This is a genomic window from Telluribacter roseus, from assembly GCF_017355915.2.
Taxonomy (GTDB): domain Bacteria; phylum Bacteroidota; class Bacteroidia; order Cytophagales; family Spirosomataceae; genus Telluribacter.
This window is the reverse complement of the sequence record NZ_JAFEUV020000008.1, coordinates 57,672-173,014: the sequence shown is the minus strand read 5'-3', so window position 1 is coordinate 173,014 and position 115,343 is coordinate 57,672. Positions and strand designations below refer to the sequence as shown.

Sequence of the window (115,343 nt, the reverse complement as noted above, 5' to 3'; positions counted from 1 at the left end):
AGCTACTTCCAGATGGGGAACGACTGACGCCCGTTGGGCGCTTTATTCGTAAAACCTCACTCGACGAGCTCCCCCAACTCTGGAATGTACTCCGGGGCGACATGAGCCTCATTGGCCCGAGGCCGCTGCTGGTCGAGTACCTGCCCCTGTACAACGAGCAGCAACGCCGACGCCACCAGGTACGTCCGGGCATCACCGGTTGGGCGCAGGTCAATGGCCGTAACACCATCAGCTGGACGCAGAAGTTTGAGTACGACATTTGGTACGTAGACAACCTGTCGCTGGGGCTGGACCTGAAAATCATTTCCTTAACCATCTGGAAGACCCTGCGCCGCGAAGGGATCAGCTCCGCCACTTCCGTGACGATGGAGAAGTTTGAGGGGAATTGATGAAAAATAATGCTGAGTTCTGAATGAATAATTCTGAATTATTTAGTTACTAAGGGTAAAGAGTGTATTGATATATATTTTACGCACTTACTCTCTCTTCTTTCATGCATAACTCAGCATTCACTAATTCATAATTTCAGACCCTATGCTTCTGTACGGTGCCAGCGGCCATGCCAAAGTAATAGCCTCCTGCCTCCACTCCAACGGACGGACCGTAAAGGCTATATTTGATGATGATCCGGCCAGAAAAACACTCGGAAATATTGAGGTAGTAGGTCCTTACGATCCTGCGTACGAACACGAGCGCGCCATTATAGTAGCCATTGGCTACAATGACGTTCGCCGGAGGATCGTTCAGCGGATACAGCACCCCTTCGGACGGGCCGTTCATTCGTCAGCCCTGGTAGATCCCAGCGTCAAGATCGGCGAAGGTACCGTCATCCTGCACCGCGCCACGGTACAGGCCGACACTACTCTGGGCCGCCATGTAATCATCAATACCGCTGCCTCCGTCGACCATGACTGCCGCATAGCCGATTATGTACACATAGCTCCGGGGGCTATCCTGTGTGGTAACATACAGGTAGGTGAAGGTACGCTGGTAGGAGCCGGCGCCGTGGTAGTACCTAACCTTACCATTGGCCGCGGATGCAAAATAGGCGCGGGTACAGTAGTAGTCAGGGATGTACCTGATGGCGCCGTCGTGCGGGGTAATCCAGGGAAAGTGGTAGAGGTGGTCCATGAGTGGTAGTACTTTTCCAGGAACTTCATTAATTCACTTTCATCCTACCACCAGAGCCCTACCTAATGCCTCAGGATAAGATATGGCTGTCGTCGCCACACCTCGGCGGACATGAACTTAAGTACGTACAGGAAGCCTTTGACACTAACTGGGTAGCCCCACTTGGGCCTAACGTCAATGCTTTTGAAGGAGAGCTGGCCAGCTACGTGGGCACAGCACATGCCGCGGCCTTATCATCGGGCACGGCGGCTTTGCACCTGGCACTGGTGATGCTTGGCGTCGGGCCGGGAGATCTGGTACTGTGCCAGTCATTCACGTTTGCGGCCAGTGCCAATCCCATCGTGTACCAGGGAGCTACGCCTGTGTTTATAGACAGCGAACCTACCACCTGGAACATCTGTCCCGAAGCACTCGAAACGGCGCTCAAAAAGTACTCTGCTCAGGCCCAAAGGCCTAAGGCTGTTATTGGAGTACATCTGTACGGAATGCCCGCCCGGCTGGACGAAGTACTGGCTGTATGCGAGAAGTACGAAGTACCCTTTATCGAAGACGCGGCCGAGGCCCTGGGCTCCAGCTACCGGGGGCGGAAGCTTGGCTCTTTCGGTACTATGAGTGTATTATCCTTCAACGGTAATAAGATCATTACTACCTCCGGCGGAGGTGCTCTGCTCTCTAACGACAAAGCCCTGATTAATCAGGCTCGCTTCCTGGCTACGCAGGCGCGTGATCCGGCTCCGCACTACCAGCACTCCCACATTGGCTACAACTACCGCCTGAGCAATGTATGCGCGGGCATAGGACGCGGACAACTGGAAGTACTGGACGAACGGGTAGCCCAGCGCCGCGCCAACTACACCTACTATACCCAGGAGCTTGGCCATCTACCCGGTATAGCCTTCCAGCAGGAGCCCGAAGGTTCCTACTCCAACCGCTGGCTCAGCTGTATCACCATTGATCCGGCGGAGGCCGGTGGTACTACCCGCGAAAGGGTCAGGCTACGACTTGAGGAAGAAAGCATAGAGTCGCGGCCCCTCTGGAAGCCCATGCACATGCAGCCGATATTTCGGGATGCTCCCTATTTTGGAGGTCGGGTCGCGGAGGAGCTTTTTGAGCGGGGACTCTGCCTGCCTTCCGGCTCCAACCTCACCGACCACGACCGCAGTCGGATTGTGGAAATAATCCAGAGTACTTTCTAATAAAAAAGCCCGGCGCTGGCGCCGGGCTTCTAATGAATATCTGAGAGTACTACTGGTTGGTGACAAGGCTCTTACCGATGCTGATCAGCGTCTCGGGCGACTGGTAGCCGATTACCTTCTTAAGTACTTTTCCGTTCGGATCAATAAAGAACAAGGTAGGATAAGCTTCCAGCGGGAACATACGGGATAGTTGAGGTCCTTCGCCCTTCTCCATATCTACCTTCACGTTCACAAAGTTCTTGTTGAATAGCTCACCCACATCCGGACGGGTAAACACATTTTTCTGGAGTAGCTTACAGGGACCACACCAGCTGGCGTAGGCATCCAGGAAAATGATTTTCTTTTCTGCTTTTGCCTTCTTTACAACGGCTGCCCAGGCCGCATCCGTAAACTCTATTCCTTCCGCAGCCGTCGCTTTGGCTGGTTTCTTATCACCCTCAGCCAACGCTGATGTAGCTACCAATAGTACTAGTCCCCACACCCACGCTACTCTCTGAAATGTTCTCATTAGATTCGGTTTTGTTTGATCCATACATTCAAGTACAAGTATCTGTATAACGACTTTGCCCCTGCCTTTCGTTTCGCTCCTGAGCGGATTATTCAGAGGTAGTGAGGCGTTCCGGATTTTGTCCCACCAAATTATAAAATAAATTTTAATTGTACTATTAATCAACCCATACACACTCCATAAAGGCTGGTTCATTCGGTGTTAGGACAAAAATGGTGTACCTTTGTACACCTACAAACCAGGTGTATCATGAAGATTAAAGAAGCGAAATTTGTAACAAGTAATACTGACTACCGCCTGTGTCCGGAGCCGGATAGGCCGGAGTATGCTTTTATCGGACGCTCCAACGTCGGTAAGTCTTCGCTGATCAACATGCTTACAGATCGCAAAAATCTGGCTAAAACGTCCCAGCAGCCGGGCAAGACCCAACTGATCAACCATTTTATGATCAATGACTCCTGGTACCTGGTAGACTTACCCGGCTACGGTTATGCCAAGGTGAGCAAGACGGATCGGGAAAGCTGGCAGCCTATGATTGACAACTACCTCCGCAACCGGCCCAACCTGGTGTGTACCTTCGTGCTGATAGATAGTCGCCACGATCCACAGCGGGTTGATCTTGAATTTATGGAGAAGCTGGGGCAGGATGGTGTACCGTTTCATATAGTATTCACCAAGGTAGATAAACTGAAAAAGAGTAATCAGGTACTGACGCACGTAGAAAGCTACAAACAGAAGCTACTGGAAGTGTGGGAAGAGCTACCGCCGATATTTGTGACCTCATCCGAGAAAGGAGAAGGACGCGAAGCCTTACTTGAGACAATAGAGAACTATAATCTGGCGTTTGAAGAGGCAAGGTCGCGGTAGAGTTGTTTGCCGCCTAATCTTTCCGTTATTTTGCGGACAGAAACCGGGCCTCATCCTGATTTCAAGTACTCATCCGTTTGCTAAATATCTAGTTATCAATATATAAATAAGTGTAAAAGAAGAATCTGCAGGTATGGATTTGTTAAAAGAGATTGCCAATATTTCGGGTAAAAGTGGCTTGTACCGTATTCTCAAACCCAGCCGCGCTGGTGTGATCGTTGAGAGCCTCAATGAAAAAAGAGAGAAAACAATGATCGGCCCCACAGCGCGGGTATCGGTACTGAAAGATGTATCGGTATTCACCGATGGAGCTGAGGACTCCGTACCTCTGGCCGATGTATTTATGCAGATCAATGAGAAGTACGGTAATGAGGTAGAGCTGGACACTAAGACTGCCTCTGACAAGGACCTCATTGAGTTTATGAATGATGTACTGCCGGAGTTTGACCGCTCACGGGTATACATCTCTGATATCAAGAAGATCATCAACTGGTACAACCTCCTGTCTCAGTATGCACCCGAGGCTTTTGTAGCTCCTGCGGAGGCTGCTACTGAAGAAACAACTGCTGAGGAAACAGCCACTGTGGATACAGCCACTGTGGAAACAGCCGAAACAGAAGAGTCAGCGCCCGTAGAAGCCAGCGACGAAGCCGAAGCAAAAGGTGGCAAGGCCAAAAAGAACAAAGCCTAATCAGCTATATCCGATCGGCCTGTGCCGATCGATGACATAAAGCGAGCCCCGTCGGACCGACGGGGTTTTTGCTTTATCTTTCCCGCCTATTGAGCATACCCCTATGAACAGCTTATCTTCCTACATAGATCATACCTTACTAAGTCCCACTGCCAGTGAAACCGACGTCCGGAAGCTTTGCGAAGAAGCCTGGATACAACAGTTTAAGGCAGTATGCGTGGCTCCTACCTATGTAGGTTATACCAAAGATATGCTGGAGTTCTGCCCGGTGCGCATTGAGATCGCCACCGTGATAGGATTTCCGCTGGGGTACTCCACTACCGATACCAAGCTCCGGGAAGCCGAGAATGCCCTGCGTGATGGCGCTACCGAGCTGGACGTAGTCATTAACCTATCGCAGTTTAAGTCCATGGCGTACCTCAGCGTACGCGAAGAGCTTCGCCAGCTGGCTACCCTCTCCCACGAGCAGAACGCGCTGCTCAAGGTCATCATCGAAACGGCCTACCTGGACCTCTTTGAACTGCACACCGCCTGCGAAATATGCGTTGAAGCCGGTGCTGACTTTGTCAAAACCTCAACCGGCTTTTCGCCCAAAGGAGCTGAACTGGATACCGTGCGGCAAATGCGGTCCATTCTGCCCGCTCATACTAAGATAAAAGCTTCGGGTGGTATCCGTACCCGCGAGCAGGCCATTGCCTTTATCGAAGCAGGAGCCGACCGTATAGGTACCTCGGCGGGAGTAGCCATCGTAACCGAAGCATGAGGCCCAGCGTTCTCCTACTGAGTACTGTACATCCGCCCACCGATCCGCGCATTGTGTATAAGATAGCTCCGGCTCTCGCTAGTGAGTATGAGGTATACTGTGCCTTACCTAATGCTACGGCTTCCTCCGTTTCGGGCAGGCATACTACCATGATCCGGCTGCCCTATTTCAGCAGGCTGCTCTTCCGGCTCCTGTTCTGCCACCCGGTAGTACTATGGAAATGCCTGAGGCTACGGCCGGAGGTAGTCCATATATTCGTACCGGAGCTCCTGCCCATGGCTTTTCTTTTCAGATGGCTGGGCTCTGAGGTAATCTACGAAGTACAGGAAAACCTGTACAAGAAGTTTTCGCTTAAGCGCTACAACAACGAGCCCCTGTTTCAGCAGCTCTTCCGCTGGTTTGACCACAAGGCCAGGCGCCACTTCAGGTACGTCCTGACCGAGCATGCCTACCTTACAGAGTACCGAAATACACGATACCCGGCTACCGTCATTCACAACTATGTATCGCTCCCTTTCGTGGATCAGTACAAAGGCGCGGCCTCACCCGCGCCAGCTTATCCGACGTTCTTTTATAGTGGCGTCATATCTATGGAAAGATCCTTTGATACGCTGGTAGCTGCCTTAGTTAAATTGAGAAGCACATATCCTGACTTCCGGGTACATTTTTTCGGCCCCGTTCAGTTCGACTGGCAGGAGGCGCATACTCTACCGGGCTTTGAGTTGGTACAGCCGCACCTTACTTTCTATGGCTATACCGATTTGCGCGTTGCCTTGCCCTATGCTCATGGTGCCATAGCCGGTATAGCGCTGCTCAAACCCGTAGGCGACTACCCCGATTCCTACACGACCAAACTGTTCGAGTACATGGCTATGGGTCTACCCGTCGTTACGTCTGATTTCCCACTGTATCGTGAGGTAGTTGAACATAACCAGTGCGGATTTTGTATTTCTCCGTATAATGCTGATGCCGTAGCTGATGCGCTGCAATGGCTGATTGAACACCCGGACGAAGCCGCGGCCATGGGCCAGCGGGGAAGACAGGCCGTAGAAAAAGAGTATAACTGGCACCTGGAAGAAAGCCTTCTTCTGAGGCTTTACAGCAGTATTGCGGGGCCCGTATCAGCAGGTACCAGCTAATTACAACGATTAGTCATAACTATTATAATTATAATAAGTTATTATTTAATTGTTCAAATATACAATACCACGCCCTCTATGAAATATTTAACTTTCGGCCGTATTTTGAAATGCTTCTTGTAAAGACATTTTCTTAACCATGTATATAAATAAAGTAAGCCATTATCTTCCATCAGAAGTAGTTGGCAATGAGTATTTTACAGAATTAAATAATCTTTCCAGCGAATGGATCATTTCACGGACAGGAATCTGTGAACGTCGTAAAGCTGGCGAGGGAGAGAACACCTCCTCGATGGCTATTGAAGCCGTAAAGCTATTGCTTGAATCAAGTCCTTACAGCAAGAACGAAATAGATCTGATCGTAGGAGCTACCTATACGCCTTACGATACCATCGTATCTTTGGCTCACGCCGTGCAGCATTATGTAGGGGTACCCGATATTCCGGTAGTATCGGTATCGTCGGCCTGCTCGTCGCTGATCAACGCCATTGAGGTCGTGCAGGGGTACTTCGCTCTGGGAAAAGCCTCCAAAGCTATTGTAGTGGTGTCGGATCATAACACGGCCTACAACAATGAGCGGGATACCGTATCGGGACACCTGTGGGGAGATGGAGCCTCGGCTCTGCTGCTGTCAAAGGAGCGCCTGTCTGACTCTGATATGTACATTCAGGAGGTGATTACGGGCGGTGCCGCTACCAGTGGTAAGGCTACGGAGGGGGTAGTACTGCGTCCCAACGAACGGGGCGTTATTATGCCGCATGGTCGTGATGTGTTCCAGTATGCCTGTATCTACATGCCGAAAGTGAGCCAGCAGGTACTGGAGCGTTGCGGACTAACCATCAATGACGTGGATTACCTGATCCCTCACCAGGCCAACCACCGCATTAGTTTGAATGTCATCAACACACTGGGTATTCCGGAAGAAAAACTCATCTCCAACATTCAGCGTTACGGAAACACCGGCTGTGCCGGCTGTGCCATAGCCCTGTCCGAAAACCAGGATCGCTTCAAGAAGGGGGACCGTATCGTCGTAACGGTATTTGGAGGTGGCTACTCTTTTGGAGCTATGCTCATAGAGGTATAGTAAGCCTACAATATAGCTTATCATCCAAACAGGCTGCTCTATCAGGCAGCCTGTTTGGATGATACGTGTACCACAACCACTCCCTCAAAGCGGGATTGTTAGATGATCCGTTTCAATACAAAGCTCGTCACTATCAGTTCATCCCCACGCTTCAGTACCAGATCTATCTCCTTTCCTTCTTTACGCTGTAGCGTTTTATTTATTTCGGTAAGTGACAGATTACTGGCCGGAGTACTATTGATAAACATAAGCTTGTCATCTTTCTGCACTCCGGCATAGTACGCGGGCGAATCTTCCTTCACGTGATCTACTACGTAGCTGTTGTACTTGTCGCCCTTGGCTCGGAGCTCCAGCCCGCTCATATCATGTTCAAACGTCTCCCGTAGAGCGCTTTTTATGGGCTTCAGCACAACGTACTGCCCTTTGTAATGGAATGTGACCACAAAGCGACGGAGCAGCTCTCCTCCGATATTTCCCTGTCGTCTGCCCATGGAGTTGATCTTGGCCCCGAACGAGGAGTTATCAGGAAAGGAAGAAAGTACATCATGCAGCTCAAATCGTCCCACCTGTAGCTTCGGCAACCGCCCCAGATGCCCACTCACAGCTCCTCCCAATCCCACTCCCAGCTGTACCCGGACTACCTTATCAGGAAGTGAAACATTGGATGAATAGGTATCCAGCATCAGCGCGTGCCCGGCTCCCGTATCCAGTAGCATTTGTACATTCTTCTTCTCTCCCCTATCGGTAATCTGTACAGTACTCAGGTAGGGACGCCGGTTCTCAATCTGGATCGGGAGCTTGTCGCCGTACTTGCGCCGGTACTGGTAGTGCTCGGGCGGCCTCAGGATAAGCTCCTGCCGACGAAAATCAATAGTAATGACAAAACGCTCAAATAGCTCATAGCCGAAAATACCATGAATGGGAGTACCCAGAAACTCCGACAGCTTCAGCATATCGTTTTCCAGCACGACCAGATTCTGATCGAAGGCCTGGATGTGTGGCATCCGGAATGTATTACCGATACTAACAGTGGCTTTTCGGGATGCCTCGTTCCCTACCCCATCAATCGTAACCGTACGGGTATATCCCTTATCGACGAACTTGGCAATCTCCGGATCGGTAACGATAATGGTACTCACTCCTGAGTCCAGGATAAAATGCAGGGTATCGGAGTTGTTGATCTGAACAGGTACAATGACCAGATTGGCATGGAGCTTGAAAGGTACCCGCACACTCTTCCGCTGCTGTACCAGATGAAAGCCAAAAGCTTTTTGCTGAGCCCGCGAACAGATCGGGATCAGATAAAATAATGAAGCCGCCAGAAGGAACAACAGCTTTATCATAATTCATGGCTGTTCTATTGTTCCTAAATTTGCAAAATATCCGGTAGATATCCTATACAAAAATACAAGAGCCGCTATGACCTGATGATCGGGTCATAGCGGCTCTTACGGCTACTTTATTGGCAGATAACTACCTCATTTATACTAGTTGGTCATGGACGAACCTACGGGCGAAGGTTTCCAGGTATTGTTGCGGGGATTCACGTCCGGTAATTTATGGTCCGGATCGATCGTCACTGAACGCAATGGCTGCTCCGTAGCAGCACGGAAAGACCAGCTTCCACCGCGCTGCCATACTTCCACCGGCAGTTCTACGCGCGTTTTCTTACCACTTACCTCTTCCAGTTCGATGGTAGCCGGCATAGCCCACTGCTCCAGATTGTCAATGGTGATAACTGAACCTTTCTGTGGATTCTGCTCTATGTAGGTAACTTCTTTCACGGCCTGGTCCAGCTTGTAGTTCTCAAAGAACCAGCCTTTCCAGAACCAGCCCAGGTCCTCTCCGGCGGCATCCTCAACAGTACGGAAGAAATCGTAAGGAGTAGGATGCTTAAAGGCCCAGCGCTTCACGTACTGGCGGAAGGCGTAGTCAAAACGCTCTTTACCCAGTACCTGCTCACGGAGCATCACCAGACCAATGGCAGGCTTGTAGTAGGCCTCCCAGCCCAGGTTACGGGCCTGTACTACGTCCGGAATGGTCATGATAGGGTCAGCACCTGGACGATGGATCATAGGCGCTACCCGATGCAGATCCTGCAGCTGATCGTTACGGAACTCTCCGTTGTTGAAGTTATCAGTAGAAAGGAAGTTGATGAAGGTATTGAATCCTTCGTCCATCCAGGCGTACTTGCGCTCGTTGTTACCCACGATCATCGGGAACCAGTTGTGCCCAAACTCGTGGTCAGTTACGTTCCAGAGGTCCTCGTTACGGTCGCTATGGCTGCAGAATATAATACCGGGATACTCCATACCTCCCACGATACCGGCTACGTTGGTAGCTACGGGGTAGGTGTATTCGTACACGTAGTTGGAGTAGAACTCAATGCTTCCTTTTACGTACTCGGTCGAACGGCCCCAGCCTTCTCTGCCGCTGTCCTCAACCGGATACACCGACTGCGCCAGGGCTGTCTTGCCACTGGGAAGATTGATACGGGCAGCATCCCAGATAAATGCCTTGGAAGTAGCCCAGGCTATATCGCGGGCATTCTGACAGCGGAACCGCCACGTCTGAGTACCTGACTTTTTGGGGCGCGAAGCCGGATTGGTCACCTCTTCGGCAGAACGGATCATGACCGTCTGGTCACTCTTACGAGCCTGATCCATGCGTCTGAGCTGCTCGCCGGTAAGTACTTCGCTGGCGTTGATCAGGTCGCCGGAGCCTACTACTATGTGATCCCACGGTACCGTAACGGCATACTCGAAGTCACCATACTCGAGGTAAAACTCACCAGCGCCCAGGTAAGGGAGCAGGTTCCAGCCTTCGATATCATCATATACGCTCATGCGAGGGTACCACTGAGCAATCTCGTAAATAATCCCATTCTTGGTCTGTAAGGTACCCATCCGGTCTGAGCCATACTGGGGTATCTTGAACGAGTAGCCAATACGGATCTTAATGACATCGCCGTTGGCTTTAACAGGATCCGACAGGCGGATCTGCATCCGGGTATCGGTGATTTGGTAGTTGGCTTCGGTAGCCTTGCCCTTACCTTGCTGTACTGTTACGCTTTTGATGGTATTGCCTCCATCAAAGCCCAGGTTCCCAAAGCGGCCTCCGGTAATGGGAGTAGTTTTGGCACCACGCGAATGAGCGCTGAATGCGTTCTGATCCAGTTGTAGCCATACAAACTCCAGCGCTTCGGGGCTGTTATTCTTATAGGTAATTTCTACATCGCCATTCAGGGTGGCGGCTGCCTCATCCAGCGTCACATTAATTTTGTAATCAGCGCGGTTCTGCCAGTAGGCCGGGCCGGGTGAACCTCCCCCCGTACGGTATTCATTACCGGGCTGAAAGTTGAACAGAGGATGAAACAGTACATGATGGTCATACTTTGACTTATCAGCTTCCTGCGCGAAGGCGCTCAGTCCGCTCAATAAGCTAAAGATCAAGACCCATAGACGTAGGCTTGGTATCTTCATTAGTTTTCTCAAAGGTTTGTCTGTAATACTAAACGAGCCGGAGGAGCTTTTGGTCAATGAGTCAGAGGATTAATTATGAAATCCTGCTCCTGAGCTGCACTGGCAGCGCTTATGCTTCACCTCCGGGACCTCCGAAGCTCATCGGGAAGTTGAAGCTGGGTCCGTCTTCGGAAGTCTGCTGGATAGTACCATGTGCGTCTTCATACTTACGAATATTATCATTCAGGGCTAACAGGAGACGCTTGGCATGCTCAGGGGTCAGAATGATCCGAGCTTTTACCTTGGCCTTGGGTACTCCGGGCATAAGCCGTATAAAATCTACGATAAATTCACTGTTGGAATGAGCGATCATAGCCAGGTTAGAGTATATCCCCTCGGCCATTTCTTCAGATAACTCTATGTTAATCTGCTGTTCAAAATCCTGATTATTGTCTTTCATGATACAAAGTAGTTAATTTTTACAAAGCTATACTTTTACAATAAAAAGCCAGCCTCAGGAATGAGGCTGGCTTTTGTATTTATACTGTACGAATAGCAATTACTGGGCCAGTTCGCGCTTCTTACGAGCTGATTTTTCGCGAGATTCTACCAGAGTATCGAACTCTTCTTTCGAACCTACGATCAGGTCGGTGTAGCGACGCATACCGGTACCGGCCGGGATCAGGTGACCTACGATCACGTTCTCCTTCAGACCGTTCAGTTCGTCACGCTTACCGCGTACTGCCGCTTCGCTAAGTACTTTGGTGGTCTCCTGGAATGAAGCCGCAGACACGAAGCTTTCGGTACCCAGTGAAGCCTGAGTAATACCCATCAGCGTTGGTCTTGCTACCGCCGCCTGTGCATCACGTGCTTTCACGAGGCGCAGGTCACGACGCTTCAGGCTTGAGTTCTCATCGCGCAGGCGACGTACCGACACGATCATACCAGGTTTCAGAGTTTCTGAATCTCCGGCGTCCTCAACTACTTTCATGTCAAGGATCTTGTCGTTCTCCTCGCGGAACACCCAGCGATCTACCGGCTGCATTTCGAGGAAGTTGGTATCACCAGCGTCAAGAATCTCCACCTTCTGCATCATCTGGCGTACGATACACTCGATGTGCTTATCGTTGATCTTCACACCCTGCAGACGGTATACTTCCTGAATTTCATTTACCAGGTACTCCTGTACCGCGGTAGGTCCTTTGATAGAAAGGATGTCGGCCGGAGTAATAGCTCCGTCTGACAGCGGATCACCTGCCCGTACGAAGTCTCCATCCTGTACCAGAATGTGCTTCGACAGAGCCACCATATAACGACGCTGTACGCCATCACGTGATTCGATGATGATTTCGCGGTTACCACGCTTCACACCACCGTAGCTTACTACACCGTCGATTTCACTCACGGTTGCAGGGTTAGATGGGTTACGAGCTTCGAAAAGTTCGGTAACACGTGGCAGACCTCCCGTGATATCGCGGGTCTTACCTACTACACGTGGGATCTTGGCCAGCGGCTGTCCTGCTTTTACAGCAGCACCGTTCTTCACTACCAGACGTGATCCTACAGGTAGGTTATATGATTTCTCGGTCTGATCTTTCAGCAGGTTACTCTTACCTTTCACGACCAGAGCCGGGTTCTTGGTCTTGTCGCGGGTTTCGATAATTACAGCCTCCTGGAAACCGGTCTGCTCGTCAAACTCTTCGCGGTAGGTGATACCTTCCTCGATAGCGTCGAACTGTACAGAACCGTCAAACTCCGAAAGAATTACTGCGTTATATGGATCCCAGGTACATAGTTCCTGTCCTTTGAATACGATATCTCCTTCTTTCACCTGCAGGTGCGCACCGTAAGGTACGTTGTTAGAGATAAGCAGCTGCTTCGTTTCAGGGTGTACGATCTTCACCTCACCCGAACGACCCATTACTACTGTGATCGGATCGCCTTCGGAGTTGGTAGATTCTACCAGACGAAGATCTTCAAACTGGATCAGACCTTCAAACTTAGCCTTGATGTTGGCATCTACGGCAATGTTTGAAGCGGTACCACCCACGTGGAAGGTACGGAGTGTAAGCTGTGTACCAGGCTCACCGATAGACTGAGAAGCAATAACTCCTACTGCCTCACCATTGTCTACCATTCGGCCTGATGCAAGGCTACGTCCGTAACACTTGGCACATACACCGTTGCGGGTTTCGCAAGTCAGCACGGAGCGAATTTCTACGCTGTCGATGCTAGTCTCGTCGATGTAGGCGGCGATCTCTTCAGTGATCTCCTGACCCGATTCAACGATCATCTGACCATTCAACGGATCGAATACATCGTGAACGCTCACACGACCCAGAATACGCTCTGACAGTGGCTCTACGATATCTTCGTTGTCTTTCAGAGCGGAGATCTGGATACCACGCAGGGTACCGCAATCTTCCTCTACCACTACCACATCCTGTGCTACGTCGTGCAGACGACGGGTCAGGTAACCTGCATCGGCTGTTTTAAGAGCCGTATCGGCAAGACCTTTACGAGCACCGTGGGTAGAGATAAAGTACTCGAGTACGTCAAGCCCCTCTTTGAAGTTAGAAAGGATCGGGTTCTCGATGATTTCTCCGGCTCCACCAGCGAGGTTCTTCTGAGGCTTAGCCATCAAACCACGCATACCACCCAGCTGACGGATCTGCTCGCGCGAACCACGGGCACCTGAGTGCATCATCATGTAGATAGAGTTAAATCCACCCTGATCGGCTTCGAGCTGCTTCATCAGCGTCTCGGTGATACGGGAGTTTACACGCGTCCAAATATCAATCACCTGGTTGTAACGCTCGTTCTCCGTAATCAGACCCATCAGGTAGTTACTCCAAACACCTTCTACATCTTTCTTGGCTTCTTCTACCAGTTTCTCCTTCTCGGCAGGTACCATCACGTCGCTAAGACCGATAGACAAACCACCTTTGAAGGCCATCTGGAATCCAAGCTCCTTAATATCATCCAGGAAGTGTGCAGTACGAGCACCACCAGCCAGTTTGAATACCTGACCAATGATTTGCTGCAGCTTCTTCTTGGTAAGCAGCTCGTTGATATATCCTACCTCGTCGGGTACGTGCTGGTTGAACAGAACACGTCCGGCTACGGTTTCGATCAGTTTTGTTTCGAAGCTACCATCTTCGTTACGTACCCGTACACGACACTTGATGTGAGCGTGCTTAGAGATACGACCTTCGTTGATAGCGATTACTACCTCGTCAGGACCGTAGAAAGTCATACCTTCACCTGCAATAGGATACTCAGGTGTGTTCTTACGACCTTTGGTTACGTAGTACAGACCCAACACCATGTCCTGCGAAGGTACCGTGATAGGTGCTCCGTTGGCAGGGTTCAGGATGTTGTGCGAAGAAAGCATCAGCATCGACGCTTCAAGTACTGCCTCCTGTCCAAGTGGCACGTGAACGGCCATCTGGTCACCATCAAAGTCGGCGTTGAACGCAGTACATACCAGCGGGTGCAGCTGAATAGCTTTTCCTTCGATCAGCTTAGGCTGGAATGCCTGGATACCCAGACGGTGTAGCGTTGGAGCCCGGTTCAGCAGAACGGGGTGTCCTTTCAATACATTTTCCAGAATATCCCAGATCACAGGATCCTTACGGTCTACGATCTTCTTCGCTGATTTCACTGTTTTGACGATACCACGCTCGATGAGCTTACGGATAATGAACGGCTTGAATAGCTCAGCCGCCATGTCCTTAGGCAGACCACACTCGTGCAGCTTCAGCTCAGGACCTACTACGATTACCGAACGACCTGAGTAGTCAACCCGCTTACCAAGTAGGTTCTGACGGAAACGTCCCTGCTTACCTTTCAGCATATCCGAAAGTGATTTCAGAGCACGGTTACCTTCCGAACGTACGGCGTTTACCTTACGGCTGTTATCAAACAGTGAATCTACCGCTTCCTGTAGCATACGTTTCTCGTTACGAAGGATCACCTCAGGTGCCTTAATCTCGATCAGACGCTTCAGACGGTTGTTACGGATAATTACACGACGGTACAGATCATTCAGGTCAGAGGTTGCAAAGCGACCACCATCCAGAGGTACCAATGGACGTAATTCGGGTGGAATTACAGGTACCATCTTGATCACCATCCACTCAGGGCGGTTCTCTACGCGTGTATTAGCATCACGGAAAGCTTCTACTACTTTCAGACGCTTAAGAGCCTCAGCCTTACGCTGCTGCGAAGTATCCGTAGCAGCCTGATGACGCAGTTCATATGACAGTTCGTCCAGATTGATGCGGTTCAGCAGCATTTCCAGCGCGTCAGCACCCATCTTGGCGATGAACTTATTAGGATCTGTGTCCGGCAACATCTGGTTGTCGCGGGGCAGCTTGTCAATGATATCAAGGTACTCGTCTTCGGTCAGGAAGTCCATCGCATTGACACCATCTTCTCCTTTGATACCAGATTGTACTACCACATACCGCTCGTAATAGATAATCTGATCGAGCTTCTTGGTAGACAATCCTAACAGGTACCCGATCTTGTTAGGCAAGCTGCGGAAGTACCAGATGTGAGCTACGGGCACCACCAGTTCGATGTGTCCCATGCGCTCACGGCGTACCTTCTTCTCGGTTACCTCTACACCACAACGGTCGCAGATGATACCCTTATAGCGGATACGCTTGTATTTACCACAGTGACATTCCCAGTCCTTAACAGGTCCAAAAATGCGCTCGCAGAACAACCCGCCCATCTCCGGCTTATAAGTCCGGTAGTTGATGGTTTCAGGCTGGGTTACTTCACCGTAGGAGCTCTCAAGGATAGACTCCGGTGACGCCAGACTGATGGTTATGCTGGAAAAGTCACTATTGAGTTTTTTGTTCTTTTTGAAAGACATATTGTTGATCGTTATTCTGTGAGTCAATAGTCCTTAGATAAACTTCGGAATGGTAAGCTGGAAGAGCCTTTGACGGGCCCTTCCAGCTTTTACTATGTATTAGTCCAGCGTAATTTCGAGTGCCAAACCACGTAGTTCGTGCACCAATACGTTGAATGATTCCGGGATATTTGGTTTTGGCAGGTTCTCACCTTTTACGATAGCCTCGTAAGCTTTAGCGCGACCTACCACGTCGTCTGACTTCACAGTCAGGATCTCCTGCAGGATGTGAGATGCACCGAAAGCTTCGAGTGCCCACACTTCCATCTCTCCAAAACGCTGACCACCAAACTGAGCTTTACCCCCAAGTGGCTGCTGCGTAATGAGCGAGTAGGGTCCGATTGAACGGGCGTGCATCTTATCATCAACCAGGTGACCCAGTTTCATCATATAGATAAGCCCTACGGTTACAGGCTGGTCAAAGCGCTCACCTGACAGACCATTGTACAGGTACGTACGTCCCCAGTCAGGTAGGCCGGCTTCTTTCAGCTCAGCTGCTACTTCATCCTCGGTAGCTCCGTCGAAGATAGGCGTAGCATAGCGACGTCCCAACTTCAGACCGGCCCACGCCAGAATGGTTTCGTAGATCTGACCGATGTTCATACGTGAAGGTACCCCCAGTGGGTTCAGCACGATGTCAACCGGTGTACCATCTTCGAGGAATGGCATATCTTCGTCACGAACGATACGGGCTACTACCCCTTTGTTACCGTGGCGACCTGCCATCTTATCCCCTACTTTCAGCTTACGCTTCTTAGCGATGTATACCTTGGCCAGTTTCACGATACCTGCTGGTAGCTCATCCCCTACTTCGAGAGCAAAACGGTCACGCTTGAAGCGTCCCATCAGCTCACTACGACGGTTGAGGTAGTTACGTACGGCACGTGACACCAGGCGATTCAGATGTGAATCCTCAGTCCAGGCGTCAGTCAGTACATCACCGATCAGGTTTACTTCTTCGGCTACGGAGTACTGGCTTTCGTCACGGTATGGGTTGGCCGATGGGAACAGGTTCTCCGAGATATTTCTGCGGTTGAACTTCACTCCTTTGCTTACCAGCTCATCACCAAATTTATGCTTCACTCCCTGGCTTGTCTTACCATCCAGAAGCTCTACCAGCTTATCGATCATATGATCGCGAAGCATAGTAAGGTCGCGGCTGTAACGCTTCATGAGCATTTTCAGCTCATCTTTGTGCTTAGCACGCTCTTCTTTGGTAGGACGAGAGAAAAGTTTTGTATCAATAACCACCCCTTTCATGGATGGTGGCGCTTTCTTGGAAGCATCCTTCACATCACCGGCTTTATCACCGAAGATGGCACGAAGAAGTTTTTCTTCCGGAGTTGGATCTGACTCACCCTTAGGTGTGATCTTACCAATCAGGATATCTCCTTCTTTCACTTCAGTACCGATGCGAACGATACCATTCTCATCAAGGTTTCTAACAGTTTCCTCACTTACGTTCGGTATTTCAGCGGTTAGTTCTTCTTCTCCACGCTTGGTGTCACGAACTTCAAGCTCGAACTCTTCAATGTGGATGGAGGTAAAGATATCCTCACGTACCACCTTCTCCGAGATTACGATGGCATCCTCAAAGTTGTATCCCTGCCAAGGCATGAACGCAACCATCATATTGCGACCCAGAGCAAGCTCACCACCTTCAGTACCGTATCCCTGACACAGGGCCTCCCCCTTCTTCACTTTCTGGCCTTTCAGAACCATAGGCTGAAGGTTAAGGCAGGTATCCTGGTTGGTACGACGGAACTTCACGAGGTCGTACGTGATGCAGTCGTCGTCGAAGCTAACCAGACGATCTTCGTCAGTACGGTCATAACGTACTACGATCCGGTCAGCATCTACGTAATCAATCACACCATCACCTTCGGCTACTACCAGGGCACGTGAGTCCATAGCTACACGCTGCTCAAGACCAGTACCTACGATTGGTGCCTGTGGACGCAACAGAGGCACAGCCTGACGCTGCATGTTTGATCCCATCAGGGCACGGTTAGCATCATCGTGCTCCAGGAACGGAATCAGCGAAGCCGCTACCGATACGATCTGGTTGGCAGCGATGTCCATATAAGACGCCTGCGCCGGATCTACCATTGGGAAGTCACCCTCAAAACGGGTTTTGATTTTATCTACCGTAAAGTTTCCGCTGTTGTCAACCGAAGCGTTAGCCTGGGCAATGTACTTGGAATCTTCTTCTTCGGCAGTCATATATATGATCTCATCGGTCAGCTTACCGTTGCCATCAATAACACGATAAGGAGTTTCGATGAAGCCCATACCGTTTACTTTAGCATAGGTACATAGCGAAGAGATCAGACCGATGTTCGGACCTTCGGGAGTTTCGATAGTACACAGACGACCATAGTGCGTGTAGTGTACGTCACGAACCTCAAAACCGGCACGCTCACGTGAAAGACCACCAGGTCCGAGGGCTGACATACGACGCTTGTGCGTCACCTCAGCCAGCGGGTTGGTCTGGTCCATAAACTGTGACAGCTGGTTGGTTCCGAAGAACGAGTTGATCACCGACGACAGAGTACGTGCGTTGATCAGGTCAACTGGTTTAAAGTCTTCATTATCCCGTACATTCATACGCTCTTTGATTGTACGAGCCATACGAGCCAGACCTACTCCAAACTGAGCATATAGCTGCTCACCTACCGTACGAACACGGCGGTTGGAGAGGTGATCTATATCATCCACTACGGCCTTGGCATTAATAAGACCAATCAGGTATTTTACGATCGAGACGATGTCCTCGGTAGTCAGTACACGTACGTCAAGGCTGGTATCTGATCCCAGCTTCTTGTTGATACGGTAACGGCCTACATCACCCAGGTCATAACGCTTATCACTGAAGAACAAGCTCTGAATTACTTCACGAGCGGTTTGCTCATCAGGAGCCTCGGCATTACGGAGCTGACGATAGATCTGCTCTACCGCTTCCTTCTCTGAGTTTGAGCTATCTTTCTGTAGGGTATTGTAGATGATGTTATAGTCAGCTACGTTCATGTCTTCCTTGTGCAGGATTACCGACTTCTGACCTGAATCTACAATTACTTCTATATCATCAGCAGTGATAAGTGAGTCACGCTCCAGCAGTACTTCATTACGCTGGATAGACACTACTTCACCGGTATCTTCATCTACGAAGTCTTCCGTCCATGTACGCAGTACCCGCGCAGCCAGACGACGACCTACCGCCTTCTTAAGGTTAGCGGGGGTAGCACCGATCTCTTCGGACAGACCGAACAGATCCAATATATCTTTATCAGAACCGAATCCGATAGCACGTAGCAGGGTAGTAACCGGGAACTTCTTCTTACGGTCGATGTACGCATACATCACGTTGTTAACGTCCGTTGAGAATTCGATCCAGGAGCCTTTGAATGGAATAATACGAGCTGAATAAAGCTTAGATCCGTTGGTGTGCTTGCTCATCGAGAAGAACACGCCAGGTGAGCGGTGTAGCTGTGATACAATAACACGCTCAGCACCATTGATCACGAATGAACCTTTGTCAGTCATGTAAGGAATATTTCCTAAGAACACTTCCTGCTCAATGGTTTCGAAATCTTCGTGATCCGGATCATTACAGATCAGACGTAACTTTGCTTTCAGAGGCACGGCATAAGTCAATCCACGATCAATTGATTCGTCAACTGAGTACTTTGGTGGCTCCAACAGGTAATCTACAAATTCTAGTACGAAGTTTTCACGAGAGTCCGCGATAGGGAAGTTCTCCGCAAAAACTTTGTACAGTCCTTCCTCCGACCGGTCTTCGGCCGACGTATCAAGACTAAAGAAATCTCTGAATGATTGTACTTGGACGGCCAAAAGGTCAGGATAATCGATGACCGGATTTATCCGTGCGAAATTTTTTCTGGGAGTTGTTTTGGTAGCCAAGGCTATATTTGTTTTGGTTTGTAAGAACAAAAAACGGAGTGTCGATGCAAGACTAAAATGAGCACAACACACTAATCAGTTTAAACCGCAAACGTATGCCTCGTAGGATATGTCGGAAAGCGGGTCCCTCTTCTTCTTTCCTACGAGTAAGGAAGTGTTTCGGACAAGCTCTCCCAAAAGGAAGAAATAGGATATATAATGAACTCAGGAGAGATAAATCTACTTTAAGCGTCAAATCCTGATGCTCACTCTTTTAGGGTTACATTTTTACAGATTCACTAAGTATAACGTGTAACTGTCACTCTTAGTTCACATCTGCATACAAAACAGGAAAAGACCTGACGATAGTCAGGCCTATTCCTGGAATATTCCGGCTATGCAGAAAAGAAGATTACTTCACTTCTACAACGGCGCCAGCCTCTTCGAGTTGCTTCTTCAAAGCTTCTGCCTCATCTTTAGCAACACCTTCTTTAACAGGCTTAGGAGCACCGTCTACCAGTTCCTTAGCTTCTTTCAGACCAAGGCCAGTCAAGTCTTTTACCAGTTTAACAACTGCCAGCTTGCTTGCACCTGCTTCTTTCAGGATTACATCAAAAGACGTTTGCTCAGCAGCAGCAGGAGCGTCGCCACCACCTGCAGCACCACCTGCAACCATTACTGCACCAGCAGCTGCCGGCTCAATACCATATTCGTCTTTCAGAATTGCTGCCAGTTCGTTCACTTCTTTAACCGTCAGGTTAACAAGCTGCTCTGCGAAAGCTTTCAAATCTGCCATTTTTTATTCTTGATTAAGTGATTACACAATAAGTTGAAAATGATTTGTGGCCCTTAATTATCCCACAGGCTGAGCCAGTTCCTGCGGTTGTTCTAATACTATTGTTCCTCTTTCTCAGACAAAGTCTTAAGGATACCGGCCAGTTTGTTACCACCACCCAATAGAGCAGAAAGTACATTCTTGGCAGGTGACTGCAGCAAGCCGATAACGTCTCCAACAAGCTCCTGCTTCGATTTTAGCGTAGATAGGGTTTCCAGTTGATCTTCACCTACGAAGAGTGAATAATCTACCGAAGCACCTTTGAACTTCAGCTTATCGTTACCAGCTTTCTTGCGGAATTCTTTGATCAGTTGTGCAGGGACTTTGCCTGACTCCGGATGAAACATTACTCCTGACTGTCCCTTCAGTACTTTCTCTTCAAAAGGAGCGTAATCAGTATCTAATGTTTCTAGTGCTTTTTTAATCAGCGTATTCTTGATCACACGATACTCGATACCACGATCAAAGCACAAACGGCGAAGTTGATTTACTTCAGCTACGGACATGCCTTCTGCACCGGTGATATAGAAGTATGGCGTGCTGGAGAACTTCTGACTCAGCTCGTCAATTATTTCTGCTTTTTCTTCCCGTGTCATGGTTATAATCCTGCTATCGTGTTTTTATCAATCGTAACACCCGGACTCATCGTGCTTGACAAGTGAATGCTCTTCACATACGTACCTTTGGCTGATGAAGGCTTAAGCCGAACCAGCGTATTAATAACTTCCTGGGCGTTCTGTACAAGTTTGTCAGGGCCGAAAGAGACCTTTCCAACGCTGGTATGAATGATACCGGTTTTGTCAACCTTGAAATCAATCTTACCTGCTTTCACTTCCTGTACTGCTTTTGCCACGTCAGTAGTTACAGTTCCGGACTTAGGGTTAGGCATCAATCCGCGAGGACCGAGGATTTTACCCAGACGACCTACCTTCGCCATAACACTTGGCATAGTGATGATCACATCAACATCCGTCCAGCCTTGTTCGATCTTTTGGATAAATTCATCCAGACCTACGTAATCAGCTCCGGCTTCTTTCGCTTCCGCCTCTTTGTCAGGCGTACATAACACCAGCACACGAACTTCTTTACCCGTACCGTGAGGTAGAGTTACTACACCACGTACCATTTGATCAGCCTTACGGGGATCAACGCCCAGACGAACGTCAATATCTACTGAAGAGTCAAATTTAGTACTTGATATCGTGCCAAGAATTTCGGCAGCCTGATGCAGGGAATACGACTGCGTTGCGTCATATTTCGAAAGAGCCTCTTTTCTCTTTTTCGTCAATTTTCCCATGTTCTTGTTTGCTTAGGCGTAATGATTTACGCTTCTTTGTTTTCTTCCCACGGGGCTTTGCCTGATACGGTAATACCCATACTACGTGCTGTACCTGCGATCATTTTCATCGCTGAATCTACTGTGAAGCAGTTCAGGTCAGGCATCTTGGTTTCAGCAATCTGACGAACCTGATCCCATGAAACAGTACCTACTTTCGTACGGTTAGGCTGAGCCGATCCGGACTTGATTTTGGTTGCTTCCATGAGCAGAATCGCAGCAGGAGGAGTCTTAATGACGAAGTCAAAAGACTTATCCTTGTAGTATGTAATTACTACCGGCAAGACCATACCCATTTTATCCTGTGTACGGCCATTAAACTGCTTGCAAAACTCCATGATATTCAAACCCTTTGATCCTAAGGCAGGACCGATTGGGGGTGAAGGATTGGCCTGGCCACCCTTCACTTGGAGTTTGACGTATCCAGCTATTTCTTTTGCCATTGTTTTTGAATTTGTCGGTTTGTTGCTTGTTCGGACGGCTCACTTGCAGGGGGAAGCAATCCTGCCCGTACGTACACTCAACTTTCCTTTTCTACTTGTGCGTAACTAAGTTCGACGGGCGTACTACGCCCAAATATTTTTACAACTACGTTGAGTTTTTTCTTCTCGTCAAATACCTCTTCAACGGTACCGATAAAGCCACTGAAAGGACCATCCACTACTTTCACGCTTTCTCCTTTGAGGAAAGACATGCTTGGAGCTTCTTCTTCCTGAGCTACCTCATCCACTCTACCCAGAATACGGTTGATTTCTGATTGGCGAAGAGGTACAGGTACCTTTGAAGCCCCTTCTGAATTTCCCAGGAAACCAATCACACCTGGTATGCTGGTCAGGATGTGAAGTACCTCACCCTTAGAGAGATCTGCGGAGATAATGATATATCCAGGGAAAAAGTTCTTTTCCCGTACGCGCTTTTTACCATTGCGCATTTCATATACCTTTTCTGCGGGGATCAGGATCTGGGGGACGTATTCGTTGAGGCTCTGTCGGGTGATCTCGTTCTCGATGTAAGACTTGATCTTTTTTTCTTGACCCGATACAGCTCTCAGTACATACCAATTAACACCACTCATACCGTTTGGGGGGTTTCAGGCAAAGCTAATGATGCCTTAGAAGGACTGATAAAATAGATTGAGTGCGTTCTCGAAAACAAAATCCATTACACCTACAACCAGGGCAAAGATGAGTGAACCCACCAGCACCAGCGTCGTGTTAGACTGCAACTCATTGTAAGGAGGCCAAGTCACGTGCTGGGTTATTTCTTCCCAGGAGGACTTTAAAAATGCGGTGAATTTTTCCATTTCCTAATAAACACTTAGCACGGGTGGAGAGATTCGAACTCCCATCAACGGTTTTGGAGACCGCTATTCTACCCTTGAACTACACCCGTTTGTTTTACCCTCAACTGATTAACTGTCGTTTCGGGCTGCAAAGATACGAACTATTTATAAAAAACAAGTGCATTCCATAAAGAAATGCACCTGTTTTTTAAACAATTATTATTAGTCGAGGATTTCAGTCACCTGACCTGCACCTACGGTACGGCCACCTTCACGGATAGCGAAGCGGAGACCTTTCTCCATTGCAATCTTATTGATCAGTTTTACTTCGATAGTGATGTTATCACCTGGCATAACCATTTCTACGCCAGCTGGCAGAGAGATCTCACCTGTAACATCAGTGGTACGGAAGTAGAACTGAGGACGGTACTTGTTAAAGAATGGAGTGTGACGACCACCTTCTTCTTTTGACAGTACGTATACTTCAGCCTTGAAGTGAGCGTGAGGCTTCACTGAACCAGGCTTACAAATAACCATACCACGACGGATATCTTCTTTGTCGATACCGCGGAGCAGAAGACCTACGTTATCACCAGCTTCACCACGATCAAGGATCTTACGGAACATCTCAACCCCAGTTACAGTAGACTTAAGGTTTTCAGCACCCATACCCAGGATCTCAACAGGATCACCAGAGTTGATTACACCACGCTCAATACGGCCAGTAGCAACAGTACCACGACCAGTGATTGAGAATACGTCTTCAACAGGCATCAGGAATGGAAGATCTGTCTGACGAGGAGGAATTGGGATATAGTTATCAACTGCATCCATCAGAGCCTCAACAGTCTTAACCCACTTATCTTCGCCGTTAAGAGCACCAAGAGCTGAACCTTGGATTACAGGGATGTTGTCTCCATCGTACTCGTAGAAGCTCAGAAGATCACGGATTTCCATCTCAACAAGCTCAAGAAGCTCGGGATCATCCACCATGTCAACTTTGTTCATGAACACTACCAGCTGAGGTACACCTACCTGACGAGCCAGAAGGATGTGCTCACGAGTTTGTGGCATAGGACCATCAGTAGCAGCAACTACGATGATAGCACCATCCATCTGAGCAGCACCAGTAACCATGTTCTTCACGTAGTCAGCGTGACCTGGACAGTCAACGTGAGCGTAGTGACGATTTTCGGTTTGATATTCTACGTGTGATGTATTGATAGTAATACCACGCTCTTTCTCTTCAGGTGCATTATCGATTGATGAGAAGTCGCGTTTTTGTGCGAAACCCTTGTTAGCCAGTACAGTCGTGATTGCAGCTGTCAGGGTAGTTTTACCGTGGTCAACGTGCCCGATTGTACCAATATTCACGTGCGGTTTCGAGCGGTCAAACGTCTCTTTTGCCATGTTTATGTACGCTTAAAATTAGAAATTATTACGAATTTGTTAACGTTTGCTGATTCACCCATTGGCATTGACAAACCTCTAGCAGGAATGCTCAATGCCAAATCTACGTATCGAAAATAATCAACTTCTCTCGTGGAGCCTTTGAGGGAATTGACCCGCGGCGGCGGACCAGCCCTGATCTCTTCCTTACTTATGTAAGTGCTCTTCAACTATTCAATCTGGAGCCTTTGAGGGGATTTGAACCCCTGACCTCTTCCTTACCAAGGAAGTGCTCTACCCCTGAGCTACAAAGGCATGTACTCAACCGGAACTAAAAAGCGACCAGCGAAAGGGTCCAAAAATGAATTTTTCACTGATCGCTTGAACGTATTGAGACTTAATGAGCGGGCGACGAGGTTCGAACTCGCGACCTATAGCTTGGAAGGCTATCGCTCTACCAGCTGAGCTACACCCGCGTACTTTTGGTGGGGGCGGATGGATTCGAACCACCGAAGGCATAAGCCAGCAGATTTACAGTCTGCCCCATTTGGCCACTCTGGTACACCCCCCTGTCAGTATTTCAAATCAGTTGTGAATGCCGTTGTCATTCACTTTGGAGGCACAAAATTATGTGCTTTTATATTATTGTCAAATACTTTTTAGAAAATATTCTCAAAAAAAATCACTGGCTGCGGCGGCATCATCCACAACAGCCAGTGATACAGGCAATAAGGTACTTTATAGTCGTATACCAAAACTTACCATTCTGACCGCTGGACCTCGGCTGTCTTCGAAGAGGGTATTGAAATCGTAGTTCACGAATAGATCAGGGAAATTACGAATACCCAGTTCGAAGGCCGCTCCGTAGCGGAAGTCATTGAAGTAAAAGTTGCTGCGGACATGGTCTTTATCGCCATTGCCTGCCAATTTTGTCTTGGTGTAGCCTCCCAGGCGGTACCCGCCGTACACGCCGGCACTTATGTACGATACTGCTGCCTTGGGAAAGCTGATCGTAGGCATTAGCGACAGGTTGATGTAAGGTACGGTCAACTTACTCTTTGCTAACTCGAGGGGCGTATTATCCCGGCTCATCAGAGGTACAAAGGCTACTCCAGTGGCTATTTTCTCGACGGTGTTGCTGCCATCAAACATCAGATTATACCAGGAGGCATTCAAGCCGAAATCCATATGCAGACCTACGGAGTTGCCACGTGCAATGGTAGCGCTTCTTACTATTCCCAAGCTGACAAACCGGGAACCGAAAGGGCGGAGATCATAATCAGAAACGTTGTACCCCATAGGCTGATTATCACCGTAGGCGTTCAGGCCAATGTTGATATTAAACCCTTTGCGTGGACTAGAGTACCTGTTTACTTTCCGGATACGCGTTACCTGTTCATCGTCATCATCCTTATCGGTAGAGTCTTTATCCACACTTCCGATTCTTACACGCTCGCCGCCATCTTTTATATCTACCCCACGACTGGTTATGTTTACTTCGGTATCCCCATCTTTGATGCGGATGCCCCGCAGGCCAATCCGTACGTAGTTCTTATCCTTGTCGGCCTCCGACTTGTCTTTCAGATAATCACGTCCATCCAGTTCATCGTAGTAGATCTTGGTATCGCCCTGTATTGTATCCAGACGTGCTCCCAAATCCCTGAGCAAGGCATTAAGATCATACTTCAGCAGTTTCTCCAGCTCCTGACGATCTTCACCGTAGATAATCAGGCGGGTCTTATCACCAAACGTAATGATGATGGAATCTTTACTGGCAGGATGAGCTTCGGCCGCCATAGCAGACAGTACTAATAATGCACCTATAAAAAATGTTTTCAGAGTTCTTATCATGGCTAATAGTTTTATAGTTCTAGTTTTTCTTTCAGGGTGTTATATTGTTTTGATACTTTTTCTTCTTCGTTTCGGATACGCTCGTCAGCTCTCGCCATTATTTTCTTGGGGTTAATACCCACTTCGTTCCAGTTAACAGCCTCTCCTTCTTTGGCATTTTTGAGTTGCCGTAGTATCCGGATCAGACGAGATGATTTATGATCCTCATCAAGATCATCTTCTACTTCAACGCGAGCTATTACCACCCGCTTTTCTGTACTCTCACGTAAGGCTTTATCAACACTGCCTACCGGTTGAGTAGCGGGCAGATTCAAATCGGGAGAACTGATAGTTGGAGTACTCGCGGGTACTTCTTCCTTAGCAAGCGCTGCTACTTCTACGTCCAGAGCTCGTTCTGCCGGTTCTGCTTCTGTTGTCTGGCCTGGCTTTATTGGCACCACTTTTCTTGTATCTGCCCCTCTGGCGATAGCTTCTGCGGATTTGTACTCTAACACCGGCTTCTTATCCTCTACCGGCACAGATGTGCTACCTGCTATTGCCTCTGAATCTGCCGCTGGTGTACCAGGTATGGTTGAAGTTTCCGGAGTAGTCTTTTTTACTTTGGCGATAGACCCTTCTGCAAGTCCGGTCGGGTTATTAGCAGGTCCATCCCACACTATGTAGCCTGCTGTAAGTAGTATTGCTACACTAGCCGCCGCATACCAGTACCACCCTGCCCCACGGCGTTGCTTTTTCTGCTGGCCTGCCTGAATCCGTTGCCATACTTCGGCCGATGGCTTAGGCTCCCATGCATCTAGCTTTCGGGCGAACAAATCATCAACTGGATGCTTTTTCATAGGTCCCTTTTTTTTTATATCCATTTTCCCAATCCATTACAAGCTGCTGCAGCAGAGCTCTGGCCCGGTGCAACTGCGATTTTGATGTGCTTTCGGAGATGCCAAGCAAATCCGCAATTTCAGCATGTGAGTACCCTTCGATAGCATACAGGTTAAATACGGTCCGGTAGCCGGTTGGCAGCCCCTCAATAATATTCATCAGCTCCTGCGCTTCCAGATTCTGATCTATCGGACTAGCATCAGGTACCGTCTGAGCCTCATCCAGGTCCACATCATCCAGCAGACGTTTGCGCTGGCGCAGGTACCCAAGTGCTTCGTTGACCATGACCCGCCGTATCCATCCCTCCAGGCTACCTTCACTCTTAAATTGATCTATCTTGTCAAATACCCGCATAAACCCTTCTACCAACACATCCTCAGCCGACATCCGGTCGCCTACGTAGCGCATGCATACACCCAGCATTCGGGAGGAGTACTTTTCGTACACCTGCCGCTGCGCCTTTGGGTCAGCTTTCTGCAGCGCCTTTACAAGTTGTGCTTCCTGGTTGAAGAATGGTAAAATTTTGCCCATACCTTTGGGGTGGTTTCATTGACTAGATGCATATTCGCATCCAACAAGTTGCACGGGTACCTAACTTTTTTCGTTTTTATTTAAAAATTTATGCTTGAATCCTCTGCCCCCATTGGGATATTTGATAGCGGTATCGGTGGCATGACTGTGGCCAGTGCGGTTACCCGGCTGTTACCCCGCGAAAATACCATCTATTTTGGTGACACCGCTCACCTACCCTACGGCGACAAATCTACCGCCGCTATACAGGCGTATTCTATCAAGATCTGCAATATGCTGCTTCAGCAGCAGTGCAAGCTTATACTGATCGCCTGTAACTCGGCATCGGCGGCCGCTTATGAACTGGTGCGTGAGTACGTCGGCAGCAAGGCAAAAGTTATGAATGTCATTGACCCCGTGGTCGATTATATCAAAGACCGGTACGATGGTAAAACTGTGGGCCTGATAGGTACTAAACAAACGGTACTATCAAATGTCTATAAAAAGAAAGTAGATGTACTAAATAAGAATATCACGCTGAAGTCACTGGCTACCCCGCTACTGGCTCCCATGATCGAAGAAGGCTTCTTTGATAATTCTATCAGTGAAAGTATCATTACCACGTACTTGTCTGACCCGGCGCTGGAAGGAATAGAGTCACTGATCCTGGGCTGTACGCACTACCCACTTATCAAGAAAGAAATCGGGCAGTACTACGGAGATACAGTAGAGATACTTGACACCTCCGAAATTGTAGCGCAGTCGCTGAGGGCCTGGATGGAGCAGCACTACCTGCTCAACGATAAAGGTACCGGCGAGCGCCGGTTCTATGTATCTGACTATACACAGTCCTTTGAGGCATCTACCCGGCTATTCTTTGGCAAACAGATTCAGCTGTCCCACTATCCGCTGTGGGAATAAACAAAAAGCCCCAGGCATAAGGCCCGGGGCTTTTTGTTACGTATCGTTGGCTGGCTATGTACAGCCATGCTGATTAGTGCTTGGGATAAGCCTGCTGTATCCGCGACGCGACCAGCTGACGTTCTGCTCTTAGCTTCTTGCTATTGCGGTACCACAGGTACCCAATGATAGCTACCGCCAGATAAGGTATAAAGAACAGGTACATAATACCCGTATTCAAACCAACTCCTACGTTATTGCGGCCATTTCCCATGGTACTCTCTACCGAACCACGGCACATCGCGCATTGCGCCCATACATCGGCCGTAGTAAGTAGTACCACAACCAGCATAGCTACACATCGCATTAGTATCTTATTCATTGGTAGTAAGGACTAATAAGTAAATAAACAATTACACCAGTTACACTTACATATAACCAGATCGGGAGCGCCCACTTTACAGCTTTACGATGCTCGCTAATCTGATTACTAAACGCAAAATAAACGGCCCTCAGTACAAACCATACTACTACTATCGACAAGACAATGTGCGATATGAGCAGGAAGTAATACACAGGTCGGATTATACCTTCTCCACCAAAAGGGGTAGATTCGTTTGAAAGATGATAAAGTACGTACGTTACCAGAAACAGTGATCCCAGTACAAAAGCGGCAGTCATTGATTTGCGATGAGCATTCACATTACCATTCCTCACGAAGTACCAACCTGCCACCAGTAATAGTGACGTAAGACTATTGATAACACCATTTACGTGTGGAAGTACCTTTGTCCACTCTCCCAGATCTACCTTCTGACGCACTCCCAGTAGCACCGACACCACTACGGGTATCAGTATCGCTACAATATTGATCAATCTATTGTACTTGGGGCTTTTCTCAAGAACCAACGTTTCCATGAGGGTTACTTTTTCAATGAATTACTATACTCCAAAACCTTTATCTCGGCCATCAGCCGATCCACATCTTCTATATCCTGAGCATCGTAGTAGCCGCGGATATGACCTACTCCATCTATAAGAATTAACCTATTACTCAACGAAATAGTTTGCGTGCTGGCCGGTATGTTCTGACTTAGTCTGATTACCTCACCGGCGGCTCTGTTCACCTCTTCCTGACTCCCGGTAACTACTACCCAGGATGCCGAGTTCATCCCATACTGATTAGAGAGAGAATCCAGGCCTGTGGTACCTCCTTCCGTAATAGTCAGAAACTGCAGCTGGGGGATTGACTGAGTCAGATCATGTACCCTCGAAAGCTGAGTCAGTGCCTTTTGGCAGGTATCGCTACAAACAGTAGGAAGTACGTGAGCTACTGTAAACTTATCCCGCAGATTAGCCTCTGTAAACATGGCACTATCTCTACTACTAAGAAGCTTCAGTCCCTGGACAGCATAGTAAACAGTATCACCGTTACTTAACGTAACTTCACCTGTGGTAGGATTCTTAGCCGGATGAAAGGTGGGGAGATCGTAATGATTAATCCCGAAGAGCTTAAGGAAAATAAAGATGAAAGCCGGTACTGCTAATAGTAGTATTAGCAGCCCGGCCTTACGAAACTTTTGCATATTTATTTAGCGCACATCGAAGATGGAACCACCTTCCAGTATAAGAGCTACTAGTAACCAACACACAAAAATGCAGGGGACTAGGATAGACCAGATCAGTGACTTCGTCTCGTGCTTTAAGTGCATAAATTCAGCCACAATATAGAAGGCCTTAACAATAGTCAATCCGATGAAGATCGCAACTTTAAGTAAACCAGCACCCAGTGTGAAGGCGATCAAGAACTCAACCGCTGTGATAGCAGACAGGATAAAGAAGGTTTTCCAGATTGCTTTACGCTGTTCTGAACCATCCCCATGCTCATGTCCGTGATCATGTACGTGTGTATCTGCCATGTCTTTATACAGTTTATAAGATTAGTCTGTCTTGAATATTATACCAGGTAGAAGAAGGTGAATACGAATACCCATACCAGATCCACAAAGTGCCAGTACAGACCTACTTTCTCTACCATTTCGTAGTGACCACGGCGCTCATACATGCCAGTAGCAGTACGGTAGAAAATCAGGAAGTTAAGTACAACACCACTAAATACATGAGTACCGTGGAAGCCAGTGATGAAGAAGAAGAAATCAGCAAAAGCCGGAGGTCCGTATTGATTCTCCACCAGGTTGGCACCGTAGATCGTTCTTTCTACCCAGCTACCATTGACTAGTTCGCGGATAACAGTACCTGATTCAGTTCCATGAATAAAGTGTGCCCACTCCCATGCCTGACAGCCCAGGAAGGTAACACCACCAAGGAGCGTCCATAGCATGTACTTTTCGACAGCAGCACGATCCATGCGATGGCCAGCTTCTACGGCCAATACCATCGTCACACTACTAAAGATCAGGATGAAGGTCATGATACCTACGAATACCAGCGGCAGCTCAACCCCATGCAGGAAAGGAACTGCTTCGTATACTTTTTCAGGGATGGGCCAGTACAGATTGGAGAAGGTAAAGTCTTCAACCGCTCCCTCGTAAGCAGGGTAGCTGAATCGAACCATTCCGTAAGATACCAGCAAAGCTGAAAAAGTGAAAGTATCTGAGATGAGGAAGAACCACATCATCAATTTTCCGTAGCTTGCTTTCATGGGCTCGATACCACCCATCCACAATCTGGGTTTTACCGTGCTCGTTGTCGTTGCAGTAGACGCCATTGGTTAACTTAATTAATCAATTAAAAGTCAATAAAAAGAAAAACAAATATACCCACAGAATATCCAAAAAGTGCCAGTACGTTGTACAGATCTGTATCCGTCGTAGGTTTTTGGAATGTACACGAAGCTGGAAAGCGGCTAACAAAGCTAAAACCAGCACGATCAACCCCGTGATAAGGTGAAAACCATGCAAGCCGGTGAAGACATAAAAGAAGGATCCTGAGGGATTACCTACAAAAAACACCTTCATATCTACCAGCGCCTTCCAACCCAGGAACTGCATCCATAGGAATACCAAACCAAGCACAAAAGTAATAGAAATTGCAATTCTTAAACTTTTAAAATTATCTTTTTTTGCCGCAAGGTACGCCCAGTGCATTGAAATACTACTGGCAACGAGTACAGCCGTACTATACCAGAATATTTGAGGCATATCATATTCCAGCCAGTTACCTTCAGCTCTACGCACCAGGTAGGCACTAGTCTGGGAAGCAAACATCATTATGATACTTAGTATGAACAGCCAAAGTATAAACTTCTTGGGGTCCATCGAGAGGGTTTCCTCAGGCTCCCGCTGTGCACGTAGTTGATGAATATTTTCCATTGTATGATCAGGATAGATTAAGGTATCACATTTTGTCCAACAGGAAGGCGATCTGGACGATGGGTAGATAAATAAAAGACCCAAACATCAGTTGCATTGCCGTCTTATCAGAACACTTACGCATTAAATGAAACGTTTGCGCCAGGAAGAACACTCCACAAACAGTTGCTACAAGAGCTGAATTGATATCAGTCATTCCAAGCTCGAAGGGCAACCATCCCACCGGTAGCAGGAACAGGGTATAAATCATAATCTGGATCGTCGTACGATGATCCTTTCCCCCCTGCGAAGGCAACAGCTTAAAACCTGCTTTTTTATAATCGTCATCTAATACCCAGGCAATAGCCCAAAAGTGAGGGAACTGCCAGAAAAACTGAATCGCAAACAGAATGCCCGGCTCAAGCCCAAACTGATTGGTAGCAGCAATCCACCCGATCATTGGAGGGAAAGCACCCGGAATAGCTCCAACAAACACAGCTATGGGGCCTACCCGCTTAAGAGGTGTATACACAAACCCGTACAGGATCAGAGAAAGCAATGCCAGAAGTGCGGTAGTAAGGTTAAAGTACACCAGGAAGATGTACATAGCTGTTACACCTAAGAACACAGCCCAGAGGATAGACTCCTCAACCGACAACCGACCACTAGGCAGCGGACGATTAGCCGTCCGTTTCATTAGCTTATCCAGATCTTTCTCAATGATCTGATTGATAGTATTAGATGCTCCTGTAATTCCGATCGCAGCTAACGAAAACAATATCAGCTTGGGCCAGTCAATGGCTTCTGCTCCTAAAGAATATCCAAATACGCCGGAAAATGCCACCAATGAAGCCAGTCTGAACTTTACTAATTCAAATAGTGCTTTTACTTTTCCACTAATTTTCTCCCCTGTTGATAAGCTACTTTCAGATGATATCATTGCGGTCTATGAACTGAATTTCTGATAAGAAGGTCTATATATTTAATCTTTTTATACCACTTTAAGTTCACTGTGGGCACTGGTTCTGAACACGATTTCTGCGTTCAAAAACAGGTAAAGTACAAATTGTGCCCCCAGCATGGCAACAGCAAAAGTAAGGTGTAGAGGCTGCGAAAGAGCAGGTACAGCTAAGTAGGCCATAACGACTCCTGTTAGTATCTCCACAGCAATAATTGCCATGATACTCTTCGCTAACATTCGTATAGGTCCGTGACCAGCCGAGTACTTATAGATCCAGTAGTACAACCAGGCATTGGTCCCTACTATGATTATAGAAAAGGAGCGGTGTATGTAGAAGGTAGCTCCTAGTGCATCTATCCATTGGTTACGTGCCGAATAGCCCAGATCATCAATGACCAGATCCATAGCTTCTCGAACCTGTGTACCGATCAGTACCTGGGCTAGTGACAGCACCAGCACCACAATAAGTAATCTATTGATCTTTGGTTTGTTCTGTACTGCTTCTACCTGAATAGTGCCTACATAGGATCGTGCCAGTACATACAGCAGAATAAACACTATAACAATGGCCAGTAGCATATGAAGGGTAATCATGACCGGTAACAGCTCCGAAGAAACTACCTTCGCACCTAACCAGCCCTGGAAGCCTACCAGAAGAAAGGTTAGAAGGCTCAGGTAGAAAATAGCTTTATCCGAACGAAGGAAAGGAATAGAAGCTAATAGAGTAGCAAAAATCATCAACCCAGTAAATGCACCAAACAGGCGATTTACATATTCGGTCCAAGTCTTTACGGCATTGAACTCCACTTCTCCTTTCAGTTTCGCACCGTAAATCTCCTTATAATTTAAAGGTAGCTGGGACTCCTCCGTTGGAGGAACCCAGCTACCAAAGCATTTAGGCCAATCAGGACATCCCATCCCTGCTCCGGTACTTCTAACTATACCACCTACCATGATCAGCAGGTAAACAATAGCAACCGTTACCAGGGCCAGGCGCCGGAAGAGGCGATTATTATTTCTACGCTCAGTGAGCGTTTTTGAATTGGTCATTGAAATTCTGTGCCTCAATATCCTTCTCGATAGCTATCTCCTCATTTTCGTGAGGCAGGTTAGATTCAGGAGTCTGAGAGTGAGGTACTGTTTGAGGAATAAAATCTTCTTTTGCACCAGGCTTACTGTAATCGTATGGCCAACGATATACAGCAGGAATTTCGCCAGGCCAGTTACCATGTCCAGGTACTACCGGAGTAGTCCACTCCAGCGTATTTGACTGCCATGGGTTCTTGGAAGCAAGCTTACCTTTAAACATGCTGTAAAAGAAGTTCCATACAAATATCCACTGAGCCAAGAAGGTAAAGATAGCCGCAATCGTTACGAAAGCGTTCAAATCAGTAAAGCTCTTGGTAAACTCATAGCTGGTGAACGTATAATAACGACGTGGGAAACCAGCGATACCGGTATAGTGCAGCGGGAAGAACACCAGATACACTCCTACAAAAGTAGCCCAGAAGTGAATCTGTCCCAGTGTGGTATTCATCATACGGCCAAACATCTTAGGGAACCAGTGGTATACACCAGCGAAAAGTCCGAAGGCCGATGCCGCACCCATTACAATATGGAAGTGCGCTACCACGAAGTAGGTATCGTGCAGCTGGATGTCAAGGGCACTATTACCAAGAATAATACCAGTCAAACCACCCGTTACGAACAGTGATACCAGACCGATTGAGAACAGCATAGCTGGTGTAAACCGGATATTACCTCTCCACAGTGTAGTAGTATAGTTAAACGCCTTAACCGCCGAAGGTACTGCAATGATCAGCGTCAGGAACATGAATACTGATCCCAGGAATGGGTTCATACCTGATACGAACATGTGGTGCGCCCACACGATGAATGCCAGGAACGCAATACCTATGATTGAAGCAATCATCGCACGGTAACCAAAGATAGGTTTACGTGAGTTGGTTGCAATGATCTCAGATGTAATACCCAGGGCAGGTAGAAGTACGATATATACCTCCGGGTGCCCAAGGAACCAGAACAAGTGCTGATACAGGATAGGGCTACCACCTACGTTTGGCAGTGCCTCACCATTGATATAGATCTCTGACAGGTAGAAACTGGTACCAAACTGACGATCAAAGATCAGAAGCAGAGCGGCTGAGAACAGTACAGGGAATGAAATCAAACCCAGAATGGCCGTGATAAAGAATGCCCAGATCGTCAGAGGAAGACGGTTGAAGGACATACCACGTGTACGCAGGTTAATCACTGTTGTGATATAGTTGATACCACCCAGTAGCTGCGACACGATAAACAGCGCCATACTCACCAGCCATAGCGACATACCTAAGCCCGAGCCTGGCATAGCCTGAGGAAGTGCACTCAAAGGAGGGTATACTACCCAACCACCCGAGGCAGGACCTGTCTGAATGAACAGAGAGATGAACATGATCACACCGGCCAGGAAGAAGAACCAGTAGGAAAGCATATTCAGGAACCCTGATGCCATATCGCGGGCACCAATCTGCAGGGGAATGAGGAAGTTACTGAAAGTACCACTCAATCCGGCAGTAAGTACGAAGAACACCATGATGGTACCGTGCATCGTAACCAGAGCCAGGTAGAAGTTGGGATCCAGTTTACCCGACTCATCAATCCACTGCCCAAGTATAGGTCTCAGCCATGATATATCAATACCTGGAAAACCCAACTGCAAACGAAATATTACTGACATAGCCAATCCGATGATTGACCAGAAAATACCTGTTATCAGGTATTGTTTTGCGATCACTTTATGATCTTCTGAGAAAACGTACTTACGCCAGAAGCTCAACTCCTCATGGTGCGCGTGATCATCGTCGTGCACCTTTGTAATGTCAATTCCTGTCTCTAATGATGACATATCTTCTGCTACTTTTTTAAATTTCGAAAATTAACGTACCGATGCACTTGCTCCTGCACCCGCAGAACCGGCATTCTCAGCTGTAGCACTATCAGCTGGGGCTGTTGCCGGAGCTGTAGGCTCAGGCAGATACTTCATCGCCTTCGACTTCAGGTTATCAGGCACTTTGGCCAGATACTCAGGATATGTCTGAAGGAATGTTTTCTGCTCAGAAACCCATCTACGGTAAGAAGCTTCATCCTCCACAATAACGCGCATACGCATAGCAAAGTGACCACGACCACAGATCTCTGTACAGGCAAGCTCATAATCAAAATCAGGCTTACCAAGCTCAGCACGAATCTCATTGGTTGTTTTATCTGCTACAAACCAAAACTTAGTAGGCATACCAGGCACCGCATCCATCTTTACCCGCATATGAGGGATAAATACACTATGCAGTACATCACGGGCTCTGATCTTCAGAAGCACAGGCTTACCAGCTGGAATATGAAGCTCTGTATTATTGGTAAAATCATCCAGTGAGCTTTCATCACTCAAATCTATACCTACCTCATTCTGAGCATCAATAAGTTTGAAGTTGTAGTTACCAAGACGGTTATCTTCAACTCCACCGTAACGGGCAATCCAGTTAAACTGTTTTCCAACTATCTCGATTACCTCGGCGTCAGCGGGAGCATCAGAAGTGATATCCGACCAGGCTCTCCAGCCGGTGAATACCAGCAGGGCCATCACGACAGCCGGAATGGCAGTCCAGATAATCTCCAGCTTATGGTTTTCAGGATAATATGTAGCTACTCTACCTGGCTTGTACTGATACTTGTAAGCAAAGTAGAACAATACAACGTTAACCGCTACAAAAGGAATAGCTAACACACCCATAGAAAACCAGAACAGGTCATCCAGACGACGTCCGTGTACTGAGGAAGCTACCGGAAGAAGATCTTCTCTGGCAGCTATGTGTGTTCCTACTACGGCAATTAGACTAAGAATTGTAAATAAGATAAAGAGATTTGCATTCCAACGGTTGCCTGAAGGGATATTCTCAGGTCGAGTTTCCTCCGTGCCTGCATTTACACCTTTAACAACATTACGCAATCTTGCGACCACCATGACAGTGAGCACCAGAAAGACAAGGGTAAGTATTCCTATAATATAAACCATAATGATTGAACAGGTTGTGCTAATTAAGCTATATCATGATGCAATGACTCTTCCAGCATAGGATGGTTCCTTGGAATCAGATTCGCTTTGGCTAACTGTGCAGAAACAAACCAGATGAAAGCACATGCAAATACTAGAATGAAGCCGAATTCTACAGGTCCAAAACCAGCGTTAGCACCTACTGTACCAGGCATGATGTTGTTGTAGAAATCGAAGTAGTGACCCACAATAATACTCCAACAAGCAAGCTTCAAAATACTGTGAGTACGCTTAGAATCCCTTGTCATTAGAACGAGGAACGGAAAGAAAAAGTTTAGTATCAGATTGATAAAGAATGGTGCTCTGTAGATGCCGCCATAACCGCTAAAACGCTCCTTATAGTGGATAATTTCTTCGGGTAAGTTAGCGTAGTAAATCAACAAAAACTGAGCAAACCAAACGTAGGTCCAGAAGATACTAAATGCAAAAACAAACTTACCAAGGTCCTGCAGGTGGCTATGGTTTACAGCCTTCAGATATCCTCTTTCACGTAAAGTAACTACCATCAGAGTGATTACAGCCAGACCTGTTACGTGCCAGCTTGCCAGGGTGTACCAGCCAAACATAGTACTGAACCAGTGTGTCTCGATTGACATCACAAAGTCCCAGGCTGAAGTAGACGAAGTAACTGCAAAGAATACCAGGAAGGCAGTACCATACTTCACTGACTTGTCATAGTTCGTGAGGCCGCCAATCTGGTCTTCTTCCAGAGAGGCTTTTCTGAGTACAGTCCATAGAAAGTACCAGCCAACAAAATAAAGAACCAGACGTATCAGGAAGAAGGGAGTATTAAGGAAGCCCTTCTTACCATTAATGATTGCATCGAAGCCTTCGTTGCTTGCATCATATAGTTCTTCGTGAGTCCAGTGAAACAAATCGTGCCCACCCAGGAAGAATGTGATCAGCATGACCGCTCCTGTAACAGGAAGGAAAGAAGGAAGAGCTTCAGGAATACGCTTGAATACAACTGACCATCCTGCCTGTGCCAGGTAATTGTAGGACATGAAGAACATACCTATTACTGAAATTCCGGTAAAATATACCGCATTGAGCCAGATGTTAGCCCAGATACGGGTCATCCAGCTGCTACCACCGTGTCCTCCTGCTGCGCCAGCCTCATGCTGAGCGGCAGTAGCGCCATGGTCTGCTCCGGCAGCCGCAGCATGTTCTGCGCCGTGAGCAGCTTCATGTCCACTACCGTTTGCCAACAGAAACGCACCGATGATGATCAGAGCCAGTCCAATGGCTCCACCAATCAGTAGATTTCGTTTCGCACCGGAAGTAAATTCAAATCGTTCTTCTATAGAAGGAATCGCGTGTACTGATGCCATTATGATTTTAATTACGCAGTTATCAAAAAATTAGGATCCTTTTTTAAGCTGTTGTACGTAGTGTACAATTTCCCAACGCTCCTCAGGTGTTACTTGTGACTTATGAGGCCACATACGTCCCCAACCGTGTGTGATCACATGGAAGATATGTCCGTCGTTCATATCCTGGAAGTTGGCAGCTTTGTAGTTAGGTACCCCTTTATACACTTCAGCAACAGGTCCATTACCTTCTCCTTCTGCTCCGTGGCAGTGCTGGCAGTATCTTTCAAACAGAACTTTACCCTCAGCCAAGGTCTTTTCATTCAGAGGTACAGGGTTCTTGAGCACTCGCTCAGCTGTACGGATACTATCCTTTGGAATGTTGTATACCATCAGATCAGTACTTCCCTCCATAGTAGTGGAGTTGGAGTTAACGGCTGCCGTAGAGTCACCTCCACCAAAATCTCTCCCCCCGACATTGGTATAATGCTGACGAGCTACAGTACCATTTACCGGCTCGCGCATGTTCAGTCCCATGGGGTTGATAGGGTGCTTCTCTACCTGCTTATAGGCTTCGTAGCCTACTGAACGGTACATGTTAGGAGCAAACTCCCAACCAGTATCATTCGGGTCACGCTTACAACTTGTAAAAGCTATGGCAGCAACTGCCAGAACTCCTACATACTTATTTATAACTTGAAATTTCATCAGTGCAATGTTTTTAGAATTGTTTGATGTTGACTTCCCCAGCACCCAGGTCTTTCAGTGCCTTGGTGATGTCTTCCTCACTCATCTTATTCTTACCCATCTCAATGGCCATTACAAACTTATTGTCAGTTGAACGGGGATCGAACAAAACAGGAGCCGGATTAGGACTCAGACCATTCGTAACGAAGAAAGTAGTCACCATACCGAATGCAGTAAAAAGTACTGTCAACTCGAAAGTAATGGGTATGAAGTTGGGGAGAGAGATGTAATCCTTACCACCAATGTTCATAGGCCAGTCATAGCCCAGCATCCAGGTCATCATTGTCAAAGCGCAAGTGGCTCCTGTCAGACCAAAAAGGAAAGCGGCTATACCTATGCGAGTGCGGGGATGTCCGAGTGCATCATCCAGTCCGTGAATCGGGAAGGGAGAGTATACTTCGTGAATCTTCACACCTGCTTTACGGAGTTTAGGTATTGCATGGAGTATGACATCATCATCATCAAATACTCCAACTAAATATTTTCCGGTTAGCTCTGCCATAAATGTTTATATCTTTTACAAGCAGGTCGGCAGGTACTATTCCCTGCCGACTCTGGCTTTATTGATTATTCAGCGTCTTTGTTAAATGATGGATTTGCTACTCGTGCTCCCTTTGCCACGCCAGATATGTTCTTTGGCAAACGCTCAGAAGATGACCGGATGATAGCTTTTACTTCAGCCATGTTCACTACGGGCAGGTACTTAGAGAAAAGTAAGAACAAGGTACCAAACAGACCGAAAGAGAAGATGTAGTCACCAATGTCATAGAAAGTAGGTGAGAACATAGCCCAGCTAGAAGGCAGGTAGTCACGGTGCAGTGACGTAACGATGATCACAAAGCGCTCAAACCACATACCAATGTTTACGATCACCGATATGAAGAACGTCCAGGTAACACTACGACGTAGTGAACGTGACCAGAACAGTTGTGGAGAGATTACGTTACAGGTCATCATGGCCCAGTAAGCCCACCAGTAAGGACCAGTAGCACGGTTGATAAAGGCGTAGCTTTCATACTCTACTCCTGAGTACCACGCGATGAAGAACTCAGTCAGGTAAGCAATACCTACGATAGATCCGGTCAGAGTGATGATCTTGTTCATCGACTCAATGTGCTCGATGGTAATGTAGTCTTCCAGACGGTATACTACACGGGTAATCAGCATCAGGTTCTGTACCATGGCAAATCCTGAGAAGATCGCTCCGGCTACGAAGTAAGGAGGGAAGATGGTAGTGTGCCATCCCGGAATTACCGAAGTAGCAAAGTCCATACTTACAATCGTGTGTACCGAAAGTACCAGAGGAGTTGACAGACCCGCCAGAATCAAGCTGATGTACTCATAACGAGACCACGTCTTGGCCGAGCCATTCCATCCCATGGCAAAAGTACCATAGATAAAACGAGACACCTTGCTGGTAGCGCGGTCACGGATAGTAGCTAGGTCAGGAATAAGACCAATATACCAGAACACCAGTGATACAGAGAAGTAAGTACTGATCGCAAATACGTCCCATACAAGTGGTGAGTTGAAGTTAACCCACAGTGAACCGAAGGTATTAGGTAGAGGAAGTGCCCAGTACGCTAACCAGGGACGCCCCATGTGCATCAGGATGAACGAAGCCGCACAGATTACCGCGAAGATTGTCATCGCCTCAGCAGCACGGTTGATAGAAGTTCTCCACTTCTGACGGAAAAGCAAAAGGATCGCAGAGATAAGTGTACCAGCGTGACCGATACCTACCCACCATACGAAGTTGGTAATATCCCATGCCCAACCTACAGTTTTATTAAGGCCCCAAACGCCAAGACCTTCCCACCAGGTCCAGAAAAGACAAGCCGTACCATATATCAATACTACTAAAGATACGATAAAAGCGATCTTCCACTCTTTGGTCGGCTTTCCTTCTACGTGACGACATACGTCCTCCGTAACATCGGCGTATGTTTTTCCGCCAGTTACCAGCGGCGGTCTTACGGGTGAAGTAACATGCATACGACTATTAGTTATAATGATTTAAACTTTCGCTATTCAATTGATATGATCTGTTAATGCTCGCGCCTAGGTATCTACGGTATGAGGTGTTTTAACTTCACCTTCCTCATCGCGTGTTGCTGTGGCATCTGCATCTACGTTTTTAACCTTTACCAGATAAGTAATCTGTGGCCGGGTATTGATCTCTTCGATCACCTGGAAGCCACGTCCACCTTTTCTCTCGGTTTGGGCTAGCTGAGAAACAAGACTGGTAGGATCGTTCAAATCACCAAAAACTATCGCACTTGTTGGGCATGACTGAGCACAAGCTGTAACGATTTCGCCATCCTTCGGACGTCTTCTTTCTTTCTTAGCAGTCAGTTTACCTTCCTGGATACGCTGCACACAGAATGAGCACTTCTCAATAACTCCACGTGAACGAACAGTAACCTCTGGGTTGATTACCATTTTACCAAGGTCATTGTTAAAGTGGTAGTCGAAATTGTCGTTATCGAAGTACTTGAACCAGTTAAAGCGACGTACTTTATAAGGACAGTTGTTAGCACAGTAACGGGTACCAACACAACGGTTGTAGGTCATCTGGTTGAGACCTTCGTGGCTGTGAGTCGTAGCAGCAACCGGACATACCGTTTCGCAAGGTGCGTTCTGGCAGTGCTGGCACAGCATAGGCTGGAATACAACAGCTGGATTTTCAGCAGCTATTTCTTGTCCTTTGAAATCACCTTCTTCCGCATCGCTGCTATAGTAGCGGTCGATACGAATCCAGTGCATTTCGCGACGTCTTGCCACTTCCTGACGTCCTACTACCGGTACGTTGTTTTCAGCCTGACAGCTGACCACACAGGATCCACAACCCGTACATGAGTTAAGGTCGATAACCATACCCCATGAGTGGTTCGGATATTTGTGACCGTTCCACAGTGACAGGTCAGGAGCGTGAACAGGTCCCTCCGAAGTTTCTACTTCCGGAATAAAGCGACCTGCCGCATTATTTTTCTTATATTCACTTAGAATCGTTTCCTGAATTACTGACTCACGGCTCATTACAGTTTCGTGAGTTTGTGTCTGCGCTATTTCACGAGATCCACCCGCTTTAGTCACATTCACAGTACCCGGACGGAAGGAAAGGAAACCACCTACAAAAGCAGCCATCGGGTAAGCATTCACCCCTACTCCATTTCCAGCTTTCCCTGCTTTCTCGCGGCCATAACCGATAGCAATTGCTACGGCACCATTCGCAAGACCGGGCTGAACCAGTACTGGCAGTTCGACTGCGTAGCCACCTTTGGCCTCTACGCGTACCAGATCTCCCTGCTCAACACCCAAATCTGCGGCCGTCTTCTTGGACAGCTTGGCATAGTTATCCCAGGTAGCCTTGGTCATTGGATCAGGGAACTCCTGCAGCCATGGGCTATTGGCCCAGCGGCCGGTACCCATACCTACTTTTTCATATATAATAAGCTCAATTCCTTGAGCAGAACCACTCGCAGCACCTGTTCTTGCAATAGCAGAAGCTGCTGCATCTACATTACCAGCAAAAGTGGCTCCGGCAGCCGGAGCTGCCTTACGCTCAAATACTCCATCGTGCAGAGACTTTACCCAGAAATCGTCGAAGTTTCCTCCGCCACCCTGAGTAAATACGTTTCTACGCCAGAAGGATCTGATGTACTCATGATAATTAGCCGGAAGACCAGCCCAGGTTAGAAGACTTTCCTGTCCCTGACGCGTATTGAAGATACGGCTGATGGTAGGCTGGGTCAAGCTATAGTAGCCAGTTCTGGGCTCTGAATCACCCCATGACTCAAGGTAGTGAGGGGCAGGGCAGATATATTTTACTAATGAAGCCGTTTCATCCGCACGATCAGCGATTGAAATGCTTAGAGGTACCTTAGGAAGTGCCTGCGCCAGTTCAGCACCACGTGGGTGATCATATACCGGATTAGCACCTAAGAAAATAACAGCTCCTATTCTGCCACCTTTTACTTCATCGATGAAGCCATTCATGGCAAGGTCATTACCCTGGTGTACATTCAATGGGGTTCCCAGGTCAATGGTAGAGCTGTAGCTACCCAGCAGGCTGTTCAGGGCGTTGGTTACAACCTGAGCAGCCGGATCATTCAATCCGCAGATTACTACGGCCTGTCCCTGTGCAGCTACCAGGTCAGTAGCGGCCTTGTCCAGGTTAGCCACTTCAATGGCCGGTGCAGTGATAGTCTTACCACCCAGTTTTGAAGCTACTCTATTATATAAAGCTGTTACTACAAGAGCTGACTGCGAAGGTTTAACCGGAGTACGGTAATCGGCATTAGCACCGGTCAGAGAGAAATCAGACTCGAACTGGTAGTGACGAGACATGTCTTTCTTTCCGTTAGGAGCACTGCTTACCTTACGAGTAGCTGCATATTGCGTATCGAAGAAGGCAGGATTAACCCAGGTACCCAGGAAGTCAGCATCGATACCCACGATAACCTTAGCTTTAGTAAGATCATACGAAGGGAACACGGGCTGTCCGAACGACTCTTCATTGGCTCTTCTGATAGCCGATAGAGAGTTCGCATCGTACATGATGTGAGTTGTTGAAGGGTACTTCGCAGTGAAATCAGCAATAACGGCCTTTGTAGAAGGGCTCATTATAGTTGGAGACACGATACGAATAGCGCCATTGCGACCTGCAACCTGTGCCAGTTGAGTAGTGATCTCGCGATCTACCATCTCCCAGCTTACTTTAGTATCATCTCCTTTTTGTGGGCCTTTCAGCTTTTCTACATCGTACAGTCCAAGTAGAGATGACTGCACGCGTGCACTAACACCGTGTGTCAGGCTAGACATGCTGTTGGGCTCCAGTTTAACGGGACGTCCTTCGCGTGTTTTTACAAGTATGCTGTTGTACTCGCTGCCTTCTGCATAGGTAGAAGCATACCAGTTGTCAAGGGTTGGATATTCACCCTCAGGCTTATTAAGATAAGGAACTGCTTTGGTAACTGGAGCATCACAGGCAGCCAGAGAAACAGCCGCCATTCCAAAACCAAGTACCTTAAGGAAATCACGTCGATGGGTATTGGTTCCATCGACTATACTCTGATATTCTTTTTCTTCACCGGGAGTAAGCTCGGCAAATTCTCTTTCGGCGTTCTTGACAAAGTTTTCGTCGTTACGTAACTCTTCAAGACCCCGCCAGTACCTTTTTTTATTATTTTCCATAAAGTTGTTCAATACAAATTAAATGTATTTCGGAATTTCACTCAGGCGATTAGTAGTGACACTTTGAACATTCCAAACCACCTATATCCGATACCTTCAAAGTACCTTCGCTATACTTATCATGCAGCTGCACCAGATTGTCATAGTAAGCATTGCCTTTAGTATTGACATCCGTCTTACGGTGACAGTCAATACACCATCCCATGGTCAGAGATGAACGTTGCTCTACTACTTCCATCTGCTGGATTTCGCCGTGGCACTGCTGACACTCCAGACCCGCAACATTTACGTGCTGTGAGTGATTGAAGTACGCGAAGTCAGGAAGGTTATGAACCCGCACCCACTCGATAGGTTGATTGTTCTCGATGGCTGCGTATATTTTTTGAATTTCAGGAGATTCGTTCTTGATCACACCGTGGCAGTTCATACAGATGTTAGCCGAAGGAATGTGAGCCGACTTACTACGATTCACACCCGTGTGACAGTAGTTACAGTCGATGGCATACTCTCCTGCATGTAGCTTGTGAGAAAATGCAATAGGCTGCTTAGGAGCATAGCCCTGCTGGATACCGATGCTATACGTACCATCGATAGTAGCTTTTGCAACCAGAAGGATAAACACCCAGATGGTAGCAGAACGGATAGCAGGGTTGTTGGCAGCAGTAAGCAGATTACGCTTCAGACGATCAGCAAAGTTTACCTTCTCTCCTTCGGGAGTAGTGGTATCTCCGCTAACGGCTTTAGAAAGAATAGTTACGATAACCAGCAACACACCCAATACCAGCAGCATCACAACCAGTAATGCAACAAGTACCAGTACAAAAAGATCAGACGGAGCGCCTGACTGTACAGTAGCACCACCAGCGGCACCACCAGCAGCAGCACCAGCAGCGGGAGCGGCACCAGCAGCAGGAGCAGCGTTGGCCTGCTCGATGTAAGCAAGAATTCCCCTAATATCGTCTTCTGACAAATTAGGGAACGGAGTCATCTGTGCCTGGTTGTACTCGTTGTAAAGCTTTACCGCATACGGATCACCGCTGGCGATTACCGCCTGTGAGTTATGGATCCACTTTACTAACCAATCGAAATCACGACGTTGTGTGATTCCTTTCAAACCTGGTCCTACAGACTTTTCAGCTGTAACGGCATGACAGGCGGCACAGTTGTTTTTGAAGAGGGCTTCGCCTTTGGCGGCGTCCCCGGATGCTCCTCCGCCTGCATCTGCGGCAGCACCACTAGCAGCTCCATCAGCAGGGGCAGCTGCGTCCTGAGCCGAGACTTGTGTTAGACCAACCAGAAGGGCCACCAAGAGAGTAAATAGTGAAGTCCTAACTGATATTTTTCGGCCAAAAAGAGAGATTTTTTTAATTTGTTTATACATAATCAGTTATTCATTGATTCTTCATCACACAAATCTACTGCACGATTTTTTATCCACAAAAGTATTTCTTTGATATTTTATAGTACCTACTTATTTATACTTTTTCTAATCTCAGAACTTCTTTTTAAGCCTTTTTACTTACCCTAATAGCGTTTGCACGTCAGGTATTTACCAAAAAAAATACCATTTGTGCATGTACAGTGTACGGGTAGCACAAATGGTATTTTTCCGTTTATCGAAAAGCATTACAAGGGTATCAAATCCCTACACTTTTGGGGGAGGTTCCGAGCGGATTCGAACCGCTGTACAAGGTTTTGCAGACCTCTGCCTAGCCGCTCGGCCACGGAACCTTATGAGCCGCTTAGCTGGTGTAGTTGGTACTACTTCCAGCTAAGCTGGCGCAAAATTATAAATTATTCAGATTACTCCTCGTCTTTGCCGTCTTTTTTCGCAGCTTTTTTATCTTTCTTTTCTGTCTCTTCCATTTGTTCTTTCAGAGCAGACAGAACGTCAAGGTCACCAAAGGTAGCTTTCTCTACTTCTTTAGCGGCAGGAGCATCGGCTTTAGCAGTTGGTTTCTTAGCTCTTTCCTCTTTTTTCTCCTCTACGCCACCGCCTTGCCATACCTTGGTATGAGACAGGACAATCTTCTTCTCGTCCTTAGAGAATTCGAGTACAGTGAAGTCAAGGCTCTCACCTACTTCAGCTACGCTACCATCTTCTTTCGCGAGGTTTTTCAGAACTACTACACCTTCGATTCCGTAAGGAAGCTCAAGAGTAGCAAACTTATCACCTTTAGATACGATAGTACAACGGTGTACTGAACCTACTGCGAAGATAGACTCAAAAGTATCCCATGGGTTTTCTTCGAGCTGCTTGTGGCCCAGAGCCAGACGACGGTTGTCGGCATCAAGCTCAAGTACTACCACTTCCAGTTCCTCACCTACTTTGATGAAGTCAGAAGGGTGCTTAATCTTCTTAGTCCAAGACAGGTCAGATACGTGTACAAGACCGTCGATTCCTTCTTCCAGCTCGATGAACAGACCGAAGTTGGTCAGGTTACGAACAATACCTTTGTGACGGGTACCGATAGCATACTTACCTTTCAGGTCAGCCTGAGTCCAGGGATCTTCGGTCAGTTGCTTAATGCCAAGTGACATCTTACGCTCCTGACGATCCAGGGTAAGTACTACTGCTTCGATCTCGTCGCCTACGCTCATGAACTCCTGTGGGTTGCGCAGGTGCTGTGACCACGACATTTCAGAAACGTGGATCAGACCTTCAACACCCGGACGGATCTCAAGGAATGCACCGTAATCAGCTACATTCACGATACGGCCCGATACTTTGGAACCAACCTGAATTTCTTCCTGCAGTGAATCCCAAGGATGAGCCTGAAGCTGCTTCAGACCTAGTGAGATACGCTTCTTCTCTTCGTCGAAGTCGAGTACTACTACGTTGAGTTTCTGGTCGAGGCTCAGCAGTTCTGATGGGTGGTTGATACGTCCCCATGAGATATCTGTGATGTGCAACAGACCGTCTACACCACCGAGGTCGATGAACACACCGAAGTTGGTCATGTTCTTGATAACACCTTCGAGTACCTGGCCTTTCTCGAGGTTGTTGAGGATTTGCTGACGCTGAGCTTCGAGATCTTTCTCGATCAGGATCTTGTGCGATACTACTACGTTATCGTTAGCGTAGTTGATCTTCACAACCTTCACCTCCATGCGCTTACCAACAAATACGTCGAAGTCACGGATAGGCTTCACATCGATTTGTGAACCTGGCAAGAAGGCTTCGATACCGAAGATATCCACGATCAGACCACCCTTCGTTCTGCGCTTCACAGTGGCGTCGATCACCAGATCCTCGTCAAATGACTTCTGAATATTATCCCAGGCAGTGATTACTTTCGCTTTCTTACGTGAAAGCACCAGCTGTCCCTGAGCATCTTCCTGATTTTCTACGTAAACTTCTACCTCATCTCCAATCTTCAGATTAGGAATGTCACGGAATTCGTTGTACGACACCAGGCCGTCAGATTTGAATCCAATGTTCAAAATAACTTCGCGGTCGGTGATACCTACCACAGTTCCTTTTACTACTTCTTTTTCCTGGATAGGAGAAAGAGTATTTTCGTACATTTCCTCCAAACGAGTACGTTCGGCGGCTGAATAACCGGTGCCGAAACCTTTGTCATCGGCCTTTTCCCAATCGAAGTCGGGGAGTGCTTGGCTTTGTCTTCCTTTTGCCATAAATAGTTTATAGAATCGCTCTGAGCTACATCAGCCTCCGAGCTAAAAGGCTGAAAATTAGTGATACATGCTATTACTCTCGTAAAAATAGACCGCAAAGATAGGAAAATTAAAAAAAAGGAAAACACAGAGGCTCAAGTTTTTACGAATTCTGTAAAAACTTGAGCCTCTGAACTATATAATACAATCGGCTTGCTTAGTAGATGGCTTCTTTGGCGCCCAGGTAAGGTAGCCAGCCATCGTCCACAACGCCCGAAAAGTCGCGCAGGAACATCAGGAAAGAAGGCTTGAAGGGGCGCTGACGTAAGGGCATATTCGCCTCTTCGGGTGTATAGTCGCCTTTGCGGGAATTGCAGCGCTTGCAAGCGGTAGCCAGGTTGTCCCAGTTGGTTTTGCCACCACGCGACTTAGGTAGTACGTGGTCAAGCGTAAGATCGTCGCTGGTACCACAGTACTGACACCGGTTACCATCCCGCTTAAAGATGTTCTGCCGTGTCATCATAACACCGCGATAGGGTAAGTGGACGTAGCGATGCAGACGAATAACAGTAGGCATAGGAAACACCTCCCTTACACTCCGTAGTACATGGGTGGATGACTCTGCCAACAACTCCGCCTTGTTCATATAAACCAGCAAAAAAGCCTTAGGTACCGAACAAACACTTAATGCACTGTAATCTTGATTAAGAACCAAAACTTTCCTGCCCATGGATCTAGATATGATTTCTTCCTACCAATATATGCATTTCCCCTCATTAATAACGTAATAGTCAGGTTAAATGTTGGTAAAATCACCAAAGAGCAGCAGAAGAAATAACTTTGGCAGACGGTCGTTCTCAACCCGTAATCTGCAGGTTGTTAAAAACCCATCCGGTCAGTTTCCCGTTTGATATCCTTCTCCTTGATTGACTCCCGCTTGTCGTAGAGTTTCTTTCCTTTGGCCAGTGCTACCTCCAGTTTGGCGAGCCCACGGTCGCTGGTGTATAATCGAACGGGAATAATGGTCAGTCCCTGATCTTTCAGCTTATCATTCAGGCGACGTAGTTCGCGTTTGGTCAGTAGCAGCTTGCGGTCGCGGAGAGGCTCGTGGTTATAATGGGTACCTTCGGTATAGGGAGAGATGTGCATGTTCCGGATGAATAGCTCCTCCCCCATGAACAGGCAGTAGGCATCCTGGAGATTGGCCTTTCCCTGGCGGATAGATTTGATTTCGGTACCGGTGAGCATCATCCCAGCCGAGAATGTTTCCAGAAAAAAATATTCAAACGAGGCACGGCGGTTCTCGATGTTTACCTTTTTAGCTATTTTGTCGGACATTTTATTGTAATTCAGAAAGGATTGTAAAGTTACTCCATTCAAAAAACTATACCAATTTCTATGATAGTGTCACTCCTACGGGCAGCGCTTGTGGCAGGTACCATCGCTGCTTTTACTTCTATGCCCGTAAAGGCGCAAACGAAGAGTGAGGAATCCGCTGCACGAGCCGTGGTAGACCAGCTGTTTACAGGTATGCGGTCCGGTGATTCGTCCCTGGTACGCAGGGCCTTTCTGCCCGATGCCTCCCTGCAGTCTGTCACTACTGCATCTGATGGTACCGTGAAGGTACGTAAAGATGCCATTGAGGGCTTCATCAATGCCATAGGTACTCCACACGATGAGGTGTGGGATGAACGTATCTACAATGTAAAAGTACAGATAGACGGACCTATGGCGATTGTATGGACGCCATACAAGTTTTATATAGGGAGCAAGTTCAGCCACTGCGGCGTCAATGCCTTTACGCTGGTCAAAACTACGGAGGGATGGAAGATTGCCGGTATTACGGATACCCGCCGGCGCGACAACTGCCTGTAAGGTGTCAGAACCTGATCATTTGCTTCCAGGTACCTTTGATGCGGTTGTACTTAAGGGTACTTGGCAGCGCCTTCCACCAGTACTTGTTTAGTTCAACGGCAAAGGAAGGCTGCATGTAGCAGTTGATGGCGCAGCCCTCACAGGCCGGCAGACGCCCTTCCAGAGCCACCAGCTTCTGTACTTCTTCGGACAGGTACAGGTCGTGGAGGTTGCCTTCAATAGGGAGTTCTTTCAGCCCCAGATGGTAGCAGGGCAGTACCAGCTTATTCTCAGGTGATATAACCAGTGTAGTACTACCGGCTTTGCATACGGGAGCTTCGGTATGGTTGCCCCCGTCGAGCCGTAGCTGCACAAAGGCTTCGTTGAGGTATACATTCTTCTGCTTCCCCCACTGTACCAGTTCGCGTAAGGCCTCTTTGGACAAGTTGCCCCCGACCGTATTATACTCAAATACCGGGTTCAGAATCAGCACCAGGTTATTGGGCAAGCAAACCTCCTCCCACACCTGTCGGATCTGATGTACATTGCTTTCAAAAACGGTGAAGATGATATCGGGGCGCTCCCCAAGGCTCCGGGCTACCTCGATGGATTCCATTACCTTGTCATAGCACTTGACACCGCGTGAGAGATCATGCTCTTCACGATGAGGGGAGTCGAGGGACAGGTGCAGCATATCGATCAGCCCCCGGAGCTTTTGGGCGTACTTTGGGTACAACAGTCCGTTAGTAGTAACGGTAGTGATCATACCCAAAGCCTTGGCCTCACGCAGTAACTCATCGAGCTGGCGGTGCAGCAGGGGCTCACCACCTGTAAAGTCTACTACTTTTACACCCAGTCGTTTCAGGTCCCGGAAGTTCTGCCGCGCGTTCTCGACGGTAACGTACGGCGAGGGACGCTCCCAGATGTCGCAGAAGCTACAGGTAGCGTTACAACGGTACGTTACGTAGTAGTTGCACAACACAGGGTGGGAAACCAGGCGCATAGGGTTAGCTTAGTATCTTCAGCAAGCTGCTCAGCTTATCTTTCAGGTCTTTGCGATCTACAATAAAATCAAGGAAGCCGTGCTCAAGTACAAACTCAGCACTCTGAAAGCCTTTAGGTAAGTCTTTACCGATAGTTTCCCGTATAACCCGGGGGCCGGCAAATCCGATAAGAGCGCCCGGCTCAGAAATGTTGAAGTCGCCCAGCATAGCGTAGGAAGCTGTTACACCACCCGTCGTAGGATCGGTCAGCAGGGAGATGTATGGAATCTTCGCCTCCGAGAGCAGCGCCAGCTTAGCGGATGTCTTGGCCATCTGCATCAGCGACAGACCCGCTTCCATCATACGGGCACCCCCCGAACGGGAGATCATGAGGAAAGGCTGCTTGTGCTCCAGCGAATAATCAATAGCCCGGGAGATCTTCTCACCTACTACCGAGCCCATTGACCCTCCGATGAAGTTGAAGTCCATACAGGCTATGGTGATATTCTGATCGTTCATCTTACCATGCGCAGTACGTACGGCATCTTTAAGGCCGGTCTTGAGCATGGTAGTACGGATACGGTCCGGATAGGGCTTGGTATCTATAAACTTAAGGGGATCACCTGACCGCATGGTAGCATCCAGTTCGGTGAAGGCATTATTATCAAACAGAAGCTCAAAGTAGGCTTCCGAGCCAATCTTATCGTGGTAGTTGCAGTGCGTACACGTGTAAGCATTCATCTTGTGCTCACGCGTGTGCGTAATTTTCTTACAACTGGGACACTGATACCAAAGCCCATCGGGGGCTTCGCGTTTCATTTCAGTTGGGGTATTAATCCCCTTTTCTTTCCGAACAAACCAAGACATAAGCAGTAGTAGGTTAATCGCGCAACCTCTAAGAGCAACACCTTCTGACTCTTAACGGTGAACTCACGACATAATGAGGCTTCAAATATAGTAATAAATGTATTGTAACCTCAAAGAGAGAGGTAGTATTGACGCCGGGAAGGCGGGAGCCGCTCGATGGCATAGCGTAATGAAGTACGTGGTACCTCACGGATATGCTCATGCAAAAACTCCTCCAGCACGTCCAGATCACGCTTTCCTACTTCACGGAGCATCCACCCTATGGCCTTATGGATCAGGTGGTGGGTATGCGCGAGCAGTACCCGGGACACGGCCAGTGTATCCTGGTACTCCCCTTTACGAATATAGTAGTGGGTGGCTACTATGGCTATCCGCTGCGTCCAAAGATGAGGCTGTCGGGCCATGTCCAGCAGCCTACTTCGGTCCTTGTCGTATAAGTACCTACCTACTATATCCCGGGCCGAGGCATCTACCAGGTCCCAGTTGTTGATGTACTCGATGTTACTGAGGTACATATCGTAGAGCTCCCTCTGCCCCCCGGCCGAAGCCTTGGCAAACTGTTCGACTATAATCAGCAGGGCCGTCAGCCGGCACTCGTGAATAGGGTCATGAAGCAGGAGGAGGAGCTGATCAGCGGGCAGCGTGCGCCAGCGGCGAACTACCTGGCGTACCTGCGGATTGGATACTCCCCAAAACTGATCGCCTTCGGCGTACTGGCCGGGCTTTGCCTGAAAGTACCCAGCCACAAACCCAGCTCTTACCGGATCAGCGAAAACCTGTAGCTCAGACCGGACAGCTTGAACCAAATCCATAGGAAATTGTTTTTTCAACTATATCGTATTAAAGGCGCCATTGCCTTGTTCCCTTACTTGCTTCTTACCAGGAAACCATGACCGATCCTGCTACTCCCATTGTAATTATTGTAGGTACTAACCGCCCTCACTCCGTATCACGTCAGATAGCCGACTACTACCAGCAAATACTTCACCGCAACGGAGCTACCAGTACCATACTGGACCTGCACGACCTCCCGGCTGACTTTACGGTATCTGCTTTGTACAGTAATAATGGTAAAAGTGAAGCATTTAACCAACTCAGGAAACTGGTTGATGAAGCGGAAAAATTTGTATTTATCGTACCTGAATACAATGGTTCCTATCCGGGGGTACTGAAGGCATTTATAGACGGACTCCCCTACCCCAATAGCTTTACAAACAAAAAAGCAGCTCTGGTTGGTCTCTCGTCCAATCCCCAGGGAGCCATTATCGCGTTGAGTCATCTTAATGATGTATTCAGCTATCTGGGTATGAATACCCTGGCTCTGCGTGTAAAGCTGGGACAGATCAGGAGCTATTTCTCCAACGGTACTATTACCAACGATCTATACAATGAGCTGCTGGATATGCAGGCGCAGCAGTTGATCCGGCTTTGACAGGTAGTACGTACCACCAAAAAGAAGAGGTGCCTTCTCCGGAAGGCACCTCTTCTTTTTAAAATTATCCGGTAGTTAGTTTAACCGGTGTTGTTCCATCTCATGGGCCGGAATAGCAGGACGCCGACAAAGCTCAATCTGGCTGCGACGATAGGCGGGAGATTCGAGCTCGGAATACTTGATTGCTCCATCCCGGAAGCGTCGTACCATATCGCGTATCCGCTGCCGCTCCTCATTTGACCAGCCGTCCACTGCTTCTTCGTACCCATAGGAAGTACTTGCGGAAGCCGGCTCATCTATGATAACAGTAGGTTCGTCCATCATTACCACGTAGCCTCCCCCTGATACACCACCGGTGGGTGTTTCGGCCTCGGATTTGATAGCGATTGGTTGCTCTTCTATCTTAGGAGGTAACGGGCGAGGATTCTCTATTACCTCATTGGGCGTATAAGTTTCTTCTGTTTGTACAACAGTAGATACTACTGGCTCAGGTGATACTACGGGTTCAGGCGTAGGCTTAGGACGAACAGGAATAGTAACTCCCGGAACGGGTGACTCGATACTATCAAAGCCAGCTGCCACTATGGTTACCCGTAGTCTGTCGCCTAGTGAGTCGTCAGTGATCGTACCTAACTTGAACATACGAGCCTCGCCCTGCACCTGCGAAAGTACATACTTCCATATTTCACGCTGCTCGCGCATGGTAGCTTCCTTCTTCTTACTGGTAGCCAGGGTTACTAATATACGCTTGGCACCCGTGATCGTACGATCGTTCAGCAGCGGAGAATCCAGCGCCTGCTTGATAGCCTGATACGCTCTGTCTTCGCCTTCGGCATCGGCCGTTCCCATTACCGACTGTCCGGCGCTTTTGAGTACCTTCTCTACGTCTTTAAAGTCGGTGTTGATATTACCACTGGTGGTAATAATCTCGGAAATACTCTTTACGGCATTAAGAAGTATGCTGTCAGCCTCGGCAAAGGCCTGCGTCAGCGTCATATCTTCGAACAGTTCTTCGAGCTTATCGTTCAGAACGACCAGTACTGTATCGCTATACTGCTTGAGCTGCTCAATACCTTCCAAGGCCTGCTCTTTCTTGTCAAGCCCCTCCCAGGTATAGGGTGCCGTTACTACCGCTACGGTCAGCTTCCCCATCTCTTTAGCCACCTGGGCTATAACAGGAGCCGCACCGGTACCCGTACCACCACCCATACCGGCCGTGATGAATACCATCTGAGTAGCGCCTCCCAGCAGTCCCTTGATCTCTTCAATGGTCTCCAGGGCTGCTTCGCGACCTTTAGTAGCGTCAGTACCCGCTCCTAATCCTTGAGTCAGATTAGCACCGAGCTGAATTTTGATAGGAACAGGGCTTTTGTGTAATGCCTGCCGGTCGGTATTACAAATAGCGAATTCTACATCTTTGATTTTGTTCTCAAACATGTAGTTGACTGCATTGCTACCACCGCCTCCTACTCCAATCACTTTAATGATGGAGGGTTCCAGCGATCCGTTTCCACTCGCGATAGTGTTTTTCACGATATCATTCACAATGTAATCCTGGTCTAAGGCGCTGAGTAAGTTCTTATTCATGATCCTAATGGGTAGGGTGAACGTAGCATCTTATGATTATTCATATTCCCCTATATGGTCGGAGTCTTTACGTCCAAATAACTTTCCAAAAATACTAACTCCACTACTTTCCTTTACGGGTGCTTTCACAGGTTGCGGCTCTATCCGTTGGGAATAGCTGTAGCCACTGGGCTCGCTGGATTTACATACTGATTTGACACGAGAATCTATCGGCCTCATGCTGGCCCACGCTAATCCGAGTGCGGTGGCGTAGGAGGTATTACTTACAGCATCGGCCTTGGGTGTATGAGCCAGCCGCTCAGGTATACCTACCCGCACGGGCATTTCATCACACACTCTACTAAATAACTTCTCAATGTCAAAGATGTTTGCGGTACCTCCGGTAAGTACAATTCCACCGATGAGTTCATCGGCATAGCCTGACTCCAGAATTTTGGCATACACCATGGCGGCTATCTCCTTGAGCCGCTCTTCGATGATCAGTGCTACGTTCTTTTTCAACACCTGCTTAGGCGCACGGCCCGCAAGGTAGTTGACAAGTACTTCTATATTCAGCGGAGTATCTTCCGACAGAGCGGTACCGTACTCTTTCTTCAGCTGCTCGGCATTGTCAGGCTGTATACCACATCCTACCCGCAAGTCCGAAGTAATGTGACGGCCTGCTATCGGGAAAGTAGCAATGTAACGTAATATACCCTCATGATAGATAGCCAGATCAGTAGTATGATCACCAATATCTACCAAAGCGATTCCCGCTTTCATTTCTTCTTCTTCCAGTACAGCCAGTGCGGTTGCTACCGGCGCGTACAGCATTTTGTCGTAGCGCAGGCTTTTATCAGCCATCGCCAGACTCTTGATCGTACGCTGGATGGACTGGTTATTGGCAGATACTACCAGGAAATCCCCTCCCAGCTTGATACCTGTACGCCCTACCGGCTCCCGTACGCCTCTGGTGCCATCCACCACAAACTCCTTCGGGAACACGTGCATGACGTCATAGTTGGCTTCTGTTTTGGCACGGAACATATCGTCCACGAGCTGATCCACGTCGCGCTGGGTTACTTCATCACCCGCCGATGACGTCGGACGGATCACACCGTCGTTCTGCTCGCTTACTTTTACATGCATTCCACCAAAGCTGACATTTACAAGACCAATGTCCAGGTCCGACAGCACCGATACCTCATGCAGGGCCGTGCGAATGGCATCGCCTACCTGCTTTACATTTTCGACCGAGCCGTTCATCACAGCTCCCGGGGCGATTGGCACTTCACTGAATCCCAGTATTTCAATCGTATCCCTCTTAGAATAAGGCGAACCCTGAGCAGCCACTACGGCTACCTTAGTACTTCCAATGTCTACACCTACTACAATGCTGTCGTTTGTCATGCTTCCTGGTGTGTTATTTTTATTCGCAAACAATCTGGTCCTGAAACTTAATACTTATACGTGAATAGCGTCCCCAATCCGATGCCATTACTTCTTTATAAAAAATATGAAGTTTATCCAACTTCGATTTAAAATTATCGGCAGGCCCCAGTTCAATCCGCTGATCACCCAGCGCGGTCAACAAAGTGATTTCTCCGTCACTGGATACCATCATCTGGGTAACCTGTGCCTTCCAGAACTCGTCCGAGTTAAGATAGCGTATCAGCTCCAACACCGGCTTACCACGCTTGCCGTGCAGGTGGTTGTAATTCTGAAAAAACTGACCCGACACCAGTAAAGTACGAGCCGTGTAACGATCGGTGAGCGGTAGATAATTGCCTTCTTCGTTAATATAAAATCCGGCCGTCTTACGCCATTCTCCTTCGCGGGAGGTAGCGATCCAACGGGCCAGCGGCATTTCCTGCTCCACTTCAATTACCAGGTTTCCCTCCAGATCACGGTAGGCCTGGCAATTTCTTACCAATTTATTTCTTTTTACACGATTTTCTAACTTTCGGAGAACTAAATCTCCCTGACGGCTCCCCTGTAACGGGTCGCTTCCCTGATTGGTGAGCAAGGTTTCTACATCAATCGGGTTAATAAAGCGCATCCCAGATTCGTAGTCAACCTTCACTATCAGATTTTTACACCGCTGCCTGCTGAGCTTGCGCTCTGCCATGCTTACGCAAAGCAGGGGTACAAGCAGCCATACGCCTCTTCGTAGCCATTTGCCGGAATACTCAAATTTACGTAACATGGCAGCAATATTAAAATGCTTTACGTATTAATTCGTAAAAGGAGTGACAAGTACTTCTTTAATCGGCAAAACTAATTTGTCAATATCCCCTGCTCCAATAGTCACTACCACGTCGGTTGGCTGGTCGAGCAGCTTCTCTAAAAGCTCTTCTTTTGAAACGATATACTTATCCGAAATGGATACTTTATCCAGTAGCATGTCGGACGTAACTCCTTCAATGGGCTGCTCCCGCGCCGGGTAGATATCCAGTAACAGGAGCCGGTCGGCCAGTGACAAGCTTTGTCCGAATCCATCGGCAAAGTCGCGGGTACGGGTAAAGAGGTGCGGCTGGAAAATGGCTGTAATGTGCCGCCCCGGATACAACGCCCTGACGGACGAAAGGAAGGCCTCAATCTCGGCCGGATGGTGGGCATAGTCGTCGATAAATACCTTCGACTCATCTTCCAGTACGTACTCGAAGCGACGTTTTACGCCCCGGTAGGTACTTAGTCCCTGCCGGATCTGCTCCGGCTCAACGCCTAGTTTGAGAGCGACGGCCGTGGCCGCCAATGCATTCTCAATATTATGGTAGCCGGGTACCATCATAGCGACGTTGTCAATAACGCCACTCGGATATACGATATCAAATACAAATCGGGCATTCTCGATGCGAAGGTTAGTACTGTGGTAATTTCCTTCGTTCAGTGAGTATACCTGCACCCCCTCAGCCCTACTGTCGGCTACGGTGAGGCCTTTTTTCATAATGAGCGATCCACCGGGCTTGATCTGCTCTACATAGGCCCTAAACGACTCCAGCACGGCATCGTGTGCCCCGTATATATCCAGGTGATCGGCATCGGTAGACGTAATGATAGCCAGGTCGGGGTACAGCGTCAGAAATGACCTGTCAAACTCATCCGCCTCGACCACACATACAATCTCCTCCGGATTATCCGTAGGATCATTGAGTAAGAAGTTGGTACCGTAGTTCTGGGTAATGCCTCCCAGGAAAGCCGTACAATTGACACCTGCACTCCGTAGCAAGTGTGCTACCATGGAGGAGGTGGTAGTTTTGCCGTGGGTACCTGCCACGCCCACTGTGCGCAGGCTGCGCGTGAGCCAGCCCAGTACCTGTGACCGTTTCTGAACGGCAAACCCATGCTCCCGGAAGTAGGCCATCTGACGGTGATTCGCGGGTACGGCTGGCGTATATACTACCAGGGTTTGACCCGGATCGGCCAGAAAGGCCGAAGGTACGGTGGTTATATCATCTTCAAAGGAAATATAGATCCCCTCCTGCTCAAGACTATCAGTAAGCGTAGTGGGAGTACGATCATACCCGGCAACAGGAAAACCATTGGTGTTGAACCAGCGAGCCAGAGCGCTCATGCCGATACCACCTATTCCGACAAAGTATACGTACTTCCAGTCCGAAGTTAAATTCATGCTAAAGGGTTTATCGCGCTTACTAATAATTATATACTCAATATACTAGGCATTCATCAGCTTCTTTACCTCCTGGGCTATGTCCCGGGCGGCATCCGGCCGCGCCAGCGTCTGAATATTCTTTTTCAACTCAGCCTGCTTCGCCGGGTCTTCCATCAGCCGGATAGCCGTCTCCACCAGTTCGTGTTTCGCGTTGGCATCTTGAATAAGCAGGGCGGCATTTTGCCGTACCAGACTCATGGCATTTTTGGTCTGATGGTCTTCGGCTGCCGCCGGAAAAGGCACTAGTATGGCCGGCTTAGCCGCCAGACAAAGTTCCGATACAGACAGAGCGCCCGCCCGTGATACGACTACGTCGGCTACGGCATAGGCCAGATCCATCTCATACACAAAATCGAATGCCTTAATCCGTTCCGTGCGCGCCTGCTGTATATGTTCTCTGGCGGTATCAATATAAAGCTTCCCTGTCTGCCATAGTACCTGGTAACCGGCTTCGCTAAGCTTCTTGAGTCCGGCACTTATGCTCTCATTGATGGTGCGGGCCCCCAGGCTCCCTCCCATAACAAACAGTGTCTTCCGCTGGGAGTCTAGTCCGAAGTGCCTGAGGCCTTCGGCCCGCTTGGCATTGGCATTGATAATGTCGCTACGTACCGGATTGCCCAGCAGCTTAATCTTGCTTTTTTCGAAGAATGCGTCCATGCCCGGATACGCTACACAAATGGTACGTGCTCTTTTAGAGAGTATTTTATTGGTAACTCCGGCGTATGAATTTTGTTCCTGAATTAAGGTGGGAATTCCCATTAGTGAAGCGATCATCAACAGGGGCCCACTAGCAAATCCACCTACGCCTACGGCCACGTCAGGCCGAAACTCCTGAATCACCGAACGTGCCTTCAGGAGGCTGCGCGTAAGCTTGATGGGAAAAGCCAGATTGTCGGCCGAAAGCTCACGCTTCAGACCCACTATTGGCAGAGCAATGATGCTATACCCAGCCTTGGGTACCTTCTCCATTTCCATCTTGCCCTCAGCCCCCACAAACAAGATCTCGGTGGACGGGTCCTGCTCCTTAAGAGCATTGGCAATGGCAATGGCAGGATAGATATGCCCGCCGGTTCCTCCACCGCTGATAATTACACGCTTTGGCATGGTTGATTAAATTGTTTTTTCGTCAAGCTCACCGCGGCTTACGCTCAGGATCATCCCTATGGCCAGCGCCGTAAAGAGCATAGAGGTACCTCCCTGGCTAAAGAAGGGCAGGTTTTGCCCCGTGACCGGCAGTAGCCCCACCGTTACGGCCATAGTGGAAAAGGCCTGAAATACTATACTGAACGTAAGACCTGCAGATAGTAAGCCTCCAAAGGGCCTCTTTGTTTTTTCTATGGCTTTCAGGCCCCGGTACAACAGCACCAGGTAAGCCAGTATCAATAAAGTACCACCAATCGTGCCACACTCTTCTACCGTAACGGCATAGATAAAGTCTTTTTGGGGCTCCGGCAGGAAGCGCCGCTGGCGACTCTTGGCGATCCCTTCCCCGTAGACACCTCCCCGCGCCATAGCCATATACGACTGCTGCGACTGGTACACTACGGTATCTTTATTGAAGAAAGTCTGAAGTCGACTCTGAGCCGTGCCTGATCGTTGAGTAGCTCGCAGCATGATGGCGGTAGAGGCAAAGAATATTAGTCCAAGCCCCGTAAAGACTAGGTACCTCATAGGTACTTTGCCTACGTACATCAGGAAAAAGCAAACCCCCACCAGTAGTATCGCCGTCGACACGTTACTTGGGAATATGAGCCCGCACACCATACCTATCAATAGCACCGGTTCGGTTAGTAGCTCCCGGGTGCTCCACCCTCCCTTGATATGGCGCGCCAGTACCAGCGACAGGTGCGTGATAAGGGCAACTTTGGCAAACTCGGAAGGCTGGAAACGCTGCCCGATCAGAGGGATTTCGATCCAGCGGGAGGCGTCATTTACTGTTTTACCATTGAAAGCGGCAAATAATAAAAGGGGTACGCTAATCCAGACACCAATGCGGGAAAACCGCACAAAACGAGTGTAGGGAATACGGTGTACCAGTATCATCACTCCTAGCGCAAATACACTCAGTACGATCTGCTTGTACAGGTAGTACTCGGTATTGCCCTCACGGTACGTATAGGCATCCTTCACGGCCGCACTATACACAATAGGAATGCTACACAGCAATAGTCCCACGCTGACGATCCAGATATAGGGATCGCCTTTCAGATTACGGGCAAACCATCCCTGGGTATCTTCTCTTAGCTGCTGCAGTAGGTCCATACTTCTTCGGTTATTAAGAATTTTGGGCTGTTAACTGAGCCACTGCTTCTCTGAATTTATTGCCGCGGTCTTCGTAGTTACGGAACAGGTCAAAGCTGGCACAAGCCGGCGACAGCAGTACTACATCTCCGGGAGCTGCCCATTCCTGTGCTTTCAGCAGGGCATCCTGGAGGTTCTGGGTAGCGTACATAGCTGGTACTGTATCTGCAAAGTGGCTGGTCAGTTTACCCGTATCTGTTCCCAGAGCGATCAGGCCTTTTACCTTCTGCCGCACCAGATCGTCGATTTGGGAGTAGTCGTTCCCCTTATCTACTCCCCCGGCGATAAGAATGATGGGATTGTTGAAGCTTCCCAGCGCATAGAAGACTGAATCTACGTTGGTCGCTTTTGAGTCATTGATATAGCTAACGCCGTTGATGGACCCAACCGGTTCAAGCCGATGCGGCGCGTTCTGGAAGGTAAGGAGCCCGGCCCGAATCTGATCGGGAGCAATACCTACCGACTGCGCCACCAGGATAGCGGCCATGGCATTGATAGCATTGTGAGGCCCCTTGATAGGAAGCTCATCCACTATCTGCGCCAGTACCTGGTCATGGCTATGAACGTGCAGGGTACCTTCTTTCAGATAGCCGCCGGCTTCCACCGCTTTGGTGAGCGAGATAGGCCACTGACGTGCCGCCACTTCCCGTTTAGCCAGCTCAGCTACGATTGGCTCATTTTCGCAATAGTAGATGAAACTATCTGCCGGTGTTTGGTTCTGTATGATCCTGAACTTCGAATTAACGTACTTCTGGAAGTCGTACTCGTAACGGTCCAGGTGATCGGGAGTAATATTGAGCAGTACGGCTACATTAGCCCGAAAATCATACATATTATCCAACTGGAAGCTGCTCAACTCCAGTACGTAGTAGTCGTAGTTTTCTTCGATAACCTGCCGTGCAAAGCTATCACCTATATTACCTGCCAGCCCTACCGACAAGCCTGCCTGCTTAAGCAGATGGTAGATCAGTAAGGTAGTAGTAGTTTTACCGTTACTGCCCGTGATAGCAATTAGATGAGCATTGGTATAGCGGGCCGCCAGTTCAATCTCGGATATAACGGGTATACCCCGTCGGTGCAGCTCCTGTACCAGAGGTACTGTGTCAGGTATACCCGGACTTTTCACTACTTCATCCGCATCCAGTATTTGCTCGGGAGTATGCCCGCCCTCTTCGTAGGATATGCCTTCCTTCTCCAGTATCTGTCGATACTTTTCCTGTAAGGTACCTTTATCCGATAAAAAAACGGTAAATCCCTTAGCCTTACCGAGTAAGGCTGCTCCTACTCCACTTTCTCCGCCTCCCAGTATGGATATTTTTTTTTGCCCCATTCAGCTATTTAATTTCAAGTGTAAATTTCAGTCTTTTTTTAGCTCTAATGCAACAGCCGCTGGTTCTTTCCAATAAAAAAGTTTTTAATAAAACTAGCTCAGAAAAGGTATTTATGCTCCACTCTCTTTTAGCTATTCAGCGAATTATTCCAGCATATTTTTAACTATTGAATTTAAAAAATATTATAACTTATAAATAAACCCTAAAGCCAGTGACTGCGCATATTGTATCTGATAGCTCTGGTCCTCATCATAAACTACAATAGCCCCCAGATTGACATTAATGTACTTATTAACCTTAGCAGTCAGCGTAGCATCCAGTCGGTTGTCCATGGCTCCCAGATTGCGGTAGTTGGCAAATAGCAGGTACCTGAAACTTAGATTGACATTGGTAGCTATGTCTTTTTTGAAGTTAACTACTACCTGCATCAGCGCCAGTTCAGTGCGCATGGTTTGTCCGATTGGTACTCCGTAATTTTTCTGATCGGGTGTATTGACATATAGTCCCTTGTCAGCCACAATAGTTTGGCGTACGGCTCCGGGTGAGAAAGTGATAAAGAAGTGCTGGACCGGCTTGTATTCTATACCTACTGATTCTGTAAGATAGGCCGGAGAAAAGAATCCGGATACTCGCCTGGGAATTATATCTCCATCCAGACCTTCTTCGTACGTATAACCAGGCGCAAACTGGGTCAGCAGGTTGATATTGCCTATAAAGTTCCAGGACTTGGCCATCCTCCGGGAGTACTTGGTATCAAAAAATATCCGGTCTACGTTTTTGCGGCTTGCCTGCCCCCTGTTCTTGACTATACCGTACTGTGTCTGCAACTCATTACGCCACGACTCATCTTCTTTTCTGTACTCGATTACGGTATTAAAAAATAGACCTAAGGCTATAGAGTTTACACCACCGCCCGTCCAGTTGTTGCTGAACGAGCCTTGGTTGAGGTTGGCACCATATTCTGTTTTAGACTTCCAGGAGGTATCTTTTACAACTTCACGAGGCTTTATGATGATTGTATCGGCTGGTATAATCAGAGTATCTGGTTGTATAATCAATGTATCAGCCTTTATACCTGATGAATCGACCTGCGCAAAGACTACCAGAGAATTGAGAAAGATGGAGATAACAAGCAGTAGTCTGATAAAAAACTTTTGCATGAAATGGAGGGGTTGATGAAACTACAGTAGCTGTTTTACTAACCTGCTTTATTCAGGAATGGTTGTATAAATTTCCCGGCAGCTATGGATACCATTGTACTAATTTATGGGTCTTTTCTATAAAAAAAGCCTGGTATCGTACGATACCAGGCTTTTTTGTGAATTAGTATCTGCTGCTTACAGATTAACCACCGATCGCTACACGCTTGAACGCTTTTACGGTCAGGCCTTTGGAAGTTTTTTCCAGTAGCTGACGGATAGTCAGTGAAGAATCCTTCACGAACTCTTGATTCAGCAGGGTATTGTCTTTGTAGAATTTGTTGAGCTTACCCATAGCGATTTTCTCAAGCATAGCCTCAGGCTTACCTTCGGCACGAGCCTGCTCTTTACCTACTTCGATTTCACGCTCAACGATAGAAGCATCTACTTCATCCTTATCTACGGCAACAGGACGCATAGCAGCAATCTGCATAGCTACGTCTTTACCGAGTTCAGTAACATCAGCACCATTCACACCCTCGAAAGCTACCAGTACACCTAACTTACCGTTAGAGTGGATGTATGATACAACTTCGTCAGACGTTACATTTTCGTAGGCTATTACATCAAGCTTCTCACCCATTTTACCAACGAGCTCAGTGATCCGCTCGCTCAGTGTCTGGCCGTCAGCCAGAGTAGAAGACAAAAGCTCTTCTTTGGTAGCAGGATTTTGGGCTACTGCCTGATCCAGAATAGTCTGAGCCAGTGTTTTGAAGTCTTCTACGTTAGATACGGGCTCAGTTTCACAAGCCAGGGCGATTAATTTGCCGTTGGTCTTGTCGTCGCTGATATGTACCAGTACTTTACCTTCTGATGTAGTGTTATCTGCACGCTTAGCGGCTACCTTCTGTCCTTGTTTGCGAAGGATATCAACCGCCTTTTCAAAGTCACCATCCGCTTCCGAAAGAGCTTTTTTACAGTCCATCATTCCGGCGCCGGTCATTTGGCGAAGTTTGTTCACGTCTTGCGCAGTAATTGCCATGATTTCTGTGATTAATGTAGTGTTTAATTAAAATCTAACTTTATTTATTGCAGGTACCCCTGAGGAGTTAGTACCTTATTTTAAATAGAGTAGCCCATAGTGGAAAGACTACGGGCTACTAATCTATTGCTCAGATAGGATCGTTAAGTCCTGGTACCTGAACCATACGCTTTTATGCTGTATATATTACTCTTCGTCGCTATCTTCAACAACAGCGCTGGGAGCCTCTACAGTATCTTCCTCACCACCCTGATCAACCTGGCGCTTAGCCTCTTCTTCATCGGCCATACGCTGGTCATCTTTATCCTGCTTGCGCTCCATAAGACCTTCTTCGATAGCCTTACCGATTGCCAGCGTGATCAGTGAGATAGATTTGTAGGCATCATCATTACCTGGAATCGGGAAGTCAACCAGATCAGGGTTTGAGTTGGTATCGCAGATAGCAAATACCGGGATACCGAGACGCTTTGCCTCTGAAACTGCAATATGTTCGCGCTTAACATCGATTACGAACAGGGCAGCCGGGAGACGTGTAAGATCAGCTACACCTCCTAGCACCTTCTCCAGCTTCTCCTTTTCGCGGGAAAGCATCAGGCGCTCGCGCTTCGCTATGTTGTTAATCGTGGTTTCGTCTTTGAGCATCTTCTCGAGGCTCTGCAACTTCTTGAGCGATTTGCGAATAGTACCGAAGTTGGTGAGCATACCACCCAACCAACGCTCAGTTACGTACGGCATTTTAAGGCGCTTAGCCTCTTCCGTAACGATTTCCTGTGCCTGCTTCTTAGTAGCAACGAACATAATCTTGCGACCTGAACGCACGATCTGCTTGATAGCGGCTTCAGCCTGGTCAATGCAGCTCAGCGTCTTGTTCAGGTCAATGATGTGGATTCCGTTCTTCTCCATAAAGATATATGGAGCCATATGCGGATCCCACTTGCGGGTGAGGTGGCCAAAGTGCACACCTGCATCCAGGAGGTCTTTATATTCTACTTGTGCCATTTTAATGCTTTAGATTAGAATGTTTTGTTTTTGCAGCACGATACACCGGACACAGTAAGCATCGTCTGGACAAATATTTTTTGTTGGCAATACAAATGAATCAGGTAGTTGCACAGCGTTTGCCAGATATAGGCAGCAACAGTCTGATAACTCTGACCACAGATTGTATTAGCGCTTTGAGAACTGGAATCTTCTGCGAGCCTTCCGACGACCGTATTTCTTACGCTCAACCATACGAGGGTCGCGAGTCAGGAATCCTTCCTTCTTCAGTGCCGGACGGAATTCACCATTGTATTCAACCAGTGCACGTGAAATAGCCATACGAGCGGCTTCGGCTTGTCCTGTGATTCCGCCTCCACGTACGTTTACTTTTACATCATAGCTGCCGCCACCGTTGATGGTAGCAAAGGGCTGCTGTAGTACGATCTGGTGTACTTCAAAAGGGAAATACTCTTTGTAGTCCCGTCCGTTCACCTGAATCTCACCTTTTCCGGGCGTCATATAGATACGGGCCACGGCGGTTTTTCTTCTGCCTATCTTGTTGATAACTTCCATTAGTTCGCTTTTGCGTTATTCGTTGTCAACGACTTACAACTTAACTTCTTTGGGTTGCTGTGCAACGTGCGGGTGCTCAGCACCGGCATACACATGAAGATTAGTGAACAGGCGACGTCCCAGACGGTTTTTAGGAAGCATACCTTTCACGGCCTTCTCAATTACGCGCTCCGGGTGCTTCGACAGCAGCTCACGAGGCGTCTGAAAACGCTGACCTCCTGGGTAACCTGTGTGACGGACATAAATTTTGTCGGTCATCTTGTTACCGGTCAGCTTTACTTTGTCGGCGTTGATAACGATAACGTTATCACCACAGTCAACATGGGGAGTGAAGCTTGGCTTGTGCTTGCCACGGATGATCATAGCGATCTGGCTGGCCAAACGGCCTAGCACTGCTCCTTTGGCGTCGATCACGACCCACTCCTTATTTACTGTGTTTTTGTTCGCCGAGATGGTTTTGTAGCTTAACGTATCCACGATTAACAAAAAAAGAATTATAAATTGATTTTCAGTAAATTACTATAAAAAAATGCAGTCCCACCTCAAAATGGGACTGCAAATATAGAGGTTAACAAATTGAATTACAAGTGGCTGTTAAGAAATTATCCCCCAACAGCCACCGTAATTATTTAGTGGGTTACTATTATTTTCTTTGTTTCGAGACTATTAGCCTTTTTCAGCTGGATAATGTAGATACCTTCTGCTGAATGAGAGAGGTCTATTTTCTCCTGATGCTGTCCGGCTCCTTTGATCTTCTGCTCGTAACGGCTCACACCCATCATATCCACTACTGAAAGCACGGCCTCCTTCTGCTCTTCTACGTAGAAGCTTACCTCCAGTTCGCCTTTTGTTGGGTTAGGCCAGGCTGCCATACGCTGGTCAGATACCACTTTCAGCTCCGTGTTGGCCATACTCACTTCTTTTACCTCTTCCTCCTCCTCAGCACCGGTGCGTGCATTCGATGAGCATTGGAATACCTTGAATGAGTTACTCAATGTATAGCTACATCCATTTACCCGGACACTGATGTTTCTGTTCTGGCCATTCTTCAGTTGCGCAGGAGTACTTATCTGGAACCCGTGGTTACCGTTGCCCTTGCCAGCGTTGAGGAGGTCCTGACGGAAGTTGCCCGCTGTGATTCCACTTTGAATCAGGGTAGCACCATTGAAGTTATCATAGATATCTATTTTGAGTACCGCATTTGGATTGCTTCTGTCGTACACCCATCCCGATATGATACCACAATCTGCAACATCCAGGAATCCTTCAAGAGTAGAGCAGTTGGTGTTGGCATCGGTCCGATCTGCATTGGTAACTGTAACTGTCACACTAGCTCCAGGGCTCGTACAACCGTTAACGTTACAGGTAGCGGTGTAGCTACTTGTCTGACCAGGGCTCACGCTGATGCTGTTGCCGCTCTGTCCATTCGACCAGCTGATAGTACCCGTACAGCCGCTGGCGGTTAGGGTCGTGCTCTGACCAGCAGTGATAGTAGCGACATTAGCTGACACTACTGGCGCAGCTGGTGCCACGCACGCACTGTTGCTGCTTGTATAAGGTGACAGTACCGAACCAGGTACAATCTCAGCTGGTGCAGAGGTAGACTGTCCAGGCTTAGACCAGCCTACGGCCAGGTTATCTCCACCTTCACCTTCTTTATGACGGATCTCGAAGTAGTAGCGCTGGCAAGCCGTCAGGTTGATGGTTGCTGACTTCTGGTTCGACTCTCTGTTCCATTGCAAAGGATCGGTCCATCCTGTCACTCTGGCTATACGTTGCATACCGGCTGGATCTTCGCTGGTACTTAGCCACAGTTCACTGTTATCGTCGCTGGAAATCCAGAATGTGTAGCTACCTGTCTGAGGCGCTGTAATGTAGCCCTGGATCTGCTGCCCATAGGCGTCACCCCAGTTCGTCTCAGTCCGGAGTTCGGTCAGGTTGCTGGTGGTGTTAGGAGCTTTGGTAAAGCTGTTGGTCTGATTAGCTAGGTCGCTGATGGACGTACCACCAATGCCGGTCCAGCGCTTACGAGTAGCATAGCCTGCTGCAGGAGTATTACAGTTGTTATTCTGTTCCGCTGCCGGCGTATTCACCGTAACAGTGACGCTGCCGTTAGAGCTGGTACAGCCGTTGGCGCTGCAGGTAGCGGTGTAGGTAGTAGTCTGACCAGGGCTCACGCTGATGCTGCTGCCGGTATGACCCGTTGACCAGGTTACGGTACCTGAGCAGTTGCTGGCAGTAAGAGTCGTGCTCTGACCAGCGGTGATGCTGGAAGCACTCGCACTCAATGATGGGGCCGAAGGTGGCGTACAGGCGGTGCTGCTGCATGATGACAGGTCAAGGCCTACAAAGTTGTGAGTACCCTGGCTGGCGCCGTGCCACATCTCTCCTACTGCTCCGTCCATGGCACGCTGGAAGCTGTACTTGGGATCGTTGTTGAAGTTGCCTGATGATCCGAATACGGTTCCCGACAGCTTCTGACCACCGTTGTAGAATTCCAGCTCTACCAGCTCACCGGCACTGTTGGGAGCGGCGACAAAGCGTACGTAGCGGTAGCTGGTCGAGTTGCTGAAGCTAAACTCCTGCCACTTGCCATTCCCATCTGTTGTAAAGTTATAGAGGTTGGTCCAGCTGTTCTGGTCGTTGCTACCCTGCAGTCTGGCGCCATTCAGGCGGTGGAAGCAGCAGTCGGTACGGAATACCAGGCGCACCTTGTTGACTACACAGCTACCGCTGACGGGTTGCTGCTCGGGAGCTGGTGCCGGGGCATTCACCGTAACGGTCACGCTGCCGTTGGAGCTGGTACAGCCGTTAGCACTGCAGGTAGCGGTGTAGGTGGTTGTCTGACCTGGGTTCACGCTGATGCTGCTGCCGGTCTGGCCCGTTGACCAGGTTACGGTACCTGAGCAGTTGCTGGCGCTAAGGGTCGTGCTCTGACCAGCGGTGATGCTGGAAGCACTCGCACTCAATGATGGGGCCGAAGGTGGCGTACATACCGGGGCATTCACCGTAACAGTGACGCTGCCGTTAGAGCTGGTACAGCCGTTGGCGCTGCAGGTAGCGGTGTAGGTGGTTGTCTGAGCTGGGCTCACGCTGATGCTGCTGCCGGTCTGGCCCGTTGACCAGGTTACAGTACCTGAGCAGTTGCTGGCGCTAAGGGTCGTGCTCTGACCAGCGGTGATGCTGGAAGCACTTGCACTCAATGATGGGGCCGAAGGTGGTGTACAGGCGGTGCTGCTGCATGATGACAGGTCAAGGCCTACGAAGTTGTGGGTACCCTGGCTGGCGCCGTGCCACATCTCTCCTACTGCTCCGTCCATGGCACGCTGGAAGCTGTACTTGGGATCGTTGTTGAAGTTGCCTGATGATCCGAATACGGTACCTGACAGCTTCTGAACACCGTTGTAGAATTCCAGCTCTACCAGCTCACCGGCACTGTTGGGAGCGGCGACAAAGCGTACGTAGCGGTAGCTGGTCGAGTTGCTGAAGCTAAACTCCTGCCACTTGCCATTCCCATCTGTTGTAAAGTTATAGAGGTTGGTCCAGCTGTTCTGGTCGTTGCTACCCTGCAGTCTGGCGCCATTCAGGCGGTGGAAGCAGCAGTCGGTACGGAATACCAGGCGCACCTTGTTGACTACACAGCCGCCGCTGATGGGTTGTTGCTGCTCAGGAGCTGGTGCCGGCGCCTGTACTGGGGCATTCACTGTAACGGTGACACTACCGTTAGAGCTGGTACAGCCGTTAGCGCTGCAGGTAGCGGTGTAAGTAGTAGTCTGAGCTGGGCTCACGCTGATGCTGCTGCCGGTCTGGCCGGTTGACCAGGTCACGGTACCTGAGCAGTTGCTGGCGCTAAGGGTCGTGCTCTGACCAGCGGTGATGCTGGAAGCACTCGCACTCAATGATGGGGCCGAAGGTGGCGTACATACCGGGGCACTGCTGGTATAAGGTGACAGTACCGAACCAGGCACAATCTCAGCTGGTGCAGAGGTAGACTGTCCGGGCTTAGACCAGCCTACGGCCAGGTTATCCCACCAGTCACCATCCTTATGACGGATCTCGAAGTAGTAGCGCTGGCAGGCCGTCAGGTTGATGGTTACTGACTTCTGGTTCGACTCCTTGTCCCATTGCAAAGGATTAGTCCAATCTGTCACTCTGGCTATACGCTGCATACCGGCTGGATCTTCACTGGTACTTAACCATAGTTCACTGTGATCATCGCTGGAAATCCAGAAGGTGTAGCTACCTGTCTGGGGTGCTGTGATGTATCCCTGGATCTGCTGTCCGTAGGCGTCACCCCAGTTCGTCTCAGTCCGGAGTTCGGTCAGGTTGCTGGTAGTGTTAGGAGCTTTGTTGAAGTTGTTGGTCTGATTAGCCAGGTCGCTGATGGTCTTGCCGCCAATGTTGGTCCAGCGCTTACGAGTAGCATAGCCTGTTGCAGGAGTAGTGCAGTTGACCGGTGGTTCCTGCACAGGAGCAGGGGCATTGACCGTTACAGTAATGCTGGCATTCGGACTGGTACAGCCGTTAATACTGCATGAAGCGGTATAGGTAGTTGTTTGACCAGGGTTCACGCTAATGCTGCTACCCGTCTGACCCGTTGACCAGGTTACGGTACCTGAGAATCCACTAGCCGTAAGGGTGGTGCTCTGACCGTTTGTGATAGAAGAAGGATTTGCAGTAAGTACTGGTGCTGCGGGCGGTGTACAGGTACCACATGCAGCATTATCATTTATACCGCTGTCATCCAAGCTTACATTGACGGCCTTTGCATTAGAAGGGTTCTTATTGTACTGATCCAACCACTCCTGGTATATATTTCTTCCGGTTGCCGTAGTGAATCTATTATAGCTAAAGTTGGCATTGAAAATATCGGAAAAGTTGTAGTTAACTGAGCCCGTTGTAGGAAGTGGCGACATGGTTCCCTTACTACCTGCTATCCACTGATCCCGTACTTGGGTATACACAGAAGCCATGGCATACAACTTAAACGGATCACCTGTTACAACACAGAATACCTTGGCTCCGTGTGCGTAACTGCTATTAATAAATTCGGGAATCAGGTAGAATCTATCATCATAGGGCAATACTTCGTTCATAATCCACTTCCCGGGCAAGCTCCCACGAAGTATATCCATCGAAAATCGGTGGTCATAGGTATAGTCATCATTTACTTTCAATCCGTCAACTTTCTCCGTTAAATCTTTGAAAGCCATCGTTCCCCTTCTACGAGACATACCATCGAATGAGGAGCCAAAATCGAGTACAACCTTAATCCGTGAGTCGAAGGACTTAATATGCCCCGCCATCTGATCAATAAATTCCTTCAGCTTTTTATGACGGAAGGTATACCACCTCTTTCCCTGTTCAGAATTAAAATCTCTGGGCGCAACCATAGGGTCAGTACAGTATTTGTTCTTATGCCACTCACGGTATTGGTTTACCATATCATCAGAGTAATCCAAATCATAAGAGTAATTGTATTCCAGCTCCTGTGAGGTACCTGTTGTTACCGAAACAAATAGAAGCCTATTCTCATTAATCAGACTGCGGTACCTTCCCAAAACCTCACCAACAAATCCTTTAGCACGATCAATGGTCGATTGCTTCGAATAGCTAAACATACGGAATTGCCATCCACCCAGGTGAATATTACCCTCTGGCGTTTTCATGTGTGTACCAGCTCCCCAAAGATATTCTGATCTATTGGCAGGAAATCCAAAGCGATTAAGGTCAGCAGATCCAAGATGAATTCGTAAAGCTACTTTCATTCCTAATGATTTAGCTTTCTCTATTTCCTGATCTACCTGTTGCCAATAATCTGTTGGCTGCCAATTGGGATTTGTAGCACACTCACCATTCTTACATTTGATAACATCCCATCTTACCGTAAGATATACCGCGTTAAACCCTAAACTATGGGCCGCTTCAATGGTAGGCCTGTAATCATCATCTTCATTATCATTTACAAGCATGAGTGCCAGATAGCGCTGGTTATCTTCACCTGAGATTACCTTAGCCTTGGGTGTAGCATACGAAAAGGCTCCTAAAAAGGATAGTAGTAGAGCAAGAATAATAAATCTCGCGGGTAGTTTCAAGATTGATGAAGAACAATAAAACAAATTATTGTACCTTTTTTGTCCAATTCGGTTACAAAATGTGAGGACACAATAGTCTTGTACAGAATTTTTCATGAGGAGGAATATTACTTACAATTAGAAGTTCTGAAAATGGCTCTGTCTAGGTTCAAGAACAGATAGATCGCAGCAGATACGACTGCTTGGCAGTGTAATTAGATAGTGATTTCCGCAGGTACGGAGGTTGAAAAAGAAAGCCGAACGGCCCTTGATTAAATGCAAAATAATTTTTCATCAGAGGAGGTGATTAAAGTATATTATGTACAATAATAGTTACAAACTTAAGCCCAAACTGTTACTTGAACCAATAATCAAGGCTTCAATCAATGATCACTTAGTGTATGGTACTGTAAAAGGCTCTACGAACAAATAGTGTGCATAATATACCCTTCGGCATATGTAGTATCTTAGTGAGCAATAGCTGTGCCAAAAAAGAAAGGCGTGAATATTATTTTCTGGATTTTGGATAATAAAGAAGAGGCCGATGTTTCCACCGGCCTCTTCTTTATTTACTATTTTTTTGTTATTATAATCTTGCTAATACCCGCTCGGAAACAGTCTGACCGATGGAGAGTGATGAAGTAGCCGCCGGTGACGGAGCATTACACACGTTAATGGCATGCGCACTTTCCAGAATAGCAAAGTCATCTACCAGTCCACCTTCGTAGTCGCAGGCCTGAGCCCGCACACCCGCACCACCCGGTATCAGATCCTCTTCCTGAACGTCTGCAATCAGCTCCTGCAGTGCTTTGGTGAAAGCTGCTTTTGAAAAGGAACGATAGTACTCACCAAGTCCCGTACGCCAGTACTTAGCAGCCACTTTCCGGAAACCAGGCCAGGCCAGTGTCTCCCAGAACTCCGTCATATTTACATCAAGCTTATTGTATCCTTCCCGCCGGAAAGCAAGTACAGCGTTAGGCCCAGCCTCAATACCTCCTCCAATCATGCGGGTAAAGTGTACGCCAAGGAAGGGGAAGTTAGGATCCGGTACAGGATAAATGAGGTTTCGGACCAGATGGTGCTTTTCTGGCTTGATCTTGTAGTACTCACCGCGGAATGGTACGATCCGTAGCTTAATGGCTTCGGGTTGGGTGAGCTGAGCTACCTTGTCGGAGTATAGGCCGGCACAATTCACCACCAGCCTGGTAGTATAGGTAGTACCTTTTTGGGTTACTAGTTCGGTGCGGCCAGTCTGATTACGTATATCAATTACTTTCTCTCCAAATTTTATTTCACCACCCAAACTACGTACACGCTCGGCGTATTTTTCGGTAACTGCTTTGTAGTCTATGATACCTGTATAGGGTACCCAGATCCCTTCTAGCCCATTGACGTGCGGCTCTATTTCCCGCATCTCCCCCAGCGTAATTTTCCGGTTCTTAGTCAGGCCATTCTGCATTCCGCGCTCGTACAATCCATTCAGTATCGGGATCTGCTCGGGCCGGGTAGCTACTACTATCTTCCCACACAGATCATAAGGTACTCCTTCCTTATCACAAAAATCCAGCAGCATCTGATACCCCCTGATACAGTTCGTGGCTTTGAGGCTTCCGGGTTTGTAGTACAAGCCCGAGTGAATCACGCCACTGTTATGACCTGTCTGGTGCATGGCCACTTCCAACTCTTTCTCCAGTACCAGTAGCTTTAAGGATGGGCGCTGCTCTTTCAGGCGAAGGGCCGTGGCTATACCCACGATTCCTCCGCCTACTATAATGATATCGTACATGTGATTAGGTATATGATGAGGGTCTACCGGATTTTGAAAGAACAAAGTTAGCCCGGAAAGGATATTTTTCCCATAGTAACACTGGGTACTCCCTCTCTGGTACCAAAGTCGGTATTACCACCCGCTACAGTCTCATTAGCCAGAACGGCAAATAGTACGGCTTCCTTGGCATCGCCCGCAATACGCAGTTCATCGGTCAGGTATAGCGGCAGGTCGGGTAGTTGTTCGCGGATGTGGCGCATCAGTACCGGGTTGTGTGCCCCTCCTCCGCTTGCATACATTACATACGACTCCTCCGGACGAATCACTTTTCGGATTGCATCTACTATGGTATCGGCACTGAAGCGGGTAAGGGTAGCCATCAGGTCTTCGGGAGTCATGGAGGTAGTACCGCTCCGCTGCTGGGCGTTCCGGACAAAGTCAAGGTTGAAGACCTCAGGTCCGGTGGTCTTAGGGAAAGGTGCCTCGAAGAACGGGTTCCTTTTCAGAAAGCGAAGCAGATCCTCATTAACATGGCCACTCGCCGCTATCGCTCCATTCTCATCATAAGACTTTTCGAAAAAGCGCCTTGAGAATGCATCTATTAATGTATTGCCGGGTCCGGTATCGGTGGTAAATACCTCAGTAGCATCCAGAGTGCCGGGAAGATAGGTAAAGTTGGCGATGCCACCCATGTTGAGCAGAATTCGGTTTTCATCCTTCTTGGAAAAGAGCAGGTAGTCGCCATATACCGCCAGGGGTGCTCCTTCACCACCGGCCGCTATATGCTTCTGGCGGAAATCGCTAAGGGTGATTATCCCGGTCTTAACTGCTATGTGGTCACCATCGCCAATCTGCAGGGTAGCATTGGGATAGTTGGTGAGGTTGTGCTGCTTCTGAGGAGCGTGAAATACAGTTTGCCCGTGGCTCGCAACAAGGTCTACCTCAGCGGGAGCTACATTCCAGCTGGCGAGGCAGTCCAGAATCATCTGGGCATGTACCTTTCCGATATGCGGATTGAGCAGGCAGAGTTGCTGAAAGGAAATCTCAGGCTTAGCAAAAATCTTCCGTACTTCGTTCCGGAAGGCATCGGTATAGGGGACGGTAGTAAACTCTTTTAGTTCAAGTTGGGTAGCCATACCGCTACCTGTAATATGACAAAGAGCTACATCAAGCCCATCCAGTGAAGTACCTGACATTAACCCTACAATAGTACGTGTCTGCTTACCGGCAATTTCCCCCAGCTCTTTAATGTATTTGTTCATTCGGTGTAATCTAAAAATAAGGCGTAAATATCTGTATTTTGTTAGCAGGAACGAGTACCAACCTTAAATTTTCATTCCTGATCCTGCTTTCTCCCCTGCTATAAGACCATTCGTACTTAGGAGAAACAAGTAAGGCTGCCCTTTCAGACAGCCTTACCTATATTAGCTATTCGGATTCTGCTGTGGCGCTTTATTCTTGCTCTTGTTGCGGCCACTCCGACTTTTCTTTTTCTTTTTCTTCTTCTGCTCTTCACTGTACTTACGATCCAGGCTTTCCAGATCGCTATTGAGTGAGGCAGGCCCTTTCTCTGGCTTCTTTTCCGGCTCAGGCGTTAGTACTTCAAAAGACTCCGGAATAATACCTTTTTTGTTCAATTCTATTATCTCCAGTACCTTACCGATGGGCAGGGAGTACCAGTTGGTCTCCTTATCAAACCCAAACCACATGATCTTCTTGAAGATATCCGTTTTCTGCAACGTGGCATTCCCTTTCTTAGTCTTGAGAGGTACATCTACGCTCGGAATATCCCGCAAGGCATCCATGTAAGTTTCCAGCTCGTAGTTCAGGCAACATTTCAGCCTTCCGCACTGGCCCGACAGCTTCGCCGGATTCAGTGACAGGTTCTGGTAACGTGCCGCTGAGGTAGAGATGCTCTTGAAGTCAGTAAGCCAGGTCGAGCAGCAGAGCTCACGTCCACAGGAACCTACTCCGCCCAGGCGGCTGGCCTCCTGGCGCAGACTAATCTGGCGCATTTCGACCCGAATCTTAAACTCGGCCGCCAGTAGCTTAATCAGCTCCCGGAAGTCTACCCGCTCTTCGGATGAGTAGTAAAAAGTAGCCTTGGTATTGTCCGACTGGTACTCTACATCCGACAGCTTCATATTCAGCTTAAGCTCACGGATGATTTCGCGCGTCCGGTACATGGTAGGCAGATCGCGGGCTATGGCTTGCGTATGCTTCTCGAGATCTTTCTCATTGGCTACACGGTATATTACCTTCAGATCGTCATTCAGAAGAATGCTCTTACGCTTCATCTGCAGCCGAACCAGCTCGCCCTGTAGTGATATCATACCTATATGATGACCCGAAGGCATCTCGCATACTACATAGTCGCCGGTGGTAAGGTCCAGTTGATTTACATTACGAAAGTATTCTTTCCGCCCTCCTTTAAACTTCACCTCCAATACATCAAACCGCTGGGCCACGGGTACTTCCATGTGGCTCAGCCAGTCGAATACATTCATCTTGTTACACCCGCCTGTTCCGCAGGTCCCGTTACTCCCACACCCGGCTACTGTGGCACCGCTAGTGCCGCAACCTCCGGATGTACATGATATACATCCCATAATACTACTTCCTCAATCTTTATAACGTATTAAATCAAGACCGATGTCGTGCCGGTAGTACTTCCCCTCAAACTGCACCGTATGCGCAGCCCGCTGCGATTTATGCACAGCGTTTTCGAGGGAATTAGCGATGCCCGTCAGGGCCAGCACTCTACCTCCATTGGTTACGACCTCGGTATTATTGTTGAACGTGGTACCTGCATGAAACACCACTACATCATCCAGACGGTGCGTTTCTGCAATTACCTTTCCTTTTTCATAGGCATCCGGATATCCACCCGATACTACTACTGTTGTTACGGCCACCTGCGGAGATACTTTCATTTCAACATCCTGCAAAGTACCCTTAGCCGTAGCCGCCAGTAGTGTCACCAGGTCCGATTGGATACGTGGCAGTACCACTTCGGTCTCAGGATCGCCCATGCGGACGTTGTACTCAATAACGTAGGGCTCTGACTTTACGTTCATGAGCCCGATGAAGATGAAGCCTACGTACTTGATGCCTTCGCTCTTAAGTCCGGCCAGGGTGGGTTTTACCACCTTCTCTTCTACCTTTCTTAAGAAGTTACTATCTGCGAAGATAACAGGTGATACAGCGCCCATCCCACCGGTATTGAGTCCAGTATCGTTTTCTCCGATTCGTTTATAATCTTTTGCCTCGGGCAGTATCTTGTAGTTTTCGCCATCACAGAGTACAAACACAGATAGCTCTACCCCACGCAGAAACTGCTCTACTACTACCTTGCTGCCGGCTTCGCCAAACTTACCACCTACCAGCATATCCTTCATGGCAGCCTGTGCGTCGGCCAGAGTTTCGGCTATGATTACTCCTTTGCCGGCTGCCAGTCCATCCGCCTTCAGTACGATAGGCAGAGCATGAGCCTCAAGGTAGGCCAGGCCCTCTTCCAGTGTTTCGGAAGTAAAGGTACGGGAAGCAGCGGTAGGTACTCCGTACTTCTGCATGAAGCTTTTGGAAAAATCCTTGCTTCCTTCCAACTGGGCTCCGGCCTTATCAGGTCCGATCAGCCGGACGTGCTTCAGCTTTGGACGCTTGCGGAAGAAATCTACAATACCTCCCACTAATGGCTCTTCGGGACCGATAATAACCAGATCGACTTTATTTTTAAGGACGGCATCAGCTACTGCCTCAAAGTCATTATATGAAACAGGTAAATTAGTAGCCAGTTCAGCGGTTCCTGCATTACCAGGCGCAACGAATAATTCATCACAAAGAGGGCTTTGAGAGATTTTCCATGCGAAGGCGTGTTCGCGACCACCAGAGCCCAGAATAAGTATGTTCATGCTATGTTTAGAATAAATAACCGGAGAGCAACCGCCCTGCCTTGTCAATTAGGTGTGAATTAGTTAGCTAGTTCTGACAGGAATTTGATACGCATCAGGCGTAACTCTTCTTCACTTACATCATCTCCCGCAAACTCCTTCAGGGCAACGGCTATATTGTCCGTCTCGGCATTCATAAAGTAATCGTATATATCCTGCTGACGCTCCCGATCCATGATCTGGTTGACGTAGTAGTCCAGGTTTAGCTTGGTACCTGAGTAGCAGATATGCTCAATTTCCTCGATCAAGTCCTCCATGGACAAGTCTTTGGCCTCAGCAATCTCCTCCAGATCCACCTTACGGTCTACCTGCTGGATAATATAGATCTTGACCTTTGACTTATTAACGGTTGACTTAATGACGACATCCTTAGCGGTTTCGATGTCGTTCTCCTCCACGTAGCGGCTGATCAGCTCGATAAACTGGCGGCCAAACTTCTGTACCTTACCCATCCCGACCCCATTGATCTGGGCCATCTCCTGCTGCGTAGTCGGGTAGGTAGTAGCCATCTCTTCCAGCGAAGGATCCTGGAAGATCACGTACGGAGGCAGGTTCTTTTCTTTGGCTACTTTCTTCCGGAGGGCTTTCAGCATCCCCAGCAGAGCCTCGTCATAAGCGTGGGCACTGCCACTACCTACTGCTACTTCCTTATCCTCCTCCTCTACCTTCTCGTCTTCCTCCTCGTAGTTATGATCTTTGCTGATCGTAACCGGATACGGATCGTTGATGTAGTTAGCACCTTTTTCGGACAGCTTCAGTACACCGTAGTTTTCGACGTCCTTCTCCAGGAATCCGTAAATAACCAATTGGCGAAGCAGCGATACCCAGAACTCATGGGACTCATTAAGCTCGGTACCTTTACCGTAGATATCTTCCAGCTTATCATGCTCATAACTGCGTACGTACTGGTTTTCGGTAGCGGTTACGAGGTCGGCTATATGTTCGGCGTCGAAGCGCTGGCCTGTGAACTGGGTAGCCTTCAGCACCAGGATTACCTCATCCTGTACCTTCATCCGTTCGGTTGGCTTCACGCAGTTATCACAGAAACCGCAGTCTTTATCCAGGTACTCACCGAAGTAGCTCAGCAGCTGGCGACGACGACATACCCCCAGGTTGGCGTAGGCCACCATCTCGTTGAGCAGGTGGCGGGCGTTATCACGCTCCGTTACTGACTTATCCTTGTTGAATTTCTCCAGCTTCTGAATATCCTCAAAGCTGTAAAACATGATACAGTTACCTTCCAGTCCATCGCGTCCGGCCCGACCGGTCTCCTGGTAGTAGCCTTCCAGCGACTTGGGAGCATCGTAATGGATCACAAACCGTACATCCGGCTTATCAATACCCATTCCGAAGGCAATGGTCGCAACAATAACGTCTGCCTCCTCATTCAGGAAAGCATCCTGATTGGCCATACGGGTGTTGCTGTCCAGACCCGCGTGGTAAGGCAGCGCCCGTACATCATTTACGCTCAGGAACTCAGCGACCTCTTCCACAGTCTTACGGCTGAGGCAGTACACGATCCCTGACTTGCCCTTGTTGTTGCGGATGTACTTGATGAGCTGCTTCTTAGCCTCTTTCTTGGACCGGATTTCGTAGTACAGGTTTTTCCGGTTAAAGGACGACTTGAAAGTTTCGGCTTCCTCCATCTGCAGGTTCTTACGGATATCCTGCTGTACCTTGGGGGTAGCGGTAGCCGTCAGAGCAATGATGGGGAGATTACCTATATTATCAATGATACCATGGATACGGCGGTACTCAGGGCGGAAGTCATGTCCCCACTCCGAGATACAGTGTGCCTCATCGATGGCTACAAACGAGATTTTGGTCTTTTGCAGGAAGTCCAGATTCTCTTCTTTGGTCAGAGATTCGGGAGCGATATAGAGCAACTTGAGCGAACCATCCAGGGCATCTTTCTTTACTTTGTTGATTTCAGCCTTGGTCAGGGTTGAATTCAGAAACTGCGCATTGATACCGAAGGCATTCATCTGATCTACCTGGTTTTTCATCAGGGCGATCAGGGGAGAGATTACTATGGCCATTCCATCACTCACAATGGCAGGTAGCTGATAGCACAGCGACTTACCAGCCCCGGTAGGCATAATTACGAAGGTGTTCTTTCCGGCGAGTATATTCTGGATAATAATCTCTTGGTCGCCCCGGAACTGGCTGTAACCAAAGATTTCCTTAAGTCTTTCCTTCAATGTGTCTAAAACGACTTTATCAACCTGCTGTATCATGCTCTGTCAACAAATGGGTTATTCCAAAGTTCTCTATCTTTGCTTGTAAAATCAATACTAAAATTAGTCAATTCTCTAACAGTAATTCAAATTTGAAATTAGTAAAAAATATTCAGTCCATAGCAAAAGATGTCTTACAGCAGGAAGCGGATGCTGTGCGGCATCTGGTGGACCGTATCGATGATTCTTTTGAGAGTTGTGTGGAAACCATCCTCCACTCGGGAGGCCGGGTTGTCATAACGGGTGTTGGTAAAAGTGCTCTGATCGGTCAAAAGATCGTGGCTACACTTAACTCTACCGGTACACCTGCCCTATTTATGCACGCCGCCGATGCCATTCACGGTGATCTGGGGATGATCCAGTCGGACGACGTAGTCATTGCTATTTCTAAAAGCGGCGATACGGCCGAAATAAAAGTACTGGTTCCTTTACTTAAGCGCACTAACGTAACGCTGATTGCGATGGTCAGCAACCGCGACTCCTACCTGGGCCGTAATGCTCATTATGTACTGCACGCCTATGCTCCCAGCGAAGCCGACCCGCTGGACCTGGCTCCTACTACCAGCACTACCGTAGCTCTGGCACTGGGTGATGCTCTCGCCATCTGTCTGCTGGAAGCCCGCGGCTTTACCCGCCAGGATTTTGCGAAGTACCATCCGGGAGGTGCACTCGGCAAAAAGCTCTATCTGAAAGTGTGTGATATATACCCTGGCAACTTACTGCCTGTAGTATACGATTCGGCTACGGTCAAAGAGGTAATCCTGGAAATTACTTCCAAAAGGCTGGGCGCTACCGCCGTGGTTGATTCTGGCCAGCAATTGGCAGGAATCGTTACGGATGGTGACCTGCGTCGTATGCTCAACCAGTACGATACTACGCACATTCTGTCCCTTACAGCTCGTGATATTATGACTCCTTCGCCTATCTGTATAGCCTCGGACGAGTACGCCGTCAATGCTCTGCAGATCATGCAGTCAAAGAGTATTACCCAACTGATTGTAGCCGATGAAGGTAAGGTGAAGGGATTTGTTCACTTACATGATCTACTAAAAGAGGGATTGGTATAAGCACCAATCCCTCTCTCTTTATCAACGCATACGGTTTGACTCCTTCACGATCCGCTCATCACGACGGATGAAGCGGTTGGCCATTACATTGGCCAGCATAGCCACAATGAGGCCATAAAAACCGGGCAGATAGTCGCCGGGAGACTCCGGCTCAAAAAACTTTGCTCCCTTGTAGTACGTCTGGTAAATGGTACCGGCCAGCAGCACGGTCATCAATATAGAATTGGCCGCGCACAGCGCCGACTGCAGCAACCGGTTGCGGTATCTAGTGATGGCAAAAATAGCTACACCAGCTACGATCACGGCTAGTATAGCCAGATAAATCACTGAATCTTCCTGGCTCTGTACGGCATTTACCTGATGGCTCAGGCGCATTACTGTCAATGAAGCAGTCTGTACTCCATCTGCGGCGGTTTTCTGCCACAGGGGCAGCGCCAGGAATACGCCCATTCCGATGGCTACTATAGCTAAAAATAAGGTTTGAATACGTTGTAACATTACTGTTAGTAGTAATTTTAAAATATGTTATTCCACAAATCAGTATAGCCTAGACTATAAACTGGCCTGCAAAAATAGGGAGTAATGGAATAATGCAAAATCATTCCGTCACTAATTCGGCATATAGGTCAAATTCTTCCGCTTCGGTGATACGTACTTTGGTGAAGTCGCCCAGCCTCACGTAGTTGCTGGCGGCCGGCAGTAGTACCTCGTTATCTACCTCCGGCGAATCCGACTCTGTACGGCCGATGAAGTAGCCGCCTTCTTTCCGGTCGAAGAGTACTTTGTATTCCTTGCCTATTTTTTCCTGATTCAGCTCCCACGATATGCTCTGCTGCAGCTCCATAATGGCATCAGCACGCTCCTGCTTTACCTCAGCCGGTACATCGTCCACCATCGTGTGAGAGTGAGTATTCTCTTCGTGTGAGTACTGGAATACGCCCAGACGCTCGAAGCGCATCTTCTCAACGAACTGGTAGGTCTCCTCAAACAGCTCTTCCGTCTCACCCGGGTGGCCGACGATCAGGGTTGTACGCAGGGCTATGCTAGGTACCCGCTCACGGATCGTCTCAATCAAGGCTTCGGTCTTCTCACGGGTAATGCCGCGGCGCATGGCCTTCAGCATCTCGGTAGAGCCGGTCTGGAGAGGCATGTCGAGGTACTTGCAGATATTGGAGCGCTCACGCATGACATCTAGTACATCCAGCGGGAAGCCCGATGGGTACGCGTACTGCAGACGGATCCAGTCGATGCCTTCTACGTCGGCCAGCTGGTTCATCAGATCTGCCAGGTTACGTTTCTTATAAATATCCAATCCGTAGTAGGTCAGGTCCTGCGCGATCAGAATCAGCTCCTTCATCCCGCGCTTTGCCAGCGAACGAGCCTCGCCTACTAACTCATCGATAGGGCGAGATATGTGCCCGCCCCGCATCAACGGAATAGCACAGAAGCTACACGGACGGTCGCAGCCTTCGGCGATCTTCAGATAAGCATAGTGCGCCGGCGTAGTGAGCAGACGCTCCCCTACCAGCTCGTGCTTATAATCTGCCTTGAGGGTCTTGAGCAGACGGGGTAGTTCGTTGGTACCAAACCAGGCGTCTACGGTAGGGATTTCTACGGCTAGTTCATCCTTGTAGCGGTGCGACAGACAGCCCGTCACGTACACTTTATCTACCACCCCTCTGTCTTTGGCATCGGCGTAGCGCAGGATGGTTTCGATGGATTCTTCTTTGGCACCGTCAATAAATCCGCAGGTATTGATAACCACAATCTCGGCGTTATCCTTCTTTGACTCGTGGACTACGTCGTAGCCATTGCCTTTGAGTTGGGTGTAAAGTACTTCGGAGTCTACCAGGTTTTTGGAGCAGCCCAGCGTTACTATATTGACCTTATTGGTACGGGTTCCTTTAGTTTTCATTCTACTTGATCAAGAATTATAATAAAATCAAGACACAGGAGGTACGCCTTGATCTTGAAGTCGTTGACTTTGAACGTCGAACGGGGCCGCAAAGTTCGGTAAAATTTGGAGAAAAAGCGAGACTATTGGATAATTGGGTAGTTCTGCCGGTGACTATGGAGCGGAACATTCTTAAAGTACTCAGACAGAGCCCATAATCCCTTCGAACTACTAGTCAAGACTACTTCATCGTCGTTCATCAGTTTCAGCCGGTAGTAGAAATGGCTTCCAAAAAAGCGAATATCACTATAATAGTACTCGATGGCGGCAATATCTTCTTGCCTGATAGAAATAGTGCGATCAGGAGTTTGCACAGTGAGGCTATAATCAGCGGGATCAAATAGCAGTGTCTTATCTCGCGTGTACTTCCAATGATTAAGATCCAGGAGTAGCAACCGGTAGCTCATCAGACTCATCCATACTAAACCGGCAATAATTACTACTAGCCCTACAAGGTACAAAGGTGATCCTGTCAGGCCTGACCAATTTGCCCGGAGCAGCAGGATAAGCAATATAGGACCTACCGGATAAAACATGTAACTCACAACCCTATTAAGGCTGGTAAAGTACCCCCAGGCCGATACATGGTAGGTACGCTGTACGTAAAGGGGCGAATTCTCGCCTACTGTGTTACGGGTAAGACGGAGTGCTTTGTAGAGATACCAGCCGAAGGCTCCAAAGACCAGCAGGAATATAAAGACAATACTGGACATATATCATGCCGGCTAAGCGTGCTCTGGTATTAGTGGAAAGTCCTGCTTATAGCGTGTATGAGGAATATCTTTGAAGTATAGAAAGAAAGCATCTATACCGGGCATTTTATCTGTTAGTAGTAGCTCATCGCCATTGTGGAGCCTTATTCTGAAGTAGCTGTAGAGGAGCTTTGTATGTTCATTGCTTACTACCTCTATATGCTCAATATCTCCCTCCCTGATAGTATACTGCCCAGCCGGGGTACTTACTGTAACCGTCCTGGGGTTGGGATTGAAGCTGAGTGTAGTACCCCTGGTATGTTTCCAGTAGTTGATATTGAAGTTAAGTATATGAAAGGCCAATGCACCCATCATCAGAGCCAGAAGGCCAAGCGCAACTACTACCTGCCAGCGGGGTGTGGAGTCAGTGACTTTGACAGTTATGGCCATATGAATAAAAAGCAGAGCCATCCCACCCAGAAAATAGGCCATGATGCAGTCACCACTCAGGAAGTAGGTCTTGCCGGTAGTCTGGAAGCTTCGTGGCTCGTATAGAGGATCGTAGGTCTCGTTACTATCGCGAATCAGCCAATAGATCATTAAACCAAACAGCCCAACAAAGAAAGATAGATAGAAAAGTACCAAAATGAACTTTTCAAACCCTGTCATGGTGGTGCCTTATTTTTTGAACAGCGAGTCTACAAATTCAGTCCGGTCAAATACTTGCAAATCATCCATCTTTTCACCTACTCCTATGTACTTTACAGGAATACGGAACTCATCCGAAATACCTATTACCACACCTCCTTTGGCGGTACCATCCAGCTTGGTAATGGCCAGCGCCGTTACTTCGGTAGCCTTGGTAAACTCCCGCGCCTGGATCACGGCATTCTGACCGGTACTACCATCCAGTACCAGAAGTACCTCATGGGGCGCTTCGGGTATCACCTTCTGCATCACCCGCTTGATCTTGCCCAGCTCATTCATGAGGTTGACCTTTGTATGCAGGCGGCCGGCCGTATCAATAATAATTACATCGGCTCCTATCTCCATGCCTTTCTTAACGGCATCAAAGGCCACGGCCGAGGGGTCGGTATTCATTCCATGATCTATCACGGGTACATCTACCCGCTTGCCCCACATCTTGAGTTGCTCCACGGCGGCGGCCCGGAAGGTATCGGCGGCACCCAATACTACTTTATGTCCGCGCTGCTGAAACTGATGCGCCAGCTTTCCGATGGTGGTAGTCTTACCGACACCGTTGACACCCACTACCATCACTACGTACGGCTTAGGTAAGTGCTCGGTCTCGAAGCTGTCCTTTACATCAATTGATTTGTTCTCGGTAAGCAGAGCTGCCACTTCTTCCCGCAGGATCACATCCAGTTCGTCGGCACCGGTATATTTATCGCGCGCTACGCGCTCTTCAATACGGCGTATGATCTTCACGGTGGTCTCTACACCTACATCCGAACTGATCAGAATTTCTTCCAGTTCGTCCAGTACCTCTTCGTCCACGGTAGTTTTACCTACCAGCGCACGTGACAGCTTACCAAAAAAGCTCTCTTTGGACTTTTCCAGTCCTTTATCAAGCGTTTCTTTCTTTTCTTTTGAGAAAAAGCCAAACAAACCCATATTCAGTGGCCGTTTTGTGGTTAGAGAGGGCCACCGGAGGCAGACCCATTCAATTTGAAATTTAAAAATAAAACAAAAAAGTCCCAATATGGGACTTTTCATAATTTCTATATTAAAATCGGAACGTCTATCAGGACTATCCAGGCAGGAGTCATCTTAGCCTTTCAGAGTGCTCTGTACGTTGTCCGCAGGCACCATCTCTTCTTTGAAGGTGTAGGCACCAGTCTTAGGAGACTTTACAGCCTTAATCACCTTGGCAAAAGACTTACCGCCTTCTTTTTTCAGGGTAGCAACTACTTTCTTTGCCATGTTTTCTGTTCGTTAAGGCTACCTGTCGGCTGACAAATAGCGTATGTGATAATTATTTAATCTCTTTATGTACCGTATAACGTCTCAGGAACGGGTTAAATTTCTTTAACTCGATACGAGTGGGGGTATTTTTACGGTTTTTAGTCGTTACGTAACGCGACATTCCTGGAACGCTGGTATCTTTTTGCTCGGTGCATTCCAAAATTACCTGTACTCTATTACCTTTCTTAGCCATTGCTTTACATCTTTTTACGAATAGGACTGCAAAATTAATAGTTTCGGATGAATTAGCAAAGGCTGTGTTTTAAAATTTTGAATATTATTTCATTCATCCGGCTCTTTCTCACGAACTTGCTGATTTCATAAACCCTGGCACAGCTTTATTAGTTATTTTTTTGTCGGATTTTCAGGAAAGTTATTACCATTCCTGCTTTATTTGAGGTGTTTTCAGATGATACTCAGCTGTAGTATCTCCGACTGGTACTTAATTAAACACAAAAGTTAAACATGACACTCAAGAAATTAACACCACTGGCCATTCTTGCTCTGGCAGGATCACTGTGGATCGGTTGCTCATCAAAGGAAGATCAGGATAAGTATGATAAATACTACGGTAGCGGCCGTCAGGAAAGAGAAGAAGCTGCATCTGTCAATACAGAAAAAAAGATAGATCCCGATACTATAAATTCACTGTCTGTAACCAATAATATGGATGATCAGGTAGGTGGAGCCAGCGACGAACGCTTTGACTCGAACGTGGAAGTAGCCGGAAAAACAGAGGCTAATGTATCAGCCAACGCTACTGATGCTAATCCTAAGGGAACGGGTAATGGTGGGGGTACTGCTGCTGCCGGAACTGCCTCTGCGGGTACTGCAACCCCAGCCGCACAGCCACAGGCTGCTGCCCAGAAGAAAGAAGTACCGGCTGATGTAGCGGCTCTGCTCAACAAACATACCTGCGCTGCCTGCCACCGCCCTTACGAGAAACTGGTAGGACCTGCCTTTTCTGATGTTGCCAAGAGAAACTACTCTGCAGATCGGATCGTGAAGCTTGTACATCAGCCTGAACCATCAAACTGGCCGGATTATCCACCAATGATGGCACTGCCTAATGTACCTAAAGCCGACATTGTAAAAATTGCAAACTGGATTAACTCATTAAAATAATCGCTGGTAATGCTTTTACTAATAAGGCATTACTAAAGACATTTAATAGTATTCATAGTGCCAGTTGAAGTTGAAGCTGCCCCTAGTCGACGGGGGCGGCTTCTTTTTTGGTGCCTACTGGTATGTACCCATACAAAAACACCCCGAAGGCATTGCCCTTGGGGTGTCCGCTTTACTCAACGTTATGAATACTGCTATCCTCATTATCGAGCTGATATCAAACTCATAATAACCAAAGTTGTCGAACCTCTTTGAGTATGAGCCTGTTTTTTCGATGAACAGCAGAATCTGGCCCCTCAACTACAGAAAATAGTCCATAGCCAGTTGTTCCACCCGGTAGTCGTGCCCTGCTCATCACTCTTGCCGTACCTACCATGCCGGAATAATAATTCGTATCTTTGCCTATATCACCTCGTTGGTGAAACTATACCTATGAACTCAGTACAATATCAATATAAGCCAGAGCACCTGGCGGTTTCGGAACCTAACAAGTATAACTCCTCGAACCTGCGTACCGAGGAGATGGTCCTGAGCATGGGACCTCAGCACCCCTCCACCCACGGGGTACTACGGCTGGAAGTAGTCACAGATGGGGAAGTAGTCGTAGATGTAGTTCCTCACCTGGGATACCTGCACCGCTGCTTTGAGAAGCACGCCGAAAACCTTCCGTTCAACCAGACTATCCCCTTCGTGGACCGCCTCGACTACCTGGGCGCCATGAATTCGGAGCATGCCTATGTCATGGGGGTGGAGAAGATGCTGGGTATTGAAAACGACATTCCCAAGCGGGTAGAGTACATACGGGTACTGGTGGCGGAGCTGAATCGTATCGCCTCCCACTTTATAGCCGTTGGTACCTACGCCATGGACATCGGAGCCTATACACCGTTCCTGTGGCTCATGCGCGATCGCGAGCACATCCTTCGTATGCTGGAATGGACCTGCGGTGCCCGCATGCTCTACAACTACATCTGGATCGGGGGGCTCTTCTACGACCTGCCGGTAGGCTTTGAGGAGCGCTGCGCAGAGTTTGTGAAGTACCTCAAGCCCAAGCTGCAGGAACTACAGAAGCTGGTCATTGATAATAAGATATTTATACAACGTACCGCCAACGTAGGGGTACTGCCCTTGCCGGTAGCCATTAACTACGGCTGTACAGGTCCGGTACTTAGGGGATCGGGGCTGCGCTATGACCTTCGCCGGGTCGATGGGTACTCGGTGTACCCCGAGCTGGACTTTGAGGTACCCATCGGGGAAGGAACAGTAGGTACCCTCGGTGACTGCTGGGACCGCAACTGGGTACGGGTGGTGGAGTGCTGGGAGTCGCTGAAGATTATAGAGCAGTGTCTGGAACAACTAAACGGCAAATACAAGCGCACGCGCGACTTTGATCCGCAGGCTATGGTACCCAAGAAGATCCGCCCGAAGGCGATGGACTTCTACTCGCGTGGTGAAAGTACCAAAGGGGAGCTGGGCTTTTTCTTCCGTACCGACGGCCGCTCCGACATCCCCTTCCGCTGCAAGGCCCGCTCCTGCTGCTACCACAACCTCTCCGTCATTGGTGAAATATCCCGGGGTGGCCTGCTGGCCGACTTGGTAGCTAACATCGGATCTATTGATGTGGTGATGGGGGAAGTAGACAGGTAGAAGACTCTAACCAGTCCATTTGAAATCACAGTTCCTGAATAAAAGAAAGAAGCCACCGATCGTGCGGTGGCTTCTTTCATAATTACTGGGTGTCAGATTGATGCGACAAAGTTACACTTCTTCGGTAACTTCTACTAATTCGTTCTTTACTAAGTACTCGGCGATCTGTACGGCATTGGTGGCGGCTCCTTTGCGGAGGTTATCCGCCACGATCCATAGGTTGAGTGTCTTGGGCTGCGACTCATCACGGCGGATACGTCCCACGAAAGTTTCGTCTTTGCCGTGCGCGGTCAATGGCATCGGGTACACGAAGTTCTTAGGATCATCCTGTACTACTACGCCTTCAGCCTGGCTTAGGATGCTACGTACTTCATCCAGATCAAACTCTTCTTCAAACTCAATATTAACCGCCTCGGAATGTCCGCCGATGGTTGGGATACGAACGGTCGTAGCAGTCACGGCGATGCTGTCATCTCCCATGATCTTCTTGGTCTCGTTCGTCATCTTCATTTCTTCCTTGGTGTAGCCGTTGTCCAGGAACACGTCGATGTGCGGCAGTACGTTCAGGTCGATAGGGTGCGGATATACCTTCTGCACATCCTCCTTGCCTGTACGCTCAGCAAACAGCTGGTCCACGGCCGCTTTACCGGTACCCGTTACCGACTGGTAGGTCGAAACTACTACCCGCTTGATCTTATATTTCTGATGCAGAGGATTCATCACCACCACCATCTGGATCGTAGAACAGTTGGGGTTGGCGATGATCTTATCTTCTTTGGTCAGCGTATTGGCGTTGATCTCGGGTACTACCAGTTTCTTGGTAGGATCCATGCGCCAGGCCGATGAGTTGTCCACTACGGTAATACCCGCTTCGGCAAATCGGGGAGCCAGTGACAAAGAGGTACTTCCACCGGCTGAGAATATCGCGATCGCAGGTTTGGCTGCAATGGCGTCCTCAAACCCTACTACCTTTATCTGTTTACCCTTAAACGTGACTTCCTTACCAACTGATCTTTCGGATGCAACGGCCAATAGCTCCGTCACGGGGAAGTTACGCTCTTCGAGCACTTTGAGGATTTCGCCGCCCACCAGACCGGTAGCGCCTACTACTGCGATTTTCATTTTTACTAAAGATTTGGGTAAAACATGAATAGATTTATTAAAAATTGCCGCAAAATTACGAAGAATATCAAAACAAAAACGATGACCCTCAGGGAATTTGTTTGATGTGCAGACTCTGTAATTCTAAAGGAGAAAATTTATCCGCATGTACCTCTACCAGTGCCATGTTTTGTGGGGTGTCAGGCAGTAGTCAAGCTGTATATCGTACTCATCTCTATCTTCGATCTGCGGTACGGGATCAAAGAGAGACACCCCTACTTTCAGAGCGTCGGGGCGGCATACAGGTAAGAACCGGTCGTAGTAGCCTCCCCCATACCCTACCCGGTAGCCCAATTGGTCAAAAACCAGCAGAGGTACAATCACAACATCCAATAGCTCAGGATCTACCGGCTGTGCCAGGTGCGGATCGGGCTCTGGTATTCCCCAGCGGTTGGTCAGGAGTGGAGTATCAGGTGTAAATAGATAATGCTCCATCAGGCGGGTACCCGGCACTACCCGGGGCACTACCAGCTGTATTTCCGGAAACTGAGCCTTTACAGCTTCGCCAATAAGTACGGTATCTATTTCATTCCTTACAATATAAGGCAGGAAAATATGCAGGTAGTAGGGTGATTTGTGGGCCAGCAGCCGGATGAGCCGGTCTGCTATCTGCTTGCTATCATCCTGTACTTCCTCCGGGGTAAGCGTCTTTCTTTTTTCCAGATACTGGACACGTAGAGAAGCTTTATTCATCCGCTCCTTCTACCAATATATTGAACTTGAAGTCCAGCGGATCCAGCATGTCAAACAGCTCCTTCAGGAAGTTTCGGTTGTTCAGGAAGAAGTTCAGGAAGTTGTCAGTGCGCTCCTGCGGAGTACCATTCGGGAAGAAGGTATCCAGCAGGTTCTGTAGCTGGTTCAGCTCTGTTTCGTGCTTCCGCTCTTCGGCTTTCCGGATCCGTTTTTCAAGATGCTCGAGTGACTTGAAGAGGCGAGCGCGCTCAGCCAGTACGGCGCCTTCCATGGTCTTATCCACCGCTACGGCTTTGGCTACTATGCGTTCAAGTACCTCATCGAAGGCGGCCTTTTCCGCATTCAGCGAAAGCGTATGCTCCGAGTGCCGCTCCACATAAGACTTACGTAGTGCTACCCGATCCACAAACAGTTCTTCGTAGGTTAGTCCCAGTTTCTTCATGCGCTTGCAGCTGGGGGTAGTTACGTACAGAGCAAAATTGCGGGGAACCAGCATCGGAAAAGGCGTCTGGTAGTGGTCGAAGACTCCCTTGAGCTGCATCCAGTAAGGGATTTCAGAGGGGCCACCGACGTAGGCCAGGTTGGGTAGTATCACCTCCTGGTACAGGGGACGCAGCACCACGTTAGGGCTGAACCGCTCCGGATGGCTCCCGGCCTCCTGTAGTATTTCGTCGCGGGTAAAGGCAAGATTTGTCTTCAGGACGCGGTAGGTACCTTCTTCGCAGACGATACGCTCCCGCAGGTCATCTTCCAGGTAGAACAGGTTAATCTCACGGGCCGTTACCGGTGTATGGTACCCCAGGGCTTCCAGTTGGGACGAGGTATCAGCTACCCGTGCACCCGAAACCTGATTGACCAGTTCATCCGTAATGACCGGGAGGAAATGTTGCTTCAGACCGGCATCATCCGCATCCAGACAGACCAGCCCTTCCTTCCCGAACAGCGCGTGCATGTAACATCGAACGGCATCAGCCAGGGTACTATGCTGAAGATAGGCTTTCTCGAAAAATGGTACCCGCTCGGGGAGTTGATTGAGTACCGTCTCCAGCTCCTTAGGATTTAGCCGACCTACCGCTCCCGGATGCTCACCGGCCCAGGTGTACTTCTTGCCGAACAGGCGGAACGAAGCTATCTCTTCAAAGTCATGGTCTTCGGTAGCCATCCAGTATACGGGTACAAAGGTACAGTCAGGGTAGGCTTCCTGCAGCTGGCGCGCCAGCTTGATGGTAGTAACCAGCTTATAAATGACAAACAGAGGACCGGTGAAGATACTCAGCTGATGCCCGGTAGTGACGGTGAATGTATTTTCATTCAACAACACCGAAAAATCAGGGGCATTATCAATACCACTATACTGACGCGTCAGGGCCTCTACCAGCGTCTGGCGAACGGCCGGGCTAAACTGCTTCTTACGCTCAATAACCTCCTTTGCATTGGAAACCGTAGGAAAAACTGAATAGAAGTCCTTGAGCTCAGGTTTTTGATCCAGATAATCTAATAAAAATGCAGGGAATTGATCCGTAATGCGCAGATCGACGGAATGAAGCGTCATGGAACGTTGGTTATATGCGGGCTGCTGACGAGATAGAGTAGTTTCTGTTTCCATCAAAGTTGACTATTGTACTAAAACCAAGCGGCTTTTGGTAAAGTTTCTGTACCGGCAGATTTCATACCTACACAAATCAAAGAAGCCACTTGATCAAACTTACTATTCGCAACTATCTACTCCAAAAGCTTTAGGAGCAATGGCTAAAAAAAGTAAATGACTAGTAGATTCATACACGCACAGAAGCCGGTTCTACATCAGAACCGGCTTCTGTATTAGGTAGTTTATGGTTGTTAGTATGATCTGCTAGAATATAAATTTATTCTCACTAATCAGCGCATCTGCAATACGGCGGCGAGCTACTTTCAGATTAAAGGGCTCTATTTTGGTGAATCGCTTCAGACCCATCAGCATGACACGCAGCTCATCTCCCTCAGCAAAGCCCATAATAGCGGTGCGACCGGCATTATTGACTCTTTCCACGGCCTCGTGCAGGTACACCATTGCTATGTCTCTCTGTAGCGAAGTAGCTGCTTCTCCCTTGATACCTATCAGTTTTTCCACCCGGAGCAGTAGTGACTCGGCCACGTAAGTCTCAATGACCATATCAGCCAGATCCATAATGATCTCCTGTTCTTCCGAAAGCTTCATCATGAATTTCTGAACGGCCGCACCCGCAACCATCAATACCGCTTTCTTAAGATTTCTGAGCACCTTCTTTTCGGCCGCGAACAAAACATCGTCCTCTTCAGCCCCAAAATCAGGAATGGACATAATCTCTTTCGAAACGGCCATAGCGGGTCCCATCAGATCCAGCTGGCCTTTCATAGCCCGCTTCAGGATCATATCTACCGTCAGCAGGCGGTTGATTTCGTTGGTACCTTCAAAGATCCGGTTAATCCGGCTATCGCGGTAGGCGCGGTCCATCGGAGCATCCGCTGAGTAGCCCATACCTCCGTACACCTGTACGCCTTCGTCCACTACGTAATCAAGTACCTCAGAGCCGTGTACCTTCATCATGGCGCATTCGATGGCAAATTCCTCCAGTGCTTTCAGCTTGGCTTCTGAGTCACCCATTCCCTGCTCTTTCAGGTCTATGATCAGGTCATCTATATTCTGACCCGCCCGGTAGGCAGCCGACTCAGTAGCGTATATTTTTACGGCCATTTCGGCCAGCTTATGTTTGATGGCACCGAAGTTAGCGATAGCAGTACCAAACTGCCTGCGCTCGTTGGCGTAGTTAATCGCATGCTCAGCTACCTTCTTAGCGCCCCCCAGCGTAGCCGCTGCCAGCTTGATTCGACCAATGTTCAGGATATTTACCGCAATCTTGAAACCATTGCCTCGTTCGGATAGCATGTTCTCGACCGGTACCCGGCAATCGTTGAAGAAAATCTGACGGGTATCGGAGCCCTTGATACCCATTTTGTGCTCGGGCTCGTTCATGGTAATGCCACCAAAGCCCTTCTCTACGATAAAAGCGGTCAGGTTCTTATCTACTTGTCCGGCGCCGTCGTCTATCTTGGCAAATACAATGTATATATCGGCAAAGCCACCGTTGGTGATCCACATCTTCTGACCGTTGATGACGTAGTACGTACCGTCCTCGCTCAGCCGGGCCCGCGACTTAGCCGCATTGGCATCCGATCCCGAATCAGGCTCAGTCAGGCAGTAGGCTGCTTTCCATTCGCCGGTAGCGAGCTTGGGCAGGTACTTGGCTTTTTGCTCTTCGTTACCGTAGTAGAGTATGGGTAATGTACCAATGCCGGTATGCGCCGACATAGCCACCGAGAAAGAGTTACCGGCTCCGGTTGCTTCGGCTACCAGCATAGAGGTATTAAAATTCATTCCAAAACCACCGTACTCTTCTGGTACGGCTGTTCCCAGTAAGCCCAGCTCACCGGCCTTATCCAGAAGCGAGGCCATGAGTTCTGGGGTTCTGGCCTTATCTATTTCCTCGATACGAGGAGTTACTTCTGTACGCAGAAAGTCCCGGCAGGTTTCAGCGATCATCTGCTGCTCTTCCGTAAAGTCTTCCGGGATGAATACTTGTGACGCCTCGGTTTCTTTGATCAGGAATTCTCCTCCCTTGATAGACGCCTTATTGCCAACTGTTACTGCCATGGTATCTGATATATGGTTTAGGTAAACATTTATCTACTTATCTACTAACCAGTATGCATGCATACCGAACTACTATATGCAAATATAATTTTCTAAAAAATATTATGCAAGCATACTATCGAGAAAGTAAAGATGTTTTTGCTCAGTAAGTTACCTCTGAGCCTAACGCATCAGCGCTTGAATACCTTGAAAAGCTTAACCAGTTCGCCGTTCTCTTCCAGCCGGATGAAGTAAATGCCGGACGCCAGGGTGAAATCACTTAGATCGATCTGCGCGATACTATCGTGGACGGCTATTTTTTGCGCAGAAATAGGCAGGCGTTGCCCGCTGACCGTAATCAGTGTGAAATCATAGTTCGTAGCCGGAGATGCGTCGGGTAGTTTGATATTAAATACCCTGTCGAACGGATTGGGGTAAGCCTGCCATTCGGACAGATCACGGCCAATATTGAGGGAATCACCCGCCGAAATGCTGAACTGTATGGTGTTGGTGATGATAAGGGAGTCCTGGTTGTAGGCTGTGGCCGACAAGGTGTAGTGCCCTACATAGGGGGCAAATCCGGCGCCTTCCCTGAACAGTGAGTGCGGGAACTTCCTGGCCTGCGACTCGTACCGATACGGCCCGTTTAGCTGAAGGTTGACCCGATCAAACTCGAAGTTACCGTAGGTATAGATATTCAGCAGCGAGGGCAGTGAATCTACCGGAATCACATCGCCATTCGCCAGAGTACGTAGTTTTTTACGATCGATGGTTCTACCCGACTGCAGCAGATCAAAGGTCAGGTAGGGTACTTCTACTTTGAGTATAAATATAGTCTCGGCATAGGCTCCGGCGTTGTCGTAGGCGCGTACAACCAGCCGGTATTCGCCTTCCTCGGGAGGTGTTCCCGAGAAGACATTGAAACTAAAAGTCAGCCAGGTAGGCAGGTTCTGTACCGTAATGAGCGAGATATAGCCGTCACTATCGACAAAGGTATCATGTGGGAGGGCAAAGGTAAATGGCTCGTTGACCTTGGCAAACTTAACCGGAATCGTACGGTAGGTATAGGGAGGATTATTGAAGAACTGCGGCTCCACTACCTGAATGACAAAGAAGGTTTCAACAAAGGCCTGCATATCATCATAAGCCTTTACGAAAATACGGTACTCGCCTGTAGTTCTGGGAGTGCCTCTCAGCTGACCGTTGGTAAAGGTAAGCCAACCAGGCAGATCGCTCGCTTCCACGCGTGTAATAGTGCCATCCGGATCCACAAAGGCTTCTTTGGGCAGCGCAAAAGTAAATGGCTCATCTACCTTAATCACCAGCCTTGGAAAATTCTCTCTGACGGTAGGGGGCTGATTGGCATTCTCACGGGTATCTACCCGAATGGTAAAGAATGCCTCAACTATACCCCCTTCGTCATCAATGGCTCTGACCATAATACGGGTATCTCCCATCACATCTGATCTCCCCCGGATCTCCCCATTTTCATACCGTAACCAGGAAGGCAGATTAGGTACTTCGATTCTGACGATGGTCCCGTCCGCATCCGCAAACGTATTGTTGGGGATTCGGTAAGTAAAATCGCGACCTACGGCTACGATCCGCATCGGGAGCGGATTGAGCAGGTAGGGAGGCCGGTTAGCGGCTTCTCGCCAGTAGTCCTCCGACAACAGGTCATTGATCATGGTGAGTTGTACGGGCCGAGCTTCCGGTGTTCCCCGACGACTCACCCTTCGCCAGTCATTATAGGTTGTGTTCAGGATGTTCCATTCCACCGATCTTGACATCCGGTAAGTCAGCGTATCCTGAGGTATTATGGGGCGTATTGGTTCATTGAGCCAGGTACTGGACACGGTGCGTATGGTAGATTCCACCCGGCGCATGTCGTTCACAGATGATAGCACGAAGGCAATCATATTGGCTCCGTACTTAAAGTTCTCGTTGAACTGTTTGATATAATCGTCGGGAATGAGCCAGTTAGAGTAAAAAACCTCATTGGCATAAAAATGATTGGGCGAGAGCTGGCCCCGCAATACATCCATGGAGTAATGATGATCATAGTGGTGGTCATCATTTATCTTAATACCGTCTGTACGCTCGTTGAGGTCACCAAAGGCTACAGTTCCCCGGACATTGCTCACCGCATCAAATACTGAGCCATAATCCGAAATAAACTTAATACCCTTATCAACTCCTTTTACAGCATCCACCATCCGGTTGGTATATGCCTTAAGTACTTCATGCCTGAATATATACCAGTCCCGACCGTACCGGCTGCCAAAGGATTCATTAGGACTCCAGGGAGCCGCAGGGGCCGGTGCTTCACTGAAAGAAGTATAGCGAGTCCCCCACAGCAGATTTAAACGCTGGATTTTTCTATACCGGTTGGCCAGCCACTGCTGGAACGACCTGACGGTAGCCGGTGAATAATCAAATATCGAGAGATAGGCTTTACTGAAGTCGCCGCTTGGTGGCAGGTTATTGAAAGGGTAGCCGGCTTCCTGCTGGGGGGTATTGGTAACGCTGACAAAAAGGAGCTTCCCTTCCTGATGCAGCCACTTGTACCGCTCTACGACTTCTTTGACAAAGCCAGTGGCTTTCTGCACGGATGGCTCATGATCATACCGAAATGAAGTACCTCCGTAGACTTCTATCAGCGGCTGCTTATTGAAGTCGGTAAGGCAGTCGTCCCGGGTCCAGAATCCGTTGATCCGGTCGATGTTTCTGCCTACATGCACCCGTATTCCTACTTTCATACCCAGGCGCGAGGCTAGTTGGATCTGCTCATCGTATTTGGCCCAGCGAGGTGTTTCGGTAGGTGAGTTATAGTATACCTGGTCCCAGGGTATGGTCAGGTACACCGCATTCATACCGAAGCTGTTGCCCGTCTGCAGGAGATTGATGTCATTTTCACGTTCAGGTCCCAGGTTGAGCAGCATCAGGGCCAGGTACCTTTGGGGATCATTGGTCAGAGGCTGGGCAGTACCGGTACCCGAGGCTACGCCATAGGTATATACGCCGCTCAGCAGGTACATAACTACTACCAGCCGATTTATTATAGTAAAGATTTTTCCTGCTTTCATAGTACAAATACCAACAACGGCTCTACCTTATGCATCACTTACACCACGGCCATCTCGCTTACCGACTCGTTAATCAGGCTACTCCAGTCTTCCAAACCATTGGTCAGCGTAAACCGGCGGGCCCGTACCTGGCTCACCTCCGGATTGGTAGCCACCTCTCCTTCCATCACCTGCCTCATGGCTTTTACCAGATTATTTATACTAAAGTCATCGGTAACCAGTCCCATACCCTCCTGTACAAACTCAACCACACCTCCAGACGGTAACGCAGCAATAGGCTTACCCAAGAGGGCCGCCTCTATCATCACCAGCGGGAAGGGGTCCTGCCGGGAAGTAAGTAAGAATCCGTCTGCTATATTAAGGTAATTATAGTAGTCCTCCTTTTGTTTACCCACCAGGTGAATTTTGGTACGAGAGCCAGAGCTATGGCATCGTTGCTCGGTGTAATATACTAGGCCGTCGTTGATGCGGCTTCCTACCCACACCAGATGCACCTTCGGATCATTGAGCTGTTCAGCAATATCCGGGAACAGGTCAAAGCCCTTGCGCTCCGAGGTAGTTCCTGACATCACCCACACAAAATCATCATCGGCTATGCCCAGCTGCCGGCGGAGCGTACGGGTCCGGTCTTCACTGGCTTCTACACCATGTTCATTTATAAAAGAATACAGCAGCCTTACGTTTTTTCCACCCGAATCTTTGATAGCCTTACAGGTCACTTCCGAACAACCGATCAATAGCTGAGAGTAATCGACGATATTCCGGTAGTCCGACTCCTCGAGGTAGGAGTACGTGAGGGGAAGCTCGTGGAAGTGGGTGATGACCGGAATAGAAAACTCGCGCGCGACTTTCACCACTTCAGGTAGCATGATGGTATTAACGTACCATATATCAGCCCTGAAGCTTTTGGCCAGCTTGCGCAGCCGGTACAGGATCGGATTCACCCCCAGGTGGAAGGCTATCCGCTCGGATGTATTGAAATTGCGGGGAACGATAAAAACGGGAATATCGGAAGGAATATCGTTCAGCAGCTCTCCACGAGCAAAGCACACCAGCCCGGCTTCATACCTGGTACGATCAAAATGACGTAAGATGTACAGAAGCATCATCTCTGATCCGGTACGACTTGCATAAGGAGTAAAGAAGAGAATACGGCGCTTGGTAGTGGATGTACTCATGAAGATGTTAGTAGGTCGATATTTTCACTGGGTGAAATCTTGTAAAATCCTTTTTTCAGAAAGAGTGTCTTTCTAAAGTATTTAAGCAATACAAATGTTTTTCGTACGTATATACCCTGTGTTCGTAGCTCTGCGAATGGGTTCCCGAACTTTCTGATGTTGATCACGAACTTCCAGACATAGATAACGGGTATCATGGACAGGTAATGCAGGATAAGTATCAGGTAGTGACCGATGCCGTATTGCTTGCGCACCCAGGCAAAGTTGGATACCTGCATCTGGGTACTAAAGCGGTTGATCCAGGAGATATTGGTGCGTCGGAAAGGATTTTTATTTTCCAGATGGATAAACTTACAGTCATCGAAGTAGCAGAGCTTTCCCTGCTTACCCAGCCGCCCCGACCACTCCACGTCCTCGGCATACATAAAGAAGTCTTCGTCAAAGCCTCCCGCTTTCTCTACTACCTCTTTACGCACCAGAATAAACGCCCCTACCAGCCAATCGTACTGTTCCGGGTCATCATAGACAGGCTCCGGAAACAGCCGGTCGAGCATACCCTGGAAAAACCGGTTGGGCGGCAGGATAAAGAAGGTCCGGCGAAACTCGTTAAAGCTCCGGTAGAAAGGCATCGGGGTAAAGTCAGGATAGTACTGAAGGGCTCCGCAGGCAGCCACATCCATCCGCTGATCCATTCGCTCCACACAGCGGTCAATGACGTTATCGATCAGCAGGGTGTCGGCGTTCAGCAGCAGGAAGTAACGCCCCTGGGCTATTTTCATCCCCTCGTTATTGGCACGACCAAAGCCTGCATTATAAGGCATATCTATCCATTTCACCTCCGGATACGCCGTCCGCACCAGCTCTCCCCCTCCGTTCGGCGGATCATTATCTACTATAATTACCTCGAAGCTAACATTCCTCGTATGCTGGTAGATGGATTGCAGACAATTAAGTATGAGTTGAGATGTATGATAGTTTATAATTACAATGGAGACATCCATATACGATTCGATAGCGCGGTTGAGGGGGGTAAAAATAGCAAAACTCCGAGGAAGTCTTTCAACCATCCCCGGAGTTTTAGCAAGTGGACCTATATAATATATCTCTTAACTCAGTAGTTCGTACACACCGGCTACTCCCTGACCGCCACCAACACAGGCTGTTACCATCCCGTACTTCTGATTACGGCGACGCATCTCATTAAATAGCTGCACCGACAGACGTGCCCCGGTAGAGCCCAGCGCATGACCAATGGCAATGGCTCCACCGTTGGGGTTAACGATCTCCGGATCTACATCCAAGCCGCGTATAACCGCCAGTGTCTGAGCCGCAAAGGCTTCATTTAGCTCGATCTGCTCAATGTCAGCCATCTTAAGACCCGCCTGCTTCAGAGCTTTGGGTACTGCTTCCAGCGGTCCGATACCCATCACACGCGGATCAACTCCTGCCGTAGCGTACGACATCATGCGGGCAATGGGCTTGAGCCCCAGCTCATTCACCATCCGCTCCGACATAACCAGCACAAAGGCTGCTCCGTCAGAAGTTTGGGATGAGTTACCGGCCGTAACGCTACCACCGGCCGCAAATACGGGCTTCAGACGAGCCAAAGCATCCACGGTAGTATCCGCCCGCGGGCCTTCATCCTGCTTTACTACAAATTCTTTAGTCTTTTTCTTGCCGGAAGTCGCGTCAAAAAATGTTTCCTTTACCGTGATGGGTACGATCTCATTGTCAAATTTTCCGTCACGCTGAGCCGCCAGTACTTTCTGGTGCGACTGGTACGAGAAAGCATCCTGGTCTTCGCGGCTGATGTTAAAGTCTTTGGCTACCTGCTCAGCGGTAAGTCCCATGCTGAGGTAGTACTCAGGGTTGCTGTGAGAGATTTCATAATTGAGTGCCGTACGCCAGCCCATCACCGGTACCAGCGACATCGACTCGGCCCCTCCGGCTATGATACAGTCGGATATGCCGGCGTGTATCTTAGAAGCAGCAATGGCGATAGACTCTACTCCCGACCCGCAGTAGCGGTTGATGGTCATACCTGATACGCTCTGTGGCAGCGAAAGCAGCGATATAAAGCGGCCCATCTGCATACCCTGCTCCGCCTCGGGTACGGCATTCCCAACGATCACGTCATCGACACGGGCGGGATCGAGCTGCGGCACCGTACTCATCATGTACTTGATCACTTCGGCTCCCAGATCATCCGGGCGGGTGAAGCGAAATCCACCCTTTGTGGCTTTTCCTACCGCAGTACGGTATCCAGCTACTATGTATGCATTCATAAAATTGTAACGGTTAAGTCTGTATCAGGAATAAAATGGTATGCAGGCATACCATTTGTAAAAGTAGCAATTAATTTATAAACAAAAAACCACCGGGAGGTTGTTCCCCGGCGGCTTTATTGAATAGTATTAAGATATTTTATGCCTTTTCTTTCATAGTCCCCCACCGGCCGTAGTGGCTGTATGGATGATCGGTTTAGCGGGCATGGCGATCCAGAAGGCAATGTAAGCGATCACAACGGGAAAAGGCAGTGGTATAAAAAAGGCCACTATGAAGAGTACACGTATTATGGCTACATCTACTCCGAAGTACTCGGCTAAACCTGATGCTACACCACCTATTACCTTCTGATTCATGTTACGGAATAATCTGTTATTGTTCATGGCTTTGTCTGTTTTGCTGTTATTGTTGATTCAAAGGTACTATGTTATGCAAAGTACACAAAAGCATTAAGGACAAGCGGTACTAAACCTGGAAGAAAGGAAGTTTTCGGGGAAGAGCTAGTAAGAGCTCATTTAGCTTCCGAATACATAAAAGCAGATAGCTACGTGCGTGATGAGCGTCAGCACGATCGATACCGGACGAATGTGCAGCCGCCCTACTTCACCCAACCTGAGGTAACAGAAGGCAATCAGCAGAAAGTAAGGCACCGGCAGCAGGTACAACGCCCACAGCGGCAGGCTGATAACCCGGTAAGCCACCAGCAGCATAGGTACTATGTACAGAAATATGGCTACCCGCGACAGCAAAACGTAGCTACGCTCCCGCGGCTCTATATCATTAATATTCATAATTGGCCAGAGGCTCCTTTTCCTCCTTTTTAAATACCCGGTTCAGGCGTTTCATATCCAGTTCGTTTTCGTTGCGGGCTATCCATACCGTAGCCACTGTATTACCGATGGTATTGGTGATGGCCCGGGCTTCGGACATGAAGCGGTCCACGCCCAGCAGCAGTGCCAGCCCCTCCACGGGTATTACTTCAATGGCCGCCAGCGTGGAAGCCAGTACTATAAATCCACTGCCCGTCACACCCGCTGCTCCTTTGGAGGTGACCATCAGGATACCAATGATGGTTAATTCCTGGGCCAGCGTCAGATCCACATGAAAAACCTGCGCCAGAAATATAGTAGCCATGGACAGATAGATGGTAGTACCATCCAGGTTGAAGGAGTACCCGGCTGGTATGACCAGCCCCACCACCGAACGCGAACAGCCCAGATTTTCGAGCTTATCCATGATCAGAGGCAGCACCGACTCCGACGAAGAGGTACCCAGCACGATCAGCAGTTCTTCCTTGATGTACTTTAGCAGTTGCCAGAGGCTTATCTTGTAGTACCGCAGGATGAGGTTGAGTATCACGAACACAAAGAGGAACATGGTCAGGTACACCGTGACCATCAGCTTCCCCAGAGGCAGCAAGGCCGACACCCCGTAGGTACCAATGGTATAGGCCATTCCACCCAGGGCTCCGAGCGGTGCCAACTTCATGACCATGTTCAGGATGTTGAAAAACACTTTGCTCAGACGGTCAAAGGTCATAATGAGGCTGTGCCCCTTCTCACCCATGTGCGTGAGTCCCATCCCAAATAGGACCGAAAACACCAGTACCTGCAGGATCTCGCCTTCGGCAAAGGCCTGTACGGCGTTGCTGGGTACACTATGCATCAGAAAATCAACCCAGTTCATGGACTTGCCCTGCTCGGCGTAGCGGTTCACTACATCGGATGTACCTACCTGCGCTACCACTCCGTCACCCGGGCGCACCCAATTGGCTATGACCAGTCCGATCACCAGTGCCGCCGTCGTCACTACCTCGAAGTAGAGCAGTGCTTTACCTCCTACCCTGCCTACTTTTTTGAGGTCCCCCATATTACTTATACCCAGTACTATAGTCAGGAATATGATAGGAGCGATAACCATCTTGATCAGGTTGATAAAGAGGTCGCCCAGGGGCTTCAGCTTACTGGCGAATTCGGGAGCGAAGTGCCCCAGCAGTATACCAACGACTATGGCTACCAGTACCCGAAACGTGAGATTATTGAGAAGTTTGTTCATAAAGGATTAGTCAAGGGCTTACGGGAACAGGCTGCCTGCCGACAAGTACTACTGACGCTGATGTACTGACTGCTCGGCTGCCTACGTTACGACAAGTAACAAATATAGCACGACAAGCGTAACGATCTTTGTACTACCCCTGCTTTCCTGACATTTATGCTGGATAAATAGAAATTCTCTCTGCTTCGGAGGACGATAATGCTCCGCAAAAGGTGCCCTTTTTACCTTTCTTACTTAATGGCACCAGTATTATAAAAATCTTGTTATTAAACTAGTAGTAAAAAATTAACTTTGCGATAGTAAACCTGAACTCTGCCATTGTGGCACGTATAAAGTATAGGCTTGATATTTGCCAGATAAAAAACTACATCCATTTTTAAACATAAAGGTTATTTGTTAGCGTTGGTACTATCTATTTGTCAGGAAATTGTAGCCTAACGATTAACAATTGACGATTAACGCCTTAGTACAAATCATGATAAATTTATTCTCGAAGCTATTTGGGACGAAGTCTGAGCGGGATTTGAAGGAGCTAACCCCGTATGTGGGCAAGATCAACGCAGAGTTTACCAAGTTAGCTTCCCTATCCAACGACGAACTGCGGGCCAAATCAGCGGAGTTGAAAGCATACATCAAAGATAGACTCAAATCCATCGATGATCAGGTAGATCAGCTACGCCATCAGGCCGAGGTGGAGTCTGACGTAGATGCCAAAGAGGCTATCTTTAAGCAAATAGATACTCTTGAAGTAGATCGCAACAAAGAGCTGGAAAAAGTACTAATGGAGATCCTGCCCGTAGGATTTGCCATTGTGAAGGAAACAGCGCGACGCTTTAAGGAAAATGAAAGACTGGAAGTAACAGCTTCCTACTTTGACCGCGAAGTAGCTACCCGTAAGCCCAACGTAACCATAGAGGGCGACAAAGCCTACTGGAGTAGTACCTGGAACGTGATAGGTCACCCTATCAAGTGGAATATGGTACACTATGATGTACAGCTGATAGGTGGACTGGTACTGCACCAGGGTAAAATCGCGGAGATGGCTACCGGTGAAGGTAAAACCCTCGTGGCTACCCTACCCGCCTTCCTGAATGCACTGGCCGGACAGGGAGTACACATCGTAACCGTTAACGACTACCTGGCCAAGCGTGATGCCGAGTGGAATGCTCCTCTGTTTGAGTTCCACGGTATGAGCGTCGACTGTATCGACCGCCATCAGCCCAATACCATGGCGCGCCGTAATGCCTACAAAGCCGACCTTACCTACGGTACCAACAACGAATTTGGCTTTGACTACCTCCGCGATAACATGTCGCGTAACACCGAAGAGCTGGTGCAGCGCAAGCACCACTATGCCATGGTGGATGAGGTGGACTCCGTATTGATCGATGACGCCCGTACCCCTCTGATCATTAGCGGACCGGTACCTCGCGGTGATGAGCAGGAGTACATGGAGCTGAAGCCCCGGGTAGGCCGTATCGTGGAGGCGCAGAAGCGCCTGGTGATGGACCTGCTCAACGAGGCCAAGCGTAAGATATCAGCCGGTGATCGCAAAGAAGGCGGTCTGGCGTTGTTCCGGGTACACCGCGGTATGCCTAAGTACAAGCCGCTGATCAAGTTTCTGAGTGAGTCGGGTATGAAGGCTATCCTTCAGGAAACAGAGGCGATCTACTTGGCCGAAAACCAGAAGCTGATGCCCGAAGCTGATGCCCCGCTGTACTTTACTATAGATGAGCGTCACAACAGCATTGAGCTGACTGAGAAAGGTATTGACTTCCTCACCGGCGAGTCCGAAGAATCCAACTTCTTTATCCTGCCTGATATAGCCGTTGATCTCAACACTATTGAAAAGGATGCTACCATCACAGAGCAGGAGCGCGTGATAAGAAAAGAGGCGCTCATCCGTGATTACTCCGTAAAAACCGCCCGTATCCATACCGTAAACCAGCTTCTGAAAGCGTACACGCTTTTTGAGAAAGATGTGGAGTACGTGATCATGGACGGAAAGGTAAAGATCGTAGACGAGCAGACGGGCCGTATCATGGAAGGCCGCCGCTACTCCGACGGTCTGCACCAGGCGATCGAAGCCAAAGAAAATGTAAAGGTGGAAGATGCCACCCAGACCTACGCTACGGTAACGCTGCAGAACTACTTCCGGATGTACCACAAACTGGCTGGTATGACGGGTACTGCCGAGACCGAAGCGGGTGAATTCTGGCAGATATATAAACTGGACGTAGTGTCCATTCCGACCAACGTAGCTATCACCCGTAAAGATCAGGAGGATAAGGTATACCGTTCGGTTCGTGAGAAATACAATGCCGTAGCCGATGAGATCGTAGAGCTGGTAGAAGCCGGACGTCCGATCCTGGTAGGTACTACCTCCGTTGAAAACTCGGAGATCATCAGCCGGATGCTTACCCTTCGTAAGATCCCGCACCAGGTACTCAACGCCAAGCAGCACCAGCGCGAGGCCGAGGTAGTAGCCGAAGCTGGTAAGCCCGGTACGGTTACCATCGCTACCAACATGGCCGGTCGGGGTACGGATATTAAGCTGACACCTGATGCCAAGGCGGCGGGTGGTCTGGCTATCATCGGTACGGAGCGCCACGAAAGCCGCCGGGTTGACCGCCAGCTGCGTGGTCGTGCGGGACGTCAGGGTGACCCGGGTTCGTCACAGTTCTTTGTATCACTCGAAGATAACCTGATGCGTCTGTTCGGATCTGACCGTATGGCTAAAATCATGGACCGCATGGGTCTGGAAGAGGGTGAGGTAATCCAGCACAGCATGATTACCAAGTCTATTGAGCGTGCGCAGAAGAAAGTTGAGGAAAACAACTTCGGTATCCGGAAGCGCCTGCTCGAGTACGACGACGTGATGAACTACCAGCGTGACGCCATCTACCGTCGCCGTCGCAACGCCCTGTTTGGCGACCGTCTGGCGGTGGATATTGCCAACACCCTCTACGACGTGTGTGAGGAACTGGCAGCTAATACTACCGGCAGCTTCGAAGAGCTGGAACTGGCTAGCCTGACTACACTAGGAATGGAAGTACCTTTCAGCAAGGAAGAGTATAGCCGCCTCAAAGAAGCCGACAAAGCACAGCGCCTTTACGCTGCTGCCGAGAAGCAGTACCAGGAGAAAAATCAGGGAATAGCCAGCAAGGCCATGCCAGTACTGCAGGCAATCTACGCTGAGCGTGGTGCCCTCATCACCGAGATCATGGTTCCATTTACCGACGGTCTGCGTCAGGCGGGTGTAGTGGTGAACCTGCAGAAAGCCGTTGAGAGCGAGGGTAAGGATATAGTGCGTGAGATGGAAAAATCCATTGTACTGTCCATCATCGATCAGGAGTGGAAAGAACACCTCCGCGAAATGGATGATCTGAAGCAGTCGGTACAGAATGCCGTATTTGAGCAGAAGGATCCGTTGCTGATCTATAAGTTTGAATCAGTTGAGCTGTTCAAGCGCTTCCTGAGCAAGGTCAACTTCGACCTGATCTCGTTCCTGATGAAGGCCGACATCCCGCAGGAGCAGGCAACCCCCCCGCAGGTACAGCAGCCCGTACAGCGCCCGGAGCCAACCCCGGAGTTGCATACTAACCGCGAAGAAGACTCGGACGAACACATGGGCGGAGGTCCTAATGAGTATGCCCGCAACATGGAGTCAACTACCCGTAAGGAGCCGGTACGATCGATCAAAATCGCTGACCGTAATCAGAAGGTAACGGTACAGTACCGCGATGGTCGGGTACTACGTGACGTGAAGTACAAGAAAGTAGAACACGACGTTGAAAGCGGCCACTGCGTAGTGATCGAATAACAACGTTAGCAATACACCGAAGCCCCGCTAGTACCTGTTCAAGGCTGGCGGGGCTTCTTTTTTAAACTATCATATAGTATAGTACAGGCTGCCTCATAGCTGGCTAGCTCTTCTCTCCCTTCGTGCTATCTTTCTCGCACTCCTGCTCTATATCAGCCAGCTGCTCTTCATTGATCCAGCCCTTTCCGGCCGCGTGTTTGGCGGCTTCCAGGGTATCCCTGGTAAGTACCATCTCTACGCCCTGCTCCTTTAGCTGCCGGGCTATCTGGTGCACCTCCGCGTCGCGCTTCTCATCGCTCACATCCCGGATGTATATTCCTATAATCCGCCCCGGGTACTCACCCACCATCTGCTGGTAGATTTCGGGGTCGTGCTGACCGCTGTCGCCAATGCAGATAAAGTGTAAATCCGGAAAGGTATCCAGTATATGCCTGATCTTTTTCTGCTTGTACTCCTGCTCACTCACCGCCAGATTGCCGTTGGTATAGTAGGTACCCCTGTCGCGGAGCAGCAGTGGCCCCTCCGGGATACCATGTACCTGAAAAAAATTAACCAGCAGGTCGAAGAGGTTCCACTCGCTCCCCGACACAAAGAAGAGTGGATTGTGCCCCTGGCTATCACTCCCCTTGCAGAGCGCCCGCATAAAACCCGCAATACCGGGAAAGGGGCTGCGCTGGGTAGCATCCTTGGTAAGTGTGAGTTTGAGCTGCCCCAGGAAGTGGGTAACGTTCGAGACCAAGACCGTATCATCTATGTCTGATATAATCCCAAACTCCACATCCTCCCCCGGTACCAATATGGTGCCCTCCGCTTCCAGCCTGTCCTGATCCGTTTTTTGCTCCAGCAGCTTTAACTGCACTTTATTCCCTACGGAGGCATAGTCAAATCCCTCCCCGGCTCTGAACTCCACCTCGAAGTACCCTTCTTCGTCCGTTACTACCTCAATATCCTGTCCGGCAAAGGACGCCCGTAGTCGTATACCAGGTATTTCGTCCGACTCGTACCGCTTGTAGGTATTCCGTATATGCACCCGCAGGCTATCACTGTCCTGATCGTTCTGAATCTTTTCGTCTTCCAGTACTCTTCCCCTAAGATATACGTAGTGCTCATTGCCAAAACCGTAGTAGGGCACGATCAGGATTGGCTCCAGCAGGTTGAATCTCTCCTTTACCTTCAGCTTCGCAGCAGATATAGTGTGCTCAGTCCGGGCCAGAACAGCCAGTAACTTATCTTTGATTATTCGGGTCGGGTCAGTCATGTGGTTAGTACCTAGTTAAGAGCATAAAAATTCCGGAAAGGCTTCCACCTCCCAAACCGTAGCTACTCTAGATTGTTATTAGGAAAAAGTTAGGAAGAGTATACAAACGCAGAGGATTTCGAAGATTTGCCCGATATTTGTACTTTTACCGCACTTGCACCAAACTATCAATTATGACTATTCATAAAGAAGGCTATACGATCATTGCCGGAACTGCCCTTTTGCTCCTGTTAGTTAACTGGGGTGTACGTGCCTTTACACCGGGTATGGACTGGCTGCACCTGCTGCTCGTGATCATGAGTATAGTCTTCCTCCTGCTGATCGTTCAGTTCTTCCGTCATCCTAAGCGGGTGGTTTCCAAAGACGAAAAACAGATTATCGCGCCTTGTGACGGTAAAGTGGTGGTGATCGAAGAAACGGTAGAAACCGAGTACTTCAACGGTCCCCGCCGTCAGATCAGTATCTTTATGTCGCCGCTGAACGTACACGTCAACTGGACGCCCGTTAGTGGTGTAGTACAGTACTTCAAGTACCACCCCGGCCTGTACCTGGTAGCCTGGCACCCCAAGTCCAGTACCGACAACGAGCGTACTACTATCGTGATTCGTACGGCCCAGGGTGTAGATGTTCTATTCCGCCAGATCGCCGGAGCGGTAGCCCGCCGTATCCGGTGGTACGTGCAGGAAGGCCAGCCGGTAGAGCAGGCTTCAGAAATGGGCTTTATCAAGTTCGGCTCGCGGGTTGATATATTTGTACCACTGGATGCCGACATTAAGGTGAAGTTGGGTGATAAAACCGTAGGTAGTGTAACGGTACTCGCCGAGCTGAAAGAGGAGTAACTACCTCCTGCTCCTGATCAGTATAAAAGAGATTCTTCATAAACCAAAAGAGCCATAAACAGAGGTGTTTATGGCTCTTTTAGTTGTGATGCTTAATTAGCCTTAGAATATCCGCCAGCTGGCAATCTGCTGGAAGAAGCCAGGTACCGCTTCCGGATAAACAACGGCCATGAACAGCATTCCGAAGATAGCCCCGTACATGTGAGCGTCGTGGTTGACGTACCCGCCGCCCCGGCGCGACTCAAAGAAAGAGTAGCCCAGGAACAGCAGCCCGAATATGAAGCCGGGCATACAGATAAAGAAGTACAGGCAGATCTGCAGCAGAGGGGCGTACAAGATAGCCGCGAAGAGTACCGCTGATACCCCTCCCGAAGCACCCAGCGAATTGTAGTTCGAATTGTTGCGGTGTTTCAGGAAGGTAGGTATATCCGAAACAATAATACCCACGATGTACAGGAACAGGTAGTAGGCCGCACCATTAGCGCCAAACAACATGCCAAAGAGCCTTTCGATCCCTTCCCCGATAAACCACAAGCTGAGCATGTTGAATAGCAGGTGCCCGTAGTCGGCATGGATAAAACCGGAAGTAATGAAGCGATAGTACTCGTGTCGCTTGGTCACTTTATACGGATTCAGCACCCACCGGTCCAGTAGTATCGGATTGTTCCAGGCGTAGATACTGATACCTACTGTGATGATGATGAGTATGAGTGTAATGGACATCTATTATTGAGTGAATGGGTGATTGAGCGAATGAGTGAATATACTGGTCAATTTTCAAATCGAGAATATCAAATGACTACCAGCTCACTCTACATTATTAATTCTACATTCTTCATTAGTTACTGCTCCCGCTCTACCAGCTGGTGAACAAAGCCCAGTAGGGGTGCCTTGCGGGCGGGATCGGCCGGTACGCGCTCGAGGCAGTCAAAACCACGGGAGAAGTACTCATTGATCTTCTGCTCTGTAAAGGTGCGTATGCCCAGTGAGTCGTAAATGGCCGTTACGGCTTTTACTTTCTCTTCCTTGTCAAACTCCTTTTCACCCAGCCAGCGATCCAGTTCGGCCCGGGTTTCACCCTCCGCGCGCTCCAGCGCTTCGATGAGTAGGAACGTCTTCTTGTTGGCTATGATATCTCCACCTACCTGCTTGCCAAACTTAGCCGGGTCGCCGTATACATCCAGCAGGTCATCTTTCAGCTGAAAGCCTACGCCCATACTTACGCCGGCTTCGTAGAGTAGCTGGGTGGCCTCTTCGTCGGCTCCGCCAATGATACCTCCCAGCTCCAGGGCAAAGCCCAGCAGTACCGAGGTTTTAAGGCGGATCATTTCCAGGTACTCCTGCTCCGACACATCCCAGCGGGTTTCAAAGTTGATATCCAGCTGCTGCCCTTCGCATACCTCAGCGGCGGTCTGGTTGAAGCGGGCCAGTACCTTCCGGATCCGGTCCACCTCTACATCGAGCAGCAGGTCATAGGCCCGCACCAGCATCACATCGCCCGACAGGATAGCGATGTTGGTATTCCACTTTTCGTGTACCGTAGGCTGTCCCCGACGCAGCGGAGCCTGATCCATGATATCGTCGTGCATGAGGGTGAAATTATGAAATACCTCCACCGCCTGGGCCGGCTTCAGGGCACGCTGCCAGTCGTCGGTGTACATGGCTGCCGACATGAGTGTCATCAGCGGACGCAAGCGCTTTCCGTTCAATGACATGATGTAGCGTATCGGTTCGTAAAGCTCAACAGGATGTTCGCCGTAGGTATTCTGTTCAATATCGGTTTGCAGTACTTGCAGCAGTTGTTCGGGTGTTGTCATTCTTACGTTAGTTCTGTTCTTTTCAACTACTGTAATTAACCAGAGTTTAGTCCGAACTAGATATTTTACTTTTTTGAGGTCTACAAAGTAGCTAATTCTCAACGAAAAACTCAAAAGATAGGCCGGTGTACTCTCCTATTCCCTACATTTACGGTCAGCATAGACATGTTACACGCACTCTAATCATCTAAAAGCGTAATCTCATTATAACTTCAGACCTATAGATCACACGTTTACTATGCCCTACCACTGTTACTTCAACGGTCAGATTTCCCCCATTGATACCCCTCTCCTAAAAACCAACGACCTGGGTCTGCTCCGTGGTTATGGTATGTTTGACTACTTCCGTACCTACAACGGCGTGCCCTTCCGCTGGGATGACTACTGGCAACGCTTTGAAAACTCAGCGCGTATGCTCAAGCTCACTCTCCCCGTGAGCAAAGAAGCGGCATCGGCTATCCTGACGGAACTGCACCAGCTATCGGGTGAGCGCGAGGTAGCTTTCCGCTTTGTACTCACTGGAGGGTACTCGCCTGATGGTGTACATGTGGTACAGCCCAACCTGCTGATCCGCACCGAGCCACTCCCGCAGGACAATCCCATGGCCCGGCAAAAAGGGATGAAGGTACTTCCCTATGAGTACGTACGTGACCTGCCCGAAATAAAGACGACTAACTACACCCATATGATCCTGATGGCGGATGAGATGAAACGCCAGCAGGCTTCAGACCTGCTGTTCCACTGTAAAGGTGAGGTAAGCGAACTAACCCGGAGCAATGTATTCATCTTTAAAGGCGACACCCTTATTACTCCCAACCGACACATACTACATGGTATTACGCGACGGGTAGTGATGGAGCTGGCAGCCGCGCATTTTAAGGTACAGGAACGTCAGGTTACCTACGAGGAGTTTATCTATGCTGACGAAGCCTTCACGACCAGTACTACCAAGTGGGTTATGCCCATTGTACGGGTAGGTGAGCACTCTATCGGCAACGGTACACCCGGTAAACGTACCCTGCTGTTACAGAACATGTTCCAGCAACTGGTAGGAGTTATGTAGTAAGAGAACAGCCACGACGATGAGTCAGAAAGTTGGAGAGTCATATCAGACTGGAAGCATCAACATAGCACAGAAGGCTCTAATATTCTTATGTATAATATTCTATTTATTCATACATCAGTATGATACAAAATGGAATCTTCCTATCCTGATTTGGTACTGGATAGGCTTATGGATGGGGCAAAGATCTGATCAGATTCTCTCAGGTTACATAATTCTGTGCTGGCTCTACCTGTGGATCTTACTTTTTAAAAATACCGTTTCAACTACCACAAATGTTATTATAGCATTTTTTAGTTTACATGCGCATGCTATACATATTGGCTTTAAACAGTTTCGGGTATATACAAACCATGTTGTCCATACTGAAAGATCACTAACTTTTATTTTACCATACCTTCTTTTCATCATTAGTACAGTACTGCTATTTCGTAGACTACGGAGTAATAAGTAGTACGTGCAACTACGAATAAAAAATAAGCGGTGTGCTTCTACAAGTAAGAAGCATACCGCTTATAGTATCTGGACCAGGGTACTTAGTTATAGGAGCTTCTCCTTCTGTGCCTCTTCGCGGAGGCGATCTTTATTGATAGGTACTACCCCTACCGACTCGCACACCAGGCCGCCACCCAGGTTGGAAATACCGGCTACGGCGCGCGAAGGGAGCCCCAGCGCTACGCAGCAGGCCGCAATACTGATCACGGTGTCACCCGCTCCGGATACATCGGCTATCTTACGAATGTGTGCAGGCAGATGGTGCACCTCTTCCTGGTAGTCGATAAATACGCCCCGTTCCGACAGCGTGATAAGGGCTCCCTGGGCATTAAGCGTTTGCTTGAGCTGCTGTACTACGTCTTGTAGCTCCCCATCCTTATCCACGTCGAAGTCTACTTTCAGGCCTTCGCGTAGCTCTTTGAGGTTGGGCTTAAAAAGAGTGGTATTATGGTACGAAAGGAAGTTGCGCTTCTTGGGATCTACTACGGTAGGTACTCCGTGCTCGTTGGCAAAGCTGGTAATATCGGCGATGGCCTCAGCGCTGAGTACCCCTTTGTCATAATCTTCAAAGATGATAACCTGACACGTTGGTATCAGCTCCTTTACCTTGTTGACCAGGCGCTGGCGCTCCTCGTCGCTGATGTACTTGTCGGTTTCGGTATCGATACGTACTACCTGTTGCGAGCCGGCTATAATCCGCTCCTTGATGGTAGTGATCCGGCTCTCGCTGCGGATGAGGCCTTCGCAGTTGAGCCCCAGATCCGTAAGCTTCGCACACAGGGTATCACCCGCCGCGTCCACTCCCACTACCGAACATATAATGGCTTCGGCACCTAATGCCTGTACATTGAGGAGTACATTACCGGCTCCGCCCAGGCGGTACTCGCGCTTGCTTACATTTACTACCGGTACGGGAGCTTCGGGCGATATACGCTCTACTTTTCCCCATACGTAGGAGTCGAGCATGACATCTCCTACCACTAATACACGCAACGAATTAAATGCTTCAAAAACCTGATCTATGTTCATCGATGATCGTTTGTCTGTCTTCTGTTATTGAGGATGTCTAGTACATATACCATTTGCCAGCGCAAATGTCTAAAAATTTATGAAAATGCCTCACGTACATCCCCTCTCCCGGAGCCTCCTCCAACTTTTAGAAAACATTTTCTCCAAAAGATGCTATTATTAGCTTCCGTAGCAGGATAATCTAGAATTCTATATAAACCTTAACCCCTCACCCATGGGACGCTTAGAGAACAAAGTTGCTATTATTACCGGCGGTGCCCGCGGCATCGGCAAAGCCACGGCTCAGCTATTTGCACAGGAAGGAGCCACCGTCATCATCTGGGATATGCTGGAGAGTGGAGAGCAGACCGCCCACGAGCTACGCCAGCAAGGCTACAAGGCTGAGTTCGGGCAAGTAAGTGTAACCGATGCGCCCGCGCTGGAAGTCGCCGCCCGGGCGGTACAGGATGCGTATGGCCGTATAGATATATTGATCAACAATGCCGGCATTACCCGTGACCGCTCCCTGCTCAAGATGTCTCACACCGAGTGGGAGCAGGTCGTTGATGTCAATCTCAATGGAGTGTTCTACTGTACCAAAGCCGTAGTACCTTATATGGTAGAGAAGCAGTACGGGCGCATCATCTGTACCTCATCGGTGGTAGGTATTACGGGTAATTTTGGCCAGACCAACTACTCCGCCACGAAGGCGGCGATCATCGGTATGGTCAAAACCTGGGCGCGGGAGTTGGGTAAGTACAACATTACCGCCAACGCCGTAGCTCCCGGCTTTATCCGAACCGAAATGACGGATCAGATCCCGGAGGAAGTACTCAAACAAACCGTAGCCACTGTACCTGCCAAACGCATGGGATCTCCTGAGGATATTGCCCACGCGTACCTGTACCTGGCCAGTGACGAAGCCTTCTACGTCAATGGCCACACACTTAGTGTAAACGGCGGGGTAGCCTAGAGCAGCAAATCCCCGTGCTGTGGGCACGGGGATTTGCTAATAGTCGTTAAGGCTGGCTTAGCGGGCGATGGTCACCTCTTCGGTAAATACTTTGCCGTTGATATTGATCAGTACATCGTATACACCTTCGGGCAGCTGGCTCAGGTCGTAGCGGCGGTTGAGGATATTCTCATTCACCTTCGTTTCTTCTGTGTATACCACTTTCTGCTCGTCATTAAGCATCTGCAGCGATACGGCAGGATTACCGACGAGTAGGGCGTATACATTCAGCTTGTTGTCGGCCAGGCGTACAGTAGGACGCTGAATCTCCTGAACCTCCTGCTGACGGATGGTAGCCACTCCCCCATTGATCTCTACGGGTACTGTGTAGCTGTAGCTGCTATTGAACACCCGGATGAAGTAATTGCCGTCGGTGAGCTTACTCAGGTTGTAAGACTGAGCAAAGGAAAAATTTCTTCTGATTTTTCTGGAATGAAGCGTACTCTTGTTCGCATCCAGCAGCTCCACCAGTACGGCCTCGGCCGAGGCCGACTCAGAGGCTACGAGTATTTTGTTTTCTTTCAGGGAGACTACCCGTACCTGTACATTGCTGCCGGGGTTGGTAGTACTTGCGAAGGCTGTAGAGCTGATGCCTGCTACCAGAGCAAACATGATGGAAAAGATGGTAGTATTTTTCATAGCTGCTTATTGTTGAGTTTGATGCTGCAAAAGTGCTACGAATCACCTTTCATTTCCAAACCCAAAAATAAGCTTCCAAACAAAATATAATTTTACATATACTACTCACCACAAGCCAATACAAGAATATTTTGCAATAGATTATGATTTACAACAAAATATTATTTTACCTATTTGTATAAATTATTTTATACAATGAACCATAAAGTCTGCTAACGGGAAAGCCATTCAAGACGATTAAGTTCTTTGATTTATCCAACTAAAAAAAGCAGCACCCAGAGCTATGTCACTACCAGTTGATACCGCTGTCGCCCAGGCCAAGGCGCTTGGTGAACTTGGAGGAGATACCCGACCGGCTGGTGATGTACCGTACGCTGGCCCCAATATAGGGAGCAGGTGCGGGTGAATACGCGGTAAGATTCTCCCGGGCGCTATTGAAGGTACGCAACTGACGGAAGCCCGTCATTCCCGCCTCGACGGACACATTCAGTATGGTGAACAGGTGCGCGTTGGCCGCTACACCCAGCTTGAGGTGCTGGTAGTTCTGACGGCGAAGCATTTTTTCTTCAGGAGTTTGTATCTGAAATCCGCCGCTGTATCCATTGACTCCGGCGATGAAGTCTACATTGGCCCACTTATTGATCTTGTAGTTGACATCAGCCATAAAAGGTAGAAGGGCTGTAGCCCGCCACTGTGGTCCAAAGCGTTTGTTCACACCTACCACCGGCACTACCCGTAGCTTCTGGCTATACACCAGCATGGATCCGTAGAGGATTTGTGACTGCAGGCCGAAGATGTGCATACGCGCGGCCCCTCCCCACAGGTAAGGACTAGGTGTAAAGAAGGTCTCGTTGGTTTCGGTGATTCCTAACCCTGCCCCGTATACCCACAGCCTGTCCTTTATGCTGGCCTGCAAGCGAATGACGCCCAGCGAACCGGTCTTGTAGCCATTGGTGGGTGTTTTGACGCCGTCAAAAGTAGGCTGCAACTGTGAGAACTGCGCAATGGCTACCGTATGTACCGCCCGCAGGTCAAATTTCTTGCGGAGGCTGAAACCCGCCTGTACCTCACTCTGTAAAGGTACCATCCCGAAGAAGCTGGTACGGGTCAATCCGAAGTCCGTACTGGTAGGTACGTTGGCC

The 115,343-nt window shown here is 48.7% G+C and carries 98 protein-coding genes and 5 tRNA genes (2 of these 103 cut by a window edge); 18 read left to right on the top strand and 85 right to left on the bottom strand.

What is annotated here, in order from left to right; all coding sequences use genetic code 11:
• From JTN23_RS16035 to JTN23_RS16025, 3 genes are all read left to right on the top strand, one after another.
• Positions 1 to 389, top strand: partial view of a sugar transferase gene (locus tag JTN23_RS16035; protein ID WP_247235955.1) — the 3' portion only. It extends 214 nt beyond the left edge of the window; 389 of the gene's 603 nt are visible here — the last part of the coding sequence; its start codon lies off the left edge, out of view; its stop codon occupies positions 387 to 389.
• A 145-nt stretch (positions 390 to 534) separates the two neighbouring features.
• Positions 535 to 1,140: an acetyltransferase gene (locus JTN23_RS16030; protein ID WP_247235953.1), complete on the top strand. Its 606-nt coding sequence runs from the start codon at positions 535 to 537 to the stop codon at positions 1,138 to 1,140.
• A gap of 56 nt (positions 1,141 to 1,196) precedes the next feature.
• Positions 1,197 to 2,327, top strand: coding sequence for a DegT/DnrJ/EryC1/StrS family aminotransferase (locus tag JTN23_RS16025; RefSeq protein WP_247235951.1), 1,131 nt, complete (start codon positions 1,197 to 1,199; stop codon positions 2,325 to 2,327).
• A 49-nt stretch (positions 2,328 to 2,376) separates the two neighbouring features.
• Here the strand turns inward: JTN23_RS16025 and JTN23_RS16020 are convergent, their stop codons facing one another.
• Complete coding sequence (locus JTN23_RS16020; protein WP_247235949.1) at positions 2,377 to 2,835, bottom strand: thioredoxin family protein; 459 nt, start codon at positions 2,833 to 2,835, stop codon at positions 2,377 to 2,379.
• Positions 2,836 to 3,084: 249 nt separating this feature from the next.
• On the opposite strand from JTN23_RS16020, the gene yihA reads away from it, so the two are divergent.
• The 5 genes from yihA (at position 3,085) to JTN23_RS15995 (ending at position 7,379) form a co-directional block, all read left to right on the top strand.
• Entirely contained in the window at positions 3,085 to 3,702 is a 618-nt protein-coding gene (gene yihA / locus JTN23_RS16015; protein ID WP_247235947.1) for a ribosome biogenesis GTP-binding protein YihA/YsxC, read from the top strand.
• 133 nt (positions 3,703 to 3,835) lie between these two features.
• Complete coding sequence (locus tag JTN23_RS16010; protein ID WP_247235938.1) at positions 3,836 to 4,393, top strand: DUF5606 family protein; 558 nt, start codon at positions 3,836 to 3,838, stop codon at positions 4,391 to 4,393.
• Between the two features lie 103 nt (positions 4,394 to 4,496).
• Positions 4,497 to 5,156: a deoxyribose-phosphate aldolase gene (deoC, locus tag JTN23_RS16005; protein ID WP_247235936.1), complete on the top strand. Its 660-nt coding sequence runs from the start codon at positions 4,497 to 4,499 to the stop codon at positions 5,154 to 5,156.
• Positions 5,153 to 6,295: a glycosyltransferase gene (locus JTN23_RS16000; RefSeq protein WP_247235934.1), complete on the top strand. Its 1,143-nt coding sequence runs from the start codon at positions 5,153 to 5,155 to the stop codon at positions 6,293 to 6,295. Before deoC ends, JTN23_RS16000 begins: the two co-directional genes overlap by 4 nt.
• A 139-nt stretch (positions 6,296 to 6,434) precedes the next feature.
• A complete protein-coding gene (locus JTN23_RS15995) occupies positions 6,435 to 7,379 on the top strand; it encodes a 3-oxoacyl-ACP synthase III family protein (RefSeq protein ID WP_247235932.1) in 945 nt (314 codons plus the stop codon).
• Between the two features lie 98 nt (positions 7,380 to 7,477).
• Here JTN23_RS15995 and JTN23_RS15990 read toward each other — a convergent pair whose 3' ends face one another.
• The 19 genes from JTN23_RS15990 to JTN23_RS15900 all read right to left on the bottom strand — a co-directional run bounded on the left by JTN23_RS15990 (position 7,478) and on the right by JTN23_RS15900 (position 27,764).
• Positions 7,478 to 8,722: an aspartyl protease family protein gene (locus JTN23_RS15990; RefSeq protein ID WP_247235931.1), complete on the bottom strand. Its 1,245-nt coding sequence runs from the start codon at positions 8,720 to 8,722 to the stop codon at positions 7,478 to 7,480.
• 144 nt (positions 8,723 to 8,866) lie between these two features.
• Positions 8,867 to 10,861: a M1 family metallopeptidase gene (locus tag JTN23_RS15985; protein ID WP_247235930.1), complete on the bottom strand. Its 1,995-nt coding sequence runs from the start codon at positions 10,859 to 10,861 to the stop codon at positions 8,867 to 8,869.
• Between the two features lie 109 nt (positions 10,862 to 10,970).
• Positions 10,971 to 11,300: a DUF3467 domain-containing protein gene (locus tag JTN23_RS15980; RefSeq protein ID WP_247235929.1), complete on the bottom strand. Its 330-nt coding sequence runs from the start codon at positions 11,298 to 11,300 to the stop codon at positions 10,971 to 10,973.
• A gap of 99 nt (positions 11,301 to 11,399) precedes the next feature.
• Complete coding sequence (gene rpoC, locus JTN23_RS15975) at positions 11,400 to 15,725, bottom strand: DNA-directed RNA polymerase subunit beta' (protein WP_247235928.1); 4,326 nt, start codon at positions 15,723 to 15,725, stop codon at positions 11,400 to 11,402.
• A gap of 99 nt (positions 15,726 to 15,824) precedes the next feature.
• Positions 15,825 to 19,685, bottom strand: a complete 3,861-nt coding sequence (gene rpoB, locus JTN23_RS15970) for a DNA-directed RNA polymerase subunit beta (protein ID WP_262918544.1) — start codon at positions 19,683 to 19,685, stop codon at positions 15,825 to 15,827.
• 391 nt (positions 19,686 to 20,076) lie between these two features.
• Entirely contained in the window at positions 20,077 to 20,460 is a 384-nt protein-coding gene (rplL, locus tag JTN23_RS15965; protein WP_247235927.1) for a 50S ribosomal protein L7/L12, read from the bottom strand.
• A 98-nt stretch (positions 20,461 to 20,558) separates the two neighbouring features.
• Positions 20,559 to 21,095, bottom strand: a complete 537-nt coding sequence (rplJ, locus tag JTN23_RS15960) for a 50S ribosomal protein L10 (protein WP_247235926.1) — start codon at positions 21,093 to 21,095, stop codon at positions 20,559 to 20,561.
• A gap of 2 nt (positions 21,096 to 21,097) precedes the next feature.
• A complete protein-coding gene (rplA, locus tag JTN23_RS15955) occupies positions 21,098 to 21,796 on the bottom strand; it encodes a 50S ribosomal protein L1 (protein WP_247235925.1) in 699 nt (232 codons plus the stop codon).
• A gap of 26 nt (positions 21,797 to 21,822) precedes the next feature.
• The gene (gene rplK, locus JTN23_RS15950) at positions 21,823 to 22,278 is read right to left on the bottom strand and encodes a 50S ribosomal protein L11 (RefSeq protein ID WP_247235923.1); all 456 of its coding nucleotides are present in this window, start codon (positions 22,276 to 22,278) and stop codon (positions 21,823 to 21,825) included.
• Positions 22,279 to 22,355: 77 nt separating this feature from the next.
• Positions 22,356 to 22,910, bottom strand: a complete 555-nt coding sequence (nusG, locus tag JTN23_RS15945) for a transcription termination/antitermination protein NusG (protein ID WP_247235918.1) — start codon at positions 22,908 to 22,910, stop codon at positions 22,356 to 22,358.
• A gap of 36 nt (positions 22,911 to 22,946) precedes the next feature.
• A complete protein-coding gene (secE, locus tag JTN23_RS15940; protein WP_247235915.1) occupies positions 22,947 to 23,138 on the bottom strand; it encodes a preprotein translocase subunit SecE in 192 nt (63 codons plus the stop codon).
• Between the two features lie 18 nt (positions 23,139 to 23,156).
• A tRNA-Trp gene (locus tag JTN23_RS15935) sits at positions 23,157 to 23,227 on the bottom strand.
• 112 nt (positions 23,228 to 23,339) lie between these two features.
• Complete coding sequence (tuf, locus tag JTN23_RS15930) at positions 23,340 to 24,527, bottom strand: elongation factor Tu (protein WP_247235914.1); 1,188 nt, start codon at positions 24,525 to 24,527, stop codon at positions 23,340 to 23,342.
• Positions 24,528 to 24,746: 219 nt separating this feature from the next.
• Positions 24,747 to 24,821: transfer RNA gene (locus JTN23_RS15925), tRNA-Thr, on the bottom strand.
• 88 nt (positions 24,822 to 24,909) lie between these two features.
• Positions 24,910 to 24,982, bottom strand: a tRNA-Gly gene (locus tag JTN23_RS15920).
• A gap of 7 nt (positions 24,983 to 24,989) precedes the next feature.
• Positions 24,990 to 25,075 (bottom strand) — tRNA-Tyr (locus JTN23_RS15915).
• 169 nt (positions 25,076 to 25,244) lie between these two features.
• On the bottom strand, positions 25,245 to 26,357 hold the full coding sequence (locus tag JTN23_RS15910; protein WP_247235913.1) for an outer membrane beta-barrel protein: 1,113 nt from the start codon (positions 26,355 to 26,357) through the stop codon (positions 25,245 to 25,247).
• An 11-nt stretch (positions 26,358 to 26,368) separates the two neighbouring features.
• On the bottom strand, positions 26,369 to 27,193 hold the full coding sequence (locus JTN23_RS15905; RefSeq protein ID WP_247235912.1) for a hypothetical protein: 825 nt from the start codon (positions 27,191 to 27,193) through the stop codon (positions 26,369 to 26,371).
• Positions 27,174 to 27,764: an RNA polymerase sigma factor gene (locus tag JTN23_RS15900; RefSeq protein ID WP_247235911.1), complete on the bottom strand. Its 591-nt coding sequence runs from the start codon at positions 27,762 to 27,764 to the stop codon at positions 27,174 to 27,176. The genes JTN23_RS15905 and JTN23_RS15900 overlap by 20 nt, the downstream gene beginning before the upstream one ends.
• Positions 27,765 to 27,854: 90 nt before the next feature.
• Between JTN23_RS15900 and murI the strand changes: the two genes are divergently transcribed.
• Positions 27,855 to 28,664, top strand: coding sequence for a glutamate racemase (murI, locus tag JTN23_RS15895; RefSeq protein WP_247235910.1), 810 nt, complete (start codon positions 27,855 to 27,857; stop codon positions 28,662 to 28,664).
• Between the two features lie 73 nt (positions 28,665 to 28,737).
• Here the strand turns inward: murI and JTN23_RS15890 are convergent, their stop codons facing one another.
• The 20 genes from JTN23_RS15890 to smpB all read right to left on the bottom strand — a co-directional run bounded on the left by JTN23_RS15890 (position 28,738) and on the right by smpB (position 49,235).
• Entirely contained in the window at positions 28,738 to 29,025 is a 288-nt protein-coding gene (locus JTN23_RS15890; protein WP_247235909.1) for a hypothetical protein, read from the bottom strand.
• Positions 29,022 to 29,561: a DUF420 domain-containing protein gene (locus JTN23_RS15885; protein WP_247235908.1), complete on the bottom strand. Its 540-nt coding sequence runs from the start codon at positions 29,559 to 29,561 to the stop codon at positions 29,022 to 29,024. The genes JTN23_RS15890 and JTN23_RS15885 overlap by 4 nt, the downstream gene beginning before the upstream one ends.
• Before the next feature lie 5 nt (positions 29,562 to 29,566).
• Positions 29,567 to 30,229 carry an SCO family protein gene (locus JTN23_RS15880; protein ID WP_247235906.1) on the bottom strand — a complete coding sequence of 221 codons (663 nt, stop codon included), beginning with the start codon at positions 30,227 to 30,229 and terminating at the stop codon, positions 29,567 to 29,569.
• 6 nt (positions 30,230 to 30,235) lie between these two features.
• The gene (locus JTN23_RS15875; protein ID WP_247235900.1) at positions 30,236 to 30,562 is read right to left on the bottom strand and encodes a cytochrome C oxidase subunit IV family protein; all 327 of its coding nucleotides are present in this window, start codon (positions 30,560 to 30,562) and stop codon (positions 30,236 to 30,238) included.
• Between the two features lie 38 nt (positions 30,563 to 30,600).
• The gene (locus tag JTN23_RS15870) at positions 30,601 to 31,371 is read right to left on the bottom strand and encodes a cytochrome c oxidase subunit 3 (protein WP_247235899.1); all 771 of its coding nucleotides are present in this window, start codon (positions 31,369 to 31,371) and stop codon (positions 30,601 to 30,603) included.
• 16 nt (positions 31,372 to 31,387) lie between these two features.
• Positions 31,388 to 31,975, bottom strand: a complete 588-nt coding sequence (locus tag JTN23_RS15865) for a cytochrome c oxidase subunit 3 (RefSeq protein ID WP_247235893.1) — start codon at positions 31,973 to 31,975, stop codon at positions 31,388 to 31,390.
• Between the two features lie 25 nt (positions 31,976 to 32,000).
• Positions 32,001 to 32,894, bottom strand: a complete 894-nt coding sequence (cyoE, locus tag JTN23_RS15860; protein WP_247235883.1) for a heme o synthase — start codon at positions 32,892 to 32,894, stop codon at positions 32,001 to 32,003.
• 51 nt (positions 32,895 to 32,945) lie between these two features.
• Positions 32,946 to 33,965, bottom strand: coding sequence for a COX15/CtaA family protein (locus JTN23_RS15855; protein WP_247235867.1), 1,020 nt, complete (start codon positions 33,963 to 33,965; stop codon positions 32,946 to 32,948).
• Positions 33,940 to 35,823 (bottom strand): cytochrome c oxidase subunit I, encoded by a 1,884-nt coding sequence (locus JTN23_RS15850; protein ID WP_247235865.1) that lies wholly within the window; start codon positions 35,821 to 35,823, stop codon positions 33,940 to 33,942. Before JTN23_RS15850 ends, JTN23_RS15855 begins: the two co-directional genes overlap by 26 nt.
• Before the next feature lie 30 nt (positions 35,824 to 35,853).
• On the bottom strand, positions 35,854 to 36,987 hold the full coding sequence (locus tag JTN23_RS15845; RefSeq protein ID WP_247235858.1) for a cytochrome c oxidase subunit II: 1,134 nt from the start codon (positions 36,985 to 36,987) through the stop codon (positions 35,854 to 35,856).
• 23 nt (positions 36,988 to 37,010) lie between these two features.
• A complete protein-coding gene (locus tag JTN23_RS15840; RefSeq protein ID WP_247235856.1) occupies positions 37,011 to 38,357 on the bottom strand; it encodes a quinol:cytochrome C oxidoreductase in 1,347 nt (448 codons plus the stop codon).
• A 30-nt stretch (positions 38,358 to 38,387) separates the two neighbouring features.
• Positions 38,388 to 39,044 (bottom strand): c-type cytochrome, encoded by a 657-nt coding sequence (locus tag JTN23_RS15835; protein ID WP_247235854.1) that lies wholly within the window; start codon positions 39,042 to 39,044, stop codon positions 38,388 to 38,390.
• A gap of 13 nt (positions 39,045 to 39,057) precedes the next feature.
• The gene (locus tag JTN23_RS15830; protein WP_247235852.1) at positions 39,058 to 39,585 is read right to left on the bottom strand and encodes a DUF3341 domain-containing protein; all 528 of its coding nucleotides are present in this window, start codon (positions 39,583 to 39,585) and stop codon (positions 39,058 to 39,060) included.
• A 65-nt stretch (positions 39,586 to 39,650) separates the two neighbouring features.
• A complete protein-coding gene (gene nrfD, locus JTN23_RS15825; RefSeq protein WP_247235850.1) occupies positions 39,651 to 41,078 on the bottom strand; it encodes an NrfD/PsrC family molybdoenzyme membrane anchor subunit in 1,428 nt (475 codons plus the stop codon).
• 66 nt (positions 41,079 to 41,144) lie between these two features.
• The gene (locus tag JTN23_RS15820) at positions 41,145 to 44,279 is read right to left on the bottom strand and encodes a TAT-variant-translocated molybdopterin oxidoreductase (protein WP_247235848.1); all 3,135 of its coding nucleotides are present in this window, start codon (positions 44,277 to 44,279) and stop codon (positions 41,145 to 41,147) included.
• 49 nt (positions 44,280 to 44,328) lie between these two features.
• On the bottom strand, positions 44,329 to 45,660 hold the full coding sequence (locus JTN23_RS15815) for a c-type cytochrome (protein WP_247235845.1): 1,332 nt from the start codon (positions 45,658 to 45,660) through the stop codon (positions 44,329 to 44,331).
• Positions 45,661 to 45,939: 279 nt separating this feature from the next.
• Positions 45,940 to 46,010 (bottom strand) — tRNA-Cys (locus tag JTN23_RS15810).
• A gap of 72 nt (positions 46,011 to 46,082) precedes the next feature.
• Positions 46,083 to 47,918, bottom strand: a complete 1,836-nt coding sequence (rpsA, locus tag JTN23_RS15805) for a 30S ribosomal protein S1 (protein WP_247235840.1) — start codon at positions 47,916 to 47,918, stop codon at positions 46,083 to 46,085.
• A gap of 196 nt (positions 47,919 to 48,114) precedes the next feature.
• The gene (locus JTN23_RS15800) at positions 48,115 to 48,627 is read right to left on the bottom strand and encodes an HNH endonuclease (protein WP_247235839.1); all 513 of its coding nucleotides are present in this window, start codon (positions 48,625 to 48,627) and stop codon (positions 48,115 to 48,117) included.
• 149 nt (positions 48,628 to 48,776) lie between these two features.
• Entirely contained in the window at positions 48,777 to 49,235 is a 459-nt protein-coding gene (smpB, locus tag JTN23_RS15795; protein WP_247235838.1) for an SsrA-binding protein SmpB, read from the bottom strand.
• Between the two features lie 60 nt (positions 49,236 to 49,295).
• On the opposite strand from smpB, the gene JTN23_RS15790 reads away from it, so the two are divergent.
• Positions 49,296 to 49,772 (top strand): nuclear transport factor 2 family protein, encoded by a 477-nt coding sequence (locus tag JTN23_RS15790; RefSeq protein ID WP_247235833.1) that lies wholly within the window; start codon positions 49,296 to 49,298, stop codon positions 49,770 to 49,772.
• Between the two features lie 4 nt (positions 49,773 to 49,776).
• Here the strand turns inward: JTN23_RS15790 and JTN23_RS15785 are convergent, their stop codons facing one another.
• The 3 genes from JTN23_RS15785 to JTN23_RS15775 form a co-directional block, all read right to left on the bottom strand.
• Positions 49,777 to 50,754, bottom strand: a complete 978-nt coding sequence (locus JTN23_RS15785) for a radical SAM protein (RefSeq protein WP_247235831.1) — start codon at positions 50,752 to 50,754, stop codon at positions 49,777 to 49,779.
• 4 nt (positions 50,755 to 50,758) lie between these two features.
• Positions 50,759 to 51,601, bottom strand: coding sequence for an acetyl-CoA carboxylase, carboxyltransferase subunit beta (gene accD, locus JTN23_RS15780; RefSeq protein WP_247235829.1), 843 nt, complete (start codon positions 51,599 to 51,601; stop codon positions 50,759 to 50,761).
• A gap of 110 nt (positions 51,602 to 51,711) precedes the next feature.
• Positions 51,712 to 52,413 (bottom strand): DNA alkylation repair protein, encoded by a 702-nt coding sequence (locus tag JTN23_RS15775; protein ID WP_247235827.1) that lies wholly within the window; start codon positions 52,411 to 52,413, stop codon positions 51,712 to 51,714.
• 77 nt (positions 52,414 to 52,490) lie between these two features.
• Between JTN23_RS15775 and JTN23_RS15770 the strand changes: the two genes are divergently transcribed.
• Positions 52,491 to 53,033, top strand: coding sequence for an NADPH-dependent FMN reductase (locus JTN23_RS15770; protein WP_247235825.1), 543 nt, complete (start codon positions 52,491 to 52,493; stop codon positions 53,031 to 53,033).
• Positions 53,034 to 53,108: 75 nt separating this feature from the next.
• Here JTN23_RS15770 and ftsZ read toward each other — a convergent pair whose 3' ends face one another.
• The 18 genes from ftsZ to recQ form a co-directional block, all read right to left on the bottom strand.
• Entirely contained in the window at positions 53,109 to 54,620 is a 1,512-nt protein-coding gene (gene ftsZ / locus JTN23_RS15765) for a cell division protein FtsZ (protein ID WP_247235823.1), read from the bottom strand.
• Positions 54,621 to 54,656: 36 nt separating this feature from the next.
• Positions 54,657 to 56,009, bottom strand: coding sequence for a cell division protein FtsA (ftsA, locus tag JTN23_RS15760; RefSeq protein ID WP_247235822.1), 1,353 nt, complete (start codon positions 56,007 to 56,009; stop codon positions 54,657 to 54,659).
• A gap of 19 nt (positions 56,010 to 56,028) precedes the next feature.
• The gene (locus tag JTN23_RS15755) at positions 56,029 to 56,805 is read right to left on the bottom strand and encodes a cell division protein FtsQ/DivIB (RefSeq protein ID WP_247235821.1); all 777 of its coding nucleotides are present in this window, start codon (positions 56,803 to 56,805) and stop codon (positions 56,029 to 56,031) included.
• Positions 56,806 to 56,832: 27 nt separating this feature from the next.
• A complete protein-coding gene (murC, locus tag JTN23_RS15750) occupies positions 56,833 to 58,230 on the bottom strand; it encodes a UDP-N-acetylmuramate--L-alanine ligase (protein WP_247235820.1) in 1,398 nt (465 codons plus the stop codon).
• A gap of 45 nt (positions 58,231 to 58,275) precedes the next feature.
• A complete protein-coding gene (gene murG, locus JTN23_RS15745; protein ID WP_247235819.1) occupies positions 58,276 to 59,376 on the bottom strand; it encodes an undecaprenyldiphospho-muramoylpentapeptide beta-N-acetylglucosaminyltransferase in 1,101 nt (366 codons plus the stop codon).
• A 6-nt stretch (positions 59,377 to 59,382) separates the two neighbouring features.
• Entirely contained in the window at positions 59,383 to 60,534 is a 1,152-nt protein-coding gene (locus JTN23_RS15740) for an FtsW/RodA/SpoVE family cell cycle protein (protein WP_247235817.1), read from the bottom strand.
• A gap of 13 nt (positions 60,535 to 60,547) precedes the next feature.
• Complete coding sequence (gene murD / locus JTN23_RS15735) at positions 60,548 to 61,903, bottom strand: UDP-N-acetylmuramoyl-L-alanine--D-glutamate ligase (protein WP_247235816.1); 1,356 nt, start codon at positions 61,901 to 61,903, stop codon at positions 60,548 to 60,550.
• Between the two features lie 183 nt (positions 61,904 to 62,086).
• On the bottom strand, positions 62,087 to 63,064 hold the full coding sequence (locus tag JTN23_RS15730; RefSeq protein WP_247235815.1) for a DUF3078 domain-containing protein: 978 nt from the start codon (positions 63,062 to 63,064) through the stop codon (positions 62,087 to 62,089).
• A gap of 184 nt (positions 63,065 to 63,248) precedes the next feature.
• Positions 63,249 to 64,085, bottom strand: coding sequence for a translation elongation factor Ts (gene tsf / locus JTN23_RS15725; protein WP_247235814.1), 837 nt, complete (start codon positions 64,083 to 64,085; stop codon positions 63,249 to 63,251).
• A gap of 186 nt (positions 64,086 to 64,271) precedes the next feature.
• Positions 64,272 to 65,084, bottom strand: a complete 813-nt coding sequence (rpsB, locus tag JTN23_RS15720; protein ID WP_247235813.1) for a 30S ribosomal protein S2 — start codon at positions 65,082 to 65,084, stop codon at positions 64,272 to 64,274.
• 168 nt (positions 65,085 to 65,252) lie between these two features.
• Positions 65,253 to 65,639 carry a 30S ribosomal protein S9 gene (gene rpsI, locus JTN23_RS15715; protein ID WP_247235812.1) on the bottom strand — a complete coding sequence of 129 codons (387 nt, stop codon included), beginning with the start codon at positions 65,637 to 65,639 and terminating at the stop codon, positions 65,253 to 65,255.
• A gap of 33 nt (positions 65,640 to 65,672) precedes the next feature.
• Positions 65,673 to 66,116 carry a 50S ribosomal protein L13 gene (rplM, locus tag JTN23_RS15710; protein WP_247235811.1) on the bottom strand — a complete coding sequence of 148 codons (444 nt, stop codon included), beginning with the start codon at positions 66,114 to 66,116 and terminating at the stop codon, positions 65,673 to 65,675.
• Positions 66,117 to 66,268: 152 nt separating this feature from the next.
• Entirely contained in the window at positions 66,269 to 71,308 is a 5,040-nt protein-coding gene (locus JTN23_RS15705) for a PA14 domain-containing protein (protein WP_247235810.1), read from the bottom strand.
• Positions 71,309 to 72,299: 991 nt separating this feature from the next.
• Positions 72,300 to 73,499: an L-2-hydroxyglutarate oxidase gene (gene lhgO, locus JTN23_RS15700; protein WP_247235809.1), complete on the bottom strand. Its 1,200-nt coding sequence runs from the start codon at positions 73,497 to 73,499 to the stop codon at positions 72,300 to 72,302.
• 47 nt (positions 73,500 to 73,546) lie between these two features.
• Complete coding sequence (locus tag JTN23_RS15695; protein ID WP_247235808.1) at positions 73,547 to 74,743, bottom strand: anhydro-N-acetylmuramic acid kinase; 1,197 nt, start codon at positions 74,741 to 74,743, stop codon at positions 73,547 to 73,549.
• 162 nt (positions 74,744 to 74,905) lie between these two features.
• Positions 74,906 to 75,988 (bottom strand): PSP1 domain-containing protein, encoded by a 1,083-nt coding sequence (locus JTN23_RS15690; RefSeq protein WP_247235807.1) that lies wholly within the window; start codon positions 75,986 to 75,988, stop codon positions 74,906 to 74,908.
• Between the two features lie 114 nt (positions 75,989 to 76,102).
• The gene (gene purD / locus JTN23_RS15685; RefSeq protein ID WP_247235806.1) at positions 76,103 to 77,392 is read right to left on the bottom strand and encodes a phosphoribosylamine--glycine ligase; all 1,290 of its coding nucleotides are present in this window, start codon (positions 77,390 to 77,392) and stop codon (positions 76,103 to 76,105) included.
• Positions 77,393 to 77,451: 59 nt separating this feature from the next.
• Complete coding sequence (gene recQ, locus JTN23_RS15680) at positions 77,452 to 79,668, bottom strand: DNA helicase RecQ (protein ID WP_247235805.1); 2,217 nt, start codon at positions 79,666 to 79,668, stop codon at positions 77,452 to 77,454.
• 92 nt (positions 79,669 to 79,760) lie between these two features.
• On the opposite strand from recQ, the gene JTN23_RS15675 reads away from it, so the two are divergent.
• A complete protein-coding gene (locus JTN23_RS15675; protein WP_247235804.1) occupies positions 79,761 to 80,735 on the top strand; it encodes a KpsF/GutQ family sugar-phosphate isomerase in 975 nt (324 codons plus the stop codon).
• 21 nt (positions 80,736 to 80,756) lie between these two features.
• Here JTN23_RS15675 and JTN23_RS15670 read toward each other — a convergent pair whose 3' ends face one another.
• The 7 genes from JTN23_RS15670 to rpmG all read right to left on the bottom strand — a co-directional run bounded on the left by JTN23_RS15670 (position 80,757) and on the right by rpmG (position 85,560).
• Positions 80,757 to 81,233, bottom strand: a complete 477-nt coding sequence (locus JTN23_RS15670) for a DUF4293 domain-containing protein (protein WP_247235803.1) — start codon at positions 81,231 to 81,233, stop codon at positions 80,757 to 80,759.
• Between the two features lie 100 nt (positions 81,234 to 81,333).
• Positions 81,334 to 82,650 (bottom strand): 30S ribosomal protein S12 methylthiotransferase RimO, encoded by a 1,317-nt coding sequence (gene rimO, locus JTN23_RS15665; protein ID WP_247235802.1) that lies wholly within the window; start codon positions 82,648 to 82,650, stop codon positions 81,334 to 81,336.
• 122 nt (positions 82,651 to 82,772) lie between these two features.
• Positions 82,773 to 83,402 carry a PH domain-containing protein gene (locus JTN23_RS15660; protein WP_247235801.1) on the bottom strand — a complete coding sequence of 210 codons (630 nt, stop codon included), beginning with the start codon at positions 83,400 to 83,402 and terminating at the stop codon, positions 82,773 to 82,775.
• A 12-nt stretch (positions 83,403 to 83,414) separates the two neighbouring features.
• Positions 83,415 to 84,050 (bottom strand): PH domain-containing protein, encoded by a 636-nt coding sequence (locus JTN23_RS15655; protein ID WP_247235800.1) that lies wholly within the window; start codon positions 84,048 to 84,050, stop codon positions 83,415 to 83,417.
• Between the two features lie 9 nt (positions 84,051 to 84,059).
• Complete coding sequence (gene ftsY, locus JTN23_RS15650) at positions 84,060 to 85,016, bottom strand: signal recognition particle-docking protein FtsY (protein ID WP_247235799.1); 957 nt, start codon at positions 85,014 to 85,016, stop codon at positions 84,060 to 84,062.
• A 156-nt stretch (positions 85,017 to 85,172) separates the two neighbouring features.
• Positions 85,173 to 85,325: a DUF4295 domain-containing protein gene (locus tag JTN23_RS15645; protein WP_247235798.1), complete on the bottom strand. Its 153-nt coding sequence runs from the start codon at positions 85,323 to 85,325 to the stop codon at positions 85,173 to 85,175.
• Between the two features lie 52 nt (positions 85,326 to 85,377).
• Positions 85,378 to 85,560, bottom strand: coding sequence for a 50S ribosomal protein L33 (gene rpmG / locus JTN23_RS15640; RefSeq protein WP_207507381.1), 183 nt, complete (start codon positions 85,558 to 85,560; stop codon positions 85,378 to 85,380).
• 272 nt (positions 85,561 to 85,832) lie between these two features.
• Here rpmG and JTN23_RS15635 point away from each other — a divergent pair, with 272 nt between their 5' ends.
• Complete coding sequence (locus JTN23_RS15635) at positions 85,833 to 86,492, top strand: c-type cytochrome (RefSeq protein ID WP_247235797.1); 660 nt, start codon at positions 85,833 to 85,835, stop codon at positions 86,490 to 86,492.
• A 432-nt stretch (positions 86,493 to 86,924) separates the two neighbouring features.
• Complete coding sequence (locus JTN23_RS15630; RefSeq protein ID WP_247235796.1) at positions 86,925 to 88,139, top strand: NADH-quinone oxidoreductase subunit D; 1,215 nt, start codon at positions 86,925 to 86,927, stop codon at positions 88,137 to 88,139.
• 111 nt (positions 88,140 to 88,250) lie between these two features.
• Here JTN23_RS15630 and JTN23_RS15625 read toward each other — a convergent pair whose 3' ends face one another.
• The 11 genes from JTN23_RS15625 to JTN23_RS15575 all read right to left on the bottom strand — a co-directional run bounded on the left by JTN23_RS15625 (position 88,251) and on the right by JTN23_RS15575 (position 102,247).
• The gene (locus JTN23_RS15625; RefSeq protein ID WP_247235795.1) at positions 88,251 to 89,261 is read right to left on the bottom strand and encodes an aspartate-semialdehyde dehydrogenase; all 1,011 of its coding nucleotides are present in this window, start codon (positions 89,259 to 89,261) and stop codon (positions 88,251 to 88,253) included.
• 153 nt (positions 89,262 to 89,414) lie between these two features.
• Positions 89,415 to 89,993: a 5-formyltetrahydrofolate cyclo-ligase gene (locus JTN23_RS15620; protein WP_247235794.1), complete on the bottom strand. Its 579-nt coding sequence runs from the start codon at positions 89,991 to 89,993 to the stop codon at positions 89,415 to 89,417.
• Positions 89,986 to 91,545, bottom strand: a complete 1,560-nt coding sequence (gene bshC, locus JTN23_RS15615) for a bacillithiol biosynthesis cysteine-adding enzyme BshC (RefSeq protein ID WP_247235793.1) — start codon at positions 91,543 to 91,545, stop codon at positions 89,986 to 89,988. The genes JTN23_RS15620 and bshC overlap by 8 nt, the downstream gene beginning before the upstream one ends.
• A gap of 300 nt (positions 91,546 to 91,845) precedes the next feature.
• Positions 91,846 to 93,663: an acyl-CoA dehydrogenase FadE gene (locus JTN23_RS15610; RefSeq protein WP_247235792.1), complete on the bottom strand. Its 1,818-nt coding sequence runs from the start codon at positions 93,661 to 93,663 to the stop codon at positions 91,846 to 91,848.
• A gap of 170 nt (positions 93,664 to 93,833) precedes the next feature.
• Positions 93,834 to 96,728 (bottom strand): putative Ig domain-containing protein, encoded by a 2,895-nt coding sequence (locus JTN23_RS15605; protein ID WP_247235791.1) that lies wholly within the window; start codon positions 96,726 to 96,728, stop codon positions 93,834 to 93,836.
• 38 nt (positions 96,729 to 96,766) lie between these two features.
• Entirely contained in the window at positions 96,767 to 97,906 is a 1,140-nt protein-coding gene (locus JTN23_RS15600) for a glycosyltransferase (protein WP_247235790.1), read from the bottom strand.
• Positions 97,903 to 98,973: a glycosyltransferase family 2 protein gene (locus tag JTN23_RS15595; RefSeq protein WP_247235789.1), complete on the bottom strand. Its 1,071-nt coding sequence runs from the start codon at positions 98,971 to 98,973 to the stop codon at positions 97,903 to 97,905. Before JTN23_RS15595 ends, JTN23_RS15600 begins: the two co-directional genes overlap by 4 nt.
• A 39-nt stretch (positions 98,974 to 99,012) precedes the next feature.
• Positions 99,013 to 100,191 carry an acetyl-CoA C-acyltransferase gene (locus tag JTN23_RS15590; protein ID WP_247235788.1) on the bottom strand — a complete coding sequence of 393 codons (1,179 nt, stop codon included), beginning with the start codon at positions 100,189 to 100,191 and terminating at the stop codon, positions 99,013 to 99,015.
• A 153-nt stretch (positions 100,192 to 100,344) separates the two neighbouring features.
• Positions 100,345 to 100,575 (bottom strand): PspC domain-containing protein, encoded by a 231-nt coding sequence (locus tag JTN23_RS15585; RefSeq protein WP_247235787.1) that lies wholly within the window; start codon positions 100,573 to 100,575, stop codon positions 100,345 to 100,347.
• A gap of 132 nt (positions 100,576 to 100,707) precedes the next feature.
• On the bottom strand, positions 100,708 to 100,983 hold the full coding sequence (locus JTN23_RS15580) for a hypothetical protein (protein ID WP_247235786.1): 276 nt from the start codon (positions 100,981 to 100,983) through the stop codon (positions 100,708 to 100,710).
• On the bottom strand, positions 100,973 to 102,247 hold the full coding sequence (locus JTN23_RS15575; RefSeq protein WP_247235785.1) for a dicarboxylate/amino acid:cation symporter: 1,275 nt from the start codon (positions 102,245 to 102,247) through the stop codon (positions 100,973 to 100,975). Before JTN23_RS15575 ends, JTN23_RS15580 begins: the two co-directional genes overlap by 11 nt.
• 475 nt (positions 102,248 to 102,722) lie before the next feature.
• Here JTN23_RS15575 and secA point away from each other — a divergent pair, with 475 nt between their 5' ends.
• Positions 102,723 to 106,070 (top strand): preprotein translocase subunit SecA, encoded by a 3,348-nt coding sequence (gene secA, locus JTN23_RS15570; protein ID WP_247235784.1) that lies wholly within the window; start codon positions 102,723 to 102,725, stop codon positions 106,068 to 106,070.
• A 103-nt stretch (positions 106,071 to 106,173) separates the two neighbouring features.
• Here the strand turns inward: secA and JTN23_RS15565 are convergent, their stop codons facing one another.
• Positions 106,174 to 107,328 carry an App1 family protein phosphatidate phosphatase gene (locus tag JTN23_RS15565; protein ID WP_247235783.1) on the bottom strand — a complete coding sequence of 385 codons (1,155 nt, stop codon included), beginning with the start codon at positions 107,326 to 107,328 and terminating at the stop codon, positions 106,174 to 106,176.
• Between the two features lie 173 nt (positions 107,329 to 107,501).
• Between JTN23_RS15565 and JTN23_RS15560 the strand changes: the two genes are divergently transcribed.
• Positions 107,502 to 108,167, top strand: coding sequence for a phosphatidylserine decarboxylase family protein (locus JTN23_RS15560; RefSeq protein WP_247235782.1), 666 nt, complete (start codon positions 107,502 to 107,504; stop codon positions 108,165 to 108,167).
• Positions 108,168 to 108,269: 102 nt separating this feature from the next.
• On the opposite strand, the gene JTN23_RS15555 is transcribed toward JTN23_RS15560, so the two are convergent.
• On the bottom strand, positions 108,270 to 108,890 hold the full coding sequence (locus tag JTN23_RS15555) for a rhomboid family intramembrane serine protease (protein WP_247235781.1): 621 nt from the start codon (positions 108,888 to 108,890) through the stop codon (positions 108,270 to 108,272).
• A gap of 119 nt (positions 108,891 to 109,009) precedes the next feature.
• A complete protein-coding gene (locus tag JTN23_RS15550) occupies positions 109,010 to 109,984 on the bottom strand; it encodes a polyprenyl synthetase family protein (protein WP_247235780.1) in 975 nt (324 codons plus the stop codon).
• 238 nt (positions 109,985 to 110,222) lie between these two features.
• Here JTN23_RS15550 and JTN23_RS15545 point away from each other — a divergent pair, with 238 nt between their 5' ends.
• Entirely contained in the window at positions 110,223 to 111,047 is an 825-nt protein-coding gene (locus JTN23_RS15545) for an aminotransferase class IV (RefSeq protein ID WP_247235779.1), read from the top strand.
• Positions 111,048 to 111,587: 540 nt separating this feature from the next.
• On the opposite strand, the gene JTN23_RS15540 is transcribed toward JTN23_RS15545, so the two are convergent.
• On the bottom strand, positions 111,588 to 112,571 hold the full coding sequence (locus JTN23_RS15540; protein ID WP_247235778.1) for a bifunctional heptose 7-phosphate kinase/heptose 1-phosphate adenyltransferase: 984 nt from the start codon (positions 112,569 to 112,571) through the stop codon (positions 111,588 to 111,590).
• Between the two features lie 214 nt (positions 112,572 to 112,785).
• Here JTN23_RS15540 and fabG point away from each other — a divergent pair, with 214 nt between their 5' ends.
• A complete protein-coding gene (gene fabG, locus JTN23_RS15535) occupies positions 112,786 to 113,523 on the top strand; it encodes a 3-oxoacyl-[acyl-carrier-protein] reductase (protein ID WP_247235777.1) in 738 nt (245 codons plus the stop codon).
• A gap of 57 nt (positions 113,524 to 113,580) precedes the next feature.
• On the opposite strand, the gene JTN23_RS15530 is transcribed toward fabG, so the two are convergent.
• Both JTN23_RS15530 and JTN23_RS15525 read right to left on the bottom strand, forming a co-directional pair.
• Complete coding sequence (locus JTN23_RS15530; RefSeq protein WP_247235776.1) at positions 113,581 to 114,201, bottom strand: hypothetical protein; 621 nt, start codon at positions 114,199 to 114,201, stop codon at positions 113,581 to 113,583.
• Positions 114,202 to 114,490: 289 nt separating this feature from the next.
• Positions 114,491 to 115,343 carry the 3' portion of a hypothetical protein gene (locus JTN23_RS15525; protein WP_247235775.1) on the bottom strand. The gene runs 128 nt beyond the window's last position, so the window shows 853 of its 981 coding nt (coding positions 129–981); the start codon falls outside the window, past its right edge — the gene reads right to left on this strand; it ends in the stop codon at positions 114,491 to 114,493.

Excerpts from the sequence above, each read along its gene's own strand:
- JTN23_RS16030 (WP_247235953.1), top strand. The coding sequence starts at position 535 with ATGCTTCTGTACGGTGCCAGCGGCCATGCCAAAGTAATAGCCTCCTGC.
- JTN23_RS16025 (WP_247235951.1), top strand. The coding sequence starts at position 1,197 with ATGCCTCAGGATAAGATATGGCTGTCGTCGCCACACCTCGGCGGACAT.
- JTN23_RS16020 (WP_247235949.1), bottom strand. The coding sequence starts at position 2,835 with ATGAGAACATTTCAGAGAGTAGCGTGGGTGTGGGGACTAGTACTATTG.
- yihA (WP_247235947.1), top strand. The coding sequence starts at position 3,085 with ATGAAGATTAAAGAAGCGAAATTTGTAACAAGTAATACTGACTACCGC.
- JTN23_RS16010 (WP_247235938.1), top strand. The coding sequence starts at position 3,836 with ATGGATTTGTTAAAAGAGATTGCCAATATTTCGGGTAAAAGTGGCTTG.
- deoC (WP_247235936.1), top strand. The coding sequence starts at position 4,497 with ATGAACAGCTTATCTTCCTACATAGATCATACCTTACTAAGTCCCACT.
- JTN23_RS16000 (WP_247235934.1), top strand. The coding sequence starts at position 5,153 with ATGAGGCCCAGCGTTCTCCTACTGAGTACTGTACATCCGCCCACCGAT.
- JTN23_RS15995 (WP_247235932.1), top strand. The coding sequence starts at position 6,435 with ATGTATATAAATAAAGTAAGCCATTATCTTCCATCAGAAGTAGTTGGC.
- JTN23_RS15990 (WP_247235931.1), bottom strand. The coding sequence starts at position 8,722 with ATGATAAAGCTGTTGTTCCTTCTGGCGGCTTCATTATTTTATCTGATC.
- JTN23_RS15985 (WP_247235930.1), bottom strand. The coding sequence starts at position 10,861 with ATGAAGATACCAAGCCTACGTCTATGGGTCTTGATCTTTAGCTTATTG.
- JTN23_RS15980 (WP_247235929.1), bottom strand. The coding sequence starts at position 11,300 with ATGAAAGACAATAATCAGGATTTTGAACAGCAGATTAACATAGAGTTA.
- rpoC (WP_247235928.1), bottom strand. The coding sequence starts at position 15,725 with ATGTCTTTCAAAAAGAACAAAAAACTCAATAGTGACTTTTCCAGCATA.
- rplL (WP_247235927.1), bottom strand. The coding sequence starts at position 20,460 with ATGGCAGATTTGAAAGCTTTCGCAGAGCAGCTTGTTAACCTGACGGTT.
- rplJ (WP_247235926.1), bottom strand. The coding sequence starts at position 21,095 with ATGACACGGGAAGAAAAAGCAGAAATAATTGACGAGCTGAGTCAGAAG.
- rplA (WP_247235925.1), bottom strand. The coding sequence starts at position 21,796 with ATGGGAAAATTGACGAAAAAGAGAAAAGAGGCTCTTTCGAAATATGAC.
- rplK (WP_247235923.1), bottom strand. The coding sequence starts at position 22,278 with ATGGCAAAAGAAATAGCTGGATACGTCAAACTCCAAGTGAAGGGTGGC.
- nusG (WP_247235918.1), bottom strand. The coding sequence starts at position 22,910 with ATGAGTGGTGTTAATTGGTATGTACTGAGAGCTGTATCGGGTCAAGAA.
- secE (WP_247235915.1), bottom strand. The coding sequence starts at position 23,138 with ATGGAAAAATTCACCGCATTTTTAAAGTCCTCCTGGGAAGAAATAACC.
- tuf (WP_247235914.1), bottom strand. The coding sequence starts at position 24,527 with ATGGCAAAAGAGACGTTTGACCGCTCGAAACCGCACGTGAATATTGGT.
- JTN23_RS15910 (WP_247235913.1), bottom strand. The coding sequence starts at position 26,357 with ATGATAAGAACTCTGAAAACATTTTTTATAGGTGCATTATTAGTACTG.
- JTN23_RS15905 (WP_247235912.1), bottom strand. The coding sequence starts at position 27,193 with ATGAAAAAGCATCCAGTTGATGATTTGTTCGCCCGAAAGCTAGATGCA.
- JTN23_RS15900 (WP_247235911.1), bottom strand. The coding sequence starts at position 27,764 with ATGGGCAAAATTTTACCATTCTTCAACCAGGAAGCACAACTTGTAAAG.
- murI (WP_247235910.1), top strand. The coding sequence starts at position 27,855 with ATGCTTGAATCCTCTGCCCCCATTGGGATATTTGATAGCGGTATCGGT.
- JTN23_RS15890 (WP_247235909.1), bottom strand. The coding sequence starts at position 29,025 with ATGAATAAGATACTAATGCGATGTGTAGCTATGCTGGTTGTGGTACTA.
- JTN23_RS15885 (WP_247235908.1), bottom strand. The coding sequence starts at position 29,561 with ATGGAAACGTTGGTTCTTGAGAAAAGCCCCAAGTACAATAGATTGATC.
- JTN23_RS15880 (WP_247235906.1), bottom strand. The coding sequence starts at position 30,229 with ATGCAAAAGTTTCGTAAGGCCGGGCTGCTAATACTACTATTAGCAGTA.
- JTN23_RS15875 (WP_247235900.1), bottom strand. The coding sequence starts at position 30,562 with ATGGCAGATACACACGTACATGATCACGGACATGAGCATGGGGATGGT.
- JTN23_RS15870 (WP_247235899.1), bottom strand. The coding sequence starts at position 31,371 with ATGGCGTCTACTGCAACGACAACGAGCACGGTAAAACCCAGATTGTGG.
- JTN23_RS15865 (WP_247235893.1), bottom strand. The coding sequence starts at position 31,975 with ATGGAAAATATTCATCAACTACGTGCACAGCGGGAGCCTGAGGAAACC.
- cyoE (WP_247235883.1), bottom strand. The coding sequence starts at position 32,894 with ATGATATCATCTGAAAGTAGCTTATCAACAGGGGAGAAAATTAGTGGA.
- JTN23_RS15855 (WP_247235867.1), bottom strand. The coding sequence starts at position 33,965 with ATGACCAATTCAAAAACGCTCACTGAGCGTAGAAATAATAATCGCCTC.
- JTN23_RS15850 (WP_247235865.1), bottom strand. The coding sequence starts at position 35,823 with ATGTCATCATTAGAGACAGGAATTGACATTACAAAGGTGCACGACGAT.
- JTN23_RS15845 (WP_247235858.1), bottom strand. The coding sequence starts at position 36,987 with ATGGTTTATATTATAGGAATACTTACCCTTGTCTTTCTGGTGCTCACT.
- JTN23_RS15840 (WP_247235856.1), bottom strand. The coding sequence starts at position 38,357 with ATGGCATCAGTACACGCGATTCCTTCTATAGAAGAACGATTTGAATTT.
- JTN23_RS15835 (WP_247235854.1), bottom strand. The coding sequence starts at position 39,044 with ATGAAATTTCAAGTTATAAATAAGTATGTAGGAGTTCTGGCAGTTGCT.
- JTN23_RS15830 (WP_247235852.1), bottom strand. The coding sequence starts at position 39,585 with ATGGCAGAGCTAACCGGAAAATATTTAGTTGGAGTATTTGATGATGAT.
- nrfD (WP_247235850.1), bottom strand. The coding sequence starts at position 41,078 with ATGCATGTTACTTCACCCGTAAGACCGCCGCTGGTAACTGGCGGAAAA.
- JTN23_RS15820 (WP_247235848.1), bottom strand. The coding sequence starts at position 44,279 with ATGGAAAATAATAAAAAAAGGTACTGGCGGGGTCTTGAAGAGTTACGT.
- JTN23_RS15815 (WP_247235845.1), bottom strand. The coding sequence starts at position 45,660 with ATGTATAAACAAATTAAAAAAATCTCTCTTTTTGGCCGAAAAATATCA.
- rpsA (WP_247235840.1), bottom strand. The coding sequence starts at position 47,918 with ATGGCAAAAGGAAGACAAAGCCAAGCACTCCCCGACTTCGATTGGGAA.
- JTN23_RS15800 (WP_247235839.1), bottom strand. The coding sequence starts at position 48,627 with ATGGGCAGGAAAGTTTTGGTTCTTAATCAAGATTACAGTGCATTAAGT.
- smpB (WP_247235838.1), bottom strand. The coding sequence starts at position 49,235 with ATGTCCGACAAAATAGCTAAAAAGGTAAACATCGAGAACCGCCGTGCC.
- JTN23_RS15790 (WP_247235833.1), top strand. The coding sequence starts at position 49,296 with ATGATAGTGTCACTCCTACGGGCAGCGCTTGTGGCAGGTACCATCGCT.
- JTN23_RS15785 (WP_247235831.1), bottom strand. The coding sequence starts at position 50,754 with ATGCGCCTGGTTTCCCACCCTGTGTTGTGCAACTACTACGTAACGTAC.
- accD (WP_247235829.1), bottom strand. The coding sequence starts at position 51,601 with ATGTCTTGGTTTGTTCGGAAAGAAAAGGGGATTAATACCCCAACTGAA.
- JTN23_RS15775 (WP_247235827.1), bottom strand. The coding sequence starts at position 52,413 with ATGGATTTGGTTCAAGCTGTCCGGTCTGAGCTACAGGTTTTCGCTGAT.
- JTN23_RS15770 (WP_247235825.1), top strand. The coding sequence starts at position 52,491 with ATGACCGATCCTGCTACTCCCATTGTAATTATTGTAGGTACTAACCGC.
- ftsZ (WP_247235823.1), bottom strand. The coding sequence starts at position 54,620 with ATGAATAAGAACTTACTCAGCGCCTTAGACCAGGATTACATTGTGAAT.
- ftsA (WP_247235822.1), bottom strand. The coding sequence starts at position 56,009 with ATGACAAACGACAGCATTGTAGTAGGTGTAGACATTGGAAGTACTAAG.
- JTN23_RS15755 (WP_247235821.1), bottom strand. The coding sequence starts at position 56,805 with ATGTTACGTAAATTTGAGTATTCCGGCAAATGGCTACGAAGAGGCGTA.
- murC (WP_247235820.1), bottom strand. The coding sequence starts at position 58,230 with ATGAATTTAACTTCGGACTGGAAGTACGTATACTTTGTCGGAATAGGT.
- murG (WP_247235819.1), bottom strand. The coding sequence starts at position 59,376 with ATGCCAAAGCGTGTAATTATCAGCGGTGGAGGAACCGGCGGGCATATC.
- JTN23_RS15740 (WP_247235817.1), bottom strand. The coding sequence starts at position 60,534 with ATGGACCTACTGCAGCAGCTAAGAGAAGATACCCAGGGATGGTTTGCC.
- murD (WP_247235816.1), bottom strand. The coding sequence starts at position 61,903 with ATGGGGCAAAAAAAAATATCCATACTGGGAGGCGGAGAAAGTGGAGTA.
- JTN23_RS15730 (WP_247235815.1), bottom strand. The coding sequence starts at position 63,064 with ATGCAAAAGTTTTTTATCAGACTACTGCTTGTTATCTCCATCTTTCTC.
- tsf (WP_247235814.1), bottom strand. The coding sequence starts at position 64,085 with ATGGCAATTACTGCGCAAGACGTGAACAAACTTCGCCAAATGACCGGC.
- rpsB (WP_247235813.1), bottom strand. The coding sequence starts at position 65,084 with ATGGCACAAGTAGAATATAAAGACCTCCTGGATGCAGGTGTGCACTTT.
- rpsI (WP_247235812.1), bottom strand. The coding sequence starts at position 65,639 with ATGGAAGTTATCAACAAGATAGGCAGAAGAAAAACCGCCGTGGCCCGT.
- JTN23_RS15705 (WP_247235810.1), bottom strand. The coding sequence starts at position 71,308 with ATGAAAACGCCAGAGGGTAATATTCACCTGGGTGGATGGCAATTCCGT.
- lhgO (WP_247235809.1), bottom strand. The coding sequence starts at position 73,499 with ATGTACGATATCATTATAGTAGGCGGAGGAATCGTGGGTATAGCCACG.
- JTN23_RS15695 (WP_247235808.1), bottom strand. The coding sequence starts at position 74,743 with ATGAACAAATACATTAAAGAGCTGGGGGAAATTGCCGGTAAGCAGACA.
- JTN23_RS15690 (WP_247235807.1), bottom strand. The coding sequence starts at position 75,988 with ATGAATGTATTCGACTGGCTGAGCCACATGGAAGTACCCGTGGCCCAG.
- purD (WP_247235806.1), bottom strand. The coding sequence starts at position 77,392 with ATGAACATACTTATTCTGGGCTCTGGTGGTCGCGAACACGCCTTCGCA.
- recQ (WP_247235805.1), bottom strand. The coding sequence starts at position 79,668 with ATGATACAGCAGGTTGATAAAGTCGTTTTAGACACATTGAAGGAAAGA.
- JTN23_RS15670 (WP_247235803.1), bottom strand. The coding sequence starts at position 81,233 with ATGTTACAACGTATTCAAACCTTATTTTTAGCTATAGTAGCCATCGGA.
- rimO (WP_247235802.1), bottom strand. The coding sequence starts at position 82,650 with ATGAAAACTAAAGGAACCCGTACCAATAAGGTCAATATAGTAACGCTG.
- JTN23_RS15660 (WP_247235801.1), bottom strand. The coding sequence starts at position 83,402 with ATGTCCAGTATTGTCTTTATATTCCTGCTGGTCTTTGGAGCCTTCGGC.
- JTN23_RS15655 (WP_247235800.1), bottom strand. The coding sequence starts at position 84,050 with ATGACAGGGTTTGAAAAGTTCATTTTGGTACTTTTCTATCTATCTTTC.
- ftsY (WP_247235799.1), bottom strand. The coding sequence starts at position 85,016 with ATGGGTTTGTTTGGCTTTTTCTCAAAAGAAAAGAAAGAAACGCTTGAT.
- JTN23_RS15645 (WP_247235798.1), bottom strand. The coding sequence starts at position 85,325 with ATGGCAAAGAAAGTAGTTGCTACCCTGAAAAAAGAAGGCGGTAAGTCT.
- rpmG (WP_207507381.1), bottom strand. The coding sequence starts at position 85,560 with ATGGCTAAGAAAGGTAATAGAGTACAGGTAATTTTGGAATGCACCGAG.
- JTN23_RS15635 (WP_247235797.1), top strand. The coding sequence starts at position 85,833 with ATGACACTCAAGAAATTAACACCACTGGCCATTCTTGCTCTGGCAGGA.
- JTN23_RS15630 (WP_247235796.1), top strand. The coding sequence starts at position 86,925 with ATGAACTCAGTACAATATCAATATAAGCCAGAGCACCTGGCGGTTTCG.
- JTN23_RS15625 (WP_247235795.1), bottom strand. The coding sequence starts at position 89,261 with ATGAAAATCGCAGTAGTAGGCGCTACCGGTCTGGTGGGCGGCGAAATC.
- JTN23_RS15620 (WP_247235794.1), bottom strand. The coding sequence starts at position 89,993 with ATGAATAAAGCTTCTCTACGTGTCCAGTATCTGGAAAAAAGAAAGACG.
- bshC (WP_247235793.1), bottom strand. The coding sequence starts at position 91,545 with ATGACGCTTCATTCCGTCGATCTGCGCATTACGGATCAATTCCCTGCA.
- JTN23_RS15610 (WP_247235792.1), bottom strand. The coding sequence starts at position 93,663 with ATGGCAGTAACAGTTGGCAATAAGGCGTCTATCAAGGGAGGAGAATTC.
- JTN23_RS15605 (WP_247235791.1), bottom strand. The coding sequence starts at position 96,728 with ATGAAAGCAGGAAAAATCTTTACTATAATAAATCGGCTGGTAGTAGTT.
- JTN23_RS15600 (WP_247235790.1), bottom strand. The coding sequence starts at position 97,906 with ATGAGTACATCCACTACCAAGCGCCGTATTCTCTTCTTTACTCCTTAT.
- JTN23_RS15595 (WP_247235789.1), bottom strand. The coding sequence starts at position 98,973 with ATGGTTGAAAGACTTCCTCGGAGTTTTGCTATTTTTACCCCCCTCAAC.
- JTN23_RS15590 (WP_247235788.1), bottom strand. The coding sequence starts at position 100,191 with ATGAATGCATACATAGTAGCTGGATACCGTACTGCGGTAGGAAAAGCC.
- JTN23_RS15585 (WP_247235787.1), bottom strand. The coding sequence starts at position 100,575 with ATGAACAATAACAGATTATTCCGTAACATGAATCAGAAGGTAATAGGT.
- JTN23_RS15580 (WP_247235786.1), bottom strand. The coding sequence starts at position 100,983 with ATGAATATTAATGATATAGAGCCGCGGGAGCGTAGCTACGTTTTGCTG.
- JTN23_RS15575 (WP_247235785.1), bottom strand. The coding sequence starts at position 102,247 with ATGAACAAACTTCTCAATAATCTCACGTTTCGGGTACTGGTAGCCATA.
- secA (WP_247235784.1), top strand. The coding sequence starts at position 102,723 with ATGATAAATTTATTCTCGAAGCTATTTGGGACGAAGTCTGAGCGGGAT.
- JTN23_RS15565 (WP_247235783.1), bottom strand. The coding sequence starts at position 107,328 with ATGACTGACCCGACCCGAATAATCAAAGATAAGTTACTGGCTGTTCTG.
- JTN23_RS15560 (WP_247235782.1), top strand. The coding sequence starts at position 107,502 with ATGACTATTCATAAAGAAGGCTATACGATCATTGCCGGAACTGCCCTT.
- JTN23_RS15555 (WP_247235781.1), bottom strand. The coding sequence starts at position 108,890 with ATGTCCATTACACTCATACTCATCATCATCACAGTAGGTATCAGTATC.
- JTN23_RS15550 (WP_247235780.1), bottom strand. The coding sequence starts at position 109,984 with ATGACAACACCCGAACAACTGCTGCAAGTACTGCAAACCGATATTGAA.
- JTN23_RS15545 (WP_247235779.1), top strand. The coding sequence starts at position 110,223 with ATGCCCTACCACTGTTACTTCAACGGTCAGATTTCCCCCATTGATACC.
- JTN23_RS15540 (WP_247235778.1), bottom strand. The coding sequence starts at position 112,571 with ATGAACATAGATCAGGTTTTTGAAGCATTTAATTCGTTGCGTGTATTA.
- fabG (WP_247235777.1), top strand. The coding sequence starts at position 112,786 with ATGGGACGCTTAGAGAACAAAGTTGCTATTATTACCGGCGGTGCCCGC.
- JTN23_RS15530 (WP_247235776.1), bottom strand. The coding sequence starts at position 114,201 with ATGAAAAATACTACCATCTTTTCCATCATGTTTGCTCTGGTAGCAGGC.